This is a genomic window from Streptomyces sp. NPDC002520, assembly GCF_053595235.1.
The window spans coordinates 1-111,669 of sequence record NZ_JBSFXG010000008.1; the positions used below are offsets into that span (position 1 = coordinate 1).

The following is a 111,669-nucleotide window of genomic DNA, read 5'->3' on the forward strand; positions in this document are numbered from 1 at the left end:
GACACTCAGCCCACCCCTCGCTCCGACGAACAGAACGATCATGCCGACCCCAGCAAGCCGACGCCGCCCGTTTGCTCATTTTCCAACGGAGTCCTGAAGGAGGGCGAGTACGTCCTGGCCTCCGACCCTGAGACCAGCATCCTCCAGGCCCGCCAGGTCACCGACACCATCACCGGTGACGGCCTCAAGCACCTCGTCACCCTCACCGTCGACCCCGACGGCAAGAACGGCAAGGCCAAGCCCAGCACCATCACGGCCACGGCCAACCACCCGTTCTGGCTGCCCGACTACGGCACGTGGGCCGAGGCCGGCGACCTCGAACCGGGCATGTGGCTGCAGACCGCAGCCGGCACCTGGGTCCAGATCACCGCGATCGACGACACCCACCGCACCCAGAAGGTCCACAACCTCACCGTCGAGGGCCAGCACACCTACTACGTGCTGGTGGGTGACTCGCCAGTTCTGGTTCACAACGCTGGTTGCCCAACGCGCCTTAAAGTTCCGTCTGGCGACAACATGGCCGCATACAAGTACCAGCGGCGGGTCACCGGTCAGGAAACCGAGCAGGTCTGGCGTCTTAATAGCGGCCATCACGCGGGGCGTCGGGTTGAGGTCGACGGTGGCCCCTCGAACGGGTACATCACAGAGGCCAAGTGGACGGGGCGGAACTCCGCAGCCTGGGAGTCAAGCCCGTACCACCCGAGCAAGTTCTTCAACGAAGACAAGGTCGTGGACCAGGCGCAGCGACTGCTGGACCTGGATGCTGGCCTGGGTGGCAAGGGGGTCAGGTACGCAGTATCCAACGTGGAGGGTGCGGCCTTCTTCCGTGGTGTGCTCCGTGAGCACTTTCCTGACGAGATGGCCAGTGGCAGACTTGCCGTCTGGCATGTGCCAGGGGATGGGATGTAGAAGAGTATGGAGACACTCACACGTACCCTGGTCAGGGCAGCAAGGACCGGGTTTCCGGCTGAGCTGGACGAACTGAACCGGGAACTGGCTGCGCTTGGGTGGTCGCCTATCGGGTCGGTCGCGCCCCCCCACTCTGAGCAGTGGGAAGTAGGAGGGATTCGACTTCTCCTGTCTAAGGTGGAAGGGCAGTGGTTCGCTGACGTCATCTTCCGGGAAGTCATTCCTGACGGTTTGGAAGAGCGTGGAAGTGAGGCGCTGGAGGACGCAAGTGCCGAGCTACTCCCCTTCTACCGGGAGAAGCGCGATGAAGTGCTGGCGGCGCTTACTCCGCAGGTGGAGGTACTTCAGACCGAGGAGCTGTCGTTCGAGGACTGCAGTTTTGCGGAGTGGTCCGAGTGGCGGTTCGATGGATTGCCCTTCGTCCTCGGGATTTCTGTGGTCGACATCGATCTCCCTGTGTTGCTGATGGCCAGAACTAGACTGGCCATCGACCAGTCCTGATGTCGCCAGAGCCAGGCATCGGTCGATGTCGGCGATAGCATGATGACGGCCTGTACGACCTACCAGTCGTGCAGGCCGTCTTTGCTGAGGGCGGTGACGGGGCGAACCGGGCACAGGCGTCACGTAATCCCGAATGCGGCACCCATTACCTCACGATCAAGAAAAACCAGCGCGGTCAGGCTAGCCAACTCCACCGGCTGCCCTGGAAAAAGGTCCCCGAGTCTCCGGGTGGCGAAAGGGATCAGATCAACGCCGAGGTCGCGCAGCGCCGTGTTGACCGGTTCGGCAGCCCTTACAAGGGGGAAGACGACGCTCTTCACGTACCTGGGCATGGAGGACAAGGTGCTGCGGGAGGAGGTCGCCGGGAAGGCGACCAAGTCCTACCAGTACGCGCCGTGGGGCCAGAAGCTGACCCAGATCAAGCACAACACGGACAGCACGAAGGAGTATTCGCACTACACGTACCACCCCAAGGGGGGCGTGGAGGCGATCACCAAGGACACCGGCGCGACGCGTGCGACCTACGGCTACACGGCCTACGGCTCGGACGACGAGAAGCAGTTCACGGGTACGGACAAGCCGGACGCGCAGAACCCGGACAAGGACCCGTACAACGAGTACCGGTTCAACGCCCAGCGCTACGACGACGGTTCCGGCACCTACGACATGGGCTTCCGCAACTACAGCCCGGGCCTGAACCGCTTCCTCACCAGGGACATGTTCGGCGGCGCGCTCGACGACATGGACCTGACCACGGACCCGTACACGGGCAACCGGTACGCGTTCGCGGGTGGCTACCCCATCTCCTTCGTGGAGCTGGACGGCCACCTGTTCGGCATGTCGGTGTCGGACTGGGGCCACGCGGCCCTGGACGTGGCGGGCATGGTCCCGGTCATCGGCGAGGCCGCCGATGTGGCCAACGGCATCTGGTACGCGGCGGAGGGCAACTACACCGACGCCGCACTGTCCATGGCCTCCGCGATCCCGGGCGCCGGCAACGCGGTCACCGCGGCCAAGTGGGCGAAGAAGGGCGCCAAGGCAGTCGACGCGGTCAAGAGCGGCCGCAAGGCAGCGAAGGCGGGCAAGGCGGCCAAGGCCGAGAAGGCCGCATCCAAGGCGAAGAAAGCCAAGCCCAAGCACGCCAAGCCCAAGGGCAAGGGGAAGGGAGCCAAGAAGACCTGCGAGAAGGGCGCGAAGAAGAACAGCTTCGTCCCGGGAACCAAGGTCATGATGGCCGACGGGTCCACGAAGAACATCGAGGACCTCATGGAGGGCGAGTACGTCCTGGCCTCCGACCCGGAGACCGGCAACCTCCAGGCCCGCCAGGTCACCGACACCATCACCGGTGACGGCCTCAAGCACCTGGTCACCCTCACCGTCGACCCCGACGGCAAGAACGGCAAGGCCAAGCCCAGCAAGATCACGGCGACGGCCAACCACCCGTTCTGGCTGCCGGACTTCGGTAAGTGGGTGACGGCCGAACAGCTCGAGCCCGGCATGTGGCTGCAGACAGCGGCAGGCACCTGGGTGCAGGTCACGGCCGTCGATCGGAAGCAGCGCACCGAGGGCGTGCACAACCTCACGGTGGACGGCGTCCACACGTACTTCGTGCTCGTGGGGGATGCGGCGATTCTTGTCCACAGCGAGGGAATCGAGGAAGCCGCGTGCAAGATCGGAAAGCCCGGCAACGCCGGTATTCCGCGGCACGCCAAGAAGAAGAAGACCGGTGGTGTCGCGTGGGACAAGTCCTATCCATCCGGATGGTCGGCGAAGAAGCCGAAGTCGTTCGAGAAGATGGAAATTGCTAATGTTTCCAACGCGCGAGTGAACATGGAAATGCCGCAGACGCCGCACAGTTGGGATGGTGGCGTCATCGGCCGGTACAACAACTCGCATGTCGAGAAGCAGGCCATCGTCGACAACGGTGGAAAGTCACCGATCGCCGTTGACCGCGATATGTGCGGTGACTGCCGGGAGTTCGCCACCTGGTATGCCTACCGCAACGATGTGGATATCACGATCTCGGATCCCAGCGGAGTTCGAATCTTCCGTAGAACCGGGGACGTTGAGTTCCTGTTGCACTAGTCGGCAAAGAAAGTGAAGGGTGCCCCAGGAGCATTTCCTCCGGGGGCACCCGTGTTAGCGTGTCCCGGAATTCACGCTGGGATGAGGGCATCGATGATGAGCGATTATGAGAAGGAGTCCGGGCTCGCCGCGCGTGTGCGCTCGTGCCTGGAGGCTGCGCAGGAGGGCAGGCCGGAGGCAGAGCCCGGACTGGCTGGGCTGCGGTCCGAGTTGGAGCAGGCCGCCGCGGGCGGGGACGTCGAGTGTCAGAACGTCCTCGGAGGGGTGCTGCTCGCCTGGGATGAGGATCCGGGTGCCGCGGCCGAATGGTTCCGCAGGGCGGCCGAGGCGGGGCACAACGAGGCGCGGCGGACGCTGGGTTATCTGTACATCGAGGGTGCCGGGATGGAGAGGGACCCGGAGGCGGCCGAGAGGCTGTTCCGGGCCGCGGCCGACGCAGGTGATGCGATCGCAGCACACAATCTGGGGGTCTTCCTGCTGGAGGAGGGGCCCGGCGACGTGGCTGAGGCGATGCGTCGGCTGCAGGTGGCGGCCGAGGCGGGCGTGGCGGACGCCGCGGCGAGGCTCGGTGACGTGTACTCCGAGCGGGACGAAGACAGCGACGCGCTGCACTGGTACGAGGTCGCGGCCGGGCTCGGTCACACCGACGCGATGTTCGCCGTGGGGGAATGGTACCGGGACGGGATCGGTACGGAGGTCGACCTTGTCCGTTCCGTTCGCTGGTTCCTGCAGATGCTCGACGCCCACCGGATGGAGGGTGTGCACGAGGTCTTCGCCCTCGGCAGCCAGGTGACCGACGAGCAGATCTTCGGCGCGGGAAGGATGGCCGGGAAGGTGGCCGAGGCGGAGAAGATCGTGCAGATGCGTAACCGGCGTGCGGCGGAATGAGCAGGTGAGGTAGGTGAGTTCAGTGGTGGTCGGGGCGGAGGTTCGGCCTTTGGAAGGGGTGACTGGGCTGGCGTTCGGCCATAGCGGGGAAGGCTGTGAGGAATGTCCTGGGCCCACCTGAGGCATTCGGCAGGCGGCGTACTCTCAGGTGCTCACGGATGCGTACGCCGGGCAGGGCCTGATGCTGAGCTACGACGAGCGGGATCTTCTCCACGCGTTCCAGGTGGTCTCCCCTGCGCCGGTCAGCCTGCGAAGGGGCGGGCTGGCCGGCCAGGGTCACCGGAATGTGGACCTGCGGGCATGTCGCCCGTCGAGGTCGACGAGGAGTGGGTGCGGCCCGAGAAGGGACCAGAAGAGCGCGTCGAGCGCTTGGAGAGAGACGCCCCCGGCGAGGCGCCGACGAGATGCGCGTCCAAGAGCACGACGGATCCCCGGGTGGGCCGTGGCTCTTCCGGAGAGTCCGTTGTACGGCCCGTTCCGGCCGGGCATGACGAGCGCCGGCCGGAGCGGGGAATCGCGAAGCGCTGACAATGAGCCTTTCCCAGTAATGGATCACGACGGTGCGTGATCGTTCAGATGGTGCGGTCGTACTCGAGTTGGAGCAGGACGAGGGCTGCGGCGGCGATCTTCGTGATGCGGCTGGGGTCGAGGCTGACCCTGCGCAGGCCTTGAAAGTCGTCTTGAGCAGGGAGTTGGCGCGCTCACAGACGCCGTGGATGCCGCGGATGACCATGTTGTACGTCTGTTGCTCCTCGGTCAGCTCGCCTCCGGCGGGCTTCTTGTGCGGGTGGCGGAAGCCGTCGCCGACGTTGTCGTGGCCGAGGTCGACCAGGGTCGGCATGTCCAGCTCGGCAGCGATCCGGTTGAGGGCGTCGATCAGGCTGTGGTGGCGGGCGCAGGTGGTGTCGTGCTCTGTGCCTGGGCGGACCGGTGAGGCCCAGATCGGCCAGCCGTCCGGAGTGGAGATGACCTGTACGTTCCCTTCATGGTGCTTGTGCTTTCCGGACCACCAGAGGTCTGCGCCGTTGGGGCCGGGGGCGGCGACGCGGTCGGTGCGGATGACGGTGCCGTCGAGGTTCACATGCGTCAGCCCCGCCGCCTTCACATGCTCCAACGCGGTCGCCAGGTCCGGTGCCCCGGCCGCCAGAACGGTCAGCCCCTCGTGGAGGTAGCGGTAGGCGGTGAAGGCTGACAGGCCGTTGTCACAGGCGTTGTGTCCTGAACATGAAAGGGAGTTGATTGTAGGCAGCTTCTGGAAATGGTGCTGTGCGAGAGATGAAGGAGTGGCCCTTCGAAGCCGCCCTGCGGGGGGAGGCTTCAAACCGCCTCATGCTGCATTGGGTTGAAGACCGTTGTGGTGAGCGATGAGGAAAGGCGTCGTGAGAGGCGTCAGGTGGGGACCGGGAAGACGAACGCAAGTGAATCGCTGCTGACGTGTCGAAAGACAAATAGATGACATCAAAACCGGGGCATCGTCTGGGCTCCGGGATGAGTCTGGCGGGTGCCCGTTTATTGGTCAGGTGGTGTCCGGCATGTAGGCGACGTGAGTCCGGTCTGCGGCTTTCGCATGGAACAGGAGAAAGCAGGTCCCGATACTCCCCGCCGTAGCGGCGGGCGAGAGGGAGTGCCCCAAACAGCGGACACTGTGAGGGGTCGAGTACCGACGCGGGACGTGCTGGCGGACCGGCTCGTAGTAGTGGTGAAGCCCCTGTAATGGGGGTGGAGCGAAGGGGCCGGGCCGTTCGTGACTGAGTTGATCGCATCAACCGGACGGTGTCCGGGAGGAGTCCGATGGGCCAGTTGAAGTCACAGGCCAAGCCGTTTGATATTTCGAAGTGGGAAGTCAAGGAGGCGTGGGAGGAAGTCAGGGCGAACAGAGGCGCTCCAGGGGTGGATGGACAGAGTCTCGACGAATTCGAGAAGGACCTGAAGAACAATTTGTACAAGGTCTGGAATCGTATGTCGTCGGGTTCGTACTTCCCGCCCCCGGTGCGAGCGGTGCCCATCCCGAAGTCGCACGGTGGTGGCACGAGAATGCTCGGTATTCCCGCTGTCGCCGATCGTGTGGCGCAGACCGTAGTGGCCCGGCACCTGATGCGAAGGGTGGAGCCTGTGTTTCATCCGGACAGTTTCGGATACCGACCTGGACGGTCCGCCTTGGATGCGGTGGGGAAATGTCGGGAGCGCTGCTGGAAGCGGGATTGGGTGGTGGAGTTTGACATCGCCAAGTTCTTCGACGGCGTGTCCTGGGACCTCCTGGTCAAGGCAGTGGAAGCACACACAGACGCCGTCTGGGTGAAGTTGTATGTGCAGCGGTGGCTCGCTGCCCCGCTCGCCATGCCCGACGGTTCCCTGCTGAAGAGGGAACGCGGGACGCCCCAAGGTGCCCCGGTTTCTCCCGTCTTAGCGAACCTGTTCCTGCATTATGCGTTCGATACCTGGATGGCTCGGGAGTTCCCGGCTGTCTGGTTCGAACGGTACGCGGACGACGCAGTGCTGCATTGCGTCTCCGAGCGTCAGGCCCACCAAGTGCTGGCTGCGCTCACGGACAGGATGGCCGAGGTCGGGCTGCGTCTGCACCCGGCCAAGACCCGGATCGTGTACTGCCGGGACGGGGACCGCCGAGGCTCGTACGAGCACACGGCGTTCACCTTCCTCGGATACACGTTTCGCGCCAGACGAAGCCGGACCCGGCACGGCAGGCAGTTCCTGTCGTTCGATCCGGCGGTCAGCAAGGATGCCCTGAAGAAGATGGGGCGGGAGGTGCGCTCCTGGCACCTGCAGACCCGCTCGGACCTGTCCTTCAACGAGCTCGCCCGCAAGATCAACCCTGTGGTGGCGGGCTGGCTCAACTACTACGGCCGTTTGAGGCCCTGGGAGTTGCGCTCTCTCGTGATGCGCATCAATGCCTGCCTGGTGCGCTGGATCCGCCAGAAGTACAAACGGCTCGCGGCGAAGCGGAAGGCCATTGCGAAGATGCAGGAGATCGCCCAGCGGTACCCCCGCATGTTCACGCACTGGCGCCTTACCGCGGACGCCGTACTGACCTGATGATCAGAGCGGCAAGAGCGGAGTGACGAGTGATTGTCACGCTCCGTTCTGTGAGAGCCGAGGGGTGCGATTCCCCTCGGCTACTCGGCAGTTGGGAAAGGCGGGTGCCGTCGATGAACCAGCGCAGGGCGAGCACCGCTTGCCGGAAACAGCCCAGCGCACGCCTGCCCTTGCGGGTTCCGGCCACGATGCGGTGATCGCGCAGCAACTGGGCCAGGTGGACGGCGGTGGACCGCTTCACATCGAGCACCGCGGTGTATGTGACACTGGTCGACACGTGAGGCCCCTCGGTCAGAACAATCCGTCGCAAGATCGTTCCTATCAAGGGCCTTACATCTGCCCGGACTTGGGGACCGCACGGGCCGCAGCGCAAGCATCGCGATCACAGCGAGCGACGGGCGCTTACCGGGAAAGACTCACTGCATGACGCGCCCAGCGCGGATTGCCAAGTAAGGTTCCTGCCCGGTGACCGAGAGGCGTGCCTCTCGGTCACCGGGCAGGGCCACGCACACGGGGAGTCACGAGTGGTACGTGAAGAGCGCAAAGATCCGGTGGAGATTCTCGCGCGCGTGTCCGGTCCCGGTCCGCAAGGAGGCGACCCCGAGCGTGCCTACCAGGTTTGGGTGCACTTCGCCCGTAAGGCGGGGTGGAACGTCACTGAGAACCCAGGGTTCCAAGGGCTGCAGGGCGGAACGGAGTGCGGCCGCGTCGAGATCGAAGGTTTGCAATATCGCGTGCACTACGGGCTTAGGGTCCGCCTGACCCTCGTGGACGACTCAGCCAGACGTCTCACCCACCGGCCGATCCTGGACCATGCGGCGTGGGCGGAGCCCGTTCTTGAGGGGTACACCCTGGAGTGACGCAGGCGCTACGAACTAGCTAGTTGATCCAGTCGCCCTGCACGATGTCGTGAACCTGATCAAGGGCTCCTGATGTGCGTCCCTGAACGGATAGGACGGCTCGGTCGTCCTCGCGCAGCAGCACATCCGGACCGGTGAACCAGCGAGTGCCAGGGGCCCCGTCCCGAGGAGGCGGGTATGTGGGGAATGGAACCGGCATGTAATGCGGCTCCAAGAGCGTCAGCTGGTTGTCGTCCAGCTCGGGGAGAAAGTCGCATAGGCCCTTGGGACCATGGAGGCACTCCGACAGGATGATCTCGATGAAGGCCAGTGAAAGACAGCCGAGCCATACTTCCCAGCGCTCCGCCGTCTTGTCCGCAAGATCAGGTCTCATGAATACCGTTGGATCGGCATGGCCCAGGTCGGATACGAGGATGCCCCATGAGGCGGCACCCTGGTTTTCGTGCCGGAAAACCAGCGCGTCCCTGCGGTCGTCCAGATGGAGCTGGGACGTATCGAGCAGGACGTCGTGATGGCTGGTGAGATCCGGACGGCGGCCGAACAGCGCATACGCCTCGCGCAGCGTCGGCGGCAGCATGATCCCAAGGCGTGTCTCGGCTTGTTCGAGAGCTCAGCCTCGTCCCAGCCGTCTGCGTCGCGCAGGGGAGTTGCCCAGGCCCCGGCGAAGCCCCGGATGAACTCCCAAGCGGCAGCGCGGTTGTCGATGGCCGCGTAGATGCCTTGGATGAGCCTGAGATCGTGTGTCACGGCTAGCCAACGTACTTCAAGATGCCGGAGGCCACTTTGATCGAAGCGGAGATTCGGCCGCTGGAAGGCCTGGGCGGGCTGATGTTCGGCTGGCTCAGGCAGGTCGCCAGGGAGGCCTTGAGCGCGCCGGGGACGCTCCGCGTTGATCGGTCAGGGCTGGTACTCGTAGCCGATGGTGAACCGTGGCGGCAGACACCACTCCCCGTACTCGATGATCCCCTCCGCGTCCGACCATCGGTGTACGCCAGCCAGGATCGGGGAGCCGACCGGCAGCCCCAGTGCGCTCGCCTCTCGGGCGTCGGCAGGACGGGCGCGCATGTCGTCGCGGGCGTGGGTGATCGTGCGCCTGATGGCTTCCAGAACCCGGGCGGACAATCCGTGGTTGCGGCCTGGGGCGGTGTTCAGTAGGTCCGGTACGAGGGCGGCGAACGATGCCGGGTACCAGGTGACTGCGAACACGGTCCGGGTTTTGCCCCGGCCGGCCAGCCACTCGCGCCGGACCACTTGGTCACCGGGCTCCAGGTTGAAGATCTCCGCCACGTACAGCGGCGGGATGATCAGTTCGGCCGTCGTCACCCGGCTCGTCTCACCCTCCGCCAGTAACGACTTCACCCGCTGCACCCTGGCCAGCCGGTCACGCGCCGACAGCGTCCAGTGCGGATCATCGGCCACGTAGGTGCCCCTGGGAGTGGTGTGGCCCGGGCAGTGGTGCGCAGCCGTTGGGCATGGCTGCCGGTCGGGGTCCTGAGGATCTTGAATGGTTGAATGGGAAGCCACGCCGACAAGCTGCACCGGGCTCACCAGGCGTACCTGCTTCGGCAGGGGCGTCTGACCGACGCCATGCCGGGGAACATCGACGACGTCGAGTCGATGTTCCCCGGCAAGTACGACTCCGCGATGGACGAGATGCTCACGAAACTTCCGGCTTTCATCGAAGCAGCGAATCGGGCTGGGTTCAGCCGGTCGATAGTCTAAGGCGGGGAGGCCACCTTGATCGATATGGAGATCCATCCACTGGAAGGCATGTCCGGTCTTTCCTTCGGGCAGTCGCGAGAATCCGTCAGAGCGCTACTGGGTGCGCCTGAGTCGTTTCGTCGCGCGGCGCATTCACTGTTGACGGATTCTTACCTGTACCGTAGTCGGGATCTGTATCTCGGTTACGACGACGAGGATCTTCTGCACACGATCGAGGTGGCCTCACCTGCGCCGGCGAGCCTGTGTGGAGTAAGGCTGCTGGACCGGGCGCATGGTGAAGTACTGGCGGAGTTGCGCGCTGCAGGACTTTCTCCGGTGGAAACCAGTGCCGGTTGGGCCATGCCCGATCTGGGAATCATGCTCGGAAATCCTCAGCATGAAGATCCACAAGGTTTTCAGAGTATCCTGATTTCCTCCGGAATCGAAGTGGTTCACTCCTTCGAATTCTTCGAGAGGGAGGGGGAGGGGATGAGTGGGGACTTCGAGGTGGTGCCCAATAGCGGCTTTGGTGCTGTGCGACTGGGTGCCACGAGAGAGGAGATGCGTGAGCTCCTGGGCGGCGGCATTGCCTCGGTGCCGGATGTCGGCTCTGCGTTGCAGGACACCTTCCTCTCGGTCGGTGTGGTTCTCGGGTACGACGCGAACGAACGTGTGACCCGTGCGGTGCTGACTGGCCGAGCGAGTGTGTCGCATCGTGGAATCGTGTTGCTGGGAAGGCCTTGTGTCGAAGTGTGCGCGCAGGCCCGTGCGAAGGGCGTCCGCGTGATCGAGCGTGAGGCTGAGTTGGTCTTCCCGGACGACGGTTTCAGCGCATGGACTGCCCGAGTCGACAATGAGCTGCCCATCGCTGCTGTGGTGATGCCAGCGCCTCGGGGCTACAGCGTCATCCAAGCGGGTGGGTCCCACGGTAGATGAGTATGTGTCGAGGGATCGCGGTTGGTTTCCACTGATGGGACGGAGAGTCGTAAAGGTGAGGGTACGTAATTTTATTGCATTGAAGGAGGGTTTGTGAGTGTGCAGGTTCGTGGATATGAGCGGTTTGGTGTGGAGCCGGCTGGTGGTATCCCGTATGTCGATGGGTTCCCCTTTCTTGCGATCGAAGCGCATCAGCTCATGCGCCGGGAAAGTGCCTGGTTGACGTTCAGAATCTCGATGGGTGGGGATCGTGGCCTGGTGATCGTCTTCCGTAATCTCGAAGATGATGACGGGGTCGACTATGTAGTCGATCCTGGTCAGGAACGGGACTGCATCAGGATTGCGGCAGTCGAGGGTCACTTTCTCGGGCCGGGCATCTCTTGGGATGAGCTGGAAGCGATCGCCAATGCTGCCGATGGGCCTGTTGGGAAGGCGCAGAGGTTGCTCCTTCTGGCCCCTATGTATTCGGATGCCCGCTATGTCGACCGTGCGGCAGAGGAGTTCTCCTGGGCATTTCGTCAGGTGGGGGCGACCGGTGATCCCGACGACTTGGCACGTCTCCTGGCCGAGGGCGGCATGATGTGGGGAGAGCCCGAATGGTTCATGGGTGAGGATGGCGCGTGGACCTGTGCGGGTGAACTCAGCTACCGGAACCCGGACGGGCACAGTCCGCTCGATCTGGAGAGCCGACTGGAGGTGGACCGGGTGCTGCGGGGTACTCACGCTTGACGTTCGTCGGCCCGCCGGCTCTGCGGGGCAGGACGCGCGCCGACTGGGCCCGGGGGCGGTGAGGGAGGGCCGTCATGAGTGGCGATCGTCTTCGGATCATTCCCACGGATCCGTAGTGGGTGCCGCGTCGGCTGGCTGTCGAGGCAGCAGTGGCCACCGTGCGAGCCGTGGTTCGGAGTGGTGGTGGCGGGAACGCATGGGGGAGTCCGCCGGCAGGGGATTCGCCCATCTCTCCGTGACGACGCCTTGCTGCAGGCCAGTTCGCTGAACGACTTGGACTACCGGTTGCCAGCCGGGTTCACCCGCTTCGTCGTCGAGGTGACGGGGCCCGAGCGCGATGTTTTGGAACCGTTTGAACTCGAGACGGTCGCCGCTGCGCTTGGCCGTCCAGTTCGGCAGGTCTTCGCGCAGTACCGACCTGGGAGCTGATCGCCGGTGAAGCCGCCGGCGGCACCATATAGAGGTACGAAGAGATGACCGTGCCCGGATTGGCGGACGAGATACAGAGGGTCGAAGAGCTGGAGGCCGCGCTTCCGGCGCTGGTGCCGTGGCGTGTGACGGCGGGACGCACTACGTTCCCTTCCCGCAGCCGGGAGGCCTGATCGGCTGGGCCGAGTCCGATTCGGGGGACTCCTTCTACTGGAGGGCGAGCCCTGTGGCGCCCGAGCCGCCGACCAGCACCACCTCCAGGGTGCGCGGTCCGTGCACGCCCTCCACTCGGTCGAGTTCGATGTCACTGGTGGCCGACGGGCCTGAGATCCAGGTCAGCGGGCGGGTGGGGTCGAGGAGTTCGAGGGCCTGCGGGACCGAGGAGACGACCTGGTCGGGGACGCGGACCACGCAGACGTGGTGGTCGGGGACGAGGGTGATCCGGCGCCGGCCCTGGTCGGGGCCCCCGTCGAGGACGAGGGTGCCGGTCTCGGCGATCGCGACGGCGCAGCCGGTCACCACGCTGTCCACGGCGTCCAGCTCGTACGGCGTGCTCTCCGCGAGGTCGGGAACACGCGTCACGTCGGCGGCGGACAGCCACCGGGCCGGCAGGGCGCCGGGCACGAGCACGGTCCGCGCACCGCGCTCCGCCAGCAGCCGCCCGATGAGCGGCGGCAGCTCCTCCTCGTCGGCACGATGCACGATCGCCCGGTAGTCCGCGAGGTTCTCGGCGAGCAGGTCCACCGTCTCCGCGACGGTGCGCTCGCCGTGCTCCCGCCGGTAGTCCCGGGACACCGCCCGCTCGTACGGCGCCACGTCGCGGGGCACGTCCGCGAGCGCGCGCCGCACCCGGCCCAGGATCCGCTCCCTGCTGCTCACTTGGCGTCCTTTCCGCCGTGCGTCCGCTGCCACCAGTCCCGGAACGGCTCAGCCGGCAGGGCCGGCAGGTCCCGGGTCCCGCTCCACGCCCGGCCGGGCCCCGGCAGGGTGCGCGGTAGCAGCCGACGGGTCCGGGACGCGAGCCGCTGCCCGGCGCGCAGGGCGCCCGGGTGTCCGAACGTCCAGCGCGCCGCCCGCATGGCCGCCCGCTCGGCCGCGTGCCCCTTGGCCGGCTTCAGCACCACCCGGTTGCCCTGCCGGACCGTCGGACCGCCCTGAACGACCCGCTCCCGCAGATGCACCAGCACCTCGGGGATGTCGATGGCCACCGGGCACACCTCGTAGCAGGCCCCGCACAGCGAGGACGCGTACGGCAGCGAGGCGTCGATCTCGCTCGCCGTGCCCCGCAGTTGAGGGCTGAGGATGGCGCCGATCGGGCCGGGATAGACGGAGCCGTAGGCGTGGCCGCCGGCCCGCTCGTACACCGGGCACACGTTCAGACAGGCCGAGCAGCGGATGCAGCGCAGCGCCTGCCGGCCGACCTCGTCGGCGAGCGTGTCGGTGCGGCCGTTGTCGAGCAGCACCAGGTGGAAGGTGCGCGGGCCGTCCTCGTCCGTCGTCCCCGTCCACATGCTCGTGTACGGGTTCATGCGCTCGGCCGTCGAGGAGCGGGGGAGCGTCTGCAGGAGGACCTCCAGGTCCCGCCAGGTGGGCACGATCTTCTCGATGCCGACCACCGAGATCAGTGTCTCGGGCAGGGTCAGGCACATCCGGCCGTTCCCCTCGGACTCCACGACCACCAGCGTGCCGGTCTCGGCCACCATGAAGTTGGCGCCCGAGACACCGACCTTGGCCCGCAGGAACTTCTCCCGCAGATGCAGACGCGCCGCCTCGGCCAGCTCGGCGGGCGTGTCGGTCAGGTCCTCCGGCGCCGGACGGCCCCACGCACCCATCTCGGCACGGAAGATGTCCCGGATCTCGCCCCGGTTGCGATGGATGGCCGGGACCAGGATGTGCGAGGGGCGGTCCTTGCCCAACTGCACGATCAGCTCGGCGAGATCGGTCTCGTAGGCCCGGATGCCCTCCGCCTCCAGAGCCTCGTTCAGCCCGATCTCCTGCGTGGCCATCGACTTGACCTTGACGACCTCCGTCTCGCCGGTGGCCCTGACCAGATCGGCGACGATCCGGTTCGCCTCGTCGGCGTCCGCCGCCCAGTGGACGGTGCCGCCCGCCGCCGTGACCGACTCCTCCAACTCGACCAGATACCGGTCGAGATGACGCAGCGCGTGGTCCTTGATCCGCTTGCCGGCCTCCCGCAGCGCCGCCCAGTCGGACACCTCGGCCACAGCCTTCGCCCGCTTGGCGCGGATGGTGTGCGTCGCGTGCCGCAGATTGGCACGCAGGGTGGCGTTGCCGACGGCTTCCGCCGCTGCCGCCGGAAAGGCCGGCATCCCCACGAACGTCCCGCTCATACGGCCGGTTCCTCCTCCGTGCTCGCCAGGATCTCCGCGATGTGCACCGGCCGCATCCCCACTCTCAGCCGGCTCATGGTTCCGCCGATGTGCATCAGACAGGAGTTGTCGGCCGCGCACAGCACCTCGGCGCCGGTCGACTCCGCGTTGCGGACCTTGTCCGTGCCCATCGCCGCCGACACGTCGGAGTTCTTCACCGCGAAGGTCCCGCCGAACCCGCAGCACTCCTCGGCCCCCGGCAACTCGACCAGCTCGAGCCCCTTCACCGCCCGCAGCAGCCGCAACGGACGCTCGCCGAGACCCAGGCCGCGCAGCCCGTGGCAGGTCGGGTGGTACGTGACCGTGTGCGGATAGAAGGCACCCACGTCCGTCACTCCCAGCACATCGACCAGGAACTCCGTCAGCTCGTACGTCTTCGGGACCACGGGCGCCAGCGTGGCGGCCAGCCCGTCCCCGCGCCCCTCCGCCCGCGCCCGCTCACCCATGCGCGGATACAACTCCCGGACCATCGCCGCGCACGAACCCGAGGGCGTCACGATCGCCTCGTACCCCCCGAAGACATCGGAGAAATGCGTGGCCAACGGCTCCGCCTCATGCCGATAGCCGGTGTTGTAGTGCGCCTGCCCGCAACACGTCTGAGCCATCGGGAAGTCCACCTCGACGCCCAGCCTGGTCAGCAGATTCACCACGGCGCGCCCGGTGTCCGGATACAGCGTGTCGTTGACACAGGTCAGGAACAGTGCGACACGCATCGCGGCTCCTCGCGGTCGGTCATCGGACCAGTGCAGGGTAATAGCCCGTCACCGCCCGGCGGGAGAGGGCGCCTCGCCGCGTGCCGTGCCGTGCCGCGCCGTGCCGGGCCCTCGGCCGATCGCGCCGACTCGGCCGTGCCGCCGTCATCCTGCCAACCCGGCCATGCCGCCGTCATCCTGCAGCCCCCGGCCGTGCCGCCGTCCTTCTGCCGCCCCCGCCCTGTCATGGCAGCCCCGGCCCTGTCCTGTGCCGCCGGCGCTGCCCTAGCCCTGTCATGTGCCGCACGCGCCCTGTTATGGCAGCCCCGGCCCTGTCCTGTGCCGCCGGCGCTGCCCCGGCCCTGTCATGCGCCGCACGCGCCGCCCCTGCCCCGCTGCCCACCGCCCGCCGACCGGATGTTCAGCAAGATTCCATGATCCCCGCGCTCGGCCCCCGGTCCCGCATGTGCTGAACTGGGACTCGTCCGTCCCATCCGTCCCGGGAGACCCGTTGAGCCTCAGCTACCGCCAGCCCGGTGTCGTCCTCACCGACCGCCACTTCACCGTGCCTCTCGACCACTCGGAACCGGGTGGCGAGACCATCGAGCTGTTCGCCCGCGAGGCGGTGGCGAGCGACAAGGCGGGGCAGGACCTGCCGTGGCTGGTGTACCTGCAGGGCGGTCCCGGTTTCGGGGCGAATCGTTTCTCCGGGCGGCAGTCCTGGCTCGACCGGGCCCTGAAGGACTACCGGGTCCTCCTCCTCGACCAGCGCGGCACCGGCCGCTCGACGCCCGCCAACCGGCAGACGCTGCCGTTGCGGGGCGGCCCGGCCGAACAGGCCGCCTACCTCGGCCTCTTCCGCGCCGACTCGATCGTCCGGGACTGCGAGGCCGTCCGCCCGCAGGTGACCGGCGGCGCTCCCTGGACCGTGCTCGGCCAGAGCTTCGGCGGCTTCTGCACGGTGTCGTACCTCTCCCTGGCCCCGGAGGGCATCGCCACCGCGCTCGTCACCGGAGGTCTGCCCTCCCTGCACGCCCACGCGGACGACGTGTACCGGGCCGCCTACCCGCGCATCGAACGCAAGGTGAGCTCCCACTACGCCCGCTACCCGCAGGACGTGGACCGGGCCCGCCGCATCGCCGACCACCTGCTGACCCGTGATGTCGTCCTGCCGGGCGGCTACCGCCTCACCGTGGAGGCCTTCCAGTCCCTCGGACTGATGCTCGGCACGAGCGACGGCAGCCACCGCCTGCACTACCTCCTGGAGGACGCCTTCGTCCGCACCCCCGGCGGCGCGGAGCTGTCCGACGCGTTCCAGGAGGAGGTGCGGGGTCTCCTGTCGTACGCGGGTCACCCGCTGTACGCCCTCGTCCACGAGACGATCTACGGCCAGGACAGCCGCCCCACGGACTGGTCCGCCGAGCGGGTGCGCGCCGAGTTCCCGCAGTTCGACGCGGCCAAAGCGCTCGCAGGGGACGCCCCGGTCCTGTTCACCGGCGAGACGGTCCACCCCTGGACCTTCGACAACGACCCCGCCCTGCGCCCGCTGCGCGAGACCGCCGACGTGCTCGCCGCCCGCACCGACTGGCAGCCGCTGTACGACCCCGCGCGCCTCGCCGCCAACGAGGTACCGGTCGCCGCGGCCGTCTACCACGACGACATGTACGTCGACAGCACCCACTCCCTGGAGACCGCCCGCGCCGTCCGGGGTCTGCGCACCTGGGTCACCGACGAGTTCGAGCACGACGGCCTGCGCACGGGCACACCCCGGGTCCTGGACCGGCTGCTGTCCCTCGCCCGCGACGAGGTCTGAATCACGCGACGAGGTCTGCATCACGGGACGAGGGCAGGGCCTACAGGGGCGCGCCCCGTGCGCCCAAGGGGGCGCGGGGCTGTGTCCGACATGCGGCTCCGCCGCCGTGGGCGCGACCGGCCAGGACGGACCCGCTGCCGGCAACAGACACTCCCGCGAACGTCCCGCGCAGGTCAGTAGGCTTGCGGTCATGCCGGAACAGATACCGATCGACCGCTCCGAACTGCGAGGCGACTGCGCACAGTGCTTCGGCCTGTGCTGCGTCGCGCTGCCCTTCGCGGCCTCCGCCGATTTCGCGCTGGACAAGCCCGCCGGCAAGCCCTGCCCGAATCTGCGGGACGACCACCGCTGCGGTATCCACAGCGATCTGCGGAAGAAGGGCTTCTCCGGCTGCACGGTCTACGACTGCTTCGGCGCGGGGCAGAAGGTCTCGCAGGTCACCTTCGGCGGGCAGGACTGGCGTACGGGGTCCGCGGAGCGGGCCCGCGCGATGTTCGACGTGTTCCCGGTCGTCCGCCAGCTCCACGAGCTGCTCTGGTACCTCGACGAGGCGCTGGGCCTCGACGCGGCCCGGCCCGTCCACCCCGATCTGCGCGTCGCACGGGAGAAGACCGAGCGGCTCACCCTCGGCACGCCCGAGGAGCTGGCCGCGCTGGACGTGGCCGCCCACCGGCAGGAGGTCAACGTCCTGCTGCTGCGCACCAGCGAGCTGGCGCGGGCCGGTGCCCTCGGCGCGGGCGGCAGGAAGGCCAAGGGGAAGAACCGCCGGGGCGCGGACCTGATGGGCGCCCGGCTGCGGGGCGCCGACCTGCGCGGGGCCACTCTGCGCGGTGCCTACCTCATCGCCGCCGATCTCACCGGTGCCGATCTGCGCGACGCGGACATGATCGGCGCCGACCTGCGCGACGCCGATCTGACCGACGCGGACCTCACCGGCGCGTTCTTCCTCACCCAGCCGCAGTTGAACGCGGCCCGCGGGAGCGCCGGCACCCGGCTTCCGGCGTCACTCACCCGCCCCGTGCACTGGGCAGCGGCCGGCTGACCCGGCGCCGTCGTCCGGAACGGTCACGGAAGCCGCCGCGGGCCCGGCGATGGGAGCGGCAGCGGCGGTGGCAGTGGAAGTGGCGGTGGCGGTGGAAGTGGCGCCGGTGGGCAGTGTGCGGCGCTCCAGGCCGAGCCGCAGGCCCTCCGGCATGACCGTGAGGCGCTCGGTGACCTGGAGCCGGTAGTCCGGGTCGGCCCGCAGGTCGTAGCGGCGCAGCAGCAGGCCGAGCACCAGGGTCGCCTCGTGCAGCGCGAACTGGCGGCCGATGCAGGCCCGCGCGCCGGTGCCGAAGGGCTTGAAGGTGTGCGGGGCGCGGGCACGTACGGCCTTGGCGTCGAACCGGTCCGGGTCGAAGAGCTCGGCGTCCTCGCCCCAGACCTCGGGGTCGCGGTGCAGGAGCGGCAGCAGGACCAGCGCCCACGCGCCCCGGCGCATCGGGTGCTCCCCGGCGAGCACCGTGTCCTGGACGGCCTCGCGGGCGTAGGCGGGCGCGGTCGGCCACAGGCGCAGCGTCTCGTCCAGCACCCGGCGCAGATAGCGGAGCTTGGCGACCTGGTCGTAGCCCGGTTCCGGGGTGTCGCCCCAGACGCGGTCGATCTCGGCGCGGGCCCGGGCGGCGACCTCGGGGTGCCGGGCCAGGTAGTACAGGGCGAAGGAGAGCGCGCCGGAGGTGGTCTCGTGGCCGGCCACGAGGAACGTGATCACCTGCCTGCGGACGTTCTCCGGCGACAGCCGTTCCCCGGTCTCGGGGTGGGCGGTCTCCAGCATGCGGTCCAGCAGGTCCCCGGTGCCGGTGCCGGTGCCCGTGCTGGTGCCGCCGCCGTGCCGGGCGGCCACGAGGTCGTCGACCGTGCGGTTGAGGTACGCGATGTCGGCCGCGTTGCGCCGGGCGGCTCCGCGCAGCAGCAGCGGGGCCAGCGGCCCGGGAACGCTGTTCAGGCGCTGGGCGTAGGTCAGGGTGCCGACCATGGCCTTGACGAAGGGGTGCGGCCGGTCCCGCTCGAAGGAGCCGAAGTCGTGCCCGAACCCGGTGCGCGCGATGGTCTCCAGGGTCAGCTTGGTCATGTCACCGGGTACGTCCACGGTGCGCCCGGCCGTCAGCTCGCCGTCCCAGTGGTCGGTCAGCCGTCCGGCGACCGACAGCATCATCCCGTGGTAGGCCTCCATGGCGTCCCTGCTGAACCCGGGCGCGAGGACGTCGTGGGCGAGCTGCCAGTTCGGCTCGTGGTTGTAGGCGGTGAACAGTCCGTCCCCGACGACCGGCCGCAGGTTGGCGACCCCGAGGCCGACGTGCTTGGCGAACCGGGACTCGTCCGCGAGGTCGGCGGCGAGCCGGGCGCCCCACACGAAGACGAACTCCCTGTTGAACGCCCGCCGCCGGAAGATCGGTCCGAGCTCGCGCCCGAAGCGCATCGAGTCCTGCAGGGGCCGGCGCCGGTCGACACCCACCACGTCGCCGACCAGCGGCAGCCGGCCCGCCGGATGGGGGATGCGGTGCAGCTCCGGCCAACCCTGCTCGGCGCTGCGGAATCCCTTCGGCAGCCCGGTCTCCGTCGTCTCCGCCATGACGCGATCTCCCTTGATCCAGCGGACGGTTGTGCGGTGTCGCGCTCGTGTCGTAAGTGGTGTTGTACGTGAGTTCAATAACAGGTTTCAGTCTGATCCGCTTGTTGAACCGACGTCAAGTAAAGTGGCCGTATGCCCGCGAACCAGGGGGAACGCGCCCGGCGTCGACTCAGTACCGAAGAGCGTCGTGAGCAGCTGCTGTCGGTCGGGGCGCGGCTGTTCTCGGAGAGTCCGTACGACGACGTGTGGATCGAGCAGGTCGCCGAGATCGCCGGGGTCTCCCGGGGGCTGCTCTACCACTACTTCCCGAACAAGCGGGACTTCTTCGCGGCGGTCGTCGAGCGCGAGAGCGCGCGGATGCTGCGCATGACGGCCGCGGTGCCCGGTGTGCCGGTGCGCGAGCAGCTCACCGCCGGCCTCGGCACCTACCTCGGCTACGTCCAGGCCCACGCCCACGGCTTCCGTGCCTTCCATCGCGCGGACGCGGCCGGCGACCAGGCCGTGCGCCGCGTCTACCAGCAGGCCCTCGCCGCCCAGGAGCAGCAGATACTCGCCGCGCTGGCCGCCGACCCCGAGTTCGGGCCCGTTCTGGAGGGCGCGCCCGAGGTGCGGCTGGCCGTACGCGGCTGGCTCGCCTTCACCACCGCCGTCTGCCTGGAGTGGCTGCGTGACGGCGAGCTGACGCGGGAGCAGGTCCGCGATCTGTGCGCCCGCGCACTGCTGGGTGTCCTTGCCTGACCCGTCCGGCCCTTTCCGCCGACGGGGGTGTGGTTGGCGTGCGCCCGGATCTTCGGCAAGTTAAGCAAGGCTTACCTAAGAATATCTCGGATGGGTGACACGCAGGACTGGGCGGCCGGACCCGCCGCGAAGGAGCCGTCCGCGAGGTACGCCCGCGAGGGCTGCCCGCGCCGTCGTGGCGGAACAGGCACGCGCAGCCTCGAAGGGTGCGATGTCCCCGGCGCTACAGCGGCAGCGCGCAGACGGCGACCGGGGAGGCGAACGGCTTGCCCGCGAGCCGCAGTTCACCGCTCCGGGTGTCCACGTGGAAGACGCTGACCGTGCTGGAGCGCTGGTTGGCCGCGAAGAGCAGGGCGCCGTCCGGTGAGAAGGCGATCTGGCGCGGGAAGTCCCCGGCGACGGGCACCGTGCCGAGCAGGCGCAGCCGGGCGCCGTCCGCCTCGACGGCGTAGCGGGCGAGGCTGTTGTGGCCGCGGTTGGCGAGGAAGGCGTACGCGCCGTCGGCCGTGACCAGGAACTGGGCCGGGTAGTTGGTGCCGCCGGCCGCGCCCGTGGACTGGGGATCGCCGATGGTGAGCCGGCCCGAGCCGGGGTCGTAGGCGCAGACGGCGACCGTGTCGTCCACCTCGTTGGCCAGGTAGGCGTAGTGGCCGCCCGGGTGGAAGGTCAGGTTGCGCGGGCCGGCGCCGGGCCGGGTGTGCGCCTGGGCGACCTCGGTGAGCGTGCCCTTCGACAGGTCCAGGCGGTAGCTGTACACGGTGTCGGTGCCGAGGTCCACGGCGAGGACGTGACCGCCGTCGGGGCTGGTGATGAACTGGTGCGCGTGCGGGCCCTGTTGGCCCGGACCCGGGGCCGGCGACGTGTGGGTCACCAGGTCCGTGCGCTCGCCGAGCGCCCCCTGCTCGTCGATGGGGTGCACGGCCACGCTGCCGGACTGGTAGTTGGCGCTCAGCAGCCAGCGCCCGCTGGGGTGGACCGACAGATGGCAGGGTCCGCCGCCGCCCGTGCCGCGGCTGCCGAGGACGCGCCGGTCGGCGAGGCGTACGGCGGTGACCGCGCCGTCCTGCCGCTCGTCGACCGCGTACAGGGTGCGGCCGTCGGGGTGCGGGGCGAGGTACGACGGGTCGGGGACGCCGGTCAGCGTCCCCTCGCCGGTGATCCGGCCCGCCGCCGGGTCGTACGTCGCCAGCCCGATGCCGGTGCCGCCGCCCTTGACTGAGGTGTAGGTGCCGATCCAGAGGGGGCGGGGGCCGGAGCGCTTCCGGGACGGCGGCGTCCGTGCGCCGGGTGCGGGGGTGCGGTCCGTCGGGGTGCGTTCCGCGTGTGCGCCGTCCGCCGGCGGGGCCGCCGGGGCGGGCATCGCCACGATGGCGGCCATGCCCGCGAGACCTCCGACGAACCGGCGCCTGCTCAGCCCCTTGCCGGGCTCCCGGCCACCCCGGAACCGGGGAGACTCCTTGTCCGCCGCCCGTTCGTCCCTGTCCATGCCGTCCGTGCCGTCCGTGCCGTCCGTGCCGTCCGTGCTGTCCGTGCCGTCCATGCCGTACCTCAGGTCGTCGGTTGCCCCGGCCGTGACAGCCACCTTGGCGTGGATCCACCCGGAAAGGCAAGACGAGCAATGGCCGTTGCGGACAGTGCAACGCGCCCCGGGGTCACCGGTCCGTCACCAGTCCCCGTCCTCGACCGGCTTGCCCTGGGCGTCCTTCAGGGGCATCACCTGCCCGGCGGACGGCTGCTGCCAGGGGTCCAGGTCGTCCCCGAGCCAGTCGCCGACCGGTTTCACGGACTCCAGGGGGCCGGTGGGGGCGAGATCCTCGGCGTCCTCGTCGTAGTAGTCGTACCAGGGCAGTCCCGCGCTCGTGTACGCCGCCCGGTCCACCGGCGACGGCGGGGGCGCCTCGCCCGTGATGCGGCGCCACTCCGGGGGCGTGACCAGGTGGACGAAGACCCGGCCGGCGGGCGTCTCGGACCAGTCGGTGAGCGGCCGGTCGTCGCGGTACACCTCCTGGCGCATCGAACCGCCCACGCCGAGACCCATGGCCGCCGCGCGCCGAGGGGGACCCGCGGACGCCGGGGCCGAGGGAGCCGCGCCGGGCGCGGCGGCGGCCATGGGCACCGGGCCGCCGTATCCCCCGGGCGGCAGAGGGCCGCCGTACCCGGCGACCGGTCCCGCCGCCCGCGCCCGTTCGCGCTGCTCCCGTTCCTGCCGCCGCCACTCGGCGAGGACGTCCTCGCGCAGCGGGAACGCCTGCAACTGGACCCCGCCCCACGTCTCCTCGCCGGTGACCTGCCCCTCCACGGTCGCGCCGAGCCCGAGCGGTACGGCGACGAACTGGCGGACCGTGCCCTTGCCGGAGTTGATGCCGTCCAGCCAAGGCTGGCGGGGCAGCACCACGTAGTTCTGCGGGCCGCGCGCGAGACGGTCCCGCCACGGCTTCCCGGAGACGGCGCACACCTTGCCCACGCCGACCTGGAGGGCGGCCGGCTCCGTCGTACCGCCGAAACTCAGCCACATCGCCTCGCGCAGGTACACCGGCAGCATCACGCCACCGCGCGCCCGCCACTCTCCCGGAACCGAGTCGGCGTAGTCCGCCACCCGCCGGACGGGGAACTCGCCCAGCCCCGGCGGCAGCGGATGCGTGCCCGACTCGGGCAGCCGGAGCGTGCGCACGAACCGCACCGCCACCCCGCCGCCCAGCCTCAGTGTGTTCCCGTCGATCCGTACACCCGCGTCGGCCATCGGCCCGCTCCCTCCCGTGCCCCGTCATGCCCCGTACCCGGCGGGGCCGGTCCGGCCCGGCTCCCCCTCACCGAGAACGTTCGCCGAACCCCGCCCGGTTCCGCCACAGGTCCTCCTGGACGCCGAGGCGCTCACGCAGCCGGTGCAGCCACGGCCGCCTCGCCCGCTGCTGCCGGGACACCTGGTCCAGTTCCTCGAACAGACGGCGTGTGCGGTGCTCGGTGTCGAGTTCGTCGATGATCCGGGTCACCTCGGTCAGCACCGCGCCCATCAGCTGCCAGTTCGCCCCGCCCGCGCGGACCTCCGCGTGGAGCTGCCCGGCGAGCCGGTCCCGGGTGGCCGCCGCCGCGTGCAGCTCGGCCGCGAGCCGGGCCTCGGCCGACTCGGCGCTGCGGCTCAGGTCGGTGGTCACGAGCACCGCGAAGCTCACCACCGCGTCGGCCATCTCGGACAGCAGCTGCTCCACGGTGGGCCCGATCCGGTTCGGGAACAGCTCCTCGGGGCCGCGGGCCTTCGCGAGATCGGTGAAGGTACGGGCCAGCACCCGCAGGACGACCGTGCAGATCTCCAGGGTGTCCAGGCCGGTGCGCAGCACCACCCGGTGCAGCAGGCCCTCCTTGACGCGGGGGTTGAGCCGCAGGCTGTCCTCGGCCTGCCGCAGCGCCGCGTCCACCTGGGCGATGTCGTGGTCCAGGCGGCGCGCCTCGTGCAGCCGTGCGGCCGCCTGCTGCCACGGGATACCGCTCGCGGCCTCCTCGCCCATCCGCAGCATCAACTGGCGCACCCGGCGGGCCAGCCCGTCGATCGAACGGGCCGCCTCGTCCACCCACACCGGTGGTGGAAGCAGCAGGTTGCAGGCCATCCCGACGACCGCGCCGATCAGCGTCTCCACGATCCGCGCCCACGCGGTGAACCCGACGGTGGTGACTCCGAGCACCAGCATCGCGCTGATCGCCACCTCGGCGACGTACTCGTCCACGCGCACCAGATGGCCCACGGTCAGCGAGGCCACGATCAGCAGCGCCAGGCTCCACCAGGTCAGGCCCACCAGCAGGCTGAACAGGATGGCGACGAGGACCCCGGCGACCACCGAGTTCACCCGGCGGATGCCGTTGGTGAGCGTGGCGTAGAAGGTGACCTGGACGACGAGCAGCGCCGTCAGGGGTGCGGTGAGCGGGGCCGGCTCCGGGCTGAGCCGCAGCGCGATGACGTAGGCGACCGTCGCCGCGGCGGCCGAACGCAGTGTCTGGACGACCACCGGTTCCCTGCGACGCCTCAGCAGGCGCCGCAGTCGCAGGTTCCACTTCCGTTCCTCTGGCATCCCTTGGCCTGTTCCCGTTCCTCCCGCGCGCCGAACGCCGCAGATGGAGGACCTGAACGACCCGGCGGGTCAGAAGTACAGCTTGTCGAGGAAGGCGGTCAGGTTGCGTGCCGTCCGGGCGATCTGTTCCTCGACGGTCAGGCTCTCCTCGAACCGGCTGCCGGACTCCGGCACCTTCTTCCCGCGGACGTACAGGGAACACGCCAGGTCCGTGCACATGTACACGCCGACCGAATTGCCCTCGCGGCCCGCGACGCCCGCCTTCCGCGCCGTCATCAGGGACACCCCGCCGCCCCGGTGGGTCGTCAGGCACACCGAGCACATGCTGCGGTGCAGGAAGCCACGCTGCGAGGCCGGGAAGCGCAGGGTCACGCCGACGATCCGGTCGTCCCGTTCGGTGACCAGGTAGCTGCGGTCCGGCGCCCCGGGATCCCGCCAGCCGAGGAAGTCGAGGTCGTCCCACGGGCGTTCGTCGAGATCACGCGGAACCGCCAGCCGCCTGGCCTCCCCCTTGGAGCAGTTGACAAAGGAGTTGCGGATGTCCTGCTCGGTGAGCGATCTCATGGGGGGAGTCCCTTCGGATGCGGTGCTCGTGCATTCCCTGAACCTAGGACTCCTAGGTTCAGAGACATCATATTTAGGCAGGAGAGAGTGGGCCAATGGATTTCTGGGAGATGACATCGCCGCGTGCCCGGCGCGCACGGGACCATGTGGCCGCCCGGGTGTCCGGCCCGCCGCTCGCCCCCGACGTCCGCATCACCCTGAACTTCCATCCGGACCGGCTGTGCGCGGGCGTACCCGTCCTCGAGGCGCTGGCCCGGGACGGCGCCTACCACTCCCAGTTCGTCACCGGCACCAGCAACGGCGGCCTGACCGCGCACCCGGGCGGCGACCGCTGGCGCTGGGAGAGCCGGATCTTCGGCGGCGTCTACGACGACGCGGCCCCGGCCGAGCGTCCGGTGTACGGTGCCCTCGACTTCCGCCGCCAGGTGGTCGGCGCGGCCCCCCGCTTCGGTTCCTCCCACCTCAGACTGACCGCCCCGGTCCTGGCACGGGCCACCTTCTGCTACCCGGACAGCGCGGCCGAGCCCGACGACTACGGCGTGGCCGCGGCCATGCCCCTGATCGCGCTCGCCGAGGCCGACGAGCGCGATGCCCTCGACGACTACATCGAGAGCCACGTCCACGGGGGAGTGCTGCTCGCCCGGGACGTCGAGGCGCTCGTCCTCGACGCGAGCTACCGGGGCACCCCGGTGGAGACGGCGGCCCGGCGCCTGCCCTTCCCGCTCGACTGGCACCCCGGCTACCGGCTCACCGTCACCGGCCTGCGCCGCCACGCTGGCTTCCGGGGCCCGGAGTACGCCGCCCTGGGCGCTCGTATCGCCGAGGACGGGCTGCTCACCCCGCGTGTCATCGGGGACGCGGTCCGCACCGGTCGCCACGAACTCCAGGATCTGAAGATGGTGTGGCACACCGTGGCCCGCTTCGGAGCCCCGGAGGGCGCGGGTACGGCGTTCCCGGGCCCTGCTCAACCTCCGGTGTCCTCGTCTCCGGAGGCCACACCCCGGGGGTGAGGATTCCCAAGGAGCGGGCGCGGGGGACGAGTTCGGTGCGGTTGGTGGCCGACCAGCGGGCCGGCAGGCGGCGCAGGTGGTGGCTGACGCCGTCGCGTGTGAGGCAGAGTTCGTGGGCGGCCCGGTCGACCGTGGCCCTCCACGGTGTCCCGGTCGTCGGCATCACCGCCACCGGCCCCGGCCGGCTCTCATGCGGCAGGTCGTGGAAGCCGCGGGGCCGGCTTGCGGCCAGGGGGGCGACCCCTGCTTAGTTCAGATCATGAAATAAGGGTTGGTATAAAGTCGTCTCCAGCCTGTCCAGGGAGGTATGTTGCAGGTCGGGCAGGGCGCGAAGGGAGCGACATGGCGGGGCGGAACGGGCGCACGGTACGCGACCTGAGGCGGGGCAACCGGACGGCCGTACTCCAACGGCTGTACTTCGACGGCCCGCTCAGCCGCTTCGAGCTGGGCCCGGCCACGGGACTCAGCTCCGGCTCGGTCAGCAACGTGGTCGCGGACCTCGCCGCCGACGGGCTGGTCGAGGAGGCCGGCAGCGTCGACTCCGACGGCGGCCGCCCCCGCACCCTGCTGCGGGTGTCCCCGCGCAGCGGCCAGATGATCGGCGTCGACGTCGGTGAAACCCGCGTCCGCGTCGAGCTGTTCGACCTGGCCCTCACCGAACTGGCCCGCACCGAGCGCCCGTTGGCTCCGCAGGGTTACGACGTCGACGTCATCGCCGGCCACATCCGCGACGGCATCGCCGAGATCCTCGCGGTCGAGGAGGCGGCGCCCGAGCGGCTGCTCGGCGTCGGCGTCGGTGTCCCCGGCATCGTCGAGCACACCGCCGACCGAGGTGCCGTCGTCCACGGCCAGACCATCGGCTGGGACGCGGTCCCGCTGGAGCAGTTGCTCCGCTCCACCTCCCAACTCCCCGACAACGTCCCGTACTTCATCGACAACGGCGCCAAGACCCTGGGCCAGGCCGAGATGTGGTTCGGCGCCGGGCGCGGCGCCCGCAACGCCGTCGTCGTGCTCTTCGGCTCCGGGGTCGGCGCCTGCCTGGTCACCCCGGAGGTGGAGCACGGCCGGGCCGTCGAGTGGGGCCATCTGACCGTACGGGTGCGGGGGCGGCGCTGCCGCTGCGGTGCCCCGGGCTGCCTGGAGGCCTATGCGGGAGCGGAGTCGCTGCTGGCGCGCTGGGAGGAGGGGGGCGGCCGCCCGCCCGAGGGCACCGACGAGGAGACCGCGCTCACCGCGATGCTCGCCGCCGCCTACCCACCCGACGGCACCGAGCCCGACCCGGTCGCGCTCGCCGTGCTGGAGGAGACCGCCGAGTACCTCGGCGCGGGCCTGTCCGACCTGATCAACCTCTTCCAGCCCGAGCGCATCCTGATCGGCGGCTGGGCCGGCCTTCAGCTCGGCACCCGCTTCCTGCCCGCCGTACGACGCCACGCGGCGACGTACGCCCTGCGCCACCCGGCCGACAAGGTCACCATCGACCTCGGCCGGCTCGGCCCCGACGCCGTCACCGTCGGCGCGGCGATCCTGCCCCTCGCCGACTTCTTCGCCCGGGGCGGGCGCCGCGCCGAGACGGCCGCCGACGAACGCCACCCCGTATGGCGGACCGCGCTGGCGGACCGGACGCCGCGCTGAGCGGTACGAGGCGGAGTCGAAGCGGTACGAGTACGAGTTCGAGTCGAGCGGTACGAGTTCGAGGCCGGGCCGGGGCGCATGGAAAAGCCCCGGCCGTGACGGGGGAATCACGGCCGGGGCGGCCAAGTGGTGGGCACGCATGGCGGTCGCCTCTCGGCGAAAGGCTCCACAGGGCTTCAGCCGAACGATCGTCCCTGTGGTCACATGGTGAGGCCCGGGGACACAGTCCCATCCGCACCCACGCCGTGTTCAACGGGCAACCTCACGGTGGTGTTCCATCGGCTGCCGTGATACGGGTCACGGCGGCCGGGGAGCGGGCCCACGGGCCCCTCATGTGCGACGCGCCCCTGCCGGCAGACGGCCCTCGCGCGTCCAGTCGAGCAGCTCGTCCGCCGACCAGGCGGTCACCACCCGCTCGGCGGCGACCCCGCACTCCTCCGCGCGGGCGCAGCCGAAGATCTGCCAGTCCAGCTGGCCGGGCGCGTGCGCGTCGGTGTCGATCGAGAACAGCACCCCGGCCCCGACCGCCTCGCGCAGCAGCCGCCGCGGCGGGTCCAGCCGCTCGGGACGGCTGTTGATCTCCACGGCGGTGCCCGACTCGGCGCAGGCGGCGAACACCTCGCCCGCCTCGAACTCCGACTCCGGCCGCCCCCGGCCCGTGACCAGCCGGCCGGTGCAGTGGCCGAGGACGTCCGCGTGCGGATTCCGCACGGCCGCCACCATCCGGCGGGTCATCGAGCGGGCGTCCATGCGCAGCTTGGAGTGAACGGACACCACCACGACGTCCAGCTGCTCCAGCAGCTCGGGCTCCTGGTCCAGCGAGCCGTCCTCCAGGATGTCGCACTCGATGCCCGTGAGCAGCCGGAACGGCGCCCACCGCGTGTTCAGCTCCGCCACCACCGCCAGCTGCTCGCGCAGCCGCTCGGGGCTGAGCCCCCGGGCCACGGTCAGCCGGGGGGAGTGGTCGGTCAGCGCCGTCCAGGCGTGGCCCAGCCGGGCCGCCGCCCACCCCATCTCCTCGATCGGGCTGCCGCCGTCCGACCAGTCCGAGTGCGTGTGACAGTCGCCGCGCAGCAGCGCCCGCAGCTCGGTGCCGCCCTCGACCGGGAGCGGCGCCCCGGCCTCCTCCTCCACCGTGCGCAGATAGCCGGGGACCTCCCCGGCCAGCGCCTCCCGCACCACCTGCGCGGTCTTGGGTCCGACCCCTTTCAGCGACTCCAGCGTCCCGGCCGCCGCCCGCCGGGCGACCTCCTCCTCGGACAGTTCCGAGAGCACCCGGGCGGCGGTACGGAATGCCCGTACCCGATAGGTGGGCGCGAGCGAGCGCTCCAGCAGAAAGGCGATCCGGTCCAGGGCCGCGACGGGATCCATGGCCACCTCCAGCTCCCCACGGACCTCCAGGGTTGCCCAGGGCCGTACCCGCCGCACGGCGACGGCCCGCCGGGTCCGCGTGCACGGCCCGCCGGGCCTGCGTGCGGGTCCCGCCGGGCTCGCCTGTACGGCTCGCGAGGAGGAGTCGTCCGCCCGCGTCGCGTTCTACGCTCTATTGCATGACCGAACAATCAGCTCCCCACATCTCGCACCCGCGGATCCTGGTGCTCGGGTTGTGTCCCGGCAAGCCGGGTGAGCCGCCGTTCCGGATCGTGCAGATCGACGGTCGGGTGGTCAGGGAGGCCACCTCCATCACGGACGTGCTGGAGACCGCCGCCCACCACGGGATCACCATCCACGACCTGGACGACCCGGAGGTGGTCCGCTGGGTGGGAGGCGACAAGTTCCGCTGGAAGCTGCACTGAGCCGGGGACGGCTCAGCCGACGGTCCACTTCTGGTTGGCGCCACCGGTGCAGCTCCAGATCTGCAGCCGGGTTCCGTTGGCCGAGTTGTTCCCGGTCACGTCGAGGCACTTGTCCGCCTGTGGATTGACGATGTCGTGCGCCGCCGTGACGGTCCACTTCTGGTTGGTGCCGCCGCTGCAGTCCCACAGCTGGACGGTGGAGCCGTTCGCAGTGCCCCGGTCCGTGATGTCCATGCACTTGCCGAGCGCCCGGATGGTGCCGTCCGAGCCGACCGTCCACTGCTGTGCGGCGGTGCCGTTGCAGTCGTAGAGCTGGACCGGGGTGCCGTTGGCGGGGTTCGCGCCCGCCACGTCCACGCACTTGCCCGCCAGGCCCCGGATGGCGGCTCCGGCCGCGTTGTCGCTCGTCGTCACCGACACCGAGTCCACCACCAGCGTTTGCGGGAACTGGGTCGAGCCGTCCGGGTCGCCGGGCCAGTAGCCGCCCACCGCCAGGTTCAGGATGAGGAAGAACGGCTTGTTGAAGACCCACGTCTTCCCGCCCAGGTCGGCGGGCGTGCGCCGCTGGTAGACGTTTCCGTCCACCGACCAGGTGATCGAGTCGGGTGCCCAGTCGACGGCGAAGGTGTGGAAGGCGTCCGCGAACGCCTGCCCGCCGGGCAGGGAGTAGGGCGCCCCTATGCCGCCGGAGCCGGAGTAGCCGGGGCCGTGGATGGTGCCGTGCACGGTGGAGGGCTCGAAGCCGACGTTCTCCATCACGTCGATCTCGCCCGAGTCCGGCCAGTTCACCGGCGTTCCGAGCATCCAGAACGCGGGCCACATGCCCTGCCCGCGCGGGATCTTCATCCGGGCCTCGACGTGGCCGTACTGGGCGTTGAACTTCCCGGCGGTGTTCATCCGGGCCGAGGTGTACTGGCAGCTGCCGTACCAGCACTGGTAGCCCGCCGGGTTCTCCTTGCGGGCCGTGATCACCAGGTGGCCCTGGCCGTCCAGCGCCGCGTTCTTGGTGCCGGAGGTGTAGTACTGCCGCTCGTGGTTGTTGACGTTGTCGCCGGTCTCCAAGGTCCACTTCGAGGAGTCGACCCCGGCGCCCGAGGGTCCGTCGAAGTTGTCGGAGAACGTTGTCACGGCCGCGGCCGTGGCCAGCGGTGCGGTGGTCTGCGCCCGGACCGGGCCGGCGGCGACCGAGCCGACCAGTGCGGCGGACAGGGCGGCGAAGAGGCAAGTGCGGAGCAGGCGTGGGGAGGCCATGACACTCCGATCGCGTGGGGGTGTGATGCCTCTTGATTTAAGAAGTGAGATAAGAGGGCGTCAATACTTTGGTACGGACCAGTAGTTGACGGGTCGTCGTCACAGCGAGCCGGACGCGGCCTCGGACCGCTCCAGGGCCGCGTCCAGTGTCGGGTGGGGTGGCAGCAGCCGGGACAGCCCGGTGACCCGGAAGACGCGGAGGGTCAGCGGGTGGGTGCACACGAGCTCCAGTCGCCCGCCGCGCTCCAGCACCCGGCTGCGGGTGCGGTAGACCAGCCGCAGCCCTGAGCAGTCGAAGAACTCGACGGAGCCGAGGTCCAGCACCAGGCGGACGCCCGGCCGGGCAGACACCGCGTCGAGGAAGGGTGCGATCTCGGCCGCCGCGGCGATGTCGATCTCGCCCCGCAACTCGACCACGGTGTGCCCGCGGTCCTCGTGCACGCGTAGATGCCGGGGGATCGGTGTGGGTTCCTGTCGCACCACGGCAGCCCCTCCCGCACACGCCCGGAAACCGCTTCCTGGAAAGTCAACTTACCCTCGATGGAAGGAATTTGAGCATGTTCGATTGACATATGTCTGCGAGTTTCAGTCCATCACCAGCACCAACTTGCCCGTCGTCCGCCCGGTGTCTCCCAGCTCGTGTGCCTTCGCGGCCTCGGCGAGCGGGAAGGTCCCCGCGATCGTCGCGCGCAGCCTGCCCGACTCCGCCAGCTCCGCGATCGCCTCCATCCCGGACCGGTCGGCGTCCACCAGCATGCGCACCGCCCGCACGCCGAGACGCTCCGCCTCGTCGTGGAACTCCCGCGAACCGACCGGCAGGATCGACACCACGATCCCGCCGGGCCGCAGCACGCGCAGCGACCGTACGGACGTCTCGCCGCCGACGGTGTCCAGGACGACGTCGACCTCCCGCACCGCCTCCGTGACGTCGGTGGTCCGGTAGTCGACGGCCTCGTCCACGCCGATCTCCCGCAGGAAGTCGTGCTTGCCCGCGCTCGCCGTGCCGATCACGTACGCGCCGAGCACCTTGGCGATCTGCACGGCCACGTGCCCGACCCCGCCGGCCGCGGCGTGGATCAGGACCCGGCTGCCGGGCCGGACGTCCGCGTGCTCGGTCAGCGCCTGCCACGCGGTCAGCGAGACCAGCGGCAGCGCGCCCGCCCGGACGTGGTCGATCGAGGCCGGCTTGCGGGTCAGGGCGCGCACCGGCGCGATCACGTACTCGGCGTGCGAGCCATGGCCGAATGGGTACGGCAGCATGCCGAAGACCTCGTCACCGGGCCGGAAGGCGGCCGCGCCGACCCCCGTCGCCACGACCTCGCCGGACACGTCCCAGCCCAGGACGAACGGCGGCTCGCCAAGGAAACCGCCGGTTGTCCGGTGCTTCCAGTCGGTCGGGTTGACGCCGGCCGCGCGCACCCGGACCAGCACCTCGTTCGGGCGCGGCACGGGCCGCTCCACCCGCACTTCCTTCAGGACCTCGGGGCCGCCGAGGACGTCCTGACTGATCGCACGCATCGTGTCCACATCGCTCATGGTCACCAGCATGCCGTGCCCCGCCCGCCCCGCCCCGAACGTTTCGGCCCGCCCCGGCGTCGTAGGGCCGGACGGATCAAGGAAGACACCGAGAGTCACCGGAAACACCGAGAGTCACCGAGGATGCCGGGGACGCCGGGGAACAGGGGCGGGAATGCGCAGAAGGCTGGTGGCCGTGGGTGTGGCCGTACTGGCGGCCGTGACGGTGGTGGGGTGCGACGACGGCACCGGCGTGCGGGTGGTGGTCGAGGGCATGCCGCCGGCCAGCCCCTACAGCGGCCCCCTGTACGTGCCCACCACGGCCGTGGACGGCCGCAGCCCCCGTGCCCTGCTGCGGACCTCCGGAGCGGCGGGCCGGGCGCTGGAGTGCGACGGGGAGATCTTCGACGGCGCGGGACCCGACGGGTGGAGCAAGAGGGACGGCGGCGACACGCCGGAGGAGGGGCTGAAGGTGTACTTCGACATGTTCCAGCCCGCCCAGCCCGACCACGGCTACCGGGCGGAGCGCCGGGAGAAGGACCGGGTGCTGTACTCCTTCGACGTCCGCGGCCGCACCAAGGTGGCCGTCGTGGTGGCCAAGGACCAGAAGGACCGCCCCGGTTGGGGCCCGGAGACCAGCGCCGCCTGCGACCCCGCCGAACTCCCCGCCCGGTTCGCGGCAGAGCAGGGCTACGAGGTCTGGACGGACGGCGACGGCGAACGGGTACCGGTGCGCCGGCTCAGCAGCTCTCCCGGACCCGAACACTGCGACTGGGATTCGGCATACTTCCTCGACCTGGACGGCCGCACGTACGTCCGTGACCCCGAGGGTGTGCTCGACGACCTCCTGAAGGCGCCGTACCGCAGGGACGTCCCCATGCCGGCGGACGCCCACGACACCGGGTACCACTACCGGAGTCGGCACCTGTGGCTGAGCGCCGACCGGGCGACGGCCTACGTCCGCACGTCCGACGGCGTGGAGGCCTGGCCGCAGGCCAGGCAGCAGATCGCCTGCATGTGATCGCCTGCGTGTGATCGGCTGCATGTGACCCGCGGGCGCGTCGCCGAGGACAGGCGCGGGGCCGGGAACCGCGCGTCGGCGACGACCGGCCCGGCCCCCCGGCTCAATCGCCGTCCGCCGCGTACACCCGCTCACCCCCCACATAGGTGAGGGCCACCCGCGTCTGCGCGATCGCCTCCGCCGGCCCGGCGAACGGGTCGCGGTCCAGCACCACCAGATCGGCGAGCGCCCCGGCGGCCACCCGCCCCGTGTCGTCCAGGTGGTTCACGTACGCCGACCCCGCCGTGTACGCCGTCAGCGCCTCCGCAAGGCTCAGCCGCTCGCCCGGCAGGAACACCGGCTCGGTGCCGCCCGGTTCGACGCGGTTGACCGCGACATGGACGCCCTGGAGCGGGTCGGGGCTGCTCACCGGCCAGTCGCTGCCCGCGGCGAGCCGCGCCCCCGAGCGCAGCAGTGCCGCGAACGGGTACTGCCACCCGGCCCGTTCCGTCCCGAGGAAGGGGATCGTCAGCTCGTCCATCTGCGGCTCGTGCGCGGCCCACAGCGGCTGGATGTTGGCGGTGGCGCCGAGCCGGGCGAAGCGCGGCACGTCGTCGGGGTGCACCACCTGGAGATGTGCCAGGTGCGGCCGGGTGTCGTTGGGCCCGTTGGCGGTGCGGGCCGCCTCGATGGAATCCAGCGCGTCGCGTACGGCCCGGTCGCCGAGCGCGTGGAAATGGCACTGGAAGCCGAGCGCGTCCAACTCGGTCACGTACTCGGGGAGTCGGGCCGGGTCGATGAAGCTCTTGCCGCGGTTGGCGGTGGCGCAGCCGCACCGGTCCAGGTAGGGGTCGAGCAGCGCGGCCGTGTGGTTCTCGGCGACCCCGTCCAGCATCAGCTTCACGGTGCCCGCGCGGAACCGGCCGTGGCCGAACGCGGCCCGCTTCTCGACCAGTTCGGGGATCTGCTCGGCCCCGCGCTCCCGGTCCCACCACAGCGCGCCGACCACGCGCGCGGTCAGTGACCCGTCCCGGGCCGCGGTGAGGTACGCCTGTGCCGGGTCGTCCATGCCGAGGAAGTCACCGACCAGCGCGTCCTGCCAGGCGGTGATGCCGAGCGCGTGCAGATGCCGCTGGGCGTGCAGCAGCGCGGCCAGCCGGTCGGCCGCGGTGGCGGCCGGCGTGAGCCGGCCCACCAGCTGCATCGCCCCCTCCTGCAGCGTGCCGCTCGGCTCGCCCGAGGCGTCCCGCTCTATCCGCCCGTCGGCCGGGTCGGGGGTGTTCCGGTCGATGCCGGCCAATTCCAGGGCGCGGCTGTTCACCCAGGCGCCGTGGTGGTCCCGGTTCGGCAGGTACACCGGCCGGTCCGGCACGACCGCGTCCAGCAGTTCCCTGGTCGGCGTGCCGCCCTCGAACGCCTCCATCGACCAGCCGCCGCCGAGGATCCACTCCCGCCCGGGATGGGCCTCGGCGTACGCGCGGACGGCGGCCACGCTGTCCGCGGCGGTTGTCGCCCCGGTCAGATCGCACTGGGTCATCTCCAGGCCGGCCGGCACCGGATGCACGTGCGCGTCCTGGAAGCCCGGCAGCAGCAGCCGCCCGGTGAGGTCGACCACGTCCGTGCGCGGCCCGGCCAGCGCGCGCACTTCGTCGTGTCCGACGGCGGTGACGCGGTCCCCGGTGACCGCCACGGCGGTGGCCGTCAGCCCCTCGGGAGTGAGGACGGGGCCGCCGGTGAAGAGCAGATCAGCGTGCATGATGCCTTTCCTGGAAGGACAGTCGGAAGGACGGTCGGAGGGTCAGTCGACGGTGGACAGGAGCCGCGGGGAGTCGGCGTCGGTGCCCTCGCCGGTGCGGAAGTACGGGGAACGGCGCACCCACTTCGCCCACGCGGCCACGACGAACCCGGACACGATCATCACCAGCGGCATGAGCAGCAGGAACCGGCCGTTGTCCGCGCTCACTTCGAGGTGGTCGGCGGAGGTGTAGAAGGACCACGCGAGATAGCCGCCGAGGCCCAGCAGGGACAGGGCGCTCAGCCCGGGCAGGACCACCGCCCGGATCCCCTGCCGCCAGTCCTCGCGCAGCAGGTTCCGGAAGCGGGCGGCGGCCGCGAGCGCGGTGAGCGCGTACGACAGCGCGACCACGATGCCTACCGCGTTCACCGTCGCCATGATCATGTCCGCGAGGCGCGGGATCACCAGGGCGAGCACCGCCACGGCCGTGGCCAGCGCCCCGATCAGCAGGGTCCCGGCGGCCGGAGTCCCGTACCGGGAACTGACCTTGGACCACACCGGCCCGAGGGTACGGTCCCGGCTCATCGCGAACATCCCCCGAGCCGCCGGGATGACCCCGGCCTGGAGCGAGGCCACCGCCGAGAACATCAGCGCCACCAGGGGCAGCGCCGCCAGCGGCTGCGCGGCCAGCCGGTCCCCGAAGTACGCCAGCCCCTGGGCCCCGTGCCCGGCCAACTCGTCCTCCGACAGCACTCGTTGGAAGGCGATCGAGCCGAGCAGGAACAGCCCGAGCATGGTCACCAGGGTGATCGTCCCGGCCCGGGAGGCGTCCCGCGGGGCGCGCACCTCCTCGTTGACGGTGAACGCGGCCTCGAAGCCCCAGTAGCAGAACACCGACAGCAGCAGTCCCTGCGCCAGCGCGCTCGCCGAGGGGATCGTGAACGGGTCGAACCAGGAGAGCCGGAAGGGGTGCGGGCCGACCGCGATGCCGTATACGCAAAAGCTCAGCAGGACGACGTACTCGAACACCAGCAGCCAGGTCTGCAGCCGGGCCGCGGTCCGCACGCCGGTCACGGCCGTCAAGGTGACCGCGGCCAGCACGAGGACACCGACCGCCGTCGTCTGCGCGGTCGAGTCGGGATCCAGGCCGAGCGAGCCGATCCGGTGCAGGCCCGCGTCCCCGGCCAGTTGCAGCATCGCCGACCCGGTCACCGCCGTGGTGTACGCGAGGAACGCGACGCTCGCCACGAAGTTGACCCAGCCGACCATGAAACCGAGCCAGGGACTGAGTGAACGGCCCACCCACACATAGCCGTTGCCCGCGTTCGGCTCCACCCGGTTCAGCCGCGAGAAGGCCCCGGCGATCCCGAGGATCGGCAGGAACGCCAGCAGCATGATGGCCGGCAGATGGAGGCCGACCACGCCGGCCGTCACCCCGAGCCCGATGCCGATGCTCGTGGTCGCGGCCGTACTGGACGCGGCGACGGCGACACAGTCCAGCACGCTCAGTGACTTGCGCAGCTCGGGCCGCGCCGGTGGATCCACACCGAAGGGTCTCTCGCTCATGACCGGCTCTCCGCTCGCAGCGCGGGGCCTGGTCGGCCCCGGTGACCGCAGATGAAACCGCCCGCGCGCTTCACAGGTCAACGGTGTTGTCATAAGGTGCCCGGCACACCCCGGGCACATCCGGGGGCACAGTTCAGGGAGGGTTCCGATGAGCGAGCGCGTCGTGCCGCCCGCCGAACGGCGGCGCCGGCGCCCCACCAAACAGGGCGTCGTCCTCTCCGAGGAGCTGATCGTCGAGACCGCGCTCCGGCTGATCGAGGAGCACGGCGCCGACGCCCTGTCCGTGCGCCGGCTCGGCCGCGCCCTCGGCGCCGACCCCAGCTCCCTGTACCGGTACTTCCGGCACACCGACGACCTGATGCTCGCCATCGCCGACGAGCTGATCGGCCACAGCCTGCGCGTCTGGCGGCCCACCGGCGACTGGCGGGCCGACCTGCGCGACCTCGGTCTGCGCATGCACACGAGTGCGCTCGCGCATCCCCGGGCCGCCGTGCTCAGCGCGCACCGCGTCACCGGCCGGACGCACGAGATCCAGGCCGTCGAGAGCATCCTCGGCGTGCTCCGCGGGGCAGGATTCCCGGACCGGGAGGCGGTGCGGATCTACCACGCCTTCGTCGACCAGGCCCTCGCCTTCGCCGCCCTCGACTCCGCCGGCACCGCCCTGCCCCGGACCGCCCGCGAGGCCGAGGCCGAGGTCTGGCGGGACACGTACGCCCGGCTGCCCGCCGGCACCCACCCCCACATCGCGTCCTGCGCCCGCCACCTCATGGCCACCATGCGCCGCAGCTCCTACCCGGCCGCCCTGGACCTGCTGCTGACTGCCGCGCAGGCCCAACTGGAGGGGATCCACGCGGAGGCGGACGGCTGATGCCGCGCGGGAAAGGCCCCCGCCCGCACGGGTGAGGTACGCCTGACCGTCCGACGGTGCACAGGCCCGGTACGTGCGAGGCGTGCAGGGGCGCGGGCAGGAAAGCGGCCCCGCCGCGACGGGGGAGCGCGGCGGGGCCTGACGCACGGCTGCCCGCCCGGGAAACGGTTCATGCGTCCAGGACGCAGATATTTTCTCGACCGAACCGCTGCCCAGCCGGAATCAGCTCTCGTCGAGCGGATCCAGGACGAACAGCGGGATCTCCCGGGTGGTCTTCTCCTGGTACTCGGCGTACGGCGGGTAAGCGGCCACGGCCCGCTCCCACCACTCGGCCTTCTCCGCTCCGGTGGCCTCGCGGGCCCGCATGTCCCGCTTGACCGGGCCGTCCTGCAGCTCGACGTGCGGATCGGAGGTGATGTTGAAGTACCAGACGGGATGCTTGGGCGCCCCGCCCTGCGAGGCGACCACCGCGTACCTGCCCTCGTGCTCCACCCGCATCAGCGGGGTCTTGCGGATCTTCCCGCTCCGGGCGCCCCGCGTGGTCAGCAGGATCACCGGCAGTCCGGTGTCGAGCAGCGTCGTGCCCTTCGTCCCGCCCGAACTCTCGTACAGCTCGACCTGATCGCGCACCCACTCGGCCGGGCTGGGCTCGTACTCGCCCTCAAGAGGCATCGGATCCGTACCCTTCGTCGGTCCTACGGCTGATTCCTGCGGCCAGCTTCAACACACCCGGCCGCCGGTTTCATCCGCAACCCGGGCCGCTTGGGCCGAGCGGGTGATCACGCGCACCACGTCTACGAGGACAGCCCCGCCGTGGCCCACGCCCTCGCCCCCGACGTCCCGGGCATCACCCGCGTGCCCTGAGACCACCGGCACCGGACCCACCGCCGGGGTCAGGCGGGTCACCAGGACCGGACGGGTGGTCCCGCCAGGTGACATCACCGGGACCGGATGGACCACCGGAGCCGCTTGGATCGCTGGGACCGTACGAGCCGAGCGATAATGAAAAGGCCGGGACACGCCTCCCGAGCGACTGGAACCAGCCGCTCCGAATGTGCCCGGCGGCGCGGTGCCCCGCTGGTCAGGGGCGCCTTCCCGCTCACCGGGCGAGCGGGAACCCGGCGCGTGACAACCCCCCATCGCCCTGTGCTTCGGACAGATTCTCCGGATCACCGATCTGGCCGAACTTTCCGTCGCCGATTAGGTGCCCGAGGCATCTAATGAAGATCGGCACGACGAACTTCTTCGTCTGAGAGGTCTTTCCATGACGGATCTGACGGACATCACCGGCCCGGCGACCCCGGGCGACCCGGTCGCCTTCCCCCAGGACCGCACCTGCCCCTACCACCCGCCCACCGGCTACGAACCCCTGCGCGACGGCCCGGCCCTCGCCCACGTCACCCTCTTCGACGGCCGGAAGGTCTGGATGGTCACCCGGCACTCCACCGCCCGCGCCCTGCTCGCCGACCCTCGCCTGTCCACCGACCGCCGCCGCCCCGGCTTCCCGACACCCACCGCCCGCTTCGCGGCCGTACGCGACCGCCGGGTCGCCCTGCTCGGCGTCGACGACCCCGAGCACCAGACGCAGCGCCGGATGATGATCCCGTCGTTCACCGTGAAAAGCGCGACCCGGCTGCGGCCCCGGATCCAGGGAATCGTCGACAGGCTGCTGGACGCGATGATCGCGCAGGGCCCGCCCGCCGAGCTGGTCTCCGCCTTCGCGCTGCCCGTGCCGTCCATGGTGATCTGCGGCCTGCTCGGGGTTCCGTACGCCGATCACGAGTTCTTCGAGGCCCAGTCCCGCAGGCTGCTGCGCGGCCCCACCGCCGCGGACACCCAGGCCGCGCGCGACCGGCTGGAGGCCTACCTCGGCGACCTCATCGACCGCAAGGCCGGACAGCCCGAGCCCGGCGACGGCATCATCGACGACCTGATCCACCACCAGCTGCACGAGGGCGCCCTGGAACGCGCCGAACTCGTCTCCCTGGCCGTCATCCTGCTGGTGGCCGGCCACGAGACGACCGCCAACATGATCTCCCTGGGCACCTACACCCTGCTCCAGCACCCCGACCGGCTGGCCGAGCTGCGCGCCGACCCCGCGCTGCTGCCCGACGCCGTCGAGGAGCTGATGCGCATGCTCTCCATCGCCGACGGGCTGCTGCGCGTGGCCCTGGAGGACATCGAGATCGACGGCACCACGATCCGGGCCGGCGAGGGCGTGCTCTTCGCGACCTCGGTGATCAACCGCGACGCGTCCGTCTACGAGGAGCCCGACTCCCTGGACTGGCACCGCCCGAACCGCCACCACGTGGCCTTCGGCTTCGGCGTCCACCAGTGCCTGGGCCAGAACCTGGCCCGCGCGGAACTGGAGATCGCCCTCGGCACCCTCTTCGCCCGGCTGCCCGGGCTCCGGCTGGCCGCCCCGGCCCAGGAGATCCCGTTCAAGCCCGGCGACACGATCCAGGGGATGCTGGAACTCCCCGTTACCTGGTAAGAAGCTCTGACCATGCACATCGATATCGACAAGGACCGCTGCATCGGCGCTGGGCAGTGCGCGCTGGCCGCACCCGGTGTCTTCACGCAGGACGACGACGGCTTCAGCATGGTGATCCCGGGCCGCGAGGACGGCGCGGGCGACCCGATGGTCCGTGAGGCGGCCCGCGCCTGCCCGGTGGGCGCGATCAGTCTGAAGGAGGGCTGAGCCCGGCGCCGCCCGGCCGCCCGGGGCGTCGGTAGGGTGCCCGGATGACCGAACGCGCCGGGAAGCCCTTCCTCTACGTCGTCGTCTGCGCGGCCGGCATCGCCGCCGGGGTAGGCACCCTGATCACGGCCGCGCAGAAGCGGAACTGGGAGGTCGGTGTCATCGCCACGCCGGTGGCCATGGGCGGCTTCTTCGACACCGCGGCCGTCGAGGCGCAGACCGGCCGCGCCATCCGGTCGGCCTGGCGCACCCCGAGCGATCCGCGCCCGTTCCCGCCGCCGGACGCCGTCGTGGTGGCGCCCGCCACCTTCAACACCGTCAACAAGTGGGCGGCCGGATCGGCCGACACCCTCGCCCTGGGCACGCTGTGCGAGGCTCCCGGGCTGGGCGTGCCGATCGCGGTACTGCCCTGCGTCGCCGACGCGCTGGCCGCCCACCCCGCCTACCGGGACAGCCTGATCCGGCTGGGCGGCATGGGCGTGCGCTTCGGCGAGCCGTACTCGGGGCAGCCCGGGGACGACGGCGGGCGGCCGGACTTCGGCTGGGAGCGCGCACTCGATCTGCTGGAGCGGCCGTAGCGGCGGCGGGGGCCGGTCAGCGGTCCTCGCGGACGTAGTCCGCGCTGTCCGGGGTGGAGACGTTCCTGTCCCGGCGGACGATGCTGAGCCGGCCGCCCCAGCGGGCCAGCGCCTTGCGCAGGCCGCTCTCGGTGTACTCGACGTCCACCACCCGGTCGTCGAAAGCCCGGGCGTACACCTCGCACTCGTCGTACTGCCCGCACTCCTCCGTCACCGCGAAGTCCAGCCCGTCGCGCGCCCGCCGGCCGGCCAGTTCGGCGGTGTTCTTCTGGCCGACGGCCAGGTGCCGGGCGTGCGCGTGCCCGGAGAGCAGCCGCATGAAGGCGGTCGCGTCGGAGGCCGTGAGCAGATGGCGGGAGCGGGTGTAGCTGTCGTAGTTGTCGGGCTCGACGGCGTCGAAACCCTTGTCCGCGCAACTGTCGATCCACGCGTTCACGCGCCGGGCCACCCGGTCGCGCCCCGCCGGGGTGCGGAGGTCGAGCAGGGCCTCGTTCCAGTCCTCGTCGACGACGACCGTGCCGTGGGCGTCGCGCAGCAGCAGGTCGGCGGGCCAGGAGGAGAGCTCCTGCGGCTGGACCTGGAAGGCGTTGACGTAGCAGATGTTGTACAGGCCGGGAGCGGGGGAGTCGGAGCGGTCCCGGCTGACGATCCGGACCCCGGCGGGCGGGGGATAGGCACCGCCGATCTGGTAGTCGAACCCGGCGTACCGCGGGGGCAGCCGTACCGTGGCCGGCTTCGCGGACGTGGACCGGCCGCTGTCGCCGGACTCGCAGCCGGTCAGCGCGGCCGTCGCGAGGGCGAGGGCGAGCAGGCCTGCTCCGACGGTCGTCCGGGGACCTGGGGCGCGGGAAAGACTCCGGTGCGGCACGTCCGCTCCATCGATCGCGGGTACGGCCCCGCCTCGGACCGGCGCGCGGCCGTCCTGGCGACCGGGGCCGGGCCGGGACATGGAAGTGACGGTCCGGCCCCGGCTGGGCGCACCTCTGCGTGCCCTGCCCGACGGCACGACACGCTCGGCATCCAACCGTTCGCGCGCCGCGATCGTCAAGTCCCGCGAAGGGCACCCCTTAGGCTCGCCGATGACAACCGTCCCGAAGGCAGGAGCAGCAACGATGCAGTACGTGAAGCTCGGTTCGACGGGCCTGGACGTCTCGCGGATCTGTCTGGGCTGCATGACGTACGGCGCGCCCGACCGCGGCGTCCACGAGTGGACCCTCGACGAGGAGGCGTCCCGGCCGCTGATCCGTCAGGCGCTGGACGCGGGCATCAACTTCTTCGACACCGCCAACGTCTACTCCGACGGCACCAGCGAGGAGATCGTCGGCAAGGCCCTGCGCGACTTCGCGAACCGCGACGAGATCGTGCTCGCCACCAAGGTGCACGGCCGGATGCGGCCGGGCCCCAACGGCGGCGGCCTCTCCCGCAAGGCCGTCATGTCCGAGATCGACCACAGTCTGCGCCGCCTCGGCACCGATTACGTGGACCTGTACCAGATCCACCGCTACGACCACTCCACGCCCGTCGAGGAGACGATGGAGGCCCTGCACGACCTGGTCAAGGCGGGCAAGGTGCGTTACATCGGGGCGAGTTCGATGTACGCCTGGGAGTTCTCCAAGGCCCAGTACGCGGCGGACCTGAACGGCTGGACCAGGTTCGTGTCCATGCAGAACCACTACAACCTGCTCTACCGCGAGGAGGAGCGGGAGATGCTGCCGCTGTGCGCGGACCAGGGCGTCGGCGTGCTGCCCTGGAGCCCGCTGGCGCGCGGCCGGCTCACCCGCGACTGGGGCACCGTCACCGACCGCAGCGCGGGCGATGCCTTCGGCGGCCGGCTGTACCTGGACAGCGACCGGTCGATCGTCGAGGCCGTCACCCGGATCGCCGAGGCCCGGGGCGTCACCCGCGCCCAGGTGGCCCTGGCCTGGCTGCTGCACCAGGACACGGTGGCCGCGCCCATCGTCGGCGCGAGCAAACCGCGGCACCTCGAGGACGCGGTGGCCGCGGTCGAGCTGGAACTGAGCCAGAAGGAGATCGAGGAGCTGGAGCAGCCCTACACCCCGCGTGCGGTCAGCGGCCACTGACGCCGTGTGAGACCGGAGCCGCCGACGCGGCGTCAGGTCCGTGCGGTACACGTGCCGTACCGCACGGACCGGCACCTTCGCGCCGCCTTCGCGCCTCGGAATCGGGACCGTTCCTCGAACGGCCATGACGCGCCGAAATGGCTTTCCCCGACGAAGGCCCACGAGGCGATCCATCGCGCACAATGCTGTGAAGCGGGAGATCCCTTGTTGCGTCGTACCTGCATGTGTCAGGGTGTCCGCTGTCGGCGCGCGGACAATTACATCTCCGTGGTACGCGCCAGGCCGCTCCCGCACGCCCCCACGCTTCAAAAGAGCTGCCCCAGGCGGACGTTCGAGACGCTGTACCCCGTTCCATACCCGCTGGTATGGACTGATTCCTTGGTGTGCCTGGAGGAATGCAGCCGTGAATGTCGACGCCTCGGACGAGCAACTGAGCGCCGAACTGAAGAAGTGGACGGGCGCGACTCCCGCACTCCATCCCGTCGGCGAACTCCTCGACCGGCACTGGGAAGCGGGCTTCACCTACGCCCGGCTCTGCACCGAAGGACCGCGCGCCGCGGGCATGCTCACCACGGCCGCCTTCACCCGGCTCTTCGGCGAGACCATCCGGCAGTCCGGACCGTCCGCCGCCTGGCGGCCCCATCTGCTGGTCACCGTGCGCCGTATCGCCGCGGAGTGGGACGGCGACGGCCGACAAGAACTCCTGCACCCCGCCCTGCGCCCGGCCCCCGGCAGCGGCGAGCGCGTCTCCGCCCGGCTGCTCCCACCCGCCGACCGCCGGCTGCTCTCCCGCGCCTTCCAGCGCCTGCCCCAGTCCGCCCGCGCGGCGCTCTGGCACGCCGAGGTCGAGAGCGACCCCCTCGCCGTGCCCGCCGCCCTGCTGGGCCTCGACGAGGAGGAGACCCGGATCGAACTGGGCCGCGCCCGCGAACGGCTGCGCGAGGAGTGCCTCCAGGCCCACCGCGAACTCGCCCCCGAGACCGAGTGCCGGCGCTATCTGCGCATGCTCGACGTCACCTTCCGGCGCGGCGGCGTCGACATCGACCCGGACCTCCAGGAGCACCTCGCCGGCTGCCGCCACTGCCGGCAGACCGCCGACCAACTCGCCCGGTTCAACACGGGACTCGGCCTCGCCCTCGCCGAGGCCGTCCTCGGCTGGGGCGCCCGCGCCTACACGGAATCCCGCGCGGCCCGCACCGACGAGACCACCCGGCCGGCCGACCCGACCGACGAGGCCGCGCCCGGTGCGCGGACGGCGTCGGACCCGTTGCCGCCGCCAGGAGGCGAGGCCTTCCTCGCCGGCACGGCGCCGAACGCCCCGGCCACGCCTCCCGGCCGCCCCACGGCCACACGATCCACGCCAGGACCGGCCATCCGCCCGACACGGCGCACGGCGACGGGTTCCGGGCCGAGGCCGGGCCCGCACCCGGAACGGCTTGCCGCCACGGCCCCGCTGCCCGGGGCCGACCCGGGGACCCTCACCCCGGACGCCGCTTCGCCGGCCGGCCACGGCTCCCATCGGTCCCCGCGCGCCGCCCACCGCGCCGCCCGCCGGACGCGCCGCCGCAACGTCGCCCTGGCCGCCGTCACCGTCAGCGGCCTGGTCGTCCTCCCCCTGGTCCTGTGGTCGGTGCTCGGCTCGGACGACGCCTCCGCCCCCACCCCCGGTGCCACGCCCTCGCTGGCGACCGGCAGGCAGTCCTCGACACCGGGTCCCTCCTGGGCCGGCGCGAGCGGAACGGTCCAGGGAGCCCTGCACGGCCGACTGCACAGCCTCGCCTCCGGCCTCTGCGTCGGCGTCGTCGGGAAGAAGGCCGTCAAGGGCGCGGAGACCGAGCTCGCCCCCTGCTCCGCGACACCCGGCCAGCAGTGGACGTACGAGACCGACGGACTGCTCCGCAACACCTCCGCCCCCGGCCTCTGCCTGGACTCCCACCTCGGCTACTCGGTCCGGCTCGCCCCCTGCTCGGCCACCGGGAAGGCCGCCCGGAACATCCGCTACGACTTCACCCTCCAGGGCGCCCTCGTCCCCCGCTCGAACCAGGACCTCGCCCTCACCCCGGCCGCCACCGACGGCTCCGGCGCGCTGGTCCTCAAGAACCGTACGGGCACGGACGCCGAACGCTGGACCGTCGACACCGCCCGGCCCGACCTCCAGATGGAGATCGTCAACTGGGACACCGGCGGTACCCCCGCCCCCTCCCGGACCCCGTCCACGAAGGCCGCCCCCAAGACCCCGAAGAGCCCGTCACCCACCCCGACGGCGACGGGCGCCGGCTCGGCCCCCTCGGGTTCCCCCACCACCGACTTCTGCTCCACCTACCCGGACTACTGCGCCCGGGACGGCGGCGGACCCGGCGGCGGAGGCCCCGGTGGCGGCTCCTGGGGCCGCCACCGCTGACCGTCCGCTCGCTCGCGGCTACGACGTCCTGCTGCCCGCCGCGCCCAGGAACTCCTCCCACCCGCCGACCGGGGCCTGACCCGGCACCAGCGTGCGCAGCCTGCGCAGCACCGCCGGGTCCTGTGCCTCCAGCCAGGCCACGAGCTGCTTGAAGGACACGAACCGCACGTCGTCGTACTCCGCCATCCGGCCGATCGCCTCCTCGACGGCGTCCATGTAGATGCCACCGTTCCAGCGCTCGAAGTGGTTGCCGATGAAGAAGGGGGCGCGGTTGCTCTCGTAAGCGCGCCGGAACCCGGCCACATAGGTGTCCCGGGCCTGGGCCCGCCACGCGTCGAACTGGGTGCGGTCACCGAGCGGGTTGCCGCCGGACTGATTGAACATCATGTTGTAGTCCATCGACAGCACCTGGAAGGAATGGCCGGAGAACGGTATCGACTGCAGGGGGAAGTCCCAGATCCGCTCTCCCTGCACCTTGCCGGGCCACACCTGGAGCCCGCCGGGGGAGCTGGCGTCGTACTTCCAGCCGAGCGCGGCCGCGGTGGGCAGCAGGTTGGTCTGGCCCTCCAGACAGGGAGTGCGGCCGCCGATCAGCTCCTTGCGGTAGTCGAACGGAAAGGGCTCGAGGTCGGTGAAGCCGGTGTTGGTCCTCCAGTGCGTGACGAAGTCGACGGCCTGCTCGATCTCGCTGCGCCACTCGGCCGGGGACCAGTTGCGCACGCCGTTCGCGCCGCAGAAGTGCCCGTTGAAGTGGGTGCCGATCTCGTGGCCCTCCAGCCAGGCCTCGCGCACCTCCTGGATCGTGGCGTGGATGTGCCGGTCGGCGAGGTAGCCGATGTCGGACGCCCCCACCGCGTGCTGCGGCGGACGGTACAGGGTCTTCTTGGACTCGGGCAGTGTGTAGATGCCGCTCAGGAAGAAGGTCATCTTCGCGCCGTGGTCGGCCGCGACCTGGCGGAACCGGGAGAACAGCTTGTTGCTCAGCTCGCCGGCGCCGTCCCAGGAGAACACCACGAACTGCGGGGGCTTCTGGCCCGGCTTCAGCGCCTCGGGCGTCGGCTGATGCGGCTGGGCGCCGGTGTCGGCGGTGGAACCGTCCCCGATCGTCTTCACCGGCCGGGCCTGCGCCGTGGACCGACCGTCCACCGGGTCCTTCCCCCCGACGACCAGCCCGCCGCCGGTGGAGCAGGCGGACAGCGCCCCCAGGGCGCCCGCCGCCGCACCCGCCGTCAGCACCCGCCTGCGTGAGATCCCGCTCATGTTCTGCCCCGATTCCGTCGTCCCGGCCCCGTGCGGGGCCGACTTCCTGTGTGGTCGACGGGTTCGATGAGGGGGTCGGGCGAAAAGATCGCGGCGTCCGGGCGGTGTTGCACGCCTGTGACACTTGTGGCCCGGACATGACGAACCCCGCCGCCCGGGGGAAGGCGGCGGGGTTCGTCGGCAGGGGTTGGTCAGGCGCCGGTGCCGGGGCTGACGACGGTCAGGAAGACGGAGGAGGAGTTGCCGGAGACGGGGACCGGCCCCGCCGTCCACGTCACCTTCAGCGAGTCCCGCTCGTCCGGCGGGGTGACCAGCAGGGCCGCCGGGGTGGCCGTCTTGGCCTCGCTGATCTCGGGGTTCGAGAAGGTCAGCCCCGCCCAGGCGCTCTGGCCGGGCTTGAGCGTGACCGAGACCGGCGAGCCCGAGGAGCGCTTGGGGTCCGGGCCGAGCTGGGTGCCGGAGGCGTTCACGAAGGCCGCGCCCGGATAGCCGCGCAGGGTGCAGGTCCGTGCCGACTTGTTGGTGAGGACGATGGGGAAGTTCTCCTGCCCGGCGCCCGGGTTGTTGCCGCCCACGGAGGCGCGCAGCTCGGAGGTGTGGCACCGGCCGCCGGCGCCGCCGGCCTCGGTGCCGGTGCCGGCCCCGGAGGAGGTGCTGGCCCCGGAAGAGGCCGAGGACTGCCCGGCGGGGGACGACGACGTGCCGTTCGGTGTGTTGGTGCCGGACGACGCCTCGGGCGTGGAGCTCTTCGTGGCCTCGGTCGCCGGGGCGGCCGTGCCGGACGCCGTCGTCGCAGGCGCGGCCCCGCCGTGGTCGGTGCCGCACGCGGTCAGGAGGCCCAGAACGGCGACCGTTCCCGCGAACAGGGCCCCGCGTCGCAAGGGCTGGGATGAGTACGCCATGTCGCTCAACACTCCTGGATGTTCACGGCACGTGACGTTCGCGTGCCTCGGGCGCCGGGTGCGCCGTCACCACACTTCGATGCACGGACCACCGGAAAGGTTCGGGACCTACGGGAAATCTTTTCCCGTGTTCCCCGTCACACGACTCATTCCCCGCACGGGCAACAGGCCCGTCCGGGGCGTCCGACTTCCCCGCGCGGCCGGCAGGCCCGCCCGACGGCCGGTACCGGCCGGTCAGGTGACCCGGAGCGAGCGGAGGATGCCGTCGGTGGCGTCGCCGTCGCCCTGCCGGCGCACCTGTACGTACACCTGGGGCCGGTCCGCGCCGCTCGTGGGGCGCAGTGCGGACTCGGTGACCGAGCCGCCGTCCCGGCAGACGGTCCAGGTGCGCACCGTGCCGCGCCAGCGGGCTCCGGTGAAGTCCCGGGCGCCGGCGTAGTGACATCCGGAATGGGTGAGGGCGTCCACCCGGGCGGCCACGTCCCCGTGTTCGGCGACCCCGACGAACACGCCGTTGACCCCGGACGACAGGTCGGACCAGTCCGCCAGCCGGTCGGCGACGACCAGCCCCGGCCCGTGCCCCTTCGGCAGCCCGAGGGCGTGCGGATCCCAACCGGAGTCACGCAGCTCCTTCGCCCAGTCGGCGGGTACCTCGATGCTCACCCGGCCGGTGGAGTCCTGGACCTTCGCGTCCTGCGCGGCACCTTGGGACCGGTGCAGCATCAGCGTCACGGCGCCGGCGGCGACCGCGGCGGCCAGCACCCCGGCCACGACGAGCGTCACGCCGTTGAGCAGGCCCCGGACGCCGTCGAGCCGTCCCGCCCGCCGGGCGGGGGACTGTGCCGCCAGCCGCTCCAGCTCCTGGGCGAAGGCCTGCGCGCTCGGCCAGCGCCGCTCCCGGTCCGGTTCCAGGGCCCGCAGCAGCGCCCGCTCCACGTCCTCGCCGAGGTCCGGCCGCAGCCTGCGGGGCGGGACGATCTTGCCGGGCGGCCCCGGCACACTCCCGGTGACCAGTTCGTAGCCGACCGCGCCCAGGCTGTAGACGTCGGCGCGCGCGTCGATGCCTTCCCCGGGCTCGGCCTGCTCGGGCGGCTGGTAGCCCGCCGAGCCCGCGGCCAGGGTGAGCACCGAGGCCTGCGCGAGGCTCTTGGCCAGCCCCAGGTCGGCCAGCAGCACCCGCCGGCCGCCGTCCGGGGTGGTGTGCAGCAGCACGTTGGTCGGCTTGATGTCGCGGTGCACGATGCCCGCCTCGTGCAGCGCGGCGGCGCTCCACGCGGCCTGCGCGGTCAGCGAGAGCGCCTGCGGTACGGGCAGCGGACCGGCGGCCGCCAGATCGGCGAGCGTCCCGGCGTCGGCGTACTCCATCACGAAGTACGGCCTGCCGTCGGGAAGTTCCCCGATGTCGTAGACCTGCACCACCCGGCTGGAGCCGGCCCGGCGCAGCAGCCGGGCCTCGGACAGGAACCGGTCCCGGATGTCGAGCCGGTGCGCCCAGTTCTCGGCGAGGACCTTCACCGCCACGGGAGCCTGCAGCTCGTCGTCGTGGGCGAGCCACACCGTGGCGAAGGCGCCGGAACCCAGGCGCCGTTGCAGGCGGTAGCGGCCGATCCGCTCCAGGGAGTGCATACGACTATCATGCCTGGCCTGAGATCGACTCCGAAGGGGACCCAGACGTGCAGGACCCGGCAACGGCCGAAGACCTCGCCCGGCGCGCCGCAGCGGGCGACCGGGCCGCCCTGGACCGGCTGCTGGCCGAACTGTGGCCGGAGGTGGTGCGCCGCTGCGGGCGCTTCCTGCCGTGCCGGGAGGACGCCGAGGAGGCCGCCCAGGACGTGCTGTTCCAGGTGGCCCGGCACATCACCGCCTTCGAGGGCCGCAGCCGCTTCAGCACCTGGCTGTACACGGTCGTCGCGAACTGCTGCCGGCAGAAGTACCGGGAGCTGAAGCGACGGGCGGCCGAGCAGCCCGCGACCTTCGAGCCCGCCGAGCACGTCGACCCGCGCACCACCAGCGTCATCGCGGGCTCCCGGATCGACCTGCTGGAGGCCCTGGACCGGCTGGAGCGCGAGCATCCGCACCTGGTCGCGCCGCTCATCTACCGGGACATCTACCAGCTGGAGTACGCCGAGATCGCCGAGCGGCTCGGCATACCGCTCGGCACCCTCAAGTCGCGGCTGCACGAGGCCCGCAAACAGGTACGGCCCTGGCTGCGAGGCTACTGATCCTCCGCCGGCAGGCTCAGCTCCGCCCAGATCGTCTTGCCCTCGGGGGTTGGCACTGTTGGGCGAGGAACGCGCACGAGGCTGCGTTAGCTCGATCGTGTGATGGTCAGCTTCCGGGCTTGCGGGGGTGTGGGCCGTTCGGGCTACGGTGACCGTGCGATCTGGGACGCCGGGTACGGTGCCAGCGTGCGGGGCCCCCTTTCCGCCGGCGAGATGGTCCGGGGCCTCCCCGTCGCCTCTGGCCGTACGCATATGGCCAGGTCGTGAGGGAACCGGCCTCCCGGGCTCGGACCACGGACAGGATCCGTGTCGCCATCCTGGGGTCGAGTACGCCGGGGACCAGTGCGCCCAAGACCGTTCGGGGCGTGCGGCTGAACGGGCTCACTCCTGCTCAGTCTTCAGGAACGGTGTGCCTGCTGCCCCAGCGCTCGGTGAGCTGGGCGACCAGCAGCAGCCCACGGCCGCCTTCGTCGAAGACCCTGGCCCGCCGCACTCCGGGGTCCGCCGGCCCACCGGCAGGAAGGGCCCGCGGGCCCCGGCCCGTCGGCGGGGACGGCCCCGGGTCCGTCGGTGGGGACGGTCGCCGGCCGTAGCGTGAGCCGGCGGCCGTCCCCGGCGGTCACCGCGTCACTTCTGGTACCCGAGGACGGTCATCATGCCGCCCTCCGAGTGGTACTGGTTGTGGCAGTGCAGCATCCACAGGCCGGGGTTGTCGGCGTCGAAGTCGATGACCAGCTTGCGGTGGGGCAGGACGATGGCGGTGTCCTTGCGCGCGCCGTTCGCGTCCAGGCCGGTGAGGGCGAACGTGTGGCCGTGCAGGTGCAGCGGGTGCCACATGTCCGTGGCGTTGATGAGGGTGAGCCGCACCCGCTCGCCGGCGCGGACGCCGTGGCGTTGGCGCACGTCGTACTGCTTGTGGTCGAAGCCCCAGTCGTACCTCTTCATGGTGCCGGTGACCCTGATGCGCAGCGAGCGGTCGGGGTCGCGCTCCTTCATGGCCACGGAGTCGTCCGGTTCGAGGTGCCTGGCCTGGACGAGTTCCCCGTCGAGCTCTTCGGGGCGGACGTCGCGCGGCGGAACGGCTTTTCCGTTGTCGGTCCGCAACACCGCGAGAGCCTGCCCCTTCTTGCCCTCGGCCATGGCGACGAAGGGGAAGACGCCGTCCTGGGCAGTGACGATGACGTCGTAGCGCTCGGCCATGCCGAGCAGCAGGGTATCGGTGCGCCGGTGCTTCACGGGATAGCCGTCGGTGTGCGTGACGGTCATGCTGTGCCCCCCGAGTGCGACCCGGAAAGCGGTCTCGGACCCGGCGTTGATGATGCGCAGCCGGATGCGCTCGCCGGGGCGGCACCGGAACACGGAGGGCGCGGCGGGCAGACGGCCGTTGATGAGGTAGTACGGGTAGGCGACGCTGCCCCCCTCCCCGTGCAGCAGACGGCTGTGGGAGTCGCGCAGCACGCGGCTCGGTCCGGCCGGCTTGCGGGCGGCGGACGCCTTCGCGCCGGGCGTGTGACCGGAAGCCGAGTGGCCGGCTTCGGGGCCCATGCCCATGCCGTTCATGTCCATGGCCCCGTTCGCGCCCGGCTTGAGCTGGTCGAGCACGCCGTCGGGGGTGGAGCCGTCCACCCCGTCGAGCCAGTCGTCCAGCATGATGATCCATTCCTTGTCGTACTTGAGGGGTTCCTTGGGGTCGTCGACGATGAGCGGGGCGTACAGACCGCGGTCCGGCTGCATCCCGACGTGGGAGTGCAGCAGATAGGTGCCCGGGTGGGCGACGGTGAAGCGGTGGGTGAAATCCGATCCGGAGGCGATCGCCCTCTGGGTCAGGTCGGGAACGCCGTCCATGTCGCAGCGCAGCCGGATGCCGTGGGAGTGGAGCGTGGTGGTGGTCGGCAGCCGGTTGGCGAGCGTGAGGCTGAGGACGTCGCCCGCGGTGACGCGCACCAGGGGTCCGGGCAGCGCGTCGTGGTAGGTCCAGGTCCGCACGTGTTTGCCGCCCAGGTCCAGCGTGCTCTCGGCGGCGGTGAACTTGAGCATGCGCACCGGGCCGGAGCCACGCTTACGCTCGGCGGCACGGACCTCCGGACCCGATGGCTCGACATATCCCTTGGGCCCCGGGGGAACGAAGTTCCCCTCGGCGACCGCCGGGCCCTTCGGGCCGGAGCCCGAGGGGGAGTCGGAGCCCGAGTCGCTGCAGGCCGCCAGGAGTCCCGCGCCGGCGGCAACGAACGGGGCACGGAGCAGGGTACGCCGCGAAGGTGTGTGCATGAAGGAAATGAGACACGTTTTGTGCTCAAATGTGATGGATCTGGAGCGGCGCGTCTGAGGATGAGGGGTGTCGGAGGGCGTCAGGAGCCCGTGGAGCCACACCCTTGATCCGGCGCGCCCACGCGCCCTTGCCGGTGCCGGAGGTACCGGGGCGAAGTCGGCGTGACCTGGTGATATTTACGGGTAAGTACCCTCGCGGTACCGTGATGGCATGCCAGCTCTCAACGTGGAGTTCAGCGAACGCGAACTCGAGGACCTGCGGCAGATCGCCAAGGAGCGCGGTACGTCGATGAAGGCCCTCGTACGGGAGGCGGCCGCCGCCGACATCGCCCGGCACCGGGCGCTTCAGGAGGGCGCGGAGGCGTTCCGGAGCTTCTTCACCGCCCACGCCGAGGAGTTCGCGGCCGCCTTCCCCGAGGACGAGCCCCCCGTCAAGGGCAAGGCCGCCTGAGCGATGCCCTCCACCATCCATATCGACGTCCCGTGGCTGCTCCAGCGCCACGAGGAGGTCCTGCCCGACCAGCCCACGGTGGACGACTTCTCCGCGCTGGTCGCCGCCGTCGCCCGGCACCGCGTCGACCCGCCCCGCCTCGGCGTGGACTCCGACCCCGCCTGGCGGGCCGCCGCCCTGCTGCACACCCTCGCCGTCCTCAAGCCGCTGCCCTCGGCCAACGCCCGCTTCGCCTGCGCGACCGCCGTGGCCTACATGTTCGTCAGCGGCGTCGGCATCGACCCGCCCTACGGCGCCCTCGTCGACCTCGCCCGCGACCTGATGTCCGGCAAGGCCGACGTGTACGGCGCGGCCGACCGGCTGCGCTCCTGGCAGATCTGACACCGCCCCGGCCGACGGGGGAAGCCGCTGGAGCCGCCGGCCGGGTGCGGGGGCCGCCGGCCCTGGGCAGGAGGAACGAGGCCGGCGGCCGGTGTCGCGCAGGAGAGTCTCCCCTCGGCTCCGTGCCGCGCTGGAGCCGGGGGACCCCCACCCTGCGCGGGGCCTTCCGAGGGGGCCGCTTCACAGTCCACTCCCGGCCGCTGTACGACGGGAGCGTGCGCGGCCGCCCGGTGCGTGCGCGCGGTTCACACGGGGCGCGTGAATAGCCGAAAACCACCCCGCGGAACCAGGTCCGACGCGGCTTTCTGACTTTCTTTCAAACGGCTCGATGTGAACGATTGCCTTGTTGCCCGTGTGGAAGTTGTGCAAGGGTTGAAACGTTCGTGCGGGGAGTAATCCCCGGGCGCTATCCGGCAGTTGAGGAACCGGGACGGCACGACCCCGGCGAATTCCCGCTCCCCGCGCGCACATCCCAGAAGTGCGCGCCGAGAAGGGCGCACCGACGCATCACACGCGCCAAAGGAATCCGCCGAGTGTCCACCCCCCACCCCCCTCGTCCCGCCTACCCGCCTCCGGGCGCCGAACCCACGGAGCCCGACGAGTCCGTCGCCGCCCCGCTGCGCGCCGGCTCCGACGCGGAGGCCTCGCGCTCCGCCGCCCTGCTGATGGCCCGGCACTGGCGGCCCGCGCACGACTACGCCGTGATCTGCCTGGCCACGCCCGGGCCGCTCGCCCACATGGTCACCGCAGCCGCCTTCCACCAGGTCCTGGACCGGCTCACCCTCGGCGAACCCGCCGAGGCGCTCAGACCCCGACTGCTGGTCGCCGTCCGCGACACGGTCGTCAACTGGACGGCCACGCAACGCACGACCGCCGTTCTGCCCGGCCTCGAGAAACCCGCCGGAGGCCGCGGCATGCGCGCCGCGAAGACCCTGATACCGGAAAACCGCGCACTGTCCGGCCGCTCATTCCACAGCCTTCCCCGATTCGAACAGACGTTGCTCTGGCACACCGAGGTCGAGGCCGAACCGATAAACGTCCCCGCCGGACTGCTCGGGCTGGACAGCGACAGCGCCGCGGTCGCACTCGAACAGGCTCGCGAGAAATTCCGGGAAGGCTGCGTGCGCGCGCACCGGGAACTCGCCCCGAGCACCGAATGCCGCCACTACAACCGCCTTCTCGACGTACCGCTGCGCCGGGCCGGCGGCCTGCTCCCGGACGTCCGCCGGCACCTCGACGACTGCCCCTACTGCCGGCACGCCGCCGAGCAACTCGGCCGGATCGAGGCCGGTTCGGGCGTGCTGCTCGCCGAGGCGGTCCTCGGCTGGGGTGCCCGCCGCTACCTCGACTCGCGCCCCGGCCGCAGCCGGCCGAACCCCGCCCGCACCCGCGTCGCCGCCCGGCGCTCACGCGGGCGCCGACGCGGCGGTGACGGACCCGGACCGGTGGCCCGCGCCACCGCTCGCGGGGGCCGCCGCCGGAGCGGCTCCGAGACCGGACTGTTCGCCAGGATCCCGGCGCCGTCACGCCGTTCTGGTGCCGGCTGGTCGTCCCGGACACTGCTCACCGGCGTCGGCATCGCCTCCGCCGGACTGCTCGCCACGGTCCTCGCCGTCGCCGTCTGGCCCGACGGCGGCGACGGCATCGCACCGGTCGCCACCACCGGCGCCGCACCCGGCACCGACGCCTCGTCCCCCTCGGCCTCCGCCACCGCGCCGGCACCCGGCACCGCCGGCCTGCCGTCGGCGGGCCGGCCGACCCGGCTGGGCAACGCCGGCACCGGGCTGTGCCTCGATATCAAGGGCACGCCCCAGGTCGGCACGGGCACCGCGCTCGGCGCCTGCTCCTCGGCGCGGACCCAGCAATGGACGTACGACGCCGACGGGCTGCTGCACAGCGCCGCCGACCCGGCCCTCTGCCTGGACTCGCACGCCGACGCCGGCGTGGTCATCCTCGGCACCTGCGCCGACCCCGGCACGCGGCGGGGCGACGACGTGCGCTACGACCTCACCGCGCAGGGCGAGTTGCTGCCCCGCTGGGACCGGACCCTCGCCCTCGCCCCGGCCGGCGACCGGCCCGGCGCCGACCTGGTCGTCAAGGTCCGGGACCGCTCCGCCGACCAGCGCTGGCAGACCGGCACACCGTCACCCGGCCCCGGCTCCTTCTCCGCCGCCGGCAGCGACGGCCGGTCCGCCCGGCCCGCCGAACTGCCGGACCAGGGCACGTAGTTCCGGCGGCCCGTGTCCGGCCCGCCGCGCGGCGCGCCGGACACGGACCGCCGTCCGCCACAGGTGCCCCGTCCTATACGGGCATCTCGACGACGTCGTCCGCCGTCACCGTCGCCGCAGTCGCGTGGCCGGACAGCGCGAGGGTGAGGTCGAACTCGGCGAGCAAGCAGCGGATGACGTGGTCGACGCCCGCCTGTCCGTCGAGTCCGAGGCCGTACACGTACGGGCGTCCGAGCAGGACCGCCCGCGCGCCGAGGGCCAGGGCCTTGAAGACGTCGTCGCCGGTGCGGATGCCGCTGTCGAAGAGCACGGCGAGCCGGTCGCCGACCGCCTCCGCGACCCGGGGCAGCGCGTCGGCCGCCGCGACGGAACCGGCCACCTGGCGGCCGCCGTGGTTGGAGACCACGACCCCGTCCATCCCCGCCTCGGCGGCCAGCCGGGCGTCGTCGGGGTGCAGCACGCCCTTGAGGACGATCGGGCCGTCCCAGTGCTCACGCAGGAACGACAGGTCCGGCCAGGTGTGGCTCGCGTCCCCGAACAGGCCGAGGAAGTGCATCACCGCCGCGTTGGGGTCCTCGTGCACCGGCTTGGCGAGGCCCGCCCGGAAGGCCGGGTCGGTGAAGTAGTTGGCGGTGCCCACCCCGTGCAGGAACGGCAGGTACGCCTGGTCCAGGTCACGCGGACGCCACGCCAGCAACGGGGTGTCCAGAGTGACGAACAGCGCGGTGAAGCCGGCCGCCCCGGCGCGGTCGAGGAAACTCCGCGTCACCTCACGGTCCTTGCCCCAGTACAGCTGGAACCACCGCTCGCCCTCACCCATCGCCTCGGCCACCTGCTCCATCGGCGTGCTGGACGCCGAGGACAGGATGTACGGCACCCCCTGCGCCGCGGCGGCCCGGGCGGCGGCGAGTTCGGCGTCGGGATGCACGATGGACAACACGCCCACCGGGGCCAGGGCGAGCGGCGCCGGCAGGGCGCGGCCGAGCACCCGCACCGAAAGGTCGCGCTCCTGGACGTCCTTGAGCATGCGCGGCAGGATCCGGCGCCGGTCGAGAGCAGCCCGGTTGGCGCGCGCCGTGCTGCCCGCGCCCGCACTGCCCGACACGTAGCCCACCGGGCCGGGGCCGAGCCGGTGTTCGGCCAGCTCCTCCAGCCGGGTCAGATCCGTGGGCAGCCGGGGCACGGCACCCGTCAGCCCGTTCAGATAGATCTCGTACTGGAAGTCCGCCCAGTGCCTGGCCATCCGGCCCTCCCGCCGTCCGTCCCTGAGGTGCGCTGCGGGCCGACGATACGGGCAGGTGGCCGGGGCTGTGCAGCCCCCGTCGATCACGGCCGGCATTCAGGCCGGAGGATGTGTCACCCCCGTTCGCCGTCGCCGTCGCCGTCACCGTCACCGTCGGAGGATTCGCCCACCTCCTCGCCGTCCGGTCCCTGCGCCCGTACCCGCTGGACGTGTTCGAGGGACTCGCGCAGTTCGGCGAGCCAGTCGTCGGTGTGGCGCTGGACCAGTCGCACGCACCAGGCGAGCGCGTCACTGCGGCTGCGCGCGACGCCCCCGGCGATGAGGGTGTCCAGGACCTGCCGCTCGGGCTGCCGCAGCCGGGTCATCACCGGCGCCGCGACATGCGTGAACAGGGCGCGTTCGGCGCCGCACACCACGCCCCAGGAGACCTTCCGGCGGAAGCGGTGCTCGGCCTCGCGGGCCACCTCCATCCGGGCCTCGCGGGTGCGCTCCCGGAACTCCTGGATGCGTGCGCGCAGGGCGGCCTCCCGCTCGGCGTCCGAGGCGTCCTCGGCGAGCCGGGGTTCGGGGATGCGGCCGATCACCGTGATCTCCTCGCGGTCGGGGGTCACCTCGACCAGTTCCTCGAAGAGATCGTCGGGCAGCCGGCCGGCGAACCAGCCGCGCAGCTTCCCTTTCTGCTCTGACGTAATCATGTAATGAGGATTACTCGCGTGCCCTCATGAACGCAAGGAGTCGTGGAGGGGTCGTGAAGAGGTTCGCCAGGAGCGGAGCCGGAATGTTTCAGGCCTATTAACCAGCAGGTGATTTCCGGCCAACTGGCCGCTTCCCGCGATCAAGAACCGCTCAGTTGTGCGGTCGACACGCCTGGACTCCGTGACTTCACGCCACTGATTCAATACGCAAGGTTACTGAAACCCGTGGGTGCGATGTGTGTTTCGAGGCCGGACTCGGCAGAGTGACGCTCGCCGCTCCGGACACGACCTGACCGGAGCGAGCGCCCCGTTTCCTCGAGCGGAAGGATGCACACCATGCGGACCACCGCGCGCTGGGCAGCGACCCTCGGCCTCACGGCCGCCGCCGTCTGCGGACCCCTGACCGGGGCCGCCGTCGCCGTGCCGGACGCCGTCGCGCCGTCGCTCTACGCCCCCTCGGCGCTGGTGCTCACCACCGGCCACGGCGCCGACGCGGCCACCGCGACCCCGGAGCGCGCCGTCACCCTGAACTGCGCCCCGACGGCCTCCGGCACCCACCCGGCCGCGGCCCTGGCCTGCGCCGAACTGCGCGGCGTCGGTGGCGACTTCGGATCCCTCAAGACGCGCGACGACGTCTGGTGCACCAAGCTGTACGACCCCGTCGTCGTCACCGTCCAGGGCGTCTGGCAGGGCCAACGCGTCTCGTACGAGCACACCTTCGGCAACACGTGCGTGAAGGACGCGCTGAACAGCAGCGTTTTCGCGTTCTAGGACCGGGATCGCACGGTCCCCGTGACGCCGGATCAGGTTCGCAACTGGGGAGTGCGGCCCCTGGGGCGGGGAACCAGCGATCTCGCACCGGGGCCGGCGGGCGGAGTGGGGCCTCCCGCCGGCTCCCGGTGACACAGCCGCTCCCCGGACAGGCCCGTGGGGGGCCTTCCGGGGAGCGGCGAGAAACAACCCGTTCACAACGGGATCGGCAATCGGCCCGGTGCCGGAAGGGCAGCCGGTTTCCACCGGGCTCCCGCCCCCTCGCCGTACATCACTCGTCGGGGCGTTCCCCGGTGTCGTGCCACGGGGTGCGCCGGGGCCACCAGGCCGGCACCGACCGCCGGTAGCGCTCGTAGTCGGCGCCGAACCGGCGCGCCAGTCCGGGCTCCTCGTACCAGCGCACGAACACCCAGGCCGGCACCCAGACGCCGACCGCGTAGGCGAACAGCACCGGGCGCGCGAGCAGCAGGCCCTGCCCGGTCAGTACGGCGACGACCGCGATGTAGATCGGATTGCGCACGTGGCGATACGGGCCGCCGACCACCAGCCGGGTGGGAGGGGCGACGGGGGACGGGGTGCCGAGGCCCTCGAGAGCGAAGCGCCGGTAGGCGTCCAGAAGGACCGCCGTGCCGGCCGCGAGGGGCACCAGGCCGCACAGCCGAAGGGCCGGCCACCAGTGGCCGGCCCGCCAGCCGCCGGTCAGCCACCAGGGCACGAGCACGGTCGCGCTGCCCGCGGCCACGACGAGGAACAGTGCGGTGCCCAGCGCCGCCGACGCCTTGCGCATACCCACACCATGACACCGAGGAGGGGCCGCCGTCTCCCTGCTGACGGCGGCCCCTCGGACCGGACGGCTCCGCTGCGGCTCGGCGGAGCGGAGGCGGTTGTCACATGTGCACGACCGGGGCTCCCTCGGGGTTCTGCTCCGGCAGGCCGCGCCGGTAGAGCAGGAACGCGATGATCGTGCCCGCGGCGAAGAGGGCGGCCGACCACCAGAAGGCGGTGGTGTAGCTCTCGATCGTCGCCTGCGCCTGGGCCGCCTTGTCGGCCGGGTTGTGGTCCGACAGGTAGTCGGTGGCGGCGCTCGCGGCGAGCGTGTTCAAGAGGGCCGTGCCGATCGAACCGCCCACCTGCTGCATGGCGTTGACGGTCGCCGAGGCGACACCCGCGTCCTCGGCCGCGACTCCGCCGGTGGCCAGCTGCATGGCGGGCGGCATGACCAGGCCGAGGCCGACACCGATCACGATCAGCTGCGGCAGCACCGCGGTGGCGTAGTCCGAGCCGAGGCCGATGCCGGTCAGCCAGGCCATGCCGGCCGTGGCGATCGCGAAGCCCAGCGGTATGACCGCCTTGGGGCCCATCCGCGGGATCAGCACCGTGGTGCCGACCTGTGCGGTGACCATCAGCGCGCCGACCATCGGCAGGAACGCCACACCCGTCTTCGTCGGGCTGAAGCCGAGGTTGAGCTGGAGGTAGTAGGTCAGGAAGAGGAACACGCCGAACATGCCCGCGCCGGTGATGAGCACCGCGACGAAGGAGGCGCCGCGGTCGCGGTCGAGCAGGATGCGCAGCGGCAGCAGCGGGTGCGTGGCCCGGGTCTGCCACCAGGTGAAGGCTGCCAGCAGTACACCGCCCGCGATCAGGAATCCCCAGGTCAGCGGCGAACCCCAGTCGTGGGTCTCGGCGTTGGAGAAGCCGTACACCAGGGAGAAGAGACCCGCGGCGACCAGGACCGTGCCCGGCACGTCGAGCTTGGCGTTCGCCGCGTCGCGGTGGTTGCCCAGCAGGACCCAGCCGCCGATGAAGGCGACGACCGCGATGGCCACGTTCACGTAGAGGGTCCAGCGCCAGTCGAGTGCGTCCGTCAGCACACCGCCGAGCAGCAGACCCACCGCGCCGCCGGCACCGGCGATGGCGCCGTAGACGCTGAACGCGCGGGCCCGTTCGCGGGGGTTGGTGAAGGTGGTGTTCAGCAGCGACAGCGCGGCGGGTGCGAGCAGTGCGCCGAAGGCACCCTGCAGGGCGCGCGCGGTGACGAGCATGGTGAAGCCGTTCGCGGCACCGCCGAGGGCGGAGGCCGCGGCGAAGCCGACGACGCCGACGAGAAAGGCGGGCTTGCGGCCGAACAGGTCGGCGATGCGTCCGCCGAGCAGCAGCAGAGAGGCGAAGGCCAGCGCGTACGCGGTCACGATCCACTGCCGGTTGCCGTCGGAGAAGCCGAGGTCGGCCTGGGCGGAGGGCAGGGCGATGTTCACGATCGTGGCGTCGAGCACGACCATCAGCTGGGCGACGGCGATGATCGCGAGGATCCACCACCGTCGAGGTGAGGCGTCGACCGGGGCCGCCGCCTGCGCCGGGGCCCCCGAGCGGGGGCCGTCGGCCAGGGTCTTCTGGGACATCGGGAACTCCAGGGAAGTCGTCCGCAGGTCAAGAGCGCGAACAGTTCGTAAACGAAACTGTTTCGTACTCATGGAGAGTAGACCACCTTCTGCGAAACGACAACGTTTCGCTAGGTGGCCCTCATTTATTCCTTGACTGGCATATAACTGTCGTGGCATATTGCCTGCAATGTTCGACACCGCCGCACTCTGGACCGCCCTCGCCGATCCCCACCGGCGGGCCATCGTCGCCCTGCTCCTGGAGCGGCCCCGGCCCGTGGGGGAGATCGTGGAGGCGTGCGGACTGAGCCAGCCGAGCACGTCCAAGCATCTGAAGGTGCTGCGGGAGGCCGGTCTGGTACGGGTCACGCAGGACGCGCAGCGCCGCGTCTACGCCCTCGACCCGGCCCCGATCGCCGCCCTGGACGCCTGGCTGGCGCCGTACCGCAGGCTGTGGAACAGCAGCCTCGACGCCCTGGGCCGCCGCCTCGACGAGCCGGCCGCCGAGGGCGACCCCGCCGAGCGGGCGGACGGCGCCGCGCACGCCGCGCACCCCGACGTCGCGGCGACGTCGGACGACACCTGAACCCCCCCACCGCGAAGGATCCACGCACCATGTCCGTCGACCTCACCGGCACCTATCTGACCCTGGGCGACGGCCGCCCGGCCGTCCGGTTCACCCGCACCTACGACCACCCGGTCGACCGCGTCTGGCACTTCGCGACCGACCCCGACGAACTCGCCGGATGGTTCCCGTTCCGCGCCGAGATGGAACTGCGGCCCGGCGGCACCATCCGCTTCAGCGGCGACCCCGGCACCCCGGAGTTCACCGGCACGGTGCTCGCCGTCGACCCGCCCCGGCACCTGTCCTTCGAGTGGGGCGGGGACGAACTCCACTTCGACCTCGAAGAGGCCGGCGACGGCCGCACCCGGTTCACCCTGACCAACGTCCTCCTGGCGGAGAACACCGCCGCCCGCAACGGCGCCGGCTGGGAGGTCTGCCTGGCCGCCCTGGACGCCAAGGCGCGCGGCGAGCGCTTCGAGGGGCCGCACGCCAGAATGAGCGCGCCCTGGAGGGAGTTCTACGACGGTTATGTCGGGGCCGGTGTTCCCTCGGGCGCGCCGGTACCGGGCATGGACTGAGCGGCGACGGTCCCGGGCGTGCCCGGCCTCAGGCCATCTGCCGGCGCACCAGCTCGTGCAGCCGCCCCCCGGTGTCGGCGAGCAGCTCGGCGGGCGAGCCCTGCTGGATGACCTTGCCTTCGTCCATCACGATCACCCGGTCCGCGTCCAGCACCGTCGACAGGCGGTGGGCGATGACGATCCGGGTGGCGTTCAGCTTGCGGGTGCTCTCGATGACCGTGCGCTGGGTGTCGTTGTCCAGCGCGCTGGTCGCCTCGTCGAAGAACAGGATCCGCGGCCGCCGGATCAGCGCCTGCGCGATCATCAGGCGCTGTCGCTGCCCGCCGGAGATCGCGCCGTTGCCCGCGACGATGGTGTGCAGGCCCATCGGCATCCGCTTGATGTCCTCGGCGAGGCCCGCCAGTTCGGCCGCGGCCATCGCCTCCTCCGGTGTGTACGGCTCCGCACCGCAGATGACGTCCAGGATCGACCCGGTGAACGGCTGCGCGTGCTGGAGCACCACCCCGCACTGGCGGCGCACCGCCGACTGGTCGAGGGCGGCCAGATCCTGGCCGTCGTACAGGACGCTGCCCGAGACGGGCTTGTCGAAGCCGATGAGCAGGCGCAGCAGTGTGGACTTGCCGCAGCCGCTCGGGCCGACGACCGCCACGAACTCGCCCGGCCGGATCGCGAAGGACACGTCGTCCAGGACCAGGGGCCCGTCGTCGGAGTACCGGAAGGACAGGCGCCGGGCCTCCATCGCGCCCGATAGCGGACCCGGGCGGGTGCTGGCCGTGCGCACCTCGGGGGTCGCCTCCAGGACCGGCTTGATCTCCTCGAACAGCGGCAGCGCCGCCACGGCCGAGACGAATGAGCCGGTGAGCTGGGTGACCGCGGTCAGCACCATCGTCACCGCGGTGTTGAAGGTGAGGAAGGCCGCCGCCGACATCGCGCCCCTCGCGGGCCCGGCCAGCAGCATGAACATCAGCAGCGTGCACACCGGCAGGTAGACCGCGCCGAGGACCGAGGTGAGGTTCTTGATCCGGCCGACCTTCTGCTGGAGTTCACGGCTGCGCGCGAACTCCTTGGCCCAGGCGGCGTACGCGTAGTTCTCCGCCGCCGCCACCCGCAGCTTGGGCAGGCCCCGCAGGGTCTGGAAGGCCTGGTTGTTCAGCTTGTTGCCGAGCACCACGAGCTTGCGCTGCCAGCGCACCTGCCACAGCCCGAGCCCCAGGAAGACGCCGGCGATGACGACCAGCATCCCGATCGCCGCGAGCGCCATCGGCACGCTGTACCACAGCAGCAGACCGACGTTCATCGCGCCGATCGTCACGGACTGGGCGACCACCGGGCCGACGCCCGCCAGGAGCCGGCGGATCGCGCTGATGCCCATGGCGGCACTGGCCAGTTCACCGGTCGAGCGCTGGGTGAAGAACCGGGTGGGCAGGCGCAGCAGCCGGTCCCAGACGGCCGGCTGGAGCGCCGCCTCGATACGGCCCTCCAGCCGCAGGATGGTCAGGTTCTCCAGCAACGTGAACACCGCCGACACCACGCCGCTGATCATCACCGCCAGACAGACCTGGACGATCAGACCGGTCTGCGCCTTCGGCACGTACTCGCCGAGCACCTTGCCCGTGGCGATCGGCACCAGCGCGCCGATCACCACCGTCACCAGGCCGGCGAGCATCAGGTTGACCAGGTCGCCCCGGGTTCCGCGCAGGCTGAACCGCAGCAGCCCGAACGGGGTCAGCCGGCGCTCGGGCAGCGGCCGGTAGAACATCACCGCGCGTGGCTCGAACTCCTCCGCGTTCGCCTTCTCGATCGGCGTCTCGCGTCCGGTGCCCGGGTGCACGGCCACATAGCCGCCGCGCCGCCACAGCAGCGCCACCGGCGCCCCGGACAGCGCCCGGTGCCCGACCAGCGGGCCCACGTTCTCCCGCCACCAGTGCCCGTCCAGCCGTACCGCACGGGTGCGCACTCGCGAGGCCAGCGCCACCCGCTCCACCGGATCGAGCCGCTCGCTCTCGGTGCCGCTCTGCGCGGGCTCGGCGAGGGTGATCCCGGCCGCCTCGGCGACCAGCTTGCACACCGCGTACCCGGCATCGGCGTCGGCGGCCGTCGTCCGGCGGGACGAGCGCTTGCCGATGGAGGCCAGCAGCGTCTGGTCGGCCTGGGCGCGGACCGCCTCACCGGCCTTGATACCGGCGGCCGTACGGGTCTCGTGGGTGCGTTCCAGCTGCTCGATCCAGCGGTCCAGCGCGGTCAGCAGCCGGTACTCCTGGTCGACCATGCTCTGCCACAGCGCCGGGTCCATCAGCAGGTCGGCCGCCGCCTCCGCGCCGTACAGCGAGCCGTACTGCACGCTGCCCGGCGGCACCTGCATCCAGAACACGTCGTCATCCGTGGGCGCGGTGGTCCGGTCCTCGGCCATCGGCGCCTGGAACAGCACGGAAAGGCCGCGGCCGACGCCCAGCGCGAGGGCGTACTCCAGCGGGCTCGTCGTGGGCGGCACGTACTGCGGGTTGCCGTACTCGTCGTACGACCAGGTCTGCGTGTCGGCCGCCTGGTACAACTCGCGCAGGCTGATGCGGTGCACGACGCAGTCCCGGACCGGGCGGGCCACCAGGGTGTGCTGAGGGCCCGCGACGGGGCCGAGCAGCAGCGCGCCCGCCTCCAGCCGTCCGAGGTGGTGCCAGTGGCCCTGCTGGGCGGCGTCCACCGCGAACAGGTCCAGCGCGCCGGCCGCGACGAGCCACAGCACCTGCGGACCCTCCAGGTCCAGCCGGTTGAAGCCGGCGCAGTCGACCCGGGTGCCCAGCGCGCCGAGGGCGCCGAGGACGAGGTCGCCTTCGTACCCCTCCTGAACAGTCGTCATCTCACCGCTCCCTGACCAGCGCCGCGTAGGCGCCGCCGTGCGCCACCAGCTCCTCGTGCCGCCCGCGCTCCACGACCGTGCCGTGCTGGAGCACGACGATCTCGTCGCTGTCGCGGACGGTGCTCAGCCGGTGGGCGATCACCACGCAGGCGCAGCCGCGCCGGCGCAGGTTGTCCATCACGACCAGCTCGGTCTCCGCGTCCAGCGCGCTGGTCACCTCGTCCAGGACGAGGATGCTGGGCCGGCGCACCAGCGCCCGCGCGATCTCCAGACGCTGGCGCTGACCGCCGGAGAAGTTCCGGCCGTCCTGCTCGACCTTGCTGCGGATGCCGCCGGGCCGGCGCATCACCACGTCGTACAGCGCCGCGTCCCGCAGGGCCTCGACCACCGCTTCGTCGGGGATCGACGGGTCCCACAGGGCCACGTTGTCGCGCACCGAGCCCTCGAAGAGGAACACGTCCTGGTCGACGAAGGAGACGGAGGCGGCGAGCGCGCCGCGCGGGATGTCGTCCAGACGGCGGCCGTCGATGCGGATCACACCGTCCCACGGCGTGTACAGACCCGAGATGAGCCGGGACACCGTGGACTTGCCGCTGCCCGAGCCGCCCACCAGGGCCACCTGCTGTCCGGGCCCGACGGTCAGGTCGAACCCGGTCAGCAGCGGCTTGTCCAGCGGGCTGTAGCCGAAGGTGATGTTCTCCAGCTCGACGTGCCCGTGCAGCCGGCGCGTGGAGTCGCCCCGGCCGGCGCGGGCGTAGAGCGGGTCGGCCTGGAAGTTCTCCACGTCCTTGAGCCGGGCCACGTCGGCCGCGAAGTCCTGGATGCGGCCCGCCACGCCGTTGAGCCGGGTCAGCGGGGCGGTGAAGCGGGTGACCAGAGCCTGGAAGGCGACCAGCAGACCCACCGAGATGTGCCCCTCGACGGCCCGCATGCCGCCGATCCACAGGATCAGCGCGCTGTTGAACGTGGCCAGTGCCGGTGCTACCACGCCCAGCCAGGCGCTCGGCACCCCGAGCCGCTGCTGCTCCTCCAGCGTGGTGGCGTGCTGCCCGGCCCACTTGCGGAAGTAGCCGTCCTCGCCGCCGGTCGCCTTCATCGTCTCGATGAGCTGAAGACCGGTGTACGAGGTGTTGGTCAGCCGCGCTGTGTCCGCGCGCAGCTTCGCCGTACGGGTCGCGCGCAGCCGGATGACCAGCCGCATGGCCACCACGTTCAGCAGGGCCACGCCGATGCCGAGGAACGTCAGCTGCGGGTCGTAGGTGTACAGCAGCACCGCGTACAGCACGACCACGATCGCGTCCACGCCCGCCGCCGCGAGGTCGCGGGCCAGGGTCTCGGCGACCTGGTCGTTGGACTGGAGCCGCTGCACCAGGTCGGCGGGGGAGCGCTGGGAGAAGAAGGTCACCGGCAGCCGCAGCAGATGGCGCAGGAAGCGGGCGCTGGAGAGGGTGGAGGAGATGATCCGGCCGTGCAGCAGGTTGGCCTGCTGGAGCCAGGTCAGCACCAGGGTGAGCAGCACACAGGTGGCCATCGAGGCGAACAGCACGCCGAGCAGCGAGGTCTGGCCGCCGATGAGGAACATGTCGATGTAGGTGCGGCTGAGCGCGGGCAGCGCGGCGCCCACCAGCACCAGCAGCAGGCTGGCGAGGATCGCGGCGGGCAGGGTGCCCGCGGTGCCGCGCAGCCGGGCCGGCATCGCGCCGAGCACGCCCGCCTTGCGCCCGCCCTTGGTGAACCCGTCGCCCGGCTCCAGCACCAGCACGACACCGGTGAAGCTGCCGTCGAACTCCTCCATGGGCACGAACCGGCGGCCCTTGGCGGGGTCGTTGATGTACACCCCGCGCCGGCCGAAGCGGCGGCCCATGCCGTCGAAGACGACGTAGTGGTTGAACTCCCAGAAGAGAATGGCCGGTGCCTGCACCTCGGCGAGGGCGGCCAGGTCCATCTGCATGCCCTTGGCGGTCAGCCCGTAGCCGCGGGCCGCCTTGAGCAGGTTGCTCGCGCGCGAGCCGTCGCGGGAGACACCGCAGGCGATGCGCAGTTCCTCCAGCGGCACGTGCCGGCCGTAGTGGCCGAGCACCATCGAGAGGGAGGCGGCGCCGCATTCGACGGCCTCCATCTGGAGCACCGTGGGGGTGCGGGTCGTGCCGCTGCGGGGCTTGGGGACGGGGCGCCGGGCGGGGGCGGCGCGTCTGCGGCCCCGGGTCTCCTGGGCGCCCCCGGTCGAGATGGTCACGGGAGCAGCCAATCGATGGGACGCTGGTCGGCCAGCCGGATCGACCCGCCGGCCAGGGTCATGGAGTCGAGCGTGAACGGCGGTCCGTCGGTGGACGACCAGCGATAGCCGCTCTTCGTCGCGGACGACTCGTCCAGCGCGACCAGGACGGCGACCGGCCTGCCCTTGCCCGTGAACTGCTCGCCGAGCTGGCTGTCGCCGAGGAACGCGGCGATCGACTGGGCGGACTGGGCGGTGCGGTCCACCGACTTCACATGCCCGCGCAGCACGCCGTACTTCTGTGTCGGTACGGAGGACACGGTCAGGTCCACCGAGGCGTTCGCCGGGATGGCGGCGGCGTTCTCGGCGGGGACGTAGACGGTCGCGTACAGCGGGTCCGAGGCGTGGGCGACCTTCTCCACGGCGGCGACGTTCGCGCCGGTCTGGATGATCTGCCCGATCGTGGCGGCGAGCGCGGTGACGCGGCCCGCGGCGACCGTACGGATCACCTGATCGCCCCCCGCCGTCCGCACCTTGAGGACGGGGGCGTCGGCGGGGAGCCGGTCGCCCTGCTTGGCGAGCACGGCCGTCACCTGGCCGGCCACGGGACTCTGCAGCAGATAGCTGCCCTGCCCGTGCGTGAGGATGGCCTGCGCGCTGACCGTGGAGGCGACCGAACCGGTCACCGCCCACACGGACGCGGCCGCCATGACGACGACGGTGACACCCAGCGCGAGCCAGCCCTGCGGGCGTGCCAGACGCACCGGAAGGTCCAGCTCTTCCGGCGACTGGAGCTTGGCGAGGGCCTGTTGGCGGAACTGCACGGAACTTCCCTCACCCGAGGAGAGACATTGCTACGGCGTGTTTCGGACACCCGAGAGCCCCGGAGCCGTCTCGCGGCTCCGGGACTTCGGTGACACCGAGGTGCGATCAGAGACCGGCGACCAGGTTGGTCAGCGGCTGGGTGTTCAGGCCGGTGACACCCTCGACGGTGCTGATGGCCGTGTCCGACAGGCCGGAAAGCGGGGCGATGCCGTTGACGGCGCCGGTCACGGTGTTGAGGCTGTTCACGGACAGACCGCCGGAGACGTTGTCCAGCTCGGCGTCCGAGATCTCGGCGGTCTCAACCTGGGGGGTGGAGTTCATGGTGGAACTTCCCTTCGTATGGATATTTCACAAGGGGGAGCGGCCCCCTCTGGGGACAGATGGTCGGCCGCCACCGTGGGCGCCGAGCGTCCGTGGCACGGAAGCCCGGGGGACCCCGCGGTGCGATGGATCAAAGCACGCGCGTGGCACCCGCTTCCAATCAACCAGCGCTCTCACCAGGCAACTTGACCATCGAAGAATGCCATCCGTGCAGGCGTGGGCACGGCATGTCGGCGACTCCTTCACATGGCTCACCGCTTCGGTACATACCGCCTCTTGCCCGCGGGGTGGCGAATCCGGCACTCCGCGCCAAAGGAGTGCGGCGGGGCGCGCGGTTGTGCAGAACTCCGGGCACCGGTGACCTGCTTGGGTATTCGATGTGCAGATTCCCTGAAGTTGAGATTCCTTTACATGTCCGGGACGCACCGCTGTCGATCAGTCGCCGAACGTGTCAGCCAAGGATCGCGTAGACCGTGCTCGCCCGGGCCGCGAGCGCGCCCGAACCGGCGTCGCTCAACGTGATGTCGGCGAAAGCCGTTCTGCGCCCCAGCTTGGTCAGGACCGCCTCGATCAGGACATCCGCACCGGTGACCGGCCGCTGGAAGGACGTCGACTGCTGCACGGTCGTCATCGGCACGAAGCCGCCCCGCGCGGCCGACACCGCGATCACCGTCGCCGTGTCCGCGGCCGCCATCAGAGCCTGCCCCGACACGCCGCCGCCCTCCCGGGCCAGCCGGTCCGACCAGGGCAGACGCAGGACCGCGCGATCCTTGCCCAGCCCCTCCACCGACAGGCCGAGGTCGAGGACCCAGGGGGCGAAGTTGGCGGAAAGGATCTTGTCGGCCTCGACGGTCGTCATCGTCATGTGGGGGATTGTTCCCGCCGCGACCGCACGACACGCGGAGCATGAGCGGTTCGCCGTGGCAAACGCGGGGCCCGCGAACGGAATTGAACACACCGGGGGACCCGCGCGTACCTACGGCCATCCAGGCGCCCCGTCCCCTGCCGACAGCGGCAGAACTCCGTTCCCAGGAGGTCGAGAAGTTTGAGTCACAAGCGAATGCCCAAGCGCAAGGCCGCGATAGCGGTGGGAGGTGTCGCGGCGCTCGGCGCCGCGGCCCTCCTGCTGCCCAACGCCAACGCGTCCCAGGACGGCGCCTCGGGCGTCGCCGGCACCGCGAAGACCCTGAAGGCCACGGACGCCTCGGACCTCGCCGCGCGGCTGCACCGGACGCTCGGCGACGCCCTCGCCGGGTCCTGGTACGACAGCTCCCGGCAGCAGCTCGTCGTCAACGTGGCCGGCGACGACAACGCGATCGCGCAGGCGCGGAAGGCGGGCGCCGCCGTCCGCCAGGTCGAGAACAGCACCTTTGAACTCAAGGCCGCCGCACGGACGCTGAAGAGCAGGGCGACCATCCCCGGCACCGCCTGGGCGGTCGACCCACGCACCGACAAGGTCGTCGTCACCGCCGACTCCACCGTCACCGGCGCCCGCTGGGACCGGCTCGAGTCGACCGTGCGGAGCCTCGGCTCCGGCATGGCGAACCTGAAGAAGTCCGCCGGCACCTTCAAGACCTTCGCCTCCGGCGGCGACGCCATCTTCTCCCAGGTGCAGGGCGGCACCGTGCGCTGCTCCCTCGGCTTCAACGTGACCGCCTCCGACGGCAGTCCGGCCTTCCTGACGGCCGGACACTGCGGGGTCGCGGCCAAGCAGTGGTCCGACGCGCAGGACGGACAGCCCGTCGCCACCGTCGACCAGGCCACCTTCCCCGGCAACGACTTCTCCCTCGTGAAGTACGACGACCCGAACACCCAGGCGCCCAGTGAGGTCGCCACCGGCAACGGCCAGAGCGTCCGGATCACCGGGGCCGCCGACGCCACCGTCGGCCAGACCGTGTTCCGCATGGGCTCCACCACCGGGCTGCACGACGGCCAGGTGACCGGCCTCGACGCCACCGTCAACTTCCAGAGCGAGACGGACCCGGGCGGTGTCGACACCGTCACCGGGCTCATCCAGACCGACGTGTGCGCCGAGGCCGGCGACAGCGGCGGCTCCCTGTTCACCCAGGACGGCGCCGCGGTCGGCCTCACCTCCGGCGGCAGCGGCGACTGCACCAGCGGCGGCGAGACCTTCTTCCAGCCCGTCACCGCCGCCCTGCAGGCCACCGGCGCCACCCTCGGCGACGGCGGGGCAGGCGGGGCCGGCGCGGCCGGGCAGGGCGCCGGGGACCAGGCGGGCGGTGAGCAGGCCGGCGGTACCGCGGCCCCGTCCGGCGGGCAGAGCGGCACCGGCGAGAACGCGGGCGATGGATCGGGTGCGGCCGGCGGTTCGGGCGCGGGTGACGGCTCGTCGGTGCTGACCGGCACGCGCTGAGCCGTACGCGACTCCCCGCCGGTCCCACGGCGGTTCCGGCCGGCGGGGACGGTCCGGCCCTCCGACGGGAGGGCCGGACCCCGGCGCGTTCGCGGGCGGGGCGGACCGGAACGCGGCGCGTTCGAGCGGCTCAGGCGCCGTCCCGTGCCCGCAGCAACAGCAGGGCCACGTCGTCCGCCCGTTCCCGTGCCGCCGCGCTGTGCAGGAGAAGGGCGTCGGCGAGGTCGCTCAGCGGCTGCGTCCCGTACTCGAAGAGCACCTCGCCGAGTTCGGTGAGCGAGTCCTCGATGTTCACGTGGGAGGACTCCACGAGACCGTCCGTGTAGAGGGCGAGGACGGAGCCGGGGGCGAGGGACACCTCGGTCGTCGGGTACCGGGCCGCCGCGTCGACTCCGAGCAGCGGGCCTCCGGCCAGGTCCAGCACCCGCACCCGCCCGTCCGGGCGCCGGAGCAGGGGCGGCGGATGTCCGGCGCGCGCCATGACGGCCATCCCGCTCGCCGGATCGAGCCGCAGGTACAGGCAGCTGGCGAACAGCTCGGAGCCGAGGTCGATGAGCAGCCGGTTGGTGCTGCGCATCACCTGCTGGGGCGCCTGCCCCACCGTGGTGTACGCCCGCACCCCCGTCCGGATCTGCCCCATCAGGGCCGCCGCCGTCACGTTGTGCCCCTGGACGTCGCCGATCACCGCGGCCGGCAACGGCCGGGCCGGCACCAGGTCGTAGAAGTCGCCGCCGATCTCCATGCCCTGCATGGCCGGCAGATAGCGCGCGGCGGCCTCGATGCCGGGCAGCCGGTCCAGTGAGTGGGGCAGCAGCGACGACTGGAGTGCGTGCGCCAGCCGGCTCTTGGAGTCGTACAGCATGGCCCGTTCCAGGGCCTGCGCGATCAGGCCGGCGAGGCTGGCGAGGACGGCCCGTTCGTCGGTGGTGAAGTCGTGCGGTTCGGCGTAGGCCAGGACGCATGTGCCCACCGGCCGTCCGGACGCGATCAGCGGCAGATACGCCCAGGCCGCGAACCCGGCCGGTGACTCGCGCCGCGTCGGATACAGCCGCTCCAGTTCCTCCCGCGAGCCGAAGAACGCCGGCACCCCGGTGTTCAGGGCCTGCGTGCCCGGGGTGTGCTCGATCAGCGGCATCCCGTCGAACCGCTCCACGAGGTCCGGGTCCGGATAGCCGCGGTGCCCCAGCAGGTGCAGCCGTCCGCCCCGGGTGCCCAGGACCACCAGCGCGTCGCCGCCGACCGCCGGGACGACCTGGTCCGCGACCAGCTGGATCACGTCCCGCACCTCCACCGCCTCGGTCAGCGCCCCGGCCAGGTTCAACAGCTGGGAGAGGGACACCAGCCGTACCGGTGCCGGGTTCGGATCCGGCCTCGGTGCCATCTCCGCCACCGCCCGGATCCGGCTGATGCGCACGCTCAGCCCGGTCGTGCTCGGATACAGCCGGAATGACAGCCAGTCCCCGGGCGGGCGCAGCGCCACGAAGGAGGTCGCCTGCTGGCTGAGCAGCGCGGCCCGGTACCGGTCCTCGTACATCGGGTCGTTCAGCCACGACACCGACACCCAGGGCACCGTGCCGAGCAGATCCGCGACGGGCCGGCCGAGCAGGTCCGCCGCCGCCGCGTTGACGAAGCCGATCCGGCCGTGCAGGTCCAGCGACGCCAGCCCGTACGGCAGCCGGGTCACCAGCCGCAACGCCTCCACGGCCCCCAGCGTGTCCGGCCTGTCGGCCCCCGGCAGCCCCAGCAGGTCGGGTTCGGGTCCGACCGGCTGGTTCGCCGCGGCGGCACGCTCCATCCGCAGGGCCAGCCGTGTGCAGGCCGCCGTCAGTTGCTCGCGTTCGGCGTCGGACAGCTCCGGCGGATGCGCGCCGGGCCAGGTCACGAACACGGCGCCGTACACGGTGCCTTCCGTCGCCACCGGCAGCGCGGCCAGTGCGAACGGATACGGCAGCACCATCGCGATCCGGGGGAAGCGGCGGGCCATCTCCTCCTCGCCGCCCACCCACACCAGCCGGCGCTCGCGCACCGCCTCCGAGACCGGGAGCGGCGCGTTCACCGAGACCCGCTCCCACGGCGCCACGAACGCGCGGGGCATGCCGGCCTTCACCGCCATGTCCATCATCTGAGCGTCGGGCCGCAGCAGATACAGCGCGCCGGAGTGCGCGTGCACGCCCTCCATCATCGAGGCCAGGGCGAGCGAGAGCATCGGCCCGCCGACCGGTGTCCTCGCGGCCGCCGGTGCCTGCGCGGGCGCCGGCTCGTCGGTCAAGCGACCACCTCCTCCTATGGCCGTGTCTCCTGGGCGTACGGGCGTGTGTCCTCCTCGTAGGGCTGTGTCGTCTCCTCGTGCGGCCGTGTCTCCCGTCCCAGGGATCAAGGCTCCCTCCTGCCGCGCCCCCGCGCACGGCGAGCGCCGTCTCGGGGTGTGGGCCGCGGTGCGGTGGTACGGCCGCCGCTCCCGGCGGATTCGGCCCGCCGGGGCCGACACACCAGTGCGTACATGTGTTCGATCGAAGGGGAGTGGGATCGGCGTCGGCCGGGTCCCCCGCGGCGCCCACGGACGGCTGCGTGCTCGGCGGGAATCGGCGCGTGTGCGGCGGGAGACGGGCGGCCGGCCTCGGCGAGCACCGTCGTGGCGCCTTCCCGAGCGCGAAGAAGTCCTCCGCCGGACGCCGGGCGGCACCGCCGTCGACGCGGCCGAGGCGGGCCCGGTCCGGAGCGACACGCGGGGAGGGGGATGTGTTCGGCGGAAGTCGGGCGGATCGGCGCCCGCCGTACCCGGTCCGTTCACAGGGGCTGCGCAGGCGGCTCATAAGCGCTGTAATGGCGGACGTGGTGACTGAGGGTGCTGCGGTACGCAGAACGAGGGCCGAGCGTGCCGAACTTGCCCTCGACGCGCTCACCGCCGTGCCACCGTCGCCCGACCGGCTGCGCCGGATCCTCGAACAGGGGCTCGTGCTGGGCGGGGCGGCCTTCGTCGGGGTGTACGTGCCCGGCCGCGATTCGGCGGGGCTGTACCTGGCCGAGTCGGCTGGTTTGCCGCGCACGCTGTTCGGCCTGCGGGACGGCTATCCGGCGACGGGCGGCTCACCGGTCCTCACGGCTCACCGCACCGGGCGGCCCACGTGGCTCGGCCCGCAGGAGCTGGCCCACTGTCCCGAGGCACGCCGCACGCCGTCACCGGACTTCTCCCTCGCCGTCCTGCCGCTCGGGCCGGCCGGTGGCTGTCTGGTCGCCGTCAGCGAGCAGCCCGGAGGCTTCGGCACCGACGACCGGGCCTGTCTGGAGCTGATCGCCGGGGCGGTCGTCTTACCCGCACGGGACGCCGACCCGGCGCCCGACGGCGGCGAACTGTCCGACGACGCGTTCGCCCTGGCCATGGACACCGGCCGGGTCGAGGTCGGCGACGACATCCTGCGGCTGTTCCGGATCGGGCGGGAGGCCTTCGACGGCAAGGTGGAGACGCTGCTCGGGCTCACCGTGCCCGAGGACCTGCCCGCGCTGATGTCGGTCGTCGAGGCCGACCACATGTCCCTCGGCGAGCGTGAGCTGGAGTTCCGCATCCTGCAGCCGTCCGGCCCGCCCAAGTGGCTCCGGCTGCGCGGCCGGATGCTGTCCGGCGGGGAGGGCCGCCCGGCGCGCCTGGTCGGCACCGTCGCCGACGCCTCCACCCTGCGCTCCGAGGTGACCGACGTCGCCCGTGTGCAGCGGCTGGCCGCCGCGCTCGCCACCGCCGGCACCGTCAAGGACGTGTGCAAGGCCGTCGTCGCCGCCCTGCGCAAGCCCCTCCAGGCCGACCGCATCGCCCTCGCGGAACTGGAGAACGACCGCCTCGTCGTCACCGTCCTCGACCCGCCGGAACCCGAGGCCTGGCCCGAGCTGTGGCGCACCGAGTGGCGCACCGAGTGGCCCGACGCGCCGGTGCGCGCCATGCCGACCCTCGCCGCCGCCCTGAGCGAGGGCCGCGCCCGGATCTGGCCGGCCGGCTCCCCGCTGGAGCCCGCCCTCGCCGATGTCGGCCCCGGCGGCCTCGCGGTGCTGCCGCTGCCCGCCGGCGGCCGCATGGCCGGGGCCTGCCTGATCGGCTGGGACCGGCCGCACACGTTCGGCCCCGACGAACGCGCCCTGCTCACCGCCTGCGCCGGTCTGACGGGCCAGGCCCTCGTGCGCGCGCACGCCTTCGACGCCGAACACGAACTCGTCGGCATGCTCCAGCGGACCCTGCTGCCGCGCCGCCTGCCCCAGCTGCCCGGCGCGGTCGCCGTCGCCCGCTACCTGCCCACCACCGCGGGACTCGAGGTCGGCGGCGACTGGTACGACGTGATCCCGCTGACCGACAACCACGTGGCCTTCGTCATCGGCGACGTACAGGGCCACAACGCGGGCGCCGCCACCCTGATGGGCCAGATGCGCACCGCCCTGCGCGCCTACGCCACCGAGGGCCACCCGCCGGACGTCGTCGTCTCGCACGCCAACCGGCTGCTGCTGGAGATGGAGACCGACCTCTTCGCCACCTGCGCGTACGTCGACGTCGACATGGAGCAGGGCACCGCCCTGTGCGTGCGCGCCGGCCATCTCCAGCCCGTGCTGCGGCACCCGGACGGCTCCGCCGAGATCGTCCAGGCCGAGGGCGGCCCACCGCTCGGCGTTCTCTCCCGGGCCGAGTTCCCGATGACCCCGCTGCGGCTCCGGCCCGGCACGGTCCTCGCCCTCACCACGGACGGACTGGTGGAGTCCGCCGACGCCGACATCGACGACGGCATGGACCGGCTCGCCCGCGAACTCGCCGCCGCGGACCCCGGCCATCTCGGCCTGGTCGCCGACGCCCTGCTCACCGGCGCGCACCGCGCCGACGACGTCGCCCTGCTCCTGATGCGCTACGACGGCATGGCCGTGCGCGCGCTGCGCGAGAGCTGGACCGTGTGGCGGGTGCCGGAGGCCGCGCGGCACGCCCGCCGTTTCGTCCGACGCACCCTGCGCTCCTGGGGCGTGTCCCCGGACACCGAGGACGCGGCCCTCCTGATCGTCTCCGAACTGGTCACGAACGCCCTCGTGCACACCGACGGCCAGGTCCGCCTCGACCTCAGCCTGGTCAACCACCGGCTGCGGCTCGCCGTCGCCGACGCCTCACCCCGCAGCCCCGTCAAACCCACCAGCATCGGCTGGGAGGCCACCGGCGGGCGCGGCATCCTGCTCGTGGAGGCGGTGTCGGCGGCCTGGGGGACGGTCCCGGTCAGCGGCGGCAAGCAGGTGTGGGCCGATCTGGCGCCGGACACCTGACCGATCCCCCTCCCGCGGTCACCGCGCCCCTGCGACCCGCCACTCGGGTACCGGTCGATCCCCGTCCCGGCAGGTCGGAGCGGTCGGATCGCGGCGCGTGCCTAGGGTCGGGCGCTGTGGCACACACCTTCGAAGAACTGGTGCAGAAGCAGCGTGCGGCCGACGCGGCGCACGCCACGGTCGAGGAACTGCGGGAGGCGTACGGGCCGCCGGCCGAGCGGGGCATGACGGGCGCTCAGTCGGGCACCTACGAGACGGCCCTGCGCGCCTGGCGGGACCTGGCCCGGGACGTGCAGACCGCATTGACCGAGTACGCCCGGGAGACCGGCCGGACACGCGCCGAGGTGGAGGCGGAGGTGGAGCGGGAGGCGGAGTCCCCCGCGGGGGAGGACACCTGAGCGGTCCGCCCGTCAAGCGTGGGTCTTGGCCAGCAGCTCCAGGACCTCCGCCGTCGTGCCGCTCTCGCCGAGCCTCGGGAAGATCCGCTCGACGCTGCCCCGGTGCGCCTCCACATCGCTGTCGGACATGGCGTCCGTGGCGAGGGTGACGTGGTAGCCGTGGGCGTAGGCGTCCCGCGCGGTGGACTCCACACCGATGCTGGTGGCGACGCCGGTCAGCACGATCTGGGTGATGCCGCGGCGGCGCAGCTGGACCTCCAGGTCGGTGCCGTGGAAGGCGCTCCAGTTGTGCTTGGTGACGACGATGTCGCCGGGGTGGCCGGACAGCTCGTCGACGATGACGTCCCAGCCCTCCGGGAAGGCCAGACCGCGCGGCTGGCGCTCGGTGCGGCCCGGGACGGCGTCCGCCCAGTCGGCCGCGAAGGAGACCCGCACCAGGACCACGGGAAGGCCGTGGGCCCGGAAGGCGTCGGCGAGTCCGACGGTGCGGGCCACCACGTCCGAGGCGGGGTACGGCTGGGTGGGCATGCCCACGATGCCGCGCTGCAGGTCGATCACGACGAGGGCGGTCCGAGGGTCGAGCGTGGTGAGGGACATGCGTGGATCAGGCCTTTCGGGGGAGTGGGGGAGAACCGGCCGGGGGACGGCCGGGGGGATCACCGCCGGCAGCGGTACGGCGCCGGCGCGCATGGGCAGAACCGGGCCGCCGTGGCGCGGGGCGGGCCGGACGGCCCGCCCCGGTGCGCGCGACGGCGAACCGGCCTCGGTGTCACGGCTGCGAGAGGCGTTCCATCAGTTCCATTGCCTTGAGGACGGTCTGCCGTTCCTCCTCGGTGTACCGGTCCTGGAAGGCGCGGGCCAGCCACTCCTCGCGCAGCTGCTTGTTGCCCTCGACGCGGGCCCGGCCCGCGTCGGTGAGGGTGACCAGCTGGCGGCGGCCGTCCTCGGGGTCCGGGGACCGGCGGATGAGCCCGTGCTGGTCGAGTCCGGCCAGCGTGGTCGCCATCGACTGCGGACGCACCCCTTCCGCGGCGGCCAGCGCGCTGGCCGTGGCCGCCCCGTGCTTGCCGACCAGTGAGAGCGCCGACTCCTGCGAGGGGGTCAGATCGGCGTCCTGCGCGACCTCGCGGATACGACGCCGCAGCCGGCTGAACACCACGCGCAGCTCGCGGGCGGCGCGATCGGCGGAATCCGAGATGCGTGCCATGCCGGTCACCCTAGGTCGGTCAGATGGGACTGTCCAGCTGAGGCTGTTCAGTTTTACCTGAAGATTATTCCGGGGTTCCGCGCCACCCCGGACGGGCGGCACTGATTCGCTGGGAGCGTGCGCCTGCTCCTGATGTCCGACACCCACCTGCCCAAGCGCGCCAAGAGGGCACCCAGCGCAGTGCCTTGCTCCACGCGGACGGCTGGCACGACCAGCATCTGCACGCGCGGGTGGCGGGGGACGCCTGAGAGCACGCGGCCGGGGGACGGTTCCAGGGGCGCGGTTCGCGTGGTGCGGGTCCTCTACCGGCGCGAGCGGCCGGCTCGGTGTGCGCGCCTCCGGCGGCGCAGGCGCGCCACCACCACGGCCAGTACGGCGACCACCGCCGCGGCGCCCGCCGCCCGCTTGGCCACCGGCAACCCGGCCGTCCGCAGGAGGTCGAGCGGTTCCGGCTCCTCTGGTTCTTCCGTTCGGGGGGGTGTCGGCTGCGCCCGGTCGGCGTGCTCCCGCGCCTCTCCCCGCTCCATCTCCGGTGCCTGCGCAGGTTGCTCGGCCAGTCGCTGTTCGAGGCATGCCGCGAACTGGCCCACCAGCCGGTCACCGACCTCCGCCAGTACCCCGCGCCCGAACTGCGCCGGACGACCGGTCACCGTCAGGTCGGTGCGTACCGACACGGCCGTACCGCCGTCGCGCTCGCTCAGCGTGCCGGTGACCGTCGCGCGGGCCGTGCCCTGGCCCCGGGCCTCCCGGCCGTTCGCCTGGAGGACCAGCCGGTGGGCCGTCTCGTCCTGTTCCTCGAAGACCGCGGTGCCCCGGTAGGTGAGGGTGACCGGGCCGAGCTTCACCTTGACCGAGCCGGTCACGGTCTTGCCGTCGTACTCCTCCACCGTCGCGCCCGGCAGACACGGTGCGACGCGTTCGATGTCGAGGAGGGCGTGCCAGGCGTCGTCGACCTGGACGGGGACGGTGAACTCGTGGTGCAGTTCCATGACTTCCTCCTCGTGCTCAGGCGGTGGCGGGTGGATGGATGGCTCCGCTGGTGGCGGTCAGCGGCGTTCCGCTGCCGCCCCAGCGCAGGGCGACGATCTCGGCGGCCACGGACACCGCGACCTCCTCCGGCGTACGGGCCCCGAGGTCCAGCCCGAGCGGGGAGCGCAGCCGGGACAGCTCGGCCTCGGTCAGGCCGGCCTCGGCCAGCCGTTCGCGCCGTTCGTCGTGCGTGCGGCGGCTGCCCATCGCCCCGATGTACGCGGCCGGCCGGCGCAGCGCCTCCTCCAGGAGCGGGGCGTCGAACTTCGGGTCGTGGGTGAGGACACAGATGACCGTGCGCTCGTCGGTGTCCGTGCCGGCGAGGTAGCGGTGCGGCCAGTCGACGACGACCTCCACGCCCTCCGGGAACCGCTTGGGTGTGGCGAAGACGGGGCGGGCGTCGCACACGGTGACCCGGTAGCCGAGGAAGTCGCCGATGCGGGCCACCGCGGCCGCGTAGTCGATCGCACCGAAGACGAGCATGCGCGGGGGCGGCGCGAAGGACTGCAGGAACACCGTGACGGCGTCCTCGCGGCGCTCCCCGTGGGGTCCGTAGTGCCTCAGGACCGAGGCGCCGAGGGCGAGTTCGCCGCGTGCGTCCGCGCTGACGGCGACATCCAGGCCGGCCGTGCCGAGCGTGCCGGCCACACTGTCCGGCCAGACCGCGAGCATGGCCCCGCGCGGGGCGGGCCCGTCGACCACCGTGGCCATGGTCACCGGCTCGCCCGCGGCGACCGCCGTGGCGAGCGCGCCGAACGCCGGGTCCGACTCGGGCGTCACGGGCCGCACCAGCAGGGTCATCTCGCCGCCGCAGGTGAGCCCGACCGCGAACGCGTCCTCGTCGCTGTAACCGAAGGTCTCCAACCGTGCTTCGCCGCTCGCCACCACCTCCTGCGCCAGCTCGAACACCGCACCCTCGACACAGCCCCCGGACACGCTCCCCACGACTTCGTCGTCCGGCCCCACGGCCATGGCGGCGCCGGGCCCGCGCGGCGCGCTGCGGCTGACCGCGACGACCATGGCCAGCCCGAACGGGACCGAGGCCCCGTACCACCGTTCCAACGCCGGCAGAATCTCACGCACGGTCCGCTCCTTCCACGCCGTCCGTACCGACCCGATCGACACCCACCGTTTCGGCCTCCGCCCCGCGCACCACCGCCGCCAGTCGTTCCAGTGCCGCCAGGCTGTGGCCCTCCACGAAGCTGTCCACGCTCGGCAGGGCGGCGGCCATTCCCGCGGCGAGGGGTGCGTAACCAGGGCGGGCCTTGCGGGGGTTCGCCCAGACGACCTGGTGGGCCAGGGCGTGCAGGCGGCGCATCTGGGCGGCGAGCAGTTCCGGGTCGCCGCGTTCCCAGCCGTCCGAGAGGATCACGACGATCGCGCCGCGCGCCATGCCGCGTTGACCCCAGCGGCCGAGGAACTCCCGCAGGAGTTCGCCCAGTCGGGTGCCGCCGCGCCAGTCCGGCACGGTCGCCGCAAGTGCCGTCATCGCCAGGTCCGGGTCGCGGTGCGTGAGTTCGCGGGTCACCCGGGTCAGCCGGGTGCCGATGGTGAACACCTCCGTTCGGCCCCCGCGCACCGCCGCGTGCGCGAACCGCAGCAGCGCGTCGGCGTACGGCGCCATCGAACCGCTCACGTCGACGAGCAGTACGACCCGGCGAGGCCGCTCCACGCGCGTGTGCCGAAGGAGCAGGGCCGGTTCGCCGCCGCGCCGCAGCAACTCCCGTACCGTGCGGCGCGGATCGACCCGCCCGCGCCGGGCGGGCCCGCGCCGCGCCGAGCGGCGGGTCTGTCCGTGCAGTCCGAACGCGGCCAGCAGACGGCGCAGTTGGGCCCGTTCGGCGGGGTCCAGTTCGGCGACGTCCCGGTGCCGCAGCACCTCGGCCCGGCTGGCCAGCGTGGCGGTGGGCGGGCCCGGGGGCTCGTTCTCTCCGGGCGCCCGTGGTCCGGACGACGCCTCCCGTACGACCATCGGACGGCGCCGGGGCGGAGGAGCCGTACGCACCACGCGCGGGGCGCGGTCGCCGCTCGGTCCGAAGTAGGCGGCGAACACGCGCTCGTACCGCTCCAGGTCGTCGTGCCCTGCGCACAGCGTCGCACGCCCCGCCCAGTACACGTCGGCCCGCATCCCGGGCCGCAGCACATCGACGGCGCGCAGAAAGGCGTGCACCCGTTCGGCACCGGCGTCCAGCCCGGCCGCCCGCAACGCCCGTACGAATCCGAGCAGTACGGCATCCGCGCCGAGGGAGGCCGCCGCCGCGTCGGGAGGCAGCGCCCCGTTTCCCGTCGTACGCATCCCTCTCACGTCCCTCGGGCCGCCAGGACCGCCGTGAGGTCGAGTCCCCGCGCCCGGTCCGTGTCCTCCCGGTACTTCAGGACCGAACCGAGTGTCGCCACGGCCAGTTCCGCGTCGACCTCGTTCGCGCCCAGGGCGTCCAGGGCCTGCGCCCAGTCGATCGTCTCGGCGACACCGGGCGGCTTGACCAGGTCCGCGCCCCGCAGGGCCTGCACGAGCGCCGTGACCTGTTCGGCCAGCCGCGCGGACACCTGCGGCAACCGGCTGCGCACGATGGCCAGTTCGCGGGCGAAGGAGGGGTGGTCGAACCAGTGGTACAGGCACCGCCGCTTCAGCGCGTCGTGCACCTCGCGGGTCCGGTTCGAGGTCAGCACGACCACCGGCGGCTCCTCGGCACGCAGCGTGCCCAGTTCCGGGATCGTGACCGAGTACTCGGACAGCAGCTCCAGCAGGAACGCCTCGAACTCGTCGTCGGCGCGGTCGATCTCGTCGACCAGCAGCACCGACGGCTGCGTCTGAAGGGCGCGCAGCAGCGGCCGGGCGATGAGGAAACGCCGGTCGTACAGTTCGCTCTCCAGCCGGTCGGCGTCCTGCACGCCGGCCGCCTCCGCGGCCCTGAGGTGCAGCAGCTGGCGCGGGAAGTCCCAGTCGTACAGGGCCTGGGAGGCGTCGATGCCCTCGTGGCACTGGAGCCGGATCAACGGGGCGCCGAGCACCTCGGCGAGGGCCGTCGCGAGCGCGGTCTTGCCCACGCCCGCGTCGCCCTCGCAGAAGAGCGGCCGGTGCAGCCGCAGGGCCAGGAAGCAGGTGACGGCCAGCCCTTCGTCGACGAGATACCCCGTCTTCTCCAGGCGGGCCCGCACCTGTTCCGGGCCGTCCATCGCGGTGATCGGCACTCACCCCATTCCTGCGGCGGTCAGCACCGCGCGCTCGGTCAGCACACGCGCGAGGTGTTCCCGGTACTCGGGCGAGGCGGACAGGTCCTGCGACGGCTGGGTGCCCTCGGCCGCGGCCTCGGCGGCCCGCGCGACGGCTCCCGGACCGTCGGCGCCGACGAGCGCCTCCTCCGTGAGGGTGGCCCGCAGCGGGATCGAGCCCATGTTGGTCAGTGCGATGCGCGCCTCCGCGATGCCCCCGTCGTCCCGCCGCACCAGGGCGGCCACGCCGACGATCGCCCAGGCCTGGGCGACCCGGTGGAACTTCTCGTAGTGGAAGCTCCAGGCGTCCGACTTGGGGATGCGCACCTCCACCAGCAGTTCGTAGGGCGCCAGCACCGACTGGAGGTAGTCGACGAAGAACTCCCGGGCCGGGATCCTGCGCCGGCCCTCCGGCCCGGCGGCGACCAGTTCGGCGTCCAGGGCCAGCATCACGGCAGGCAGGTCCCCGGCCGGGTCGGCGTGCGCGAGGGAGCCGCCGAGGGTGCCCCGGTGCCGTACGGCGGGGTCGGCGACCGTGGCCGTCGCCTGTGCCAGCAGACCGGCGTGCCGGCGCACCAGCGGGGCGCGGAGCACGGCGTGGTGGGTGGTCATCGCGCCGATGACGAGCGTGTCGCCGTCCTCGCGGACCCCGCGCAGCTCCTGGATCCGGCCCACGTCCACGACGAGTTCCGGGAAGGCCAGCCGCAGTCGCAGCAGCGGCAGCAGGCTCTGCCCGCCGGCCAGCACCTTCGCGTCCTCGCCGGCGTCCGAGAGGATCCGTACCGCCTCGTCCACGCTCGCCGGGCGCGCGTACTCGAATGCGGGAGGAATCATGCCGAGGCCTCCTTCCCGGCCCGACCGGACCCACCGGTCCCGCCACTGCCCCCGGTCCCGCCCGACCGCGCCGACCGGATCGTCTCCCACACCCGCTGCGGCGAGCACGGCATCCGCACGTCCCGCACCCCGAGCGGTCTGAGCGCGTCCACGACGGCGTTCACGACGGCCGGCGTCGACGCGATCGCCCCGGCCTCCCCGACCCCCTTGACCCCCAGGGAGTTGGACACTGCGGGCGTCTCGGTCCGGTCGGTCACGAAGTCCGGCAGGTCCGCCGCGGACGGCACGAGATAGTCGGCCATGGTGCCGGAGACGAGGTTGCCCTCGTCGTCGTACACGGCCTCCTCGTACAGCGCCTGCGCGATGCCCTGGGCGAGCCCGCCGTGCACCTGGCCCTCGACGATCATCGGGTTGACGACCCGGCCGACGTCGTCGACGCAGACGTACGACCGGATCCGCGTCCGCCCGGTCTCCGTGTCGACCTCGACCGCGCACAGGTGGGTGCCGTGCGGGAACGAGAAGTTCTCCGGGTCCACGAGGTGACCGGCGTTGATGGTGGGCTCCATGCCGTCGGGCAGGTCGTGCGAGGTGAACGCCTCGAAGGCGATCTCCTGGATGGTCCTGCGCGCCTCCGGGGAGCCCTTCACGGAGAACACGCCCTGCGTGAACTCCAGGTCCTGCTCGCTCGCCTCCAGCAGGTGGGCCGCGACCCTGCGGGCCCTGTCGACCACCTTCGTCGCCGCCCGGAACACGGCCTCGCCGCCCACGACCAGCGACCGCGAGCCGTAGGTGTCCATGCCCTGCGGAGCCGCCAGGGTGTCGCCGTGCACCACCTCGACGTCCTCGAACGGCACGCCCAGCACGTCGGCCGCGATCTGGCTCCAGCAGGTCACATGGCCCTGCCCGTGCGGGCTGGTGCCGGTGACGACCTCGACCTTGCCGGTGGGCAGCATCCGGATGCTCGCCGCCTCCCAGCCGCCGGCCGTGTACCCGAGGTCGCGCAGCACCCGGCTCGGCGCCAGACCGCACATCTCGGTGAACGTCGACACCCCGATGCCGAGGCGGACCGGGTCGCCGCGCTCGTTGCGCTTCTGCTGCTCCGCGCGCAGGTCGTCGTACCCGAACAGGGCCAGGGCCTTGTCCGTCGCCGCCTCGTAGTTGCCGGTGTCGTAGGTCAGTCCGGCGACCGTGGTGTACGGGAACTCCTCGTGCCGGATCCAGTTCCGGCGCCGCACCTCGAACGGGTCCAGGCCGAGTTCGGCGGCCAGATCGTCCATGATCCGCTCGATGGCGAAGGTGGCCTCCGGGCGTCCGGCGCCGCGGTAGGCGTCGGTGGGGGTACGGGTGGTGAACACGCCCGTGCAGGTGAAGTCGTAGGCGTCCATCTTGTAGATCCCCGGGTACATGAAGGCACCGAGGAGCGGGACACCCGGGGTGACCAGCATCAGGTACGCGCCCATGTCGGCGAGCAGGTCCACCTTCAGACCGAGCAGCCGGCCCTCCCGGGTGGCGGCCACCTCGACGTCCTGGATCATGCCGCGGCCGTGGTGGGTCGCGAGGTAGCCCTCGGAGCGGGACTCGGTCCACTTCACCGGCCGGCCCAGCCGGCGGGCCACCGCGACGGCCAGCGCCTCCTCGCCGTAGACCTGGAGCTTCGAGCCGAAGCCGCCGCCCACGTCCGGGGCGATCACCCGGAGCTTCTGCTCGGGGACCCCGGTGACCATCGCGAGCATGATCCGCAGGATGTGCGGGATCTGCGTCGCCGAGTAGACGGTGTACTCGCCGGAGGCGGGGAGCGGGGTGACGACGACCGCGCGCGGCTCCATGGCGTTGGGGATCAGCCGCTGCTGGTGATAGCGCCGCCTGATCGTGACGTCGGCGCGCTCACGGACGGAGTCGAAGCTCTCGCCGGTCGCCAGCGGCCACACGTAGCAGCGGTTGGTGCCCTTGTCGGCGTGGACCAGCGGGGAGTCCTCGGCCAGGGCGGCCTCCAGGTCGAGCACCGGGGGCAGCGGCTCGTAGTCGACCTCGATCGCCTCCAGCGCGTCCGCCGCCGCGTACCGGTCGCGGGCCACGACGACCGCCACCGGGTCACCCGCGTAGCGGACCTCGTCGACGGCGACCGGCGGATGGTCGGGCAGCACCATGTCCTCGGTCACCGGCCAGCCGCAGGGCAGCGAGCCGAGCCCCTCGGCGAGGTCGGCGCCGCTGAACGCCGCGACGACACCGGGGCGTTCCAGAGCCGGGGAGACGTCGACGCGGACGATGCGGGCGTGGGCCATCGGACTGCGCAGGATGGCCAGGTGCAGCAGACCGGCGACCTGGATGTTGTCCGTCCAGTTGGTCTGGCCCGTGACCAGCCGGGCGTCCTCCTTGCGCAGCCGCGAGCGGCCGACCTCACGTTCCATGGCCTGATCGGTCATGAGGCGACCTCCTCGCCGACCTGCTGCCCGGAGGCGGCGAGCACCGCGCGGACGATGTTCTGGTAACCGGTGCACCGGCAGAGGTTTCCCTCCAGGGCCTCCCGGACCTCGTCGGCGGTGGGGAGGGGGTTCTCACGCAGCAGATCCCGTGCCGCCATGATCATCCCGGGGGTGCAGTAGCCGCACTGCAGACCGTGCCGCTCGTGGAAGGCCCGCTGGAGCGGCGACCACTCGCCGTTCTCGGCCAGCCCCTGGACGGTGGTCACCTCGCTCTCGTCCGCCTGCACCGCCAGGACCGAGCAGCTCTTGACGGTCGCCCCGTCGAGGTCGACCGTGCACGCTCCGCAGTTGGAGGTGTCGCAGCCGATCGGGGTGCCGGTGAGGCCGAGGCGGTCGCGCAGGTAGTGGACCAGAAGGAGCCGGGGCTCCACGTCGTCCTCGTACGTCGTGCCGTCCACGAGCACCTTGATATGGGTCATGGGCCCTCCAGACCGTGCGGGCAGGAGCGGGTGAGGTCAGTCGTGCGGGCGTGACGTAGGTCACTCTAGGGCGGCGTCCCGGAGGGGGCGAGTGGTGCGGCGGGCATTTGCTGAGCATTAATCCGTTGCTGCCACGGGGGCGACCCTGCTGCACTGCACGGGTACCGACGTCACCCGGAGAGGACCTCAGATGCGCACTGCGTGCATGTCCACCCAGGAAGGAATCCCACCCATGCCGAAGGACATCACGCTCAGTGCACCTGCTCAACCTCGGAATCCTCGCCCACGTCGACGCCGGTAAGACCAGCCTGACCGAACGGCTGCTGCACTGCGCCGGGGTCACCGACGAGATCGGCAGCGTCGACGCCGGCAACACCCGCACGGACACCCTCGCGCTGGAGCGGCGGCGCGGCATCACCATCAAGTCGGCGGTCGTCTCCTTCCCGCTCGACTCGGTGACCGTCAACCTCATCGACACCCCCGGTCACCCCGACTTCATCGCCGAGGTGGAACGGGTGCTCGGCGTGCTCGACGGCGCCGTCCTGGTCGTCTCGGCCGTCGAGGGCGTCCAGGCACAGACCCGGATCCTCATGCGCACCCTGCGCCGGCTGCGCATCCCCACCCTCGTCCTCGTCAACAAGATCGACCGGCGCGGCGCCCGCGAGCAGGACCTGCTCCGCGAGATGGTCCGCAGGCTCGCGGTACCGCTCGTGCCGATGGGGACGACGGCCGGACTCGGATCACGTGCGGCCCGCTTCGTCCCCGGACTCGGCCCGTCCGCACTCGACGCGCTCGCCGACCACGACGACGCCCTGCTCACCGCCTACGTCAACGGCGGCGTGTCCGGCCGGCGCCTGCGCGCCGCCCTGGCACGGCAGACCCGCGCGGCACTGGTTCATCCGGTGTACTTCGGCTCGGCCGTCACCGGAGCCGGCGTCACCGAGCTGATCACCGGCATCGAGCGGCTCCTGCCCACCGCCGACGGCGACCCGGACGGCCCGCTGTCCGGCACGGTGTTCAAGGTCGAACGCGGCCCGGCCGGCGAGAAGGTCGCCTACGCCCGGATCTTCTCCGGCACCCTGCGCGTACGGGACCGGATCCCGTTCGGGGACGGCCGCGCGGCGGACGGGAACGGCACTTCGCCGTTCGGCAGCGGTCGCATGGCCTCCGGCGACGGCCGGATGGCGCCGGGGGACGGCCGCGTGGCCTCCGGCAGCGGTCGCACGGCGAGGGGGGATTGCCGCACAGCGTCGGAAGACGGCCGTGCCGAGGGCCGGGTCACGGCGCTCACCGTCTTCGACCAGGGCACGGACCCGCGCCGGGACAGCGTGGTCGCCGGCCGGATCGCCAAGGTGTGGGGGCTCGGCGGCGTCCGCGTCGGCGACCCGCTCGGCCTGCCTGGACGAGCGTACGAGCACCACTTCGCACCGCCCACCCTGGAGACCGTCGTCGTCCCCGGCCCCGGCACCGACCGGCGCTCCCTGCACCTCGCGCTCACTCAGCTGGCCGAACAGGACCCGCTCATCGGCGTCCGCCACGACGAGCTGCGCGGGGAGACCTCCGTGTCCCTGTACGGCGAGGTGCAGAAGGAGGTCGTCCAGGCCACCCTCGCCGACGAGTACGGCCTGGACGTCACCTTCCGGGAGACCACCACCCTGTGCATCGAACGGCCCGCCGGCAGCGGGCAGGCCGTGGAGTTCAACAAGAAGGACCCCAATCCCTTCCTCGCCACGGTCGGCCTGCGCGTCGACCCCGCTCCGGTCGGCGCAGGCGTGGACTTCCGACTGGAGGTGGAGCTGGGGTCGATGCCGTACGCCTTCTTCAAGGCGGTCGAGGACACGGTGCGCGAGACGCTCGGACAGGGGCCGCACGGCTGGCAGGTCACCGACTGCACGGTCACCATGACCCACTCCGGCTACTCGCCCCGGCAGAGCCACGCCCACCAGGGTTTCGACAAGAGCATGTCGAGCACCGGCTACGACTTCCGGGGCCTGACCCCACTCGTCCTGATCGAGGCGCTGCGGCGCGCGGGCACCCGGGTCCACGAGCCCATGCACCGCTTCCGTGTCGAGGCGCCGGCGGACACGCTGGGCGCGCTGCTGCCGGTGCTGGCCAAGCTGGGCGCCGTACCGCGTACGACCGTGGCGCGCGGCTCGCTCTGCGTCCTGGAGGGTGCGATGCCGGCCGCCCGGGTGCACGAACTGGAGGAGCGGCTGCCGGGGTTGACGCGGGGCGAGGGCGAGCTGGAGAGCGCCTTCGACGACTACGCGCCGGTCACCCGCACTCCGGTCCCCGAGCGGCCGCGCACCGACCACAACCCGCTCAACCGGAAGGAGTACCTGCTGAACGTGACGAGCAGGGTGGGTGGTTGAGGAAACAGCACCGAAGGCCGGACGGCCGGTGCCCGTTCCACGGGCCCCGGCCGTCCGGCCTTCGGCGATCCGAGACGCCGGCCTAGCTGTTGATCGCACCCGGAAGCGGTGTGTTCAACTGGTTCCAGGAGGCGGCACAGGTGAGTGATGCCGGTGTCGGGTCACCCAGGAGCTGGACCTGGGTGCAGTCGATTTCCCAGACCTGCCCCGTGGTGGTGACGACATCGATCGTGATGGGGTCGCTCTGGGCGTGCTGGTTGACGGACACGCCACAGGGGACACCGGCGGCGCCGCCCGAGGGGTAGAACAACCGGCCGCTGAGGTCGGTCCACCTCAACGTGTGGTCCACGTTGGTCCGGGTGTCACGGATTCCGGCGTACGTGATCCCGCCGGTCAACGCTCCTCGGAGCTCGAAGTTGGACGAGTCCTGTGTCGCGTCGATGTCGGAACACGGCCCGGTCGAGCCGGTCGCGCCGGTCGGGCCGGTGGGGCCGGTGGGGCCGGTCGCGCCGTTCTTTCCGTTCCCTCCGGTCGGGCCGGTGGGGCCGGTGGCTCCGGTCGCGCCGTTCTCTCCGTTTTCGCCGGTGGGGCCGGTGGGGCCGGTCGCGCCGGTCTCTCCGGCCGGGCCGGTCGGGCCGGTGGGGCCGGTCTTGCCTCTCGGGCCGGTCGGGCCGGTCGGCCCCGTGCAGCCGCGCTCGCCGCCGCCGCCACCGCCGAGCTCGGCCGAACGGTGACTCGACTTGCACTTGTCGCCGCCGCCCTGGACGGATCCGTGGCTCGACATGTTCTGTGCGGCCGCCGCGGCGGGGCCGACCAGGCCCACTGCCATGACCACCGTGAACGAGGCCAGCGTACCTGCCTTCTTGAAGCTGGTTCGCGCCAGCGGCCCCAGCAGCCGGGCCGTCCTGTTCTCAGGACTCATGCATGTGCTCCTTGCGCGTATCGGGTCGGGTGATGGCCGATGCCATGGAGCGAGATTGACTCAGTTGCACCGACCGAATCCATCCAACGCGCAAGAAAACGCCCAAATATCTACAAGGCGGACTATTAAGCACATTTCGATACTAACCAGCGGATGGGCCGCTCCAGTCGGCCGGTACGTGGCCCAGCCGTACACGTTGCGGGTGGTCTCCGACCGGCACGGACACCACCTTCTCGCCGGTCGCGAAGTCGATCGCCGTGACCTGGTCGGCGCCGCTCTCGGAGACGACGCAGTCCTTGCCGTCACCGCTGACCGTGGCCCAGTACGGCTTGGACGTGGTGATCAGCGGGCCCTCCTGGAGGGAGGCGCGGTCGACCACGGTGGCGTAGTCGTCCATGGTGCCCGCGACGCACAGCTTGGTGCCCGCGGGGTTCATCGACAGGCCGTGGTGGCGTGAGTCGTTGACCCAGGTGGTGCGGTCCTCGCTGGTGGCCGGGTTCTTCGGCAGCGTCTTCATCCTGGTGATCTTGTCGGCGGCGACGTCGTACTCCAGGAAGCCGTTGAAGAACGACACCTGGAAGTACAGCTTCGACTCGTCGGGGGAGAAGACGGCCGGGCGCACCGCGTCGGAGAAGTTCTTCAGCCCGAAGGCGTCCAGCCGCTGACGCATGTCGATGACCTTGACCTCCCTGTACGTCGTCGCGTCCACGACCGTGATGTGCCGGTCGCCCTTGGTCCAGTCCCAAACGGGGTCGTCGAGGGCGGTGTTGACGTCCCCGATGGACATGTTCCAGATGTACTTGCCGTCCTTGGTGAAGATGTTCTCGTGCGGCTTGTCGCCGGTCGCGAACGACCCCAGCTGCTTGCCGGTGTCGATGTCCAGCACGTGCACGGTGTTCGCCGTCGACGCGGAGACGGCGACGCGGGTGCCGTCGGGTGAGACCGCCATGTGGTCGGCGCGGTAACCGGCCACGGGGAAGCGCCAGTTGAGCTTTCCGGTGGCGAGGTCGATCGAGACGACGTCGGCGAAGCTCGGCCGGGAGACCACCACCGATCTGCCGTCCGGAGTGGAGTACATGTCGTCGGCGAACTGGTCGTGCCCCTCGCCGACGCTGTTGCGGATCGCCATGAAGTAGATCCACTTGACGGGATCCGCGTTGATCTCCGCCATCCGCCGGTCCTTGTCCGGGATGACGTCGACCCGGCCGACCTTCGCGAAGTCGCCGGAGGACTTGATGACATCGGCGGTGCCGTCCCAGTTGTTGCCGACGAACAGCACCTCGCGCAGGCCCGAGGCGTCGGACGCGGTGGGGGAGGCTGCGGAGGCGGCGGTCGCCGGGCCGACGACGGTCAGCAGGAGGGCGGCGGCCACGGAGCAGAGGTGCCTGGTTCTGGAGGCAGGCATGACTGCTCTCCTTCCTCGGGGGAATCTGAACACGGACGCTTTCACAGTGAACTTACTGAAAAGTAAGGAGGGGACGGCCTTCTCGACAAGACGTGTGCACGACAAGATTGGGGCGTTGGGGCGTTGGGGCGTTGGGGCGTTGGGGCATTGGGGCATCGGGGCGGGACGGAGGGGGATGCGTGACGGGCAGGCTCAGGGCGCCGACGGGCCGCTACGGCGGCAGGTCCGCCGAGGAGCGGCAGGCCGAGAGGCGCCGCCGCTTCCTGGCCGCGGCGCTCCGCCTGTTCGGCGACACCCCGGGCTTCCGCGCCACCACGGTCGCCGCGCTGAGCCAGGCCGCCGGCCTGTCCACCCGCCAGTTCTACGAGGAGTTCCGCACCCTGGAGGACGTCCTCGCCGCGCTGCACCTGGAGGTCAACGGCTGGGCGGAACAGGCCGTGCTGGACGCGCTCGCGGCGGCCGAGGGGCTGCCGCTGGCCGAACGCGTCGCCGCGCTGTTCCATGCCTACGCCCGGGACGTCACCTCCGACCCGCGCCGCATCCGCATCGCCTTCGTGGAGATCATCGGCGTCAGCCCCCGCCTGGAGGAGCAGCGGCTGGCCCGCCGGGCCCGCTGGGTCGACCTGATCCGCTCCGAGGCCGACGCGGCCGTGGCCCGCGGCGAGGCGGCCCCGCGCGACTACCGGCTCGCGGCCACGGCCTTTATCGGCAGCGTCAACGGCCTGCTGCACGACTGGAGCGCCGGCTGGGTGGACGCGAGCCTCGACGAGGTCGTCGACGAACTCGTGCGGCAGCTGCTCGGCACGCTCCGGCCCGAGGGGTGGCGTCCGGAGGCCGGCTGAGGATCCCGCCGCACCGGATCACCCCGGGCCTGCGACCGTACGACCGCCGATGGCGGGAAGCGCTCGGCGCGCGCGATCGGCCCAGAGCTGGTGTGCTGGACCGAGTGGCCTGTGAGGGGCCGCCGAAGGATCTTCGTACCGTTTCCCGGAGAGACGCATGCCTACCTATCGAGTCGCGCAGGTGACCGCCCCCGGCGGATCGTTCGAACTGGTCGAGCGAGAGGTGCCCCGGCCGGCACGCGGAGAGGTGAGGATCGCCGTGGAGGCCTGCGGGATCTGCCACAGCGACGCCATGTTCGTGAACGGGGCACTGCCGGGCGTGACGTTCCCGGACGTACCCGGGCACGAGGTCGCCGGACGCATCGAGGAACTGGGCGAAGGGGTGGCGGAGCGGGGCTGGCAGGCCGGTGACCGGGTGACGGTCGGCTGGTTCGGCGGCAGTTGCGGCTACTGCAGGCAGTGCCGCAAGGGCGACTTCATCGTGTGCGAACGCCTGAAGGTTCCCGGGTGGTCGTACGACGGCGGCTTCGCCGAGAAGATGATCGCGCCCTGCGACGCCCTGGCCCGCATCCCCGACGCGCTGTCCGCGGTCGACGCCGGGCCCATGGCCTGCGCGGGCGTCACCACGTTCAACGGGCTGCGGCGCAGCTCCGCCGAGCCGGGCGACCGGGTCGCCGTCCTCGGCCTCGGCGGCCTGGGGCACCTCGGCGTGCAGTACGCGGTCGCGATGGGCTTCGAGACCGTGGCGATCGCCCGCGGCCCCGAGAAGGCCGACTTCGCGAAGCAGCTCGGCGCCCACCACTACGTCGACAGCACCTCCGGCACCCCCGTCGCCGAGTCACTGCAGGCGCTCGGCGGCGTCGATGTCGTCCTGGCCACCGCGGGCAACGCCCAGGCCATCAGCGCCACCGTGGACGGCCTGGCGCCCCGCGGAGAACTGGTCGCCATCGGGGCCGACGTCGAACCGATGGCCATCTCCCCGGTTCAACTGCTCCTGACGGGCCGCAAGGTCGTCGGTCACCCGTCCGGTACCGCCCAGGACGTGCAGGACACCCTGGAGTTCAGCGCCCTGCACAACATCCGCCCGATCACCGAGACCGTGCCGCTGGAGCGCGCGGGGGAGGCCTACGACAAGATGATGGCCGGCAAGGCCCGCTTCCGGATGGTCATCACCAACGGCTGAGCCTCAGCCGCCCGGCGCGTCCAGCGCTGTGCGCCGTACGACGGCCGGCGCCACGAGCCGGGCGGACCGGAACGCCTCGTCGAGGGATCACACGCCGAGCTGCCGGGCGGCGGCGGTCACGGTCTGTTCCAGCAGCGTCGCGATCGTCATCGGGCCGACGCCGCCCGGCACCGGCGTGATCAGCGAGGCCCGCTCCACCGCCGAGTCGAAGTCGACGTCGCCGACGTTCCCCGGGTTGTAACCGGCGTCGATCACCACCGCGCCCGGCTTGACGTCCCCTCCCCGGATCAGCCGCGGCCGGCCCACGGCGGCGACCACGATGTCCGCCTCGCGGACCGCGGCCGACAGGTCGACGGTGTGCGAGTGGCAGTACGTCACCGTCGCGTCCCGGCCCAGGAGCAGCATGCCCACCGGCTTGCCGAGGATCGCGCTGCGGCCCACCACCACGGCCCGCTTCCCGGCCGGGTCGACGCCGTACTCGTCGAGCAGCCGCATGATGCCGCCCGGAGTGCAGGAGACGAAGCCCGGCAGGCCGAAACTCATCGTGGCGAAGGACGCGAAGGTGACCCCGTCGACGTCCTTGTGCGGGGCGATCGCCTCGAACGCGGCCCGCTCGTCGATGTGGTCGCCCACCGGGTGCTGGAGCAGGATGCCGTGCACCGTCGGGTCGTCCGACAACTCCCGCAGGGTGCCGACGAGTTCGGCGGTGGTCGTGGAGGCGGGCAGTGCCACGTGCCGGGACTCGATGCCCGCCTCGCGGCAGCGGTTCTGCTTCATGCGTACGTACGTCACGGACGCCGGGTCCTCGCCGACGAGCACCGTGGCCAGACAGGGCGCGCTGCCCGTCCGCTCGGTGAGATCGGCGGCCGTCTTCGCGGTCTCCTCGACGATGCGGCGGGCGAGGGCGGTGCCGTCCATGAGGCGGGCCTGAGTCATCTGCGCTCCTGAGCTGGTTGACCTTCATCGCCCAGGCGCGCGGCATCGACCGTGGACCGCTCCCCGGTGGTACTCCACCTCAGCGCCAGTCACGGCCCGCGTACAGGGTAACCGGGGCCCCGAGCCGCACCGACGCGGTGGGTGCGGCGCGGCTCACCGGGGCCGGCCGTGGCGCGTGCGCGCCGCACGCGGCACCGCCGGACGTGGCAGCGCGGGATGCGGCAACGCGGGCCGGGGCCGAGTGCGCGCCGCTGCCAGCATCGAACGAAGCAGAGCGGCGGTCGCGCGCAGACCTGCCGCGGAAACGGGGGCCGGTTGCCGGGGGCGGGACGGACGCGCCGCCCTTCCCAGCCTCGCCCGTGCCGAGAAGGTCCAGGTCAGCCGGGAGGTGACCTGGACCCTCGCGACCTTCCTCCCTACTCGTCCCATGCCTGGATCAGTATCTGTCGGGCGATCTTCCCGTTTTCCAGCGTGATCATCGACTCGGCGAGGACCCGGGTGCCGTCCTCGTACTCGCAGGACTCGGTGAAGGCGGCCCGGTTGCCCTCGATGACGCACTGGTCCAGGTGGTGTGTCATGTCGCGGCTGTAGAGGTCGTCGAGCAACTCCGCTATCTGGCCGCGGCCCTGAAGGATCTTGGGGTGGCTCGGCTGGCTGTCGCGGTCGATGATGAGGATCTCCGCCTTGTCCGCGTAGAGGGCGAGCAGCGTGTTCCCGGTATTGCCCTCTATGCCCCGGCGCAGTGTCTCGGTGTCGAAGGTGGAACCTGTCGCGGTGCCCATCGGGACCTCCTTCCGGCGCCCGCGGCCCGCCAGGGAGCGGACCGCACGGACCCCACCATCGAGCCTCCTCCGCCCCGACGGCCACGGCAAGCGCAGACGCCGTGCTCCGCCTCCCGGGTGAGCGCGGCCCGGGGCCCGTGTCCGTGCGGCGTCCGGCACCGTTGCTGAAGGCATGATCTCAACACGACGTATCGTCGCCGCAGTCGGTCTGGCCGTCGGTGTCACCGGTCTCGCGGCACCGATGGCGAACGCGGCCGACGCGGGCGCATCGAACACCGGGCAGATCAACCCGATGACCACGCTGGACTCGCTCGCCGTCAGCGACATCCCCGCCGAGCACAGGGCCCAGGTACCGACCGTCACCGAGCAGGTGCGCGGACTGGACCAGCTCGGCGGACTGAACCGGCTGAACGAACTCCACCAGCTCACCGACCTCGCCGCACCCGTGACCGGCCTGCTCCCCGCCGTCGAGGCCTGAGCCGGCAACGCACGTGAGTCGCCTGTGCAGGTGAGCCGCCCGCCCGCGTGAGCCGCCCGGGTTCGTGCTCCGGGCAGGTGCCTGATCCGCCCATGGATCCGAGGGCCGTCCCCGCCGGGACGGCCCTCACCGCTGTCCGGCCACGGCCACGGGCACGGCCAAGGCCGCGGTCCAGGCCAAGGTCAGGGCCCTGCCGGTGGTAGATGGAAAGATCAACTATTGACCCCGTGTCCATGTCCCTACTGATGGGTCGCGCGTAGGGTCGGCACCGTAGGCAATTCGACGAAGAGGGGCCAGGCACATGGCGCAGGAAGTACGCGGCGTGATCGCACCGGGCAAGGACGAACCCGTACGGGTCGAGACGATCGTGGTCCCGGATCCGGGGCCCGGCGAAGCCGTCGTACGTGTCCAGGCCTGCGGGGTCTGCCACACCGATCTGCACTACAAACAGGGCGGAATCTCCGACGACTTCCCCTTCCTGCTCGGCCACGAGGCCGCCGGTGTCGTGGAGTCGGTCGGCGAGGGCGTCACCGATGTGGCACCGGGTGACTTCGTCGTCCTCAACTGGCGTGCGGTGTGCGGGAACTGCCGGGCCTGTCTGCGCGGCCGGCCCTGGTACTGCTTCAACACCCACAACGCGAAGCAGAAGATGACCCTGGCCGCCACCGGTCAGGAACTCTCCCCGGCCCTGGGCATCGGCGCCTTCGCCGAGAAGACGCTCGTCGCGGCCGGCCAGTGCACCAAGGTGGACCCGGCCGTCTCCCCGGCCGTGGCCGGACTGCTCGGCTGCGGCGTGATGGCCGGCATCGGCGCCGCGATCAACACCGGGAACGTCGGCCGCGGCGACTCCGTCGCCGTCATCGGCTGCGGCGGCGTCGGCGACGCGGCCATCGCCGGATCGAACCTCGCCGGCGCGGCGAAGATCATCGCCGTCGACATCGACGACCGGAAGCTGGAGAAGGCGCGCACCCTGGGCGCCACCCACACCGTCAACTCCGCGAAGACCGACCCGGTCGAGGCCATCCGCGAGCTGACCGGCGGCTTCGGCGCCGACGTCGTCATCGAGGCGGTCGGCCGGCCCGAGACGTACAAGCAGGCCTTCTACGCCCGCGACCTGGCCGGCACCGTCGTCCTCGTCGGCGTCCCCACCCCCGAGATGAAGCTCGAACTGCCCCTGCTGGACGTCTTCGGCCGCGGCGGCGCCCTCAAGTCCTCCTGGTACGGCGACTGCCTGCCCTCCCGCGACTTCCCGATGCTCATCGACCTGCACCTGCAGGGCCGGCTGCCGCTGGACGCGTTCGTCACCGAGACCATCCAACTCGACGAGGTGGAGAAGGCCTTCGACCGGATGCACGGCGGCGACGTGCTGCGCTCGGTGGTGGTGCTCTGATGACCACCCGCATCGAACGCCTCGTCACCAGCGGCCGGTTCACCCTCGACGGCGGCACCTGGGACGTCGAGAACAACGTGTGGATCGTCGGCGACGAACGCGAGGTGATCGTCATCGACGCCGCCCACGACGCCGAGGCCATCGCCGAGGCGGTGGCCGACCGCCGCCTCAGCGCCATCGTGTGCACCCACGCGCACAACGACCACATCGACGCCGCGCCCGCCCTCGCCGACCTCACCGGCGCCACGATCTGGCTCCACCCCGACGACCTGCCGCTGTGGAAGCTCACCCATCCGCACCGCGAGCCCGACCGTCATCTCCTCGACGGCCAGGTCCTCGAGACCGCCGGCGCCGACCTGACCGTCCTGCACACCCCCGGCCACGCCCCCGGTGCCGTCTGCCTGTACGACCCCGGTCTCGGCGTCGTCTTCACCGGCGACACCCTCTTCCAGGGCGGCCCCGGCGCGACCGGACGCTCGTACTCCCACTTCCCGACGATCATCGAATCCATCCGGCACAACCTCCTCACCCTTCCCCCGGACACCAAGGTCCTCACCGGCCACGGGGAGTCCACGACCATCGGCGCCGAGGCACCCCACCTGGAGGAGTGGATCGCGCGCGGACACTGAGCGCTCCGCCGAAAAAGCGCGTGAGGATGTCCGGCGTTCCCGCGAAACTGGCGTCCGACAACTGTCGTCACTGCACGGGAGGCCGGACATGTCAGGTGCGCTCGAGGGCAAGGTCGCGCTGGTCGCCGGGGCGACCCGGGGCGCCGGACGGGGGATCGCCGAGGAACTCGGCGCGGCCGGCGCCACCGTCTACGTCACCGGACGCAGCACCCGCGCCCGCCGCTCCGAGTACGACCGTCCCGAGACGATCGAGGACACCGCGGACCTCGTCACGGCGGCCGGCGGGCACGGCATCGCCGTCCCCGTCGACCACCTGGACAAGTCCGCGGTGAGCGCCCTGGTGGACCGCATCGCCGACGAACAGGGCCGCCTGGACGTCCTCGTGAACGACATCTGGGGCGGCGAGAAACTCTTCGAGTGGGACACACCGGTGTGGGAGCACGACCTCGACAACGGGCTCCGACTGCTCCGGCTCGCCGTCGAGACCCACGCCGTCACCAGTCACTTCGCCCTGCCGCTCCTGCTGCGCCGGCCCGGCGGCCTCGTCGTGGAGGTCACCGACGGCACCGCCGACTACAACCGCGACAACTACCGCGTGAACCTCTTCTACGACCTCGCCAAGACCTCCGTACTGCGCATGGCCTTCGCGCTCGGCCACGAACTCGGCCCGCGCGGGGCGAGTGCCGTCGCGCTGACCCCCGGCTGGATGCGCTCGGAGATCATGCTCGACCTCTTCGGCGTCCGTGAGGACAACTGGCGCGACGCCCTCGACCGCGAGCCGCACTTCGCCATCTCCGAGACCCCGCGCTTCGTCGGCCGCGCCGTCGCCGCCCTCGCCGCCGACCCCGACGTGTCCCGCCACAACGGCCACTCCCTCTCCAGCGGCGGCCTCGCCCAGGAGTACGGCTTCACCGACGTGGACGGCAGCCGCCCCGACGCCTGGCGCTACATGGTCGAGGTACAGGACCCGGGCAAGCCGGCGGACGTGACCGGATACCGGTGACCCACGTCGGTGACCACGTCGGCAGGCGCACGGAGTCTGTCGTGCTGATCGTCCGGCCCGTACGGTCACCGTCATGACCGACCTCAATCGCTTCGCGGGACACGGAGTTCTCGTCACGGGCGCGGCCCGCGGTATCGGCGCAGCCGTCGCCCGGCGGATCGCGCAGGAGGGCGGGCGGGTCCTGGTGACCGACCAGGACGCGCCCGAGGCGGAGCGCACCGCCGCCACCCTGCGCCAACAGGGCCTCGCCGCCGAGGCGCTGGTGTGCGACGTCGGCGACCGGGCCTCCGTCGAGGCGGCCGTCGCCCACGCCGTGGCCCTCTTCGGCTCGCTCGACGTGCTGGTCAACTGCGCCGCCCACGCCACCCCGGACGTGCCTCTCTTCGAGGACGACCCCGACGACGCCTGGGCCCGCGACCTCGACATCACCCTCACCGGCGCGTACCGCTGCTGCAGGGCAGCGCTGCCGCACCTCGCCGCCTCCGGACGCGGTGCCGTCGTCAGCGTGGGCTCGGTCAACGGCCTGCAGGACTTCGGCAACCACGCCTACAGCGCCGCCAAGGCCGGTCTCGGCTCCCTCACCCGGACCCTCGCCGGGCACGCGGCCGCCCGGGGCGTGCGGGCGAACCTCGTGGTGCCGGGCACGGTCCGCACGTCGGCCTGGGAGGGCCGCGAGGACGAACTCGAGGCCGTGCGCCCGCTGTACCCGCTGGGCCGGGTCGGCGAGCCCGAGGACATCGCCGCGGCCGTGGCCTTCCTCGCCTCCCGCGACGCCGCCTGGATCACCGGCACCACCCTCGTGGTCGACGGCGGACTCACCGCCGTGAACACCGGGTTCCGCGCCAAGGTCGGCCGGGCCTGAGTCCTGTCGGCGCCGTGTGGTGTCCGGTACCCGTTGCCGGGCGGCGGCGCCGAAGTTCAGCATTTCGTCACAGCCCGACCTGAACCGCAACCGTCGGCCCCGCACATGGGTCTAGTAGGCGGAGACCGCGGGAATTGCGCAGGGAAAGTCCCGGGGGAGGCCCCGGGGTCATGGGGAGATAAGGGGAGAGGACGACATGGGGGACATACGTAGGCTAAGTGTCGTCGCGTTGGGTGTCACGGGGCTGGTCGCGCCGCTCACACTCGCGTTGACCGCGGCGCCGGCCCAGGCCGCGAGCTGCACCACGCAGGCGGGGCCGTATCAGAAGCAGGTGGAGAAGTTCCTCGGCCGGCCGGTCGACGGACGGCAGTCCGCCGCCGACTGCCAGGCCATCCAGGCCTTCCAGACCAAGCACGGCATCACACCCAACATCGGCTACGCCGGCCCCGTCACCTGGGGTGTGATGGACCTGATGAACAAGCAGAAGGCCGTCGGGAGCAACCCCAACAAGGCCGGCAAGTGCCCGGTGAACAAGGGCCGGATCGCCTGTGTGAACCTCACGCTCCAGCTGAGCTGGATCCAGGACGGCAGCAGGCTCGTCTACGGGCCCGTGCCGGTGCGCACGGGACGCGACGGCTACGAGACCCGCACCGGTCTGAAGAAGATCTACTGGCGGGACATCGACCACGTCTCGAGCCTCTACAACGTGCCCATGCCGTACAGCCAGTTCTTCGACGGCGGGCAGGCCTTCCACTCCGTGAACCTCAGCATGTGGAACCCGCCGGGCTCGCACGGCTGCGTCAACATGACCACGACGGTCGCCAAGAAGTACTGGTCGCTGCTGAAGAACGGCGACGACGTCTTCGTGTACGGCCGCAAGCCGGGCACCTGATCAGTTCTCCGGAGCTTCCCCGAAGTCGGGGATCTCCAGCCTCACCCCGCCCTGCCGCGCGGACTCGTGCGCGAGGACGCCCGGCAGGGTGTAGCGGGCGGCCACCCACGCGTTCACCGACGGCTGGGTGCGGGTGGCGACGGCGGTCACGAAGTCGTCCACCAGGAAGTGGTGGCTGCCCTCGTGACCGTTGGGCAGGTGGTCGAACGAGCGCGGCAGCCGGGAGCGGTCGTGCACCGGCGCCGAGCCCGAGGTGAAGGCCGCCCGCAGTTCCGGCGCGATGTGCCGCAGCGAGGGGTCGTCGGGGGACAGGGTGGTCTTGGGCTCCAGCAGCTCGCTGATGTCCTTCACGCCGTTCTTGTCCTGCCACAGCGCGACTGTCGCCAGCTGCTCCATGCTGGCCTCGGTACCGAAGAAGCGGAATCGGGACTCGCGGATGTGCGAGGGGTAGCCGACCCGCCGGAACTCGTTGGTGCGGAACGATCCGCCGCCCGCCACCTCGAACAGGGCGGTCGCGTTGGACATGTCGTTGTCGAACCGGCTGACCGAACGATCGAAGACGCCGTCGTCGCGCTCGTCGCGCACACCGATCGCGGACACGCTCACCGCGTGCGTCCGCCAGGCCCCGAGTACCCCGCCCACCGAGTGCGTCGGGTACAGCAGCGGGGGATAGCTCGCGGTCGCCTTCCAGTCCTCGCCGCCGCTGTACCGGTAGGCGTCGTAGAAGCCGAGGTCCATGTCGTGGACGTAGTCGCCCTCGGCGTAGAAGAGCCGGCCGAAGGCGCCTTCGGCGATCTGGTTGCGGGCGTGCACGGTCGCCGGGTTGTACTGGCTGGTCTCGCCCATCATGTACGTCAGCCCGGTCGACCGGACCGCCTCGACGATCGCGGCGATCTCGTCGACGGTGATCGCCATCGGCACCGCCGAGTACACGTGCTTGCCCGCCTGAAGGCCCTTGAGGACCAGCGGGCCGTGCGTCCAGCGCTGGGTGAAGACCGCGACCGCGTCGATCGCGGGCGACTCCAGCATGGCCTCGTACGAGGGGAACGTGCCCGCGAGGCCCTCGGCGGCGGCGAGGTGCTCGGCCCGTTCGGGCAGCAGGTCGGTGACGTGGACCTCGCCCACGCCGGGGTGGGCCTGGAACAGCTTGGCGAACTGGCCGGAGAACTGACCGGCGCCGACGATGCCGAGGGAGAAGGTCATGGGCTTTACTTTTTCGGCAAAAGAATGAGCCCGTCAAGAGGGCGGGCGATACTTCCCTGAGTCGGGTATGCGTCGCTACTGTGGCCTTGTTGCTTCTGTGTCGAAAGAAAAAAGAACGGAGAGGCCGGTCCTCATGACCAGCTGGCAGCCGCTGAGCGCGGGCGAGCGCTCCGTGGCGATCGAAGTCCTCGTGCACGGCCCGCTGTCCCGCACCGAGCTGGCCCGCCGCCTGCACCTCTCGCAGGGCAGCCTCACCCGGCTGACCAAGCCGCTCATCGAGTCCCGGCTGCTGGTGGAGGTGCCCGAGGCGGGCGGGCCGGCCGAGGTGCGCCAGGGCCGGCCGTCGCAGCCGCTCGACGTCGTCGCCGAGTCCCGCTCCTTCCTCGGCTTCAAGATCACCGAGGACATGGTCTACGGCGTCGTCACCACCCTGCGCAGCGACATCACCGCCCGCCTCGACCGCCCGCTGCGAGACCGGGACCCCGCCGGCGTCGCCGGCCTGCTCGCGGAGATGACCCCCGAGCTGGCCGCCGGCCGCCCCGCCCTCGCGGGCATCGGCATCGGCGTGGGCGGTCTGGTGCGCGAGCGCGCGGTGGTCGCCGACTCGCCGTTCCTGGGGTGGCGGGACGTGCCGCTGGCCGAGCTGGTCCAGGAGCGCACCGGGCTGCCGGTCGTCGTGGAGAACGACGTGGCCGCCCTGGTCGAGGCCGAGACCTGGTTCGGCACGGGGCGCGGCCTGGACCGGTTCGCGGTCCTGACCATCGGGGCCGGGATCGGCTACGGACTCGTGCTCGGCGGCCGGCGGGTGCCCTTCGCCGAGGAGAACCGGGGCTTCGGCCGGCACTGGATCATCGACGCCCACGGCCCGCTCACCCCCGACGGCGCCCGCGGCAGCGCCGAGTCCCTGCTCACCATCCCCGGTATCCGCTACCAGATCCGCGCCGCCCGCGGCCGTGACGCGAGCTACGAGGAGATCCTGGCCGGCGCGGCCGGGGGCGAACCCATGGCGGCCCGGGTCGTCGAGGAGGCCGCGCGGGCCCTGGGGACCCTGGTGGCGCAGATCGCCAACTTCGCGATGCCGCAGAAGATCCTGCTGGCCGGAGAGGGGGTCGGCCTCATGGATGTGGCGGGCGACACGGTGCGTGAGACCATCCGCGCGCACCGGCACCCGCTGGCCGATCCGGTCGACCTGGAGACCAGGGTCTCCGACTTCCACGACTGGGCGCGCGGTGCCGCCGTGCTGGCCATTCAGGTGCTGGTCCTCGCCGCGGCGCGGACGTGAACTCCCGCTGCCGCCCGACTCATTGACGTGATGAGCAACACGGTCCGATATGCCCGTATCGAGTGCACTTACTCACAGCACCTTCACCTGGGTCGGCATATGCTTCACAGCATGTCCACCACTGTTGAAGCCGCCTCCGAGCGATCGGCCGCGGAGGTCAACGAGGAGATCCGGGCCCTGTGGCGCCGGGCGGGCGGGACACTGAACACCGAGGAGCGCGCGGAGTACCAGCGCCTCGTGACGGAGTGGGCCGCCGCGTCCCCGCGGTCGCGCCGGGCCGCCTGAGCCCCACGGACCCGCGCGGCCCGCGCCGTTGCCCCGTCGAAGACCTCGCGGGCCCGCGCCGCCGTCACCACCGCCGAAAGCCGCGCAGGCCCACGCCGTGCGTCCCTGTCAGCCCCAGGTCGCCGAGTAGTACCGCCGGTAGGCCTTGCGGTCCCGCTCGGCCCGGATGTAGCGCGTCGCGACCAGGGCGATCAGACTGCCCGCGACGACCAGCAGTCCTGGACCGACGTTCCGGGTGTCCGTGAGCCGTGCCAGCAGCGTCCGCCCCCGCGTGGTGCCCGTCACGGGCGCCGACGAGCCGGGGGATGCCGCGCTCGGTGTCATCGCGCCCTGTGCGGCCGGGGCCGACGGGGCGGGGGAGGCGGATCCGGCGCCGGCGCCGGCCGGGTTCCGGGCGGCGACGAGGAGCCGGACGTTCAGCGCCGTCAGCGCCCTGGTCACCGGCTGGAAGAACGTCGTTCCGCCCGTGGTGCAGTCGCCGTTGCCGCCCGAGGTGACGCCGAGCGCGACACCGTCGGAGATCAGCGGGCCGCCGCTGTCGCCCGGTTCGGCGCACACGTCGGTCTGGATCAGCCCGGTGACCGTGCCCTCCGGATAGTTCACGGTCGCGTCCAGCCCGGTCACCTGCCCGTCGTGCAGCCCGCTCGTGCTGCCGCTGCGGAACACCCGCTGCCCCACCGCCGGATCGGCCGCCCCGGTGATCAGCACGCCCTTGCCACCGCCGATCGCGACCACGGCGGCACCGTCGCCGGCCTTCCCGGAGGCGTACCGGACCAGCGAGAAGTCGCTGCCGGGGAAGGCGCTGTCCACCGTCTGCCCCAGCTGCCCCTCACCCTGTCCGTCGGCGAACCAGACGGAGCCGGACGGCCCGCAGTGACCGGCTGTCAGGATGAAGTCCCGCTGTCCGTCGGTGACGTTGAAGCCCGCCGAGCAGCGCCCGCCGGTCGACAGGATCGGCTGGGCCCCGTTCAGCCGTGTGGTGAACGTGTCCTTCGTCCGCTCCATACGCACGAAACCGCCGATGTCCGCTGCTACATGGGTCATCCGGGACCAGTCGCCCGCCGACACCGTGCGGTCCGCGAGGACGACGACACGGTTGGTGCGATAGTCCACCGACCACGCGGTGCCCGCCACACGCGGCGCCGCACGCAGTGTGGCGGTGGCCGACTTCAGCTCGTTCATGCTGTGGTCCACGACCTTCGCCACCACCCCGGCCCGCCGCACCTGCGCCGCGGCCCCCGGGTCGGTGACCGCCACGACCGGCCGGCCGTCGGCGCCGATCCAGCTGCCCGCCGTCCGTGCCGTTCCGAGCCTCGCCACCAGGGCGGCGCCGGTGTCACCCGTCGTCCCCGTCGAACCGGGCGTCCGGGCCGACGCGGCGGGTGCCGGAGTCTCGCTCGCCATGGCCGCCTGGGCGACCATCGCGCCTCCCAGAAGAAGTCCGCCGACCGCCGCCAGCCGTGTCACTCGCCGGACGACCCGTCGTCGTGCGTGCCTCATGCGTGGCTCCCGAACCCCGGACGCACGATGCCCCTGCCGGCACCGCGGGGCCCTCCGCTCGTCGAGCGCCCGGCCACTTGTACGTGGCCGGAGCCGACGGCGTTCACCGACGGCGGCGGGTCACCTGACATCCGCGCGCCGCCGGTGAGCCCGCGCCGTCAGTTCTTGCGCGCCACCCCGCCGAACATGGCGACCTCCTCCGGCTCGCCGTCCTGATCGCCCTCCGGGCGCCAGCGCGAGCAGGACACCACACCCGGCTCCAGCAGCTCGAAGCCGTCGAAGAACCGCGTGACGGCCTCGGGGGTGCGCTGGGTCAGCTTCGGAGTGCCGTGCTCGTTCCAGAACTTGACCGCCTCGTCCACGTCCGGCATCGAGGGGCTGGTGATGGTGTGCGACAGCACCAGGTGGCTGCCCGCGGGCAGCCGGTCCATCAACTGCCGCACCAGGGCGTACGGATCCTCGTCGTCGCCGATGAAGATGACGACACCGAGCAGCATCAGCGCCACCGGCTTGCTGAAGTCCAGGATCTTCGACGCGTGTTCGAGGATGGCGTCGACGTTGCGCAGGTCCTCGTCCAGGTAGTCGGTACGGCCCTCGGGCGTGCTGGTGAGCAGCGCGCGGGCGTGCGCGAGGACGAGCGGGTCGTTGTCGACGTACACGATCCGCGTGTCCGGCGCGATGCGCTGGGCCACCTCGTGCGTGTTGTCGGCGCTGGGCAGACCCGTGCCTATGTCCAGGAACTGCCGAATGCCCACCTCGCTGACCAGGTGGTTCACGGCACGGCCCAGGAAGAGGCGGTCGGCGCGCGCGTACTCGCCGATACCGGGGTGCAGTTGGCGGATCTGGTCGCCGGCCGCGCGGTCGACCTCGTAGTTGTCCTTGCCGCCGAGCCAGTAGTTCCAGATCCGGGCGGTGTGCGGCTGGCTGGTGTTGATGCGGGCGCGCAGTGACACGGCCACGTCGTTGGTGGCGGCCGAGTTGTCGGTCACGTGGGTCAGCTCCTGGATGCCGGAAGAGACAGGGACGTCGTGCAAAGGGTGGTCGTTCAGGACATTGTTCAAGACGCAATCTAGACGCCCGAGTTGATCTCTGCCGCTCGACCCGGGCAATCCGCGACCGGACCGGGCCGCGACCAGCTGCACACTCCCCGGCCCGCCCCGTTTCCCGGCACCGCACAGCCCCCTATCTTGAGCCCCATGACCAGCACCCCGCACGACACACCCGGCGAACCGGATCCGCTGCGCGCGCTCGGCCTGGAGCAGTTGCGACGTCGTACGAGCATGAAATGGCGCACCTACCCCGAGGACGTGCTGCCGCTCTGGGTGGCCGAGATGGACGTCCCGCTCGCCGGACCGGTCGTCCGCGCCCTCACCGACGCCCTCGCCCTCGGCGACACCGGCTACCCGGCCGGCACCGCCTACGCCGAAGCGCTCGCCGGCTTCGCCGCCAAGCGCTGGAACTGGGACGGGATCGCCGCGGAACGCACCGCGATCGTTCCGGACGTCATGCTCGGCGTGGTCGAGATGCTGAAACTGGTCACCGGACCGGGCGATCCCGTGGTCGTCAACTCGCCCGTGTATCCGCCGTTCTACCAGTTCGTGACCCACATGGACCGCCGCGTGGTGGAGGCCCCGCTCGGCGCCGGCCTCCGTATCGACCCCGACGCGCTGGAGAAGTCGTTCCGGGCGGCGACCGCGGACGGCGGCCGGGCCGCCTTCCTGCTGTGCAGCCCGCACAACCCCACCGGCACCGTCCACACCCGTGCCGAACTCACCGCCGTGGCGGACCTCGCCGAACGGTACGGCGTCCGCGTCGTCGCCGACGAGATCCACGCCCCCCTGGTCGCCCCGGGTGTCACCTACGTGCCCTACCTGAGCGTCCCCGGAGCCGACCGCGCCCTGTCACTGATGTCCGCCTCCAAGGGCTGGAACCTGGCCGGCATCAAGGCCGCGCTCGCCCTCGCCGGCCCCGGCGCCGCCGCCGACCTCGCCCGGATGCCCGAAGAGGTCGGTCACGGCGCCAGTCATCTCGGCGTCATCGCCCACACCGCGGCCCTGAGCGAGGCCACCGGCTGGCTGGACGCCCTGCTGGCCGGCATCGACGCCAACCGGCGCCTGCTCGCCGACCTGCTCGCCGAGCACCTGCCCGCGATCCGCCACCGCCCCGCCGAGGCCACCTACCTCGCCTGGCTGGACTGCCGCGCCCTCGGCCTCGGCGACGACCCGGCCATGACCTTTCTGGACCGTGGCCGCGTCGCCCTCAGCTCCGGCATCCCCTTCGGCACCGGAGGCACCGGGCACGTACGCCTCAACCTGGGGACCTCGCCCGAGATCCTCACCGAAGCGGTACGGCGCATGGCGACGGCACTGGACCGAACGGCCGGGACCGGTACGGGAGAAGGCCGCTCACGGTCGGAGCGTGCCGACTCCTAGACTGCGCACATGGACGACGACACGCTCCTGGCCGGGCTCGGCGCCGGCAAGTACCTGCTGGTCACCAGTTACCGCAAAGACGGCACGCCCGTCGCCACCCCGGTGTGGGTCGTCCGGGACGGCGACGGCCTCGGCGTGTGGACGACCGCCGACAGCTGGAAGGTGAAGCGGATCCGGCGCCGCTCCGACGTTCTCGTCGGGCCCTGCGACCTGCGTGGCCGTCCCACGGGTGACGGGACCCCGGCCACCGCCGAGATCGCCGACGCGGCCACCACCGCCCGCTACCGCTCGCTCATCGCCCGCAAGTACGGCGTCGTCGGCCGCCTCACCCTGCTGGGCAGCAGGCTGCGGCGGGGCCTGGACGGCACCGTCGGGATCCGGGTGACCCTGAAGCCCTGAGGTGGGCGCCGCCGCCTCAGGGCGCCGTGGGCGGTGACGACGCGTCAAGCACCGTGGCGTTCGACTCCGGCCCGCCGGGCGGCGGTTCGTGGCAGCGCATCCTCTCGGGACGGCGCCGGGCCGGATGTGCCTCTGTCGGACCGAGGGAGCGTCGGCCGCGGTCAGGTCCAGGCGCGGTACGGCTCGTCGACCAGTTGGAAGACCGGCTCACCGCGGACCGGGTCCTTGGTCGTGGACAGGCGCACCCGGTCTCCGCTGTGTATGCCGACCGGCGGCCCCATGACCCGGCCCCGCACGATGAAGCCTTCGCTCATCTCGATCAGCGACACGTTGCGCGCGGCGGGCGTGTTCCGGTGCACCACGGTGGAGTGGCGGACGGTGCCGGTGCCCTCGCTGCGCTCCGTGCGGAGCTCGCTTCCCTGGCACACCGGACACAGCAGCCGGTGGTACATGGCCGTGCCGCACCAGGTGCAGCGCTGGAACTGGATGGCGTCCCTGGAGTCCGCGTAAGCCGGGTCGAGAACGCCCGTCGCGGAGCCGGCCGCCGGAAACGAGACGCTTGCTGAGTGGTGGTACACGCTGTTCAACTCCCTGCGCTCGGCCGGAATCCCACGTGCCGGCGCCAACCGCGCACGTGCGTGCCCGGTGTCGTGCCTCCGTGCACGCCGACAGGTTATGGCACTCAGTGTCACTCGTAAAGGCACTGCGTACCCTAAATCTGTGGAGTTTCCGGGGGGATGGCTCCCTTGCGCGGGGATCGGGTGCGGGCGTCAGGCGCGGCCCACGGCGGACTCGAACTCCTGCACCACCCGCCACAGCGGAGCGTCTCGCCGGGTGACGAGCACGATCACGTCGTCCAAGCCCCCGGCGGCACGGCGGGTGTCGGGCGCGGGTGACGCCGGGGCCGCAGCGGATCCGGCAGATGCGGCGGATGTCGGGGATGCCGGGGATGCCGGGGCCGGGAGGGGCGCGGAGATCGCCCGGGAGGCCTGGTCGGTCACCGGGGCCGGGGAGGTGCCGGGGGCGTGGGCGTGATCGCCGAAGGGGGCGCGGGCAAGGGGGGAGGCGGAGGCGAATGCGGTGCCGGCCGACGGGCCGAACGTGGTCTGCACGTAGCCGAGGGCGTGGTCCACCGTGGCGGCCGCGTCGCCCTGTCCGTCCGAACGCAGCCAGGAGCGCAGGGCGTTGTTGTGCGCGGCGACGACCGAGGCGGCGATCACGTTCGCGCGCAGGTTCCCGTCGGGCCGGCCGGCGAAGCGTCCCCGCAGGTACTCGGCCAGCGCGCGCTCGTAACGCCACACCACCGACAGTTCGTAGGCGCGCAGCCCCGGCACCTTCTTGGTGAGGCGGTAGCGCTGCACCGAGAAGGTCGGGTTCTCCGCGTACATGAGGAGCACCAGCCGGGCCGCCTCGCACACCCGCCGCACGGGTTCGGCGTCCGTGGGGCTCGCGGCCAGGAACGCGGTCATGTCGGCGAGACACCGCTCGTGGTCGGGGAAGACCACGTCCTCCTTCGAGGGGAAGTAACGGAAGAAGGAGCGGCGTCCGACCTCGGCCAGGGCCACGATGTCGTCCACGGTGGTCTCTTCGTAGCCGCGTTCCAGGAAGAGCTGGAAGGCCGCCGCGACCAGGGCGTCCCGCATCCGCGGCTTCGCGGTCGGGACCGTGCTGCTGGAGCTCATGGACGGGAACGTAGCACCCGAAGCGCACTTATGGCACTCAGTGCAGTCGGAGGGCCCTGAGTGGGGAACTGAGTGCCGCGCAAGCGCTCGCTCAGCCATTTGCGCGAGCGCTCGCCGAGCCTGGGCGGGCACCCGCCCGAACGCGGGATCGATCGAATTGATTGGAAACGATCGATACGATTGTGTGCGTAGAGAAAGCCACTCGGGATCACTGCCCCAGGGGGAGCCCATGCGACTGCACGTCGACCAGCGCCACGAGCGGGTGCTCGAACTCGTCCGGGAACGGGGCAGTATCCGTGTCGCCGAGCTGGCGGCCGAACTCGGCGTGTCCGCGGTCACCTTGAGGCGTGACGTGGAGACCCTGGCGGCCCAGGGCCGGGTGCAGCGGCTGCACGGCGCCGTGGTCTGGCCGGGGGACAGCGCGCCCGCCCCGGAGCGGCGGCCCGAGTCCGCCGATGGCGTCGTGATCGGAATGATCGTCCCGACCACGAACTACATCTTCGCCGAGATCGTTCGCGGCGCCCGCGAGGCCGTCGGGGCCCAGGGCGGCAGGCTGGTGCTCGGTGTCTCCGGTTATGTCGACACCGAGGACTTCGTGCAGGCGGAACACCTGGTCGCGGGCGGCGCCCAGGGGCTGCTGGTGGCGCCCAGCTGGTTCGGCGGCGTCCCCGCGGACGGCCAGGAGAAGTGGCTCATGGAGTGCCCGGTGCCCACCGTTCTGGTCGAGCGCTCCGCCCTGCCCGGCAACCCCGCCGCCGAGCTCGACCGGGTCCGCACCGACCGCGCGCAGGGCGCCGCCGTCGCCGTCGGCCACTTCGCCGCCCTCGGGCACCGCCGGATCGCCGCCGTCCTCCAGGAAGGACCCCACGCCGACCAGATCAGCGCGGGCTTCGAGGCGGCCGTGCGCACGCGCGGCATCCACGTCGACACCGACGCCCCCAGCGTGCGGGAGCACGGCGACTACGACGCGTCCGTCGAATACCTCGTCCAGGCCGTTCGCAAGCGCGGCGTCACCGCCGCCCTCGTGCACAGCGACGAGGACGCGATCGTGCTCGTGCCCCGCCTCCAGGCACGCGGCGTGCGCGTCCCCGACGACCTCGCGCTCATCGCCTACGACGACGAGGTCGCCGGCCTCGCGGACGTCCCGCTCACCGCGATCGCCCCGCCCAAGCGCTCGGTGGGCGAACTCGCCGCGAACCTCCTGCTGCGCCGCATCGCCGAGCGGGCTGGGGAAGAGCCGGTGAGCCCGCGCCAACACCTGGACCTGCTCCCGGAGTTGCGGATCCGCTCCTCCTGCGGCGGCCGGGCGGCGAGCGCCGACGGTTCCTGAGCCGACACTCAACTGCACGAGCGAAGCGATCGTCTGGCGATCGTTTTGATTATTTCGCGCGAACGCTCTTGACGTTGATCGTGCGTGCACAAAAGATGTCCTGCGACCGCCTCTTCCCGTACGAGGTCTCGTAGGAGCCGTGCCATGACGCGTACGTCACGTTCGTTCCGCATAGTCGCCACCGCCGCTGTCGCCGCGCTGGGCCTGCTCGCCACCGCCTGCGGCGGCGGCGACGGTTCGGCCGGCGCGGCGTCCGACGGCAAGCCGGTGACCATCGACTACTGGACCTGGACCCTCGGCGCCAAGTCGACCGTCGACGCCTTCAACAGGACCCACAAGGACATCAAGGTCAGATTCACCGAGATACCCAGCTCCACCGAGGGCTACAGCAAGCTGGCCAACGCCGTGAAGGCGGGCAACGCGCCCGATGTGGCGACGATCGAGTACCAGATGGTCCCCGAGTTCGCCAGCCAGGGAAATCTGGTCGATCTGACCAAGTACGCCGGTGAAACGGTCAGGACGAAGTTCCCGAAGCCCGTCCAGTCCCTGGTGACCTTCGGCGGCAGCACCTGGACCGTCCCCTACGACGTGGCACCGCAGCTCTTCTACTACCGCACCGACCTGTTCAAGAAGTACGGCATCACCGTCCCCAAGACGTGGGACGAGTTCCGGACGGCCGCCGAAAAGGTCAAGAAGAAGGACAAGCACGTCCGCCTGGCCTCCTTCCCGAAGAGCGACGCCAGCCAACTCGCCGCCCTGGCCTGGCAGGCCGGGGGCAAGTGGTTCGGCATCCAGGGCGACGCCTGGTCGACCGGCGTGAACGACGCCGCCACCCGCAAGGTCGCCGCCTACTGGGACGGCCTCGTGAAGGACGGCCTCGTGCAGACCTTCACCGCCTACAGCCCCGAGGAGACCAAGGCCCGCGCGGAGGGCACCACCCTCTCCTACCTCGGCGCCTCCTGGTCCGCCGGCGGCATGAAGACCGCCCTGCCCGACCTCTTGGGCAAGTGGGCCGCGGCTCCCATGCCCAACTGGGGCAGCGCCGCCAGCGGCACCCTCGGCGGCAGCTCCTACGGCGTCCTCAAGGGCAGCAAGCACACCGAGGCCGCCGCCGAGTTCATCACCTGGCTCACCACGAACAAGGCCGGAGTCGAGGCCCGGCTCGCCGACCTCGAGTCGCCCAGCAGCGCCCTGCCCGCCAACCTCGACATGCGCAAGGTCGCCGCGGCCAAGTTCGACACCGCCTACTTCAACGGCCAGGACCTGTACGCCCTCGCCTCCCAGCAGGCCGAGACCATCGTCCCCGGCTGGACCTGGGGCCCCGACCAGATGGACGTCTACACCGCCATCCAGGACGCCACCGCCAAGTCCGGCTTCACCGCGGGCGTCGAGGCCGGCGAGCAGAAGGCCCGGGCCGGCATCAAGGACCGCGGCCTCAAGCTCGCCGAGTGACCCACGCCGCATGACCCACGCCGCGTGACGGCGGCCGAGTACCCCGGCGGGACGGGCGAGGGCGCGACGCCGGCACCCGGCAGCGCCCCGCCCCTCCCGCCACCCCGATCGTGAAGGAGCCGTAGTGGCAGAGTCCCTGGCCCGCACCGCCGGCCCGCCGGACGCCCGCCGCGTCCCGGCCGGGCCGCGCGGGACCGGGCCGTCCGGGCGCGGGCAGCGCCGGGCAGCCGCCCTGCTGATCACCCCGTTCTTCGTCCTGTTCGCCGCCGTCATGGTCGCGCCCATCGGCTACGCCCTGTGGATGAGCCTGTTCCAGGAACGTTCCTCCGGACTCGGTTTCGGCGGCACCCAGCGGGTGTTCGCGGGGTTCGCCAACTACACCGGCGCCCTCTCCGACGCGGGCTTCCGCGCCTCCTTCACCCACATCGCGCTCTACTGCGCCCTCTACATCCCGTTGATGATCGGCGGCTCCCTGGCCCTCGCCCTGCTCCTCGACTCCGCCCTCGCCCGCGCGAAGCGGTTCTTCCAGCTCGCGCTCTTCCTGCCCCACGCGATCCCCGGACTGATCGCCTCGATCATCTGGATCTACCTCTACACACCGGGCCTGAGCCCCGTGATCGGCTGGATCGAAGGAGCGGGCGGCAGCTGGGACTTCTACGCGAACGACCACGTCCTGCTCTCCATGGTCAACCTGTCCGCCTGGCAGTGGACGGGCTACAACATGGTCATCTTCTACGCCGCCCTCCAGGCCGTACCGCGCGAGGTGATCGAAGCGGCCGTCATGGACGGAGCGGGCGCACTGCGCACCGCCGTGCAGATCAAGATCCCGATGATCGTGTCGGCGATCGTCATGACCGTCCTGTTCACCTGCGTCGGCGCGATACAGATCTTCACCGAACCCAAACTGCTCAACCAGCGCGGAGCACCCTCGATCGACAGCGAGTGGTCGCCGACCCTCTTCATCTGGAAGGCGGGATTCGTGCAGCACGACTACGGCCTCGCAGCGGCCGCCTCCCTGATGCTCGCCGCTCTCGGCGTCGCCCTCTCCTTCATCGTCACCCGGCTCGGAAACCGCTGGAAGGCCGCGGCATGACCACCCTGACCCGAACCACCCGGCCCTCCGCCCAGCCCGCCGCGGACACCCGCCCGGGAGGAGGCAGCCGCCGCACCCCGGCGAACGTCCTGCTCTCCAAGGGTGTCGTCAACGGCCTGCTGCTGCTCGCCGCCTGCTACACCCTGATGCCCGTCAGCTGGCTGCTCGTCGCCGCCACCAAGAACCACCGCGACCTCTTCGCGACCTCCGGCTTCGCCTTCGGCGACCTCAACCTGCTGTCCAACCTGCACCGCCTGTTCACCTTCAACGACGGTATCTACCTGCGCTGGTTCGGCAACAGCGTCCTCTACTCCGTCGTCGGCTCCGCCGTCTCCAGCCTCCTGTGCGTCGCCACCGGGTACGCCTTCGACAAGTACGACTTCAAGGGCAAGGAGAAGCTGTTCGCCCTGGTCCTCGGCGGCGTCCTCGTCCCGAGCACCGTCATTCAGCTGCCCATGTACCTGCTCGCCACCAAGGCCGGCGTCGTCAACACCTACTGGGCGCTGCTGCTGCCCGCCCTGGTCAACCCGTTCGGCGTCTACCTGGCCCGCGTCTTCTCCGAGGGCTACGTCCCCGGCGAGGTGCTGGAGGCCGCCCGCGTCGACGGCGCCGGGGAACTGCGCACCTTCGCCCGGATCGGACTTCCCATGCTCGCCCCCGGCTTCATGACGATCTTCCTGTTCTCCTTCACGGCCAGCTGGAACAACTTCTTCGGCGCGCTCGTGATGCTCAACGACGATCACCTCTACCCGGTCAACCTGGGCCTGTTCATGTGGAACAGCGTCACCCAGCAACAACCCGAGTACTACGCGCTGGTGATCACCGGCTC

General features: G+C 71.5%; 99 protein-coding genes, 4 pseudogenes and 1 riboswitch (1 of these 104 only partly in view). Of the genes and pseudogenes, 50 read left to right on the forward strand and 53 right to left on the reverse strand.

Translation table 11 applies throughout. The annotated features are described in order from the left end of the window. Together ACWD5D_RS13775 and ACWD5D_RS13780 are read left to right on the forward strand one after the other, a co-directional pair. Positions 1-909 (forward strand): polymorphic toxin-type HINT domain-containing protein (locus ACWD5D_RS13775; protein WP_451372874.1); only part of this gene is annotated, 909 nt, incomplete at its 5' end. Positions 910-915: 6 nt separating this feature from the next. Continuing rightward, the gene (locus ACWD5D_RS13780; protein WP_451372875.1) at positions 916-1,410 is read left to right on the forward strand and encodes a hypothetical protein; all 495 of its coding nucleotides are present in this window, start codon (positions 916-918) and stop codon (positions 1,408-1,410) included. Between the two features lie 119 nt (positions 1,411-1,529). Here ACWD5D_RS13780 and ACWD5D_RS13785 read toward each other — a convergent pair whose 3' ends face one another. After that, positions 1,530-1,742, reverse strand: coding sequence for a hypothetical protein (locus ACWD5D_RS13785; protein ID WP_451372876.1), 213 nt, complete (start codon positions 1,740-1,742; stop codon positions 1,530-1,532). Here ACWD5D_RS13785 and ACWD5D_RS13790 point away from each other — a divergent pair. Both ACWD5D_RS13790 and ACWD5D_RS13795 read left to right on the forward strand, forming a co-directional pair. After that, positions 1,741-3,495 carry a polymorphic toxin-type HINT domain-containing protein gene (locus tag ACWD5D_RS13790; RefSeq protein ID WP_451372877.1) on the forward strand — a complete coding sequence of 585 codons (1,755 nt, stop codon included), beginning with the start codon at positions 1,741-1,743 and terminating at the stop codon, positions 3,493-3,495. The two genes, ACWD5D_RS13785 and ACWD5D_RS13790, sit on opposite strands and share 2 nt — an antisense overlap. 96 nt (positions 3,496-3,591) lie before the next feature. Beyond that, positions 3,592-4,383 carry a tetratricopeptide repeat protein gene (locus ACWD5D_RS13795; RefSeq protein WP_451372878.1) on the forward strand — a complete coding sequence of 264 codons (792 nt, stop codon included), beginning with the start codon at positions 3,592-3,594 and terminating at the stop codon, positions 4,381-4,383. A gap of 572 nt (positions 4,384-4,955) precedes the next feature. Here the strand turns inward: ACWD5D_RS13795 and ACWD5D_RS13800 are convergent. Then, positions 4,956-5,593, reverse strand: a pseudogene (locus ACWD5D_RS13800) (HARBI1 family protein); the annotation flags it as partial. Between the two features lie 581 nt (positions 5,594-6,174). Here ACWD5D_RS13800 and ltrA point away from each other — a divergent pair. Continuing rightward, positions 6,175-7,434 carry a group II intron reverse transcriptase/maturase gene (gene ltrA / locus ACWD5D_RS13805; RefSeq protein WP_451372879.1) on the forward strand — a complete coding sequence of 420 codons (1,260 nt, stop codon included), beginning with the start codon at positions 6,175-6,177 and terminating at the stop codon, positions 7,432-7,434. 88 nt (positions 7,435-7,522) lie between these two features. Here the strand turns inward: ltrA and ACWD5D_RS13810 are convergent. Then, positions 7,523-7,711 (reverse strand): annotated as a pseudogene (locus ACWD5D_RS13810) (IS5/IS1182 family transposase); the annotation flags it as partial. 247 nt (positions 7,712-7,958) lie between these two features. Here ACWD5D_RS13810 and ACWD5D_RS13815 point away from each other — a divergent pair. After that, entirely contained in the window at positions 7,959-8,294 is a 336-nt protein-coding gene (locus tag ACWD5D_RS13815; RefSeq protein ID WP_451372880.1) for a hypothetical protein, read from the forward strand. 19 nt (positions 8,295-8,313) lie between these two features. Here the strand turns inward: ACWD5D_RS13815 and ACWD5D_RS13820 are convergent, their stop codons facing one another. Next, entirely contained in the window at positions 8,314-8,871 is a 558-nt protein-coding gene (locus tag ACWD5D_RS13820; RefSeq protein WP_451372881.1) for an SMI1/KNR4 family protein, read from the reverse strand. Positions 8,872-9,191: 320 nt separating this feature from the next. Further along, positions 9,192-9,734, reverse strand: a pseudogene (locus tag ACWD5D_RS13825) (UTRA domain-containing protein); the annotation flags it as partial. 72 nt (positions 9,735-9,806) lie between these two features. On the opposite strand from ACWD5D_RS13825, the gene ACWD5D_RS13830 reads away from it, so the two are divergent. The 3 genes from ACWD5D_RS13830 (at position 9,807) to ACWD5D_RS13840 (ending at position 11,660) form a co-directional block, all read left to right on the forward strand. Then, entirely contained in the window at positions 9,807-10,016 is a 210-nt protein-coding gene (locus ACWD5D_RS13830) for a hypothetical protein (RefSeq protein ID WP_451373106.1), read from the forward strand. A 15-nt stretch (positions 10,017-10,031) separates the two neighbouring features. Next, entirely contained in the window at positions 10,032-10,931 is a 900-nt protein-coding gene (locus ACWD5D_RS13835) for a hypothetical protein (RefSeq protein ID WP_451372882.1), read from the forward strand. Positions 10,932-11,024: 93 nt separating this feature from the next. After that, positions 11,025-11,660: a hypothetical protein gene (locus ACWD5D_RS13840; RefSeq protein ID WP_451372883.1), complete on the forward strand. Its 636-nt coding sequence runs from the start codon at positions 11,025-11,027 to the stop codon at positions 11,658-11,660. A gap of 636 nt (positions 11,661-12,296) precedes the next feature. On the opposite strand, the gene ACWD5D_RS13845 is transcribed toward ACWD5D_RS13840, so the two are convergent. From ACWD5D_RS13845 to ACWD5D_RS13855, 3 genes are read right to left on the reverse strand one after another with little or no spacing between them, the layout of a single operon-like run. After that, positions 12,297-12,968 (reverse strand): LutC/YkgG family protein, encoded by a 672-nt coding sequence (locus ACWD5D_RS13845; RefSeq protein WP_451372884.1) that lies wholly within the window; start codon positions 12,966-12,968, stop codon positions 12,297-12,299. After that, positions 12,965-14,440, reverse strand: a complete 1,476-nt coding sequence (locus tag ACWD5D_RS13850) for a LutB/LldF family L-lactate oxidation iron-sulfur protein (RefSeq protein ID WP_451372885.1) — start codon at positions 14,438-14,440, stop codon at positions 12,965-12,967. Before ACWD5D_RS13850 ends, ACWD5D_RS13845 begins: the two co-directional genes overlap by 4 nt. Then, positions 14,437-15,192 carry a (Fe-S)-binding protein gene (locus ACWD5D_RS13855; protein ID WP_451372886.1) on the reverse strand — a complete coding sequence of 252 codons (756 nt, stop codon included), beginning with the start codon at positions 15,190-15,192 and terminating at the stop codon, positions 14,437-14,439. Before ACWD5D_RS13855 ends, ACWD5D_RS13850 begins: the two co-directional genes overlap by 4 nt. A 490-nt stretch (positions 15,193-15,682) precedes the next feature. On the opposite strand from ACWD5D_RS13855, the gene ACWD5D_RS13860 reads away from it, so the two are divergent. Both ACWD5D_RS13860 and ACWD5D_RS13865 read left to right on the forward strand, forming a co-directional pair. Next, positions 15,683-16,984 carry an alpha/beta fold hydrolase gene (locus tag ACWD5D_RS13860; RefSeq protein ID WP_451372887.1) on the forward strand — a complete coding sequence of 434 codons (1,302 nt, stop codon included), beginning with the start codon at positions 15,683-15,685 and terminating at the stop codon, positions 16,982-16,984. Positions 16,985-17,174: 190 nt separating this feature from the next. After that, positions 17,175-18,026: a pentapeptide repeat-containing protein gene (locus ACWD5D_RS13865; protein WP_451372888.1), complete on the forward strand. Its 852-nt coding sequence runs from the start codon at positions 17,175-17,177 to the stop codon at positions 18,024-18,026. Here the strand turns inward: ACWD5D_RS13865 and ACWD5D_RS13870 are convergent. Beyond that, on the reverse strand, positions 17,988-19,595 hold the full coding sequence (locus ACWD5D_RS13870; RefSeq protein ID WP_451372889.1) for a cytochrome P450: 1,608 nt from the start codon (positions 19,593-19,595) through the stop codon (positions 17,988-17,990). The two genes, ACWD5D_RS13865 and ACWD5D_RS13870, sit on opposite strands and share 39 nt — an antisense overlap. A gap of 132 nt (positions 19,596-19,727) precedes the next feature. On the opposite strand from ACWD5D_RS13870, the gene ACWD5D_RS13875 reads away from it, so the two are divergent. Further along, positions 19,728-20,333, forward strand: a complete 606-nt coding sequence (locus ACWD5D_RS13875) for a TetR/AcrR family transcriptional regulator (protein ID WP_451372890.1) — start codon at positions 19,728-19,730, stop codon at positions 20,331-20,333. A 223-nt stretch (positions 20,334-20,556) separates the two neighbouring features. On the opposite strand, the gene ACWD5D_RS13880 is transcribed toward ACWD5D_RS13875, so the two are convergent. The 4 genes from ACWD5D_RS13880 to ACWD5D_RS13895 all read right to left on the reverse strand — a co-directional run bounded on the left by ACWD5D_RS13880 (position 20,557) and on the right by ACWD5D_RS13895 (position 24,958). After that, the gene (locus ACWD5D_RS13880; RefSeq protein ID WP_451373091.1) at positions 20,557-21,711 is read right to left on the reverse strand and encodes a lactonase family protein; all 1,155 of its coding nucleotides are present in this window, start codon (positions 21,709-21,711) and stop codon (positions 20,557-20,559) included. Positions 21,712-21,996: 285 nt separating this feature from the next. Beyond that, positions 21,997-23,073, reverse strand: a complete 1,077-nt coding sequence (locus tag ACWD5D_RS13885) for a hypothetical protein (RefSeq protein ID WP_451372891.1) — start codon at positions 23,071-23,073, stop codon at positions 21,997-21,999. Between the two features lie 67 nt (positions 23,074-23,140). Continuing rightward, a complete protein-coding gene (locus tag ACWD5D_RS13890; protein ID WP_451372892.1) occupies positions 23,141-24,394 on the reverse strand; it encodes an FUSC family protein in 1,254 nt (417 codons plus the stop codon). A gap of 69 nt (positions 24,395-24,463) precedes the next feature. Continuing rightward, on the reverse strand, positions 24,464-24,958 hold the full coding sequence (locus tag ACWD5D_RS13895; protein WP_451372893.1) for an FBP domain-containing protein: 495 nt from the start codon (positions 24,956-24,958) through the stop codon (positions 24,464-24,466). Between the two features lie 110 nt (positions 24,959-25,068). Here ACWD5D_RS13895 and ACWD5D_RS13900 point away from each other — a divergent pair, with 110 nt between their 5' ends. Then, a complete protein-coding gene (locus tag ACWD5D_RS13900) occupies positions 25,069-25,968 on the forward strand; it encodes a DUF3626 domain-containing protein (protein ID WP_451372894.1) in 900 nt (299 codons plus the stop codon). Positions 25,969-26,310: 342 nt separating this feature from the next. Next, positions 26,311-27,600, forward strand: coding sequence for an ROK family protein (locus tag ACWD5D_RS13905; RefSeq protein WP_451372895.1), 1,290 nt, complete (start codon positions 26,311-26,313; stop codon positions 27,598-27,600). Between the two features lie 330 nt (positions 27,601-27,930). Here the strand turns inward: ACWD5D_RS13905 and ACWD5D_RS13910 are convergent, their stop codons facing one another. Continuing rightward, on the reverse strand, positions 27,931-28,971 hold the full coding sequence (locus tag ACWD5D_RS13910) for a PHP domain-containing protein (protein ID WP_451372896.1): 1,041 nt from the start codon (positions 28,969-28,971) through the stop codon (positions 27,931-27,933). A gap of 179 nt (positions 28,972-29,150) precedes the next feature. On the opposite strand from ACWD5D_RS13910, the gene ACWD5D_RS13915 reads away from it, so the two are divergent. Then, the gene (locus ACWD5D_RS13915; protein WP_451372897.1) at positions 29,151-29,396 is read left to right on the forward strand and encodes a hypothetical protein; all 246 of its coding nucleotides are present in this window, start codon (positions 29,151-29,153) and stop codon (positions 29,394-29,396) included. 12 nt (positions 29,397-29,408) lie between these two features. On the opposite strand, the gene ACWD5D_RS13920 is transcribed toward ACWD5D_RS13915, so the two are convergent. The 3 genes from ACWD5D_RS13920 to ACWD5D_RS13930 all read right to left on the reverse strand — a co-directional run bounded on the left by ACWD5D_RS13920 (position 29,409) and on the right by ACWD5D_RS13930 (position 32,183). Beyond that, positions 29,409-30,647: a ricin-type beta-trefoil lectin domain protein gene (locus tag ACWD5D_RS13920; RefSeq protein WP_451372898.1), complete on the reverse strand. Its 1,239-nt coding sequence runs from the start codon at positions 30,645-30,647 to the stop codon at positions 29,409-29,411. Between the two features lie 99 nt (positions 30,648-30,746). Beyond that, positions 30,747-31,088, reverse strand: coding sequence for an anti-sigma factor antagonist (locus ACWD5D_RS13925; RefSeq protein ID WP_451372899.1), 342 nt, complete (start codon positions 31,086-31,088; stop codon positions 30,747-30,749). Between the two features lie 144 nt (positions 31,089-31,232). Then, the gene (locus ACWD5D_RS13930) at positions 31,233-32,183 is read right to left on the reverse strand and encodes an NADP-dependent oxidoreductase (RefSeq protein ID WP_451372900.1); all 951 of its coding nucleotides are present in this window, start codon (positions 32,181-32,183) and stop codon (positions 31,233-31,235) included. A 154-nt stretch (positions 32,184-32,337) separates the two neighbouring features. On the opposite strand from ACWD5D_RS13930, the gene ACWD5D_RS13935 reads away from it, so the two are divergent. Further along, entirely contained in the window at positions 32,338-33,183 is an 846-nt protein-coding gene (locus ACWD5D_RS13935) for a hypothetical protein (RefSeq protein WP_451372901.1), read from the forward strand. Between the two features lie 103 nt (positions 33,184-33,286). Here ACWD5D_RS13935 and ACWD5D_RS13940 read toward each other — a convergent pair whose 3' ends face one another. Both ACWD5D_RS13940 and ACWD5D_RS13945 read right to left on the reverse strand, forming a co-directional pair. Further along, positions 33,287-34,918 (reverse strand): amidohydrolase, encoded by a 1,632-nt coding sequence (locus ACWD5D_RS13940; protein ID WP_451372902.1) that lies wholly within the window; start codon positions 34,916-34,918, stop codon positions 33,287-33,289. A gap of 42 nt (positions 34,919-34,960) precedes the next feature. After that, on the reverse strand, positions 34,961-36,463 hold the full coding sequence (locus tag ACWD5D_RS13945; protein ID WP_451372903.1) for an APC family permease: 1,503 nt from the start codon (positions 36,461-36,463) through the stop codon (positions 34,961-34,963). A 148-nt stretch (positions 36,464-36,611) separates the two neighbouring features. On the opposite strand from ACWD5D_RS13945, the gene ACWD5D_RS13950 reads away from it, so the two are divergent. Then, positions 36,612-37,331, forward strand: coding sequence for a TetR/AcrR family transcriptional regulator (locus tag ACWD5D_RS13950; protein WP_451372904.1), 720 nt, complete (start codon positions 36,612-36,614; stop codon positions 37,329-37,331). Between the two features lie 222 nt (positions 37,332-37,553). On the opposite strand, the gene ACWD5D_RS13955 is transcribed toward ACWD5D_RS13950, so the two are convergent. Continuing rightward, entirely contained in the window at positions 37,554-38,003 is a 450-nt protein-coding gene (locus ACWD5D_RS13955; RefSeq protein WP_451372905.1) for a nitroreductase family deazaflavin-dependent oxidoreductase, read from the reverse strand. Positions 38,004-38,595: 592 nt separating this feature from the next. Here ACWD5D_RS13955 and ACWD5D_RS13960 point away from each other — a divergent pair. Genes ACWD5D_RS13960 through ACWD5D_RS13970 form a run of 3 tightly spaced genes read left to right on the forward strand, consistent with a single transcriptional unit; the run spans position 38,596 to position 40,610 of the window. After that, complete coding sequence (locus tag ACWD5D_RS13960; protein ID WP_451372906.1) at positions 38,596-39,825, forward strand: cytochrome P450; 1,230 nt, start codon at positions 38,596-38,598, stop codon at positions 39,823-39,825. 12 nt (positions 39,826-39,837) lie between these two features. Further along, a complete protein-coding gene (locus ACWD5D_RS13965; RefSeq protein WP_451372907.1) occupies positions 39,838-40,032 on the forward strand; it encodes a ferredoxin in 195 nt (64 codons plus the stop codon). Between the two features lie 44 nt (positions 40,033-40,076). Continuing rightward, positions 40,077-40,610 (forward strand): flavoprotein, encoded by a 534-nt coding sequence (locus ACWD5D_RS13970; RefSeq protein WP_451372908.1) that lies wholly within the window; start codon positions 40,077-40,079, stop codon positions 40,608-40,610. Between the two features lie 16 nt (positions 40,611-40,626). On the opposite strand, the gene ACWD5D_RS13975 is transcribed toward ACWD5D_RS13970, so the two are convergent. Then, positions 40,627-41,478, reverse strand: coding sequence for an endo alpha-1,4 polygalactosaminidase (locus ACWD5D_RS13975; RefSeq protein ID WP_451372909.1), 852 nt, complete (start codon positions 41,476-41,478; stop codon positions 40,627-40,629). Between the two features lie 244 nt (positions 41,479-41,722). On the opposite strand from ACWD5D_RS13975, the gene ACWD5D_RS13980 reads away from it, so the two are divergent. Continuing rightward, complete coding sequence (locus ACWD5D_RS13980) at positions 41,723-42,691, forward strand: aldo/keto reductase (protein WP_451372910.1); 969 nt, start codon at positions 41,723-41,725, stop codon at positions 42,689-42,691. Between the two features lie 403 nt (positions 42,692-43,094). Beyond that, positions 43,095-45,092 (forward strand): ricin-type beta-trefoil lectin domain protein, encoded by a 1,998-nt coding sequence (locus ACWD5D_RS13985; protein ID WP_451372911.1) that lies wholly within the window; start codon positions 43,095-43,097, stop codon positions 45,090-45,092. An 18-nt stretch (positions 45,093-45,110) separates the two neighbouring features. Here the strand turns inward: ACWD5D_RS13985 and ACWD5D_RS13990 are convergent, their stop codons facing one another. The 3 genes from ACWD5D_RS13990 to ACWD5D_RS14000 all read right to left on the reverse strand — a co-directional run bounded on the left by ACWD5D_RS13990 (position 45,111) and on the right by ACWD5D_RS14000 (position 48,880). Further along, a complete protein-coding gene (locus ACWD5D_RS13990; RefSeq protein ID WP_451372912.1) occupies positions 45,111-46,352 on the reverse strand; it encodes a hypothetical protein in 1,242 nt (413 codons plus the stop codon). A 191-nt stretch (positions 46,353-46,543) separates the two neighbouring features. Next, positions 46,544-47,254 (reverse strand): DUF4232 domain-containing protein, encoded by a 711-nt coding sequence (locus tag ACWD5D_RS13995; RefSeq protein WP_451372913.1) that lies wholly within the window; start codon positions 47,252-47,254, stop codon positions 46,544-46,546. Positions 47,255-47,488: 234 nt separating this feature from the next. Beyond that, positions 47,489-48,880, reverse strand: coding sequence for a serine/threonine-protein kinase (locus ACWD5D_RS14000; RefSeq protein ID WP_451372914.1), 1,392 nt, complete (start codon positions 48,878-48,880; stop codon positions 47,489-47,491). A 47-nt stretch (positions 48,881-48,927) separates the two neighbouring features. Here ACWD5D_RS14000 and ACWD5D_RS14005 point away from each other — a divergent pair, with 47 nt between their 5' ends. After that, entirely contained in the window at positions 48,928-49,476 is a 549-nt protein-coding gene (locus ACWD5D_RS14005; protein WP_451372915.1) for an RNA polymerase sigma factor, read from the forward strand. Between the two features lie 627 nt (positions 49,477-50,103). Here ACWD5D_RS14005 and ACWD5D_RS14010 read toward each other — a convergent pair. After that, on the reverse strand, positions 50,104-51,744 hold the full coding sequence (locus ACWD5D_RS14010; protein WP_451372916.1) for a multicopper oxidase family protein: 1,641 nt from the start codon (positions 51,742-51,744) through the stop codon (positions 50,104-50,106). 211 nt (positions 51,745-51,955) lie between these two features. On the opposite strand from ACWD5D_RS14010, the gene ACWD5D_RS14015 reads away from it, so the two are divergent. From ACWD5D_RS14015 to ACWD5D_RS14025, 3 genes are all read left to right on the forward strand, one after another. Then, positions 51,956-52,195 (forward strand): hypothetical protein, encoded by a 240-nt coding sequence (locus ACWD5D_RS14015; RefSeq protein ID WP_451372917.1) that lies wholly within the window; start codon positions 51,956-51,958, stop codon positions 52,193-52,195. Positions 52,196-52,198: 3 nt separating this feature from the next. Continuing rightward, positions 52,199-52,576 carry a toxin Doc gene (locus ACWD5D_RS14020; protein WP_451372918.1) on the forward strand — a complete coding sequence of 126 codons (378 nt, stop codon included), beginning with the start codon at positions 52,199-52,201 and terminating at the stop codon, positions 52,574-52,576. A gap of 533 nt (positions 52,577-53,109) precedes the next feature. After that, positions 53,110-54,804 (forward strand): RICIN domain-containing protein, encoded by a 1,695-nt coding sequence (locus tag ACWD5D_RS14025; RefSeq protein ID WP_451372919.1) that lies wholly within the window; start codon positions 53,110-53,112, stop codon positions 54,802-54,804. Between the two features lie 73 nt (positions 54,805-54,877). Here ACWD5D_RS14025 and ACWD5D_RS14030 read toward each other — a convergent pair whose 3' ends face one another. Together ACWD5D_RS14030 and ACWD5D_RS14035 are read right to left on the reverse strand one after the other, a co-directional pair. Continuing rightward, positions 54,878-56,047 carry a lactate 2-monooxygenase gene (locus ACWD5D_RS14030; protein ID WP_451372920.1) on the reverse strand — a complete coding sequence of 390 codons (1,170 nt, stop codon included), beginning with the start codon at positions 56,045-56,047 and terminating at the stop codon, positions 54,878-54,880. A 113-nt stretch (positions 56,048-56,160) separates the two neighbouring features. Next, positions 56,161-56,742, reverse strand: a complete 582-nt coding sequence (locus ACWD5D_RS14035; protein ID WP_451372921.1) for a hypothetical protein — start codon at positions 56,740-56,742, stop codon at positions 56,161-56,163. A gap of 336 nt (positions 56,743-57,078) precedes the next feature. Between ACWD5D_RS14035 and ACWD5D_RS14040 the strand changes: the two genes are divergently transcribed. After that, positions 57,079-57,513, forward strand: a complete 435-nt coding sequence (locus tag ACWD5D_RS14040; protein ID WP_451372922.1) for a subtilase-type protease inhibitor — start codon at positions 57,079-57,081, stop codon at positions 57,511-57,513. 271 nt (positions 57,514-57,784) lie between these two features. On the opposite strand, the gene ACWD5D_RS14045 is transcribed toward ACWD5D_RS14040, so the two are convergent. Beyond that, entirely contained in the window at positions 57,785-58,300 is a 516-nt protein-coding gene (locus tag ACWD5D_RS14045) for a methyltransferase family protein (RefSeq protein ID WP_451372923.1), read from the reverse strand. A gap of 100 nt (positions 58,301-58,400) precedes the next feature. Further along, entirely contained in the window at positions 58,401-59,912 is a 1,512-nt protein-coding gene (locus tag ACWD5D_RS14050; protein WP_451372924.1) for an MFS transporter, read from the reverse strand. A 169-nt stretch (positions 59,913-60,081) separates the two neighbouring features. Between ACWD5D_RS14050 and ACWD5D_RS14055 the strand changes: the two genes are divergently transcribed. Both ACWD5D_RS14055 and ACWD5D_RS14060 read left to right on the forward strand, forming a co-directional pair. Continuing rightward, positions 60,082-60,477, forward strand: coding sequence for an ArsR/SmtB family transcription factor (locus tag ACWD5D_RS14055; protein ID WP_451372925.1), 396 nt, complete (start codon positions 60,082-60,084; stop codon positions 60,475-60,477). Between the two features lie 29 nt (positions 60,478-60,506). Continuing rightward, complete coding sequence (locus tag ACWD5D_RS14060) at positions 60,507-61,034, forward strand: SRPBCC family protein (RefSeq protein WP_451372926.1); 528 nt, start codon at positions 60,507-60,509, stop codon at positions 61,032-61,034. A 28-nt stretch (positions 61,035-61,062) separates the two neighbouring features. Here ACWD5D_RS14060 and ACWD5D_RS14065 read toward each other — a convergent pair whose 3' ends face one another. From ACWD5D_RS14065 to ACWD5D_RS14085, 5 genes are all read right to left on the reverse strand, one after another. Then, positions 61,063-63,888 (reverse strand): NHLP bacteriocin export ABC transporter permease/ATPase subunit, encoded by a 2,826-nt coding sequence (locus ACWD5D_RS14065; protein ID WP_451372927.1) that lies wholly within the window; start codon positions 63,886-63,888, stop codon positions 61,063-61,065. Between the two features lies 1 nt (position 63,889). Then, positions 63,890-66,007 carry an NHLP family bacteriocin export ABC transporter peptidase/permease/ATPase subunit gene (locus tag ACWD5D_RS14070; RefSeq protein WP_451373092.1) on the reverse strand — a complete coding sequence of 706 codons (2,118 nt, stop codon included), beginning with the start codon at positions 66,005-66,007 and terminating at the stop codon, positions 63,890-63,892. Between the two features lie 113 nt (positions 66,008-66,120). Further along, positions 66,121-66,927, reverse strand: a complete 807-nt coding sequence (locus ACWD5D_RS14075; protein ID WP_451372928.1) for an HlyD family efflux transporter periplasmic adaptor subunit — start codon at positions 66,925-66,927, stop codon at positions 66,121-66,123. 106 nt (positions 66,928-67,033) lie between these two features. After that, the gene (locus tag ACWD5D_RS14080) at positions 67,034-67,249 is read right to left on the reverse strand and encodes a type A2 lantipeptide (protein WP_451372929.1); all 216 of its coding nucleotides are present in this window, start codon (positions 67,247-67,249) and stop codon (positions 67,034-67,036) included. Between the two features lie 451 nt (positions 67,250-67,700). Next, entirely contained in the window at positions 67,701-68,114 is a 414-nt protein-coding gene (locus ACWD5D_RS14085) for a PaaI family thioesterase (protein ID WP_451372930.1), read from the reverse strand. A gap of 195 nt (positions 68,115-68,309) precedes the next feature. Here ACWD5D_RS14085 and ACWD5D_RS14090 point away from each other — a divergent pair, with 195 nt between their 5' ends. Then, positions 68,310-69,623: a S1 family peptidase gene (locus ACWD5D_RS14090; RefSeq protein WP_451373093.1), complete on the forward strand. Its 1,314-nt coding sequence runs from the start codon at positions 68,310-68,312 to the stop codon at positions 69,621-69,623. A gap of 130 nt (positions 69,624-69,753) precedes the next feature. Here the strand turns inward: ACWD5D_RS14090 and ACWD5D_RS14095 are convergent, their stop codons facing one another. Beyond that, positions 69,754-71,829: a SpoIIE family protein phosphatase gene (locus ACWD5D_RS14095; protein ID WP_451373094.1), complete on the reverse strand. Its 2,076-nt coding sequence runs from the start codon at positions 71,827-71,829 to the stop codon at positions 69,754-69,756. 617 nt (positions 71,830-72,446) lie between these two features. Here ACWD5D_RS14095 and ACWD5D_RS14100 point away from each other — a divergent pair. Together ACWD5D_RS14100 and ACWD5D_RS14105 are read left to right on the forward strand one after the other, a co-directional pair. Continuing rightward, positions 72,447-74,903 (forward strand): SpoIIE family protein phosphatase, encoded by a 2,457-nt coding sequence (locus ACWD5D_RS14100; RefSeq protein WP_451372931.1) that lies wholly within the window; start codon positions 72,447-72,449, stop codon positions 74,901-74,903. Positions 74,904-75,019: 116 nt separating this feature from the next. After that, positions 75,020-75,301 carry a hypothetical protein gene (locus ACWD5D_RS14105; RefSeq protein ID WP_451372932.1) on the forward strand — a complete coding sequence of 94 codons (282 nt, stop codon included), beginning with the start codon at positions 75,020-75,022 and terminating at the stop codon, positions 75,299-75,301. A 12-nt stretch (positions 75,302-75,313) separates the two neighbouring features. On the opposite strand, the gene ACWD5D_RS14110 is transcribed toward ACWD5D_RS14105, so the two are convergent. Beyond that, positions 75,314-75,898 (reverse strand): hydrolase, encoded by a 585-nt coding sequence (locus tag ACWD5D_RS14110; RefSeq protein WP_451372933.1) that lies wholly within the window; start codon positions 75,896-75,898, stop codon positions 75,314-75,316. Between the two features lie 172 nt (positions 75,899-76,070). After that, on the reverse strand, positions 76,071-76,508 hold the full coding sequence (locus tag ACWD5D_RS14115) for a MarR family winged helix-turn-helix transcriptional regulator (RefSeq protein ID WP_451372934.1): 438 nt from the start codon (positions 76,506-76,508) through the stop codon (positions 76,071-76,073). Positions 76,509-76,666: 158 nt separating this feature from the next. On the opposite strand from ACWD5D_RS14115, the pseudogene ACWD5D_RS14120 reads away from it, so the two are divergent. Continuing rightward, positions 76,667-76,756 (forward strand): annotated as a pseudogene (locus ACWD5D_RS14120) (GNAT family N-acetyltransferase); the annotation flags it as partial. A gap of 54 nt (positions 76,757-76,810) precedes the next feature. On the opposite strand, the gene ACWD5D_RS14125 reads toward ACWD5D_RS14120, so the two are convergent. From ACWD5D_RS14125 to ACWD5D_RS14155, 7 genes are read right to left on the reverse strand one after another with little or no spacing between them, the layout of a single operon-like run. Next, positions 76,811-77,497 carry an SRPBCC family protein gene (locus tag ACWD5D_RS14125; RefSeq protein WP_451372935.1) on the reverse strand — a complete coding sequence of 229 codons (687 nt, stop codon included), beginning with the start codon at positions 77,495-77,497 and terminating at the stop codon, positions 76,811-76,813. A gap of 16 nt (positions 77,498-77,513) precedes the next feature. Beyond that, positions 77,514-78,620 (reverse strand): XdhC family protein, encoded by a 1,107-nt coding sequence (locus ACWD5D_RS14130; protein ID WP_451372936.1) that lies wholly within the window; start codon positions 78,618-78,620, stop codon positions 77,514-77,516. Further along, on the reverse strand, positions 78,613-79,833 hold the full coding sequence (locus tag ACWD5D_RS14135) for a vWA domain-containing protein (RefSeq protein WP_451372937.1): 1,221 nt from the start codon (positions 79,831-79,833) through the stop codon (positions 78,613-78,615). The genes ACWD5D_RS14130 and ACWD5D_RS14135 overlap by 8 nt, the downstream gene beginning before the upstream one ends. 5 nt (positions 79,834-79,838) lie before the next feature. After that, positions 79,839-80,714, reverse strand: a complete 876-nt coding sequence (locus ACWD5D_RS14140) for an AAA family ATPase (RefSeq protein WP_451373095.1) — start codon at positions 80,712-80,714, stop codon at positions 79,839-79,841. 15 nt (positions 80,715-80,729) lie between these two features. Beyond that, positions 80,730-81,584 carry an FAD binding domain-containing protein gene (locus ACWD5D_RS14145; protein WP_451372938.1) on the reverse strand — a complete coding sequence of 285 codons (855 nt, stop codon included), beginning with the start codon at positions 81,582-81,584 and terminating at the stop codon, positions 80,730-80,732. After that, entirely contained in the window at positions 81,581-84,007 is a 2,427-nt protein-coding gene (locus tag ACWD5D_RS14150; protein WP_451372939.1) for a xanthine dehydrogenase family protein molybdopterin-binding subunit, read from the reverse strand. The genes ACWD5D_RS14145 and ACWD5D_RS14150 overlap by 4 nt, the downstream gene beginning before the upstream one ends. Further along, a complete protein-coding gene (locus tag ACWD5D_RS14155) occupies positions 84,004-84,486 on the reverse strand; it encodes a (2Fe-2S)-binding protein (protein ID WP_451372940.1) in 483 nt (160 codons plus the stop codon). The genes ACWD5D_RS14150 and ACWD5D_RS14155 overlap by 4 nt, the downstream gene beginning before the upstream one ends. A 254-nt stretch (positions 84,487-84,740) precedes the next feature. Between ACWD5D_RS14155 and ACWD5D_RS14160 the strand changes: the two genes are divergently transcribed. After that, on the forward strand, positions 84,741-86,858 hold the full coding sequence (locus tag ACWD5D_RS14160) for a GTP-binding protein (RefSeq protein ID WP_451372941.1): 2,118 nt from the start codon (positions 84,741-84,743) through the stop codon (positions 86,856-86,858). A gap of 82 nt (positions 86,859-86,940) precedes the next feature. On the opposite strand, the gene ACWD5D_RS14165 is transcribed toward ACWD5D_RS14160, so the two are convergent. Further along, entirely contained in the window at positions 86,941-87,780 is an 840-nt protein-coding gene (locus ACWD5D_RS14165; RefSeq protein ID WP_451372942.1) for a collagen-like triple helix repeat-containing protein, read from the reverse strand. Between the two features lie 142 nt (positions 87,781-87,922). Beyond that, positions 87,923-89,185 (reverse strand): YncE family protein, encoded by a 1,263-nt coding sequence (locus tag ACWD5D_RS14170; RefSeq protein ID WP_451372943.1) that lies wholly within the window; start codon positions 89,183-89,185, stop codon positions 87,923-87,925. A 179-nt stretch (positions 89,186-89,364) separates the two neighbouring features. Between ACWD5D_RS14170 and ACWD5D_RS14175 the strand changes: the two genes are divergently transcribed. Together ACWD5D_RS14175 and ACWD5D_RS14180 are read left to right on the forward strand one after the other, a co-directional pair. Continuing rightward, positions 89,365-90,027, forward strand: coding sequence for a TetR/AcrR family transcriptional regulator (locus ACWD5D_RS14175; RefSeq protein ID WP_451372944.1), 663 nt, complete (start codon positions 89,365-89,367; stop codon positions 90,025-90,027). 157 nt (positions 90,028-90,184) lie between these two features. Further along, on the forward strand, positions 90,185-91,210 hold the full coding sequence (locus ACWD5D_RS14180) for an alcohol dehydrogenase (RefSeq protein WP_451372945.1): 1,026 nt from the start codon (positions 90,185-90,187) through the stop codon (positions 91,208-91,210). A gap of 87 nt (positions 91,211-91,297) precedes the next feature. Here the strand turns inward: ACWD5D_RS14180 and ACWD5D_RS14185 are convergent, their stop codons facing one another. Both ACWD5D_RS14185 and ACWD5D_RS14190 read right to left on the reverse strand, forming a co-directional pair. Beyond that, entirely contained in the window at positions 91,298-92,146 is an 849-nt protein-coding gene (locus ACWD5D_RS14185) for a bifunctional 5,10-methylenetetrahydrofolate dehydrogenase/5,10-methenyltetrahydrofolate cyclohydrolase (protein WP_451372946.1), read from the reverse strand. A gap of 22 nt (positions 92,147-92,168) precedes the next feature. Then, positions 92,169-92,249, reverse strand: a riboswitch (ZMP/ZTP riboswitch). Positions 92,250-92,562: 313 nt separating this feature from the next. Then, positions 92,563-92,928, reverse strand: a complete 366-nt coding sequence (locus ACWD5D_RS14190; protein ID WP_451372947.1) for a nuclear transport factor 2 family protein — start codon at positions 92,926-92,928, stop codon at positions 92,563-92,565. Between the two features lie 172 nt (positions 92,929-93,100). On the opposite strand from ACWD5D_RS14190, the gene ACWD5D_RS14195 reads away from it, so the two are divergent. The 6 genes from ACWD5D_RS14195 to ACWD5D_RS14220 all read left to right on the forward strand — a co-directional run bounded on the left by ACWD5D_RS14195 (position 93,101) and on the right by ACWD5D_RS14220 (position 98,182). Beyond that, positions 93,101-93,406 (forward strand): hypothetical protein, encoded by a 306-nt coding sequence (locus ACWD5D_RS14195; RefSeq protein WP_451372948.1) that lies wholly within the window; start codon positions 93,101-93,103, stop codon positions 93,404-93,406. 301 nt (positions 93,407-93,707) lie between these two features. Next, the gene (locus tag ACWD5D_RS14200; RefSeq protein WP_451372949.1) at positions 93,708-94,796 is read left to right on the forward strand and encodes an S-(hydroxymethyl)mycothiol dehydrogenase; all 1,089 of its coding nucleotides are present in this window, start codon (positions 93,708-93,710) and stop codon (positions 94,794-94,796) included. Beyond that, on the forward strand, positions 94,796-95,425 hold the full coding sequence (locus ACWD5D_RS14205) for an MBL fold metallo-hydrolase (protein WP_451372950.1): 630 nt from the start codon (positions 94,796-94,798) through the stop codon (positions 95,423-95,425). Before ACWD5D_RS14200 ends, ACWD5D_RS14205 begins: the two co-directional genes overlap by 1 nt. An 88-nt stretch (positions 95,426-95,513) precedes the next feature. Further along, positions 95,514-96,428 (forward strand): SDR family oxidoreductase, encoded by a 915-nt coding sequence (locus tag ACWD5D_RS14210; RefSeq protein WP_451372951.1) that lies wholly within the window; start codon positions 95,514-95,516, stop codon positions 96,426-96,428. A 73-nt stretch (positions 96,429-96,501) separates the two neighbouring features. Continuing rightward, on the forward strand, positions 96,502-97,290 hold the full coding sequence (locus tag ACWD5D_RS14215; protein WP_451372952.1) for an SDR family NAD(P)-dependent oxidoreductase: 789 nt from the start codon (positions 96,502-96,504) through the stop codon (positions 97,288-97,290). A gap of 196 nt (positions 97,291-97,486) precedes the next feature. After that, entirely contained in the window at positions 97,487-98,182 is a 696-nt protein-coding gene (locus tag ACWD5D_RS14220; RefSeq protein ID WP_451372953.1) for a L,D-transpeptidase family protein, read from the forward strand. On the opposite strand, the gene ACWD5D_RS14225 is transcribed toward ACWD5D_RS14220, so the two are convergent. Continuing rightward, entirely contained in the window at positions 98,183-99,385 is a 1,203-nt protein-coding gene (locus ACWD5D_RS14225; RefSeq protein WP_451372954.1) for a Gfo/Idh/MocA family protein, read from the reverse strand. It lies immediately after the preceding gene. Positions 99,386-99,518: 133 nt separating this feature from the next. On the opposite strand from ACWD5D_RS14225, the gene ACWD5D_RS14230 reads away from it, so the two are divergent. Together ACWD5D_RS14230 and ACWD5D_RS14235 are read left to right on the forward strand one after the other, a co-directional pair. Next, the gene (locus ACWD5D_RS14230) at positions 99,519-100,667 is read left to right on the forward strand and encodes an ROK family protein (RefSeq protein WP_451372955.1); all 1,149 of its coding nucleotides are present in this window, start codon (positions 99,519-99,521) and stop codon (positions 100,665-100,667) included. A gap of 99 nt (positions 100,668-100,766) precedes the next feature. Further along, complete coding sequence (locus ACWD5D_RS14235) at positions 100,767-100,952, forward strand: hypothetical protein (RefSeq protein ID WP_451372956.1); 186 nt, start codon at positions 100,767-100,769, stop codon at positions 100,950-100,952. 108 nt (positions 100,953-101,060) lie between these two features. Here the strand turns inward: ACWD5D_RS14235 and ACWD5D_RS14240 are convergent, their stop codons facing one another. Continuing rightward, on the reverse strand, positions 101,061-102,452 hold the full coding sequence (locus tag ACWD5D_RS14240) for a S1 family peptidase (RefSeq protein ID WP_451372957.1): 1,392 nt from the start codon (positions 102,450-102,452) through the stop codon (positions 101,061-101,063). A 158-nt stretch (positions 102,453-102,610) separates the two neighbouring features. Then, complete coding sequence (locus ACWD5D_RS14245) at positions 102,611-103,441, reverse strand: SAM-dependent methyltransferase (protein ID WP_451372958.1); 831 nt, start codon at positions 103,439-103,441, stop codon at positions 102,611-102,613. A 207-nt stretch (positions 103,442-103,648) separates the two neighbouring features. Between ACWD5D_RS14245 and ACWD5D_RS14250 the strand changes: the two genes are divergently transcribed. Further along, the gene (locus tag ACWD5D_RS14250; RefSeq protein WP_451372959.1) at positions 103,649-104,884 is read left to right on the forward strand and encodes a MalY/PatB family protein; all 1,236 of its coding nucleotides are present in this window, start codon (positions 103,649-103,651) and stop codon (positions 104,882-104,884) included. Between the two features lie 9 nt (positions 104,885-104,893). Beyond that, positions 104,894-105,283, forward strand: coding sequence for a PPOX class F420-dependent oxidoreductase (locus ACWD5D_RS14255; RefSeq protein WP_451372960.1), 390 nt, complete (start codon positions 104,894-104,896; stop codon positions 105,281-105,283). 161 nt (positions 105,284-105,444) lie between these two features. Here the strand turns inward: ACWD5D_RS14255 and ACWD5D_RS14260 are convergent, their stop codons facing one another. Continuing rightward, positions 105,445-105,861, reverse strand: a complete 417-nt coding sequence (locus ACWD5D_RS14260; protein WP_451372961.1) for a Zn-ribbon domain-containing OB-fold protein — start codon at positions 105,859-105,861, stop codon at positions 105,445-105,447. 192 nt (positions 105,862-106,053) lie between these two features. Continuing rightward, positions 106,054-106,965 carry a TetR family transcriptional regulator gene (locus ACWD5D_RS14265; protein ID WP_451372962.1) on the reverse strand — a complete coding sequence of 304 codons (912 nt, stop codon included), beginning with the start codon at positions 106,963-106,965 and terminating at the stop codon, positions 106,054-106,056. A 229-nt stretch (positions 106,966-107,194) separates the two neighbouring features. Here ACWD5D_RS14265 and ACWD5D_RS14270 point away from each other — a divergent pair, with 229 nt between their 5' ends. The 4 genes from ACWD5D_RS14270 to ACWD5D_RS14285 form a co-directional block, all read left to right on the forward strand. After that, positions 107,195-108,295: a substrate-binding domain-containing protein gene (locus ACWD5D_RS14270; RefSeq protein ID WP_451372963.1), complete on the forward strand. Its 1,101-nt coding sequence runs from the start codon at positions 107,195-107,197 to the stop codon at positions 108,293-108,295. Between the two features lie 144 nt (positions 108,296-108,439). Further along, positions 108,440-109,747 carry an ABC transporter substrate-binding protein gene (locus ACWD5D_RS14275; protein ID WP_451372964.1) on the forward strand — a complete coding sequence of 436 codons (1,308 nt, stop codon included), beginning with the start codon at positions 108,440-108,442 and terminating at the stop codon, positions 109,745-109,747. Between the two features lie 238 nt (positions 109,748-109,985). Next, on the forward strand, positions 109,986-110,840 hold the full coding sequence (locus ACWD5D_RS14280; protein ID WP_451373096.1) for a carbohydrate ABC transporter permease: 855 nt from the start codon (positions 109,986-109,988) through the stop codon (positions 110,838-110,840). Continuing rightward, positions 110,837-111,669, forward strand: the 5' portion of a protein-coding gene (locus tag ACWD5D_RS14285) for a carbohydrate ABC transporter permease (RefSeq protein ID WP_451372965.1). Its footprint extends 88 nt past the window's final position; the window shows 833 of its 921 coding nt (coding positions 1-833); the start codon lies at positions 110,837-110,839; the stop codon falls past the right edge of the window. The genes ACWD5D_RS14280 and ACWD5D_RS14285 overlap by 4 nt, the downstream gene beginning before the upstream one ends.

What these genes read in the sequence shown, in the direction of transcription:
- ACWD5D_RS13780 (WP_451372875.1), top strand. Translation starts at nt 916, where the DNA reads ATGGAGACACTCACACGTACCCTGGTCAGGGCAGCAAGGACCGGGTTT.
- ACWD5D_RS13790 (WP_451372877.1), top strand. Translation starts at nt 1,741, where the DNA reads ATGGAGGACAAGGTGCTGCGGGAGGAGGTCGCCGGGAAGGCGACCAAG.
- ACWD5D_RS13785 (WP_451372876.1), bottom strand. Translation starts at nt 1,742, where the DNA reads ATGCCCAGGTACGTGAAGAGCGTCGTCTTCCCCCTTGTAAGGGCTGCC.
- ACWD5D_RS13795 (WP_451372878.1), top strand. Translation starts at nt 3,592, where the DNA reads ATGAGCGATTATGAGAAGGAGTCCGGGCTCGCCGCGCGTGTGCGCTCG.
- ltrA (WP_451372879.1), top strand. Translation starts at nt 6,175, where the DNA reads ATGGGCCAGTTGAAGTCACAGGCCAAGCCGTTTGATATTTCGAAGTGG.
- ACWD5D_RS13820 (WP_451372881.1), bottom strand. Translation starts at nt 8,871, where the DNA reads ATGCTGCCGCCGACGCTGCGCGAGGCGTATGCGCTGTTCGGCCGCCGT.
- ACWD5D_RS13830 (WP_451373106.1), top strand. Translation starts at nt 9,807, where the DNA reads ATGGGAAGCCACGCCGACAAGCTGCACCGGGCTCACCAGGCGTACCTG.
- ACWD5D_RS13850 (WP_451372885.1), bottom strand. Translation starts at nt 14,440, where the DNA reads ATGAGCGGGACGTTCGTGGGGATGCCGGCCTTTCCGGCGGCAGCGGCG.
- ACWD5D_RS13855 (WP_451372886.1), bottom strand. Translation starts at nt 15,192, where the DNA reads ATGCGTGTCGCACTGTTCCTGACCTGTGTCAACGACACGCTGTATCCG.
- ACWD5D_RS13865 (WP_451372888.1), top strand. Translation starts at nt 17,175, where the DNA reads ATGCCGGAACAGATACCGATCGACCGCTCCGAACTGCGAGGCGACTGC.
- ACWD5D_RS13870 (WP_451372889.1), bottom strand. Translation starts at nt 19,595, where the DNA reads ATGGCGGAGACGACGGAGACCGGGCTGCCGAAGGGATTCCGCAGCGCC.
- ACWD5D_RS13875 (WP_451372890.1), top strand. Translation starts at nt 19,728, where the DNA reads ATGCCCGCGAACCAGGGGGAACGCGCCCGGCGTCGACTCAGTACCGAA.
- ACWD5D_RS13880 (WP_451373091.1), bottom strand. Translation starts at nt 21,711, where the DNA reads ATGGCCGCCATCGTGGCGATGCCCGCCCCGGCGGCCCCGCCGGCGGAC.
- ACWD5D_RS13885 (WP_451372891.1), bottom strand. Translation starts at nt 23,073, where the DNA reads ATGGCCGACGCGGGTGTACGGATCGACGGGAACACACTGAGGCTGGGC.
- ACWD5D_RS13890 (WP_451372892.1), bottom strand. Translation starts at nt 24,394, where the DNA reads ATGCCAGAGGAACGGAAGTGGAACCTGCGACTGCGGCGCCTGCTGAGG.
- ACWD5D_RS13895 (WP_451372893.1), bottom strand. Translation starts at nt 24,958, where the DNA reads ATGAGATCGCTCACCGAGCAGGACATCCGCAACTCCTTTGTCAACTGC.
- ACWD5D_RS13900 (WP_451372894.1), top strand. Translation starts at nt 25,069, where the DNA reads ATGACATCGCCGCGTGCCCGGCGCGCACGGGACCATGTGGCCGCCCGG.
- ACWD5D_RS13905 (WP_451372895.1), top strand. Translation starts at nt 26,311, where the DNA reads ATGGCGGGGCGGAACGGGCGCACGGTACGCGACCTGAGGCGGGGCAAC.
- ACWD5D_RS13910 (WP_451372896.1), bottom strand. Translation starts at nt 28,971, where the DNA reads ATGGATCCCGTCGCGGCCCTGGACCGGATCGCCTTTCTGCTGGAGCGC.
- ACWD5D_RS13915 (WP_451372897.1), top strand. Translation starts at nt 29,151, where the DNA reads ATGACCGAACAATCAGCTCCCCACATCTCGCACCCGCGGATCCTGGTG.
- ACWD5D_RS13920 (WP_451372898.1), bottom strand. Translation starts at nt 30,647, where the DNA reads ATGGCCTCCCCACGCCTGCTCCGCACTTGCCTCTTCGCCGCCCTGTCC.
- ACWD5D_RS13930 (WP_451372900.1), bottom strand. Translation starts at nt 32,183, where the DNA reads ATGAGCGATGTGGACACGATGCGTGCGATCAGTCAGGACGTCCTCGGC.
- ACWD5D_RS13935 (WP_451372901.1), top strand. Translation starts at nt 32,338, where the DNA reads ATGCGCAGAAGGCTGGTGGCCGTGGGTGTGGCCGTACTGGCGGCCGTG.
- ACWD5D_RS13940 (WP_451372902.1), bottom strand. Translation starts at nt 34,918, where the DNA reads ATGCACGCTGATCTGCTCTTCACCGGCGGCCCCGTCCTCACTCCCGAG.
- ACWD5D_RS13945 (WP_451372903.1), bottom strand. Translation starts at nt 36,463, where the DNA reads ATGAGCGAGAGACCCTTCGGTGTGGATCCACCGGCGCGGCCCGAGCTG.
- ACWD5D_RS13950 (WP_451372904.1), top strand. Translation starts at nt 36,612, where the DNA reads ATGAGCGAGCGCGTCGTGCCGCCCGCCGAACGGCGGCGCCGGCGCCCC.
- ACWD5D_RS13955 (WP_451372905.1), bottom strand. Translation starts at nt 38,003, where the DNA reads ATGCCTCTTGAGGGCGAGTACGAGCCCAGCCCGGCCGAGTGGGTGCGC.
- ACWD5D_RS13960 (WP_451372906.1), top strand. Translation starts at nt 38,596, where the DNA reads ATGACGGATCTGACGGACATCACCGGCCCGGCGACCCCGGGCGACCCG.
- ACWD5D_RS13965 (WP_451372907.1), top strand. Translation starts at nt 39,838, where the DNA reads ATGCACATCGATATCGACAAGGACCGCTGCATCGGCGCTGGGCAGTGC.
- ACWD5D_RS13970 (WP_451372908.1), top strand. Translation starts at nt 40,077, where the DNA reads ATGACCGAACGCGCCGGGAAGCCCTTCCTCTACGTCGTCGTCTGCGCG.
- ACWD5D_RS13980 (WP_451372910.1), top strand. Translation starts at nt 41,723, where the DNA reads ATGCAGTACGTGAAGCTCGGTTCGACGGGCCTGGACGTCTCGCGGATC.
- ACWD5D_RS13990 (WP_451372912.1), bottom strand. Translation starts at nt 46,352, where the DNA reads ATGAGCGGGATCTCACGCAGGCGGGTGCTGACGGCGGGTGCGGCGGCG.
- ACWD5D_RS13995 (WP_451372913.1), bottom strand. Translation starts at nt 47,254, where the DNA reads ATGGCGTACTCATCCCAGCCCTTGCGACGCGGGGCCCTGTTCGCGGGA.
- ACWD5D_RS14000 (WP_451372914.1), bottom strand. Translation starts at nt 48,880, where the DNA reads ATGCACTCCCTGGAGCGGATCGGCCGCTACCGCCTGCAACGGCGCCTG.
- ACWD5D_RS14010 (WP_451372916.1), bottom strand. Translation starts at nt 51,744, where the DNA reads ATGCACACACCTTCGCGGCGTACCCTGCTCCGTGCCCCGTTCGTTGCC.
- ACWD5D_RS14015 (WP_451372917.1), top strand. Translation starts at nt 51,956, where the DNA reads ATGCCAGCTCTCAACGTGGAGTTCAGCGAACGCGAACTCGAGGACCTG.
- ACWD5D_RS14020 (WP_451372918.1), top strand. Translation starts at nt 52,199, where the DNA reads ATGCCCTCCACCATCCATATCGACGTCCCGTGGCTGCTCCAGCGCCAC.
- ACWD5D_RS14030 (WP_451372920.1), bottom strand. Translation starts at nt 56,047, where the DNA reads ATGGCCAGGCACTGGGCGGACTTCCAGTACGAGATCTATCTGAACGGG.
- ACWD5D_RS14035 (WP_451372921.1), bottom strand. Translation starts at nt 56,742, where the DNA reads ATGATTACGTCAGAGCAGAAAGGGAAGCTGCGCGGCTGGTTCGCCGGC.
- ACWD5D_RS14040 (WP_451372922.1), top strand. Translation starts at nt 57,079, where the DNA reads ATGCGGACCACCGCGCGCTGGGCAGCGACCCTCGGCCTCACGGCCGCC.
- ACWD5D_RS14045 (WP_451372923.1), bottom strand. Translation starts at nt 58,300, where the DNA reads ATGCGCAAGGCGTCGGCGGCGCTGGGCACCGCACTGTTCCTCGTCGTG.
- ACWD5D_RS14050 (WP_451372924.1), bottom strand. Translation starts at nt 59,912, where the DNA reads ATGTCCCAGAAGACCCTGGCCGACGGCCCCCGCTCGGGGGCCCCGGCG.
- ACWD5D_RS14055 (WP_451372925.1), top strand. Translation starts at nt 60,082, where the DNA reads ATGTTCGACACCGCCGCACTCTGGACCGCCCTCGCCGATCCCCACCGG.
- ACWD5D_RS14060 (WP_451372926.1), top strand. Translation starts at nt 60,507, where the DNA reads ATGTCCGTCGACCTCACCGGCACCTATCTGACCCTGGGCGACGGCCGC.
- ACWD5D_RS14065 (WP_451372927.1), bottom strand. Translation starts at nt 63,888, where the DNA reads ATGACGACTGTTCAGGAGGGGTACGAAGGCGACCTCGTCCTCGGCGCC.
- ACWD5D_RS14070 (WP_451373092.1), bottom strand. Translation starts at nt 66,007, where the DNA reads ATGGAGGCCGTCGAATGCGGCGCCGCCTCCCTCTCGATGGTGCTCGGC.
- ACWD5D_RS14080 (WP_451372929.1), bottom strand. Translation starts at nt 67,249, where the DNA reads ATGAACTCCACCCCCCAGGTTGAGACCGCCGAGATCTCGGACGCCGAG.
- ACWD5D_RS14085 (WP_451372930.1), bottom strand. Translation starts at nt 68,114, where the DNA reads ATGACGATGACGACCGTCGAGGCCGACAAGATCCTTTCCGCCAACTTC.
- ACWD5D_RS14090 (WP_451373093.1), top strand. Translation starts at nt 68,310, where the DNA reads ATGCCCAAGCGCAAGGCCGCGATAGCGGTGGGAGGTGTCGCGGCGCTC.
- ACWD5D_RS14095 (WP_451373094.1), bottom strand. Translation starts at nt 71,829, where the DNA reads ATGCTCTCGCTCGCCCTGGCCTCGATGATGGAGGGCGTGCACGCGCAC.
- ACWD5D_RS14100 (WP_451372931.1), top strand. Translation starts at nt 72,447, where the DNA reads ATGGCGGACGTGGTGACTGAGGGTGCTGCGGTACGCAGAACGAGGGCC.
- ACWD5D_RS14110 (WP_451372933.1), bottom strand. Translation starts at nt 75,898, where the DNA reads ATGTCCCTCACCACGCTCGACCCTCGGACCGCCCTCGTCGTGATCGAC.
- ACWD5D_RS14115 (WP_451372934.1), bottom strand. Translation starts at nt 76,508, where the DNA reads ATGGCACGCATCTCGGATTCCGCCGATCGCGCCGCCCGCGAGCTGCGC.
- ACWD5D_RS14125 (WP_451372935.1), bottom strand. Translation starts at nt 77,497, where the DNA reads ATGGAACTGCACCACGAGTTCACCGTCCCCGTCCAGGTCGACGACGCC.
- ACWD5D_RS14135 (WP_451372937.1), bottom strand. Translation starts at nt 79,833, where the DNA reads ATGCGTACGACGGGAAACGGGGCGCTGCCTCCCGACGCGGCGGCGGCC.
- ACWD5D_RS14140 (WP_451373095.1), bottom strand. Translation starts at nt 80,714, where the DNA reads ATGGACGGCCCGGAACAGGTGCGGGCCCGCCTGGAGAAGACGGGGTAT.
- ACWD5D_RS14145 (WP_451372938.1), bottom strand. Translation starts at nt 81,584, where the DNA reads ATGATTCCTCCCGCATTCGAGTACGCGCGCCCGGCGAGCGTGGACGAG.
- ACWD5D_RS14150 (WP_451372939.1), bottom strand. Translation starts at nt 84,007, where the DNA reads ATGACCGATCAGGCCATGGAACGTGAGGTCGGCCGCTCGCGGCTGCGC.
- ACWD5D_RS14155 (WP_451372940.1), bottom strand. Translation starts at nt 84,486, where the DNA reads ATGACCCATATCAAGGTGCTCGTGGACGGCACGACGTACGAGGACGAC.
- ACWD5D_RS14165 (WP_451372942.1), bottom strand. Translation starts at nt 87,780, where the DNA reads ATGAGTCCTGAGAACAGGACGGCCCGGCTGCTGGGGCCGCTGGCGCGA.
- ACWD5D_RS14170 (WP_451372943.1), bottom strand. Translation starts at nt 89,185, where the DNA reads ATGCCTGCCTCCAGAACCAGGCACCTCTGCTCCGTGGCCGCCGCCCTC.
- ACWD5D_RS14180 (WP_451372945.1), top strand. Translation starts at nt 90,185, where the DNA reads ATGCCTACCTATCGAGTCGCGCAGGTGACCGCCCCCGGCGGATCGTTC.
- ACWD5D_RS14185 (WP_451372946.1), bottom strand. Translation starts at nt 92,146, where the DNA reads ATGACTCAGGCCCGCCTCATGGACGGCACCGCCCTCGCCCGCCGCATC.
- ACWD5D_RS14190 (WP_451372947.1), bottom strand. Translation starts at nt 92,928, where the DNA reads ATGGGCACCGCGACAGGTTCCACCTTCGACACCGAGACACTGCGCCGG.
- ACWD5D_RS14195 (WP_451372948.1), top strand. Translation starts at nt 93,101, where the DNA reads ATGATCTCAACACGACGTATCGTCGCCGCAGTCGGTCTGGCCGTCGGT.
- ACWD5D_RS14200 (WP_451372949.1), top strand. Translation starts at nt 93,708, where the DNA reads ATGGCGCAGGAAGTACGCGGCGTGATCGCACCGGGCAAGGACGAACCC.
- ACWD5D_RS14205 (WP_451372950.1), top strand. Translation starts at nt 94,796, where the DNA reads ATGACCACCCGCATCGAACGCCTCGTCACCAGCGGCCGGTTCACCCTC.
- ACWD5D_RS14210 (WP_451372951.1), top strand. Translation starts at nt 95,514, where the DNA reads ATGTCAGGTGCGCTCGAGGGCAAGGTCGCGCTGGTCGCCGGGGCGACC.
- ACWD5D_RS14215 (WP_451372952.1), top strand. Translation starts at nt 96,502, where the DNA reads ATGACCGACCTCAATCGCTTCGCGGGACACGGAGTTCTCGTCACGGGC.
- ACWD5D_RS14220 (WP_451372953.1), top strand. Translation starts at nt 97,487, where the DNA reads ATGGGGGACATACGTAGGCTAAGTGTCGTCGCGTTGGGTGTCACGGGG.
- ACWD5D_RS14225 (WP_451372954.1), bottom strand. Translation starts at nt 99,385, where the DNA reads ATGACCTTCTCCCTCGGCATCGTCGGCGCCGGTCAGTTCTCCGGCCAG.
- ACWD5D_RS14230 (WP_451372955.1), top strand. Translation starts at nt 99,519, where the DNA reads ATGACCAGCTGGCAGCCGCTGAGCGCGGGCGAGCGCTCCGTGGCGATC.
- ACWD5D_RS14235 (WP_451372956.1), top strand. Translation starts at nt 100,767, where the DNA reads ATGCTTCACAGCATGTCCACCACTGTTGAAGCCGCCTCCGAGCGATCG.
- ACWD5D_RS14240 (WP_451372957.1), bottom strand. Translation starts at nt 102,452, where the DNA reads ATGAGGCACGCACGACGACGGGTCGTCCGGCGAGTGACACGGCTGGCG.
- ACWD5D_RS14250 (WP_451372959.1), top strand. Translation starts at nt 103,649, where the DNA reads ATGACCAGCACCCCGCACGACACACCCGGCGAACCGGATCCGCTGCGC.
- ACWD5D_RS14255 (WP_451372960.1), top strand. Translation starts at nt 104,894, where the DNA reads ATGGACGACGACACGCTCCTGGCCGGGCTCGGCGCCGGCAAGTACCTG.
- ACWD5D_RS14265 (WP_451372962.1), bottom strand. Translation starts at nt 106,965, where the DNA reads ATGAGCTCCAGCAGCACGGTCCCGACCGCGAAGCCGCGGATGCGGGAC.
- ACWD5D_RS14270 (WP_451372963.1), top strand. Translation starts at nt 107,195, where the DNA reads ATGCGACTGCACGTCGACCAGCGCCACGAGCGGGTGCTCGAACTCGTC.
- ACWD5D_RS14275 (WP_451372964.1), top strand. Translation starts at nt 108,440, where the DNA reads ATGACGCGTACGTCACGTTCGTTCCGCATAGTCGCCACCGCCGCTGTC.